Raw genomic sequence first — 115343 nt, forward strand, 5'->3', positions numbered from 1 at the left:
CCTTAAATTATAATTAAAGTAAGAATTGTATTTTTATTACCAAGTAACGTTATTGCCACCAACTTTGATATATACCTTATTTGATATTGAACTTTTATCAATCGTGCTAGTTGGTGTAGTAAGATTTATATCAGAATAAGCACTACCTATAAGATTTAAAGCATTGATTTTATCTATTAAATCTTGACAAATTAAATCTTTTTTAGCTTGACTTCTTATCATTATATAATTTACCTTTTTTCCCGGTCTTCCATCAGCTTCTATGTATAAACAATCAGTTACTTTACCAACTCCAAGATAAGCTGCTACATAAGTACTCAAAGGATTATTTCCAACTTGATTTAAAGAAACATTTGTCATATTCCCAATACCTTCTGCAAAATTACCTTTAGTTGTGTAATAAGATGATAAATCGGTTATAAGTGTAGAAAAATTACTTAGTGCTTTTGAAATTTCAGCATCATCTCTCGTAGCATTTAGTTTAGGTATCGCAACTGCTGCTAAGATACCTAGAATAACTATTACGAAGATTAGTTCTATCATTGTAAAAGCTTTTTTCATTCATATCCTTATTTATAATTATCATAAGCTTTTAATAGCTTATGATAAAAGTATTCTTTCATTAAAGAGAAATATTGCTACCACCAATTTGTAATGTATAGCTTGAGCTTGCCTTACTTAAGTCATTACCACCAAATAAAGCTTTAGCTGTATTAGATGTTAGAGCAGAAGTACAAGCCGCATCAGACCCAGAAGCCATTGCAAATTTAACACTTCCTGCAGCTGGACTAGTAGCACCTGCTGTTGGTAATGTAATAGTCAAACAATCTTTATTTTTAACTTGAATAGTATCCGTTGTTCCACTTCCGGTTTTTAAAGGAACATTGGTCATATCTTTAATATTTGCAGCAAAATCACCTTTAGCTGTGTAATATGATGAAATATCACTTATAATTGTTGAAAAGTTACTTAAAGCTTTAGCTATTTCAGCGTCATCTCTTGTAGCATTTAGTTTTGGAATTGCAACTGCTGCTAAAATTCCTAAAATTACGATTACGAAAATCAACTCAATCATTGTAAAGCCCTTTTTCATGGCTATCTCCTTAAAAAATAATTTCACTTTATTTACACAAATGTGAAATTAAAATCTATTAGATATATGAAAAATTCCATCGCAAAATCTAGCTAAATTAGACTTAGTTAAAATATTGATTTATTAATTTCGTAAAATAAAATCAAGATTTATAGACAATAAAAGAATTTAAATAGTATTTATTTAAATTCTTTTTAATAATCTTTGGTAAAACTATGTTTTTATCAAAAATTTTATAAAATAAAAAATCGCATTTATAAGCTTTAAGGACTAATATGAAAGATTATTCGCATACTTTATTTGATGTTTTAAGCGAGAGTGATTATGCTAAAAAATTAGCTAAATTTGATGATTTTTACGATGATTTTTTAAGCAATAACCTAGCTTATAATGAATACGAGCCTTTAGTTTTAGAAGAGCCAAGTTATGCAAAAAGCCTTGAGATTATTCACCCAACAAGGATTAAAAGACCAAAAGAACTAAGTTCTGATAATGCTTTAGCAAAGACCTTGCACCAAATAGCTCATATTGAATATTCAGCAATTGACCTTGCATTAGATGCTGCTTATAGATTTTATCATACCGGCGGGCTTTTGTTTGCGAGTGATTTTTTAGAAATAGCTAAAGAAGAATGCTTACACTTTAGTCTATTAAACGACGCTTTAAATGAGCTAGGATATAAATACGGAGATTTTGGGGTGCATACTAATTTATTTGACGCTATGAGAGCTACTAATTCTAGTTTTAAGGTTAGAATGGGGGTTGTGCATAGGCATTTAGAAGCTTGTGGGCTTGATGCTAATCCTTTTGTGGTTAAAAAAATAAGCAGCACAAAACACCAAATAAAATCAAAATTATTAGAAGTTTTAAAAATCATCTTGCACGATGAAATAAGCCATGTAAATAAAGGCGATAGATGGTATAAAAACGCAGGTGGGACAAATGAGAATTTTTGTGATTTACTCTTAGAATACAAACACCTAATAAGACCTATTAAAAATATGAATGAAAACGCTAGAATTATGGCTGGATATACCCAAGATGAATTAGATGAAATAAAAAAGAATTTTAATTAATATGCTAGAGAAAATATCAAATCAAATATCAATTTTAAAAGACTTAGAACTAATTTATAATAATAATAAAATTAATTTTGCAAAAGGCTTTGAATTCGCCTTAGATTACGATGAATTATTAGCAAAATTAAATGATTATAATTTAGAAGAATTAGAGCAAATCTCAATTAATTTAGAATATTTGCAAAAAAATTATATAAATGAAATATTGTTTTTAGAAAATGCACTTAAGGATAAATAATGTTAATTTATGGATTAGATTATATAAAAAATCAATTTACAGCTTTAGAATTTGAATTAGGACTTAGTGTAAATAATGTAAGTTGTGTAAAATTTAGCGAAGAAATATTAGCAAAGCCAAATATTAAAAGAGCTATATTTTGCGATACTTTAAGTGAAGTTTTGCAATCAAATGCAGCACTTTGTGAATACATTATCCCAAATGCTAAAATCTTAAAAGACAGCGTATTTTTAGCAGAAAAATATTTATTTGATAGCAAGATTTTATCTTTTATAAAAGATACTAGCGATATTGAAAAAGCTGCTTTAATAGGTGTTGATGCGGTGCTTTTTTGCGATTTTAAAGACTGCGATGATTATTATATTTAATCTAGGAATTTCCTAGATTAATTAGTAAAAATTCTAATCCCGACATCAATTACTACAAGTATTATTAATATACTTAATAAAGTAATTAATGCTGCGTTAGACTTAGGTTTTATCTCGCTTTTAGCTTTTTCAATTTTCTTTAATTTATCATTTAATTGATATTCAAATTTATTTTGCTCTTCGCTTAATTTTTTAATTTGTTCTTTTAACTCTTGATTTCTAGTTTTAAGCAAACTTGAAAGCTCGTTTTCTAATTCGTTGATAGTATTTGCATCAACTTTTATTAATTCTTTACTTGTTTTATCCATTTTAATCTCCTTTAATGTTTTTATTAAATTCTAAACAATGAAAATTATCGCTAAAGCCAAAAAATAGATATTTAATGGCATTTGCGTATTTAATATCGCTAAATTCATCTACTCCAAATTCCATCAAAGCTCTTGATTGTTTTTTAAAGCTATGTTTTAGATTAAGTTTATCAAAATAAAAGCACAATTCATCATAATTTACATTCCAAGTAATATCACAATTTGCAAATAATTCTTCTAAATTAGCGTTAAATGGGTCAATTAATTGATGATTTTTAAATATTCTTAAACTAAACTCATCATTTAAATATGTAGAAAAATAATCAAATGTTAAAAAATAAAATTCCTTACACTTCTTATCTAAAGCACTTAAAAAATCATATATCATAGGAGAAAATTCAAAGCGTTTTTCAAGTTTATCTTGTAAATATTCATAACTATTTTTATGCTCTTTAAAGATTATTTTGCCATTTTCAACGAAGCCAAATTTATGATTATCATAAAGCTCACAAGCAAAAGCGTCAAATAATTCATTTGCGATAAAAAAGGCATTATCACTACTAAAATCATCAAAATAATAATGTTTAAATTCCACATTCAAATTCTTTTTTTGTAAAGCCCTTAGATTGTCGTGTGGCTCTATGATTTTTACATTAATTTGCTTATAAATTTCAGGGCGTTTATCTTTTAAATATGTTAAAAAATCTTTTAATAAATACCCTTCATTTGCACCGATTTCTACTATATCAATAGGTAGTTTTAAAATCTTTTCATCAACTAAAAAAATAAATCTTTTAGCACACAAAAAGCCAAAAAGCTCTCCAACACTAACAGCTGTATAAAAATCCCCATCTTTACCAACTTTTACACCTTTTTTATAATACTCTTTACTCCAAGTATCAAAATATTTACTAAAAATCAATTAAAAGCCTTTGCGTTGAATTTATTTACAAAATCAAGTGGGTCAACACTAACGCCTTTTATAGCAATTCCAAAATGAAGATGAGGTCCACTAACCCTGCCCGTATCTCCACTAAGTCCTATAATATCTGATTGTTTTACAAAATCACCCACTTTTACATTAATCTTGCTTAAATGATAATATTGCGAATAAACGCCGTATCCATGATCAATCACAACGCTACCACCTGAATAGTATCTATCTTTTGCAATAACTACTACTCCATCATTACTAGCTGGAATGCTAACTCCAATTGCTGCTCTAAAATCAGTGCCTGAATGATAACTCTTAAGAGTGTTTTCAAACACCCTAGCACTTCCAAAAGGGCTTGTAATAACACTATCTAAAGGGATTATAAAAGGCTTATTAATATATACTTTTTCGGTGCTTTTTGCATAGATTTTCACTGCTTCATCGTATTCTTTAGCAATTCTTTCTTGTAGCTTTTTGTTTGGCTTAATAATTGATGGCTTTGCAAGTTTAATTTGCTCTTTTTTATATTCTCCTTCAAGCACTTTAAGACTATATTCTTGATTGTCTAAAGTAATATTTAAAGTTTTACCACTTGAGCGATAATTTGGGGCTAAAATTAATAAGGTTTTATTATTTATCGGATATTTTGTGTAAGTGATTTCACTTTTACTAATTATTGGATTTTGAATGCTAATATCAACTTTGCCATTTATTAGATTATTTGATAGCAAAAATGTTGTAAAAAATGAGATAAAAAATAATTTTTTCATAAAATTCCTTAGTAATTTAATATAGAAAAGATTAGCAAAATAGCATAAATATTGAGTTTTTGCCACTTTTTGATTATCATTATCTTATATATTTTATTTTATTTTAAGTTTTAGGGACTACAATCATTTTTGAAAACGAAAGGATTTTTAATGGATAAAGCTAAGGTTTTAAGTGAAGTTTTAGAATACATTACAATCACTCATCACACAAGTGGTAGATTAAGACTTGATATATCTAGCAAGATAAGAGAATTAAAAGACTTAGAAAGCTACAACATTGATGAAGTTTTTAATCTAAAAGGGATTAATGAAGTTAAAGTTAATAAAATCTTAGGCAAGGTTACTATTTTATATGATGATAAAATCATATCAAAACAAAGCCTTGATAATTTAATCAATGCAAAAAACATTGATGAGATTAACCTAGCTTTAAAGGAGCTTAACATTGCTTGAGCTAAGATTTGAAAACCAAGAGTTTTTGCAAGAACTAGAAAACAGCGATATAAGAAGAGCTTTTGAGCTAGATTTAACTAGCATAAAATTATATGAGTATTATGCTAATTGCTTTAATGATGGTATTTTAAGAGATATTTTAAATGCAAAAAAGCAATTAAATCAATTATTAATTAGCGATAATAATGCTTTATTAGTTGAGTGCAGTTTAAATGATGCTTATTTGCTACTTTTAGCAAAAGAATTTGAAATCGTTCAAGCTTATAAAATAGCGGCTAATGTTTGCAAAGATGAAAAGCTAAAAGACCTTATTTTTAGACTTTGGGCTAGTTCGGTTAATGAGTATCAGGTGGCTTTAAGAAAAAGCCTTGCGACTAATGAATTTAATGTAGATTCTTTAGTTAGTAATTTTTTAAAAGATATTTTAAAATAAAGGAAGATTATCATGCCAATTCCATTCATATTAGGTGCAGCATTAGGCGTAGCTGCAGTAACAATTTATAATAAAAAAGATAGTATTAAAAAAAGTATAAGTGAGTTTAATTCTCAAGATTTTGCAAAAAGTGCAGGAAAAATGACAGAAAATGCAATTTTAAAAATCTCAAAACTTAAACCTTGTTGCAAATGCGAGAAAGAAGTAGCTAAAAAAAGCTCTAAGAAGTAAAAATTATGCTTACATCAAATAGAGTTCCGAGTGATCATTTATTAAGCTCTAGTCTTAATAATTTTTTTACAACTCAAGATTTAAAAGCAAGTTTAAAGGTAGGAGTTACTAGCTATTTTGCAATTAAAACAAGCAATGATATAGCTAGGAAAGATTATAAAAACGCAATAGTTTCTGGAATTAGTGGAATTTTAATTAATCAATTTTTAGGAGAAAATAAAATGACAAATAATAATAATCCATATTTAAACAACAATCAAAATTACAATGTTAATCAAGGATATAACAATCAAAATTATTCTTATAATCCATATTTAAATAATGTTTCAAACAATAATTTAAATAATACTGCAAACAACAATCAAAATACAGGCTTTTTAAGTTCGCTAACAACTCAAGGAACAGGGCTTTTTGGCTCTCCTTTAGTAAAAGGAATTTTAATTGGTGCTGCGGTTACTTATTTATTAAGCAATAAAGATGCAAAAGATACTTTAGCAAAAGGTGTTGCAAAAATTCAAAGTTTTGCTAGTGCTGCTATTGAAGAATTTAAAGAGCAAGTAGAAGATGCAAAAGCTTCAATGCAAGAATAATTGTAAGGTTATTCATCACTCTAAAAATCGTCTTAGAATTAGGCTAAATACGCTTAATAATCTAAGCGATAATCATTTATTAGTAAGTGAGTTTAATCTTAATTTTTCTGGTGTTTTTGTAAGTGTTAATAATGCTTCAAAAAGCTTAGTTTTTACAAGTTCAAAAGAAATTGATAATAATTTAGCTCAAAAAATATTAGATTTTTTTAGCACTTATGAAATTAAGCAATTAAAAAAAGCAAAAGAAACTCCAAGTAAGGCTATGATTTATTCATCTATTTTAGCTTTAGCAAATAGCTATAAAACAAGCCCTATTTATGATGGTTTTGTTTCTAGTGCAACTGCATTGCCTTTATTAAAAGAAGGAACTTTAGAACTTATTGAAAATGGTTTAACTTCAAAAGTATTAGAAGCAGCAGCAGTAGGAGTTTCTTTATATAGAAAAGATTATAAGGCAGCAAATAGCACTAATTTAATGCTAAATATTGGCGAATATATTGAAGAAAGCGTAGTAGCAAAAAGTGATGATTTGATAAAAGAACTAGCAAAACCACAAATAACTCACGCTTGGGTAGAAGTTAATCAAGAGCTTGTTAAAAAAAGTGCAAAAGATTTGGTAGTAGGGGATATTGTAGTGGTATCTCAAGGAGATAATATAGCGGTTGATGGTTATATTGTTGATGGGATTGCTAGTATTAATCAAGTTTCTATGACAGGAGAAGCCCAAGCAGTTACTAAAAGTCGTGGAGATAGGGTTTTAAGTGGAACCGTGGTAGTTGAAGGTCGTATTAAAATATGGGCTGAAAGTGTTGGAGAAAATACATCAACGGCTAAGATTTTACATTATATGAAAGATTGCTTAGAAGAAAAATCAAAAATAGGGCAAAAAGCTTATAAATTAGCAGATAGTTTAGTGCCTGTTACTTTAGGACTTGCTGGACTTGCATATTTATATAAAGGAAGTGCAGCGATGGCTAGTGTGCTTCAAGCTGATTATTCTTGTGCTTTAAAATTAGCAACTCCTGTGGCATTTAAAAGTGCTATTTCTTATGCAGGAAGAAGACAGATATTGCTTAAAGGTAGCACTGCTTTAGAGAATTTAAGCTCGGTTGATACTTTTGTATTTGATAAAACAGGCACATTAACTTATGGGGATTTAAAAGTTGAAAGCGTTCATGTATTTAGTCCAAAATATGATGAAAAAACCTTGCTAAACCTTAGTGCAAGTGCTGAAGAGCATTATTTTCACCCTGTTGCAGAAGCTATAGTAAAGGCTGCTAAAGAGCGTGGATTTTCTCATATTAATCACGGAGAAGTGGAGTTTATAGTAGCACACGGCGTTAAAACTAGCATTGATAATGAAGAAGTAATAATTGGTTCAAGGCACTTTTTAGAAGATGATGAAGGTGTTGATTTTTCTAGGGCTAATGCAAATATTAAAGAACTTTTAGATAAAGGCTTAACTCTTTTATATGTAGCAAAATCTAAAGAATTATTAGGCGTAATTGCTATGAAAGATGAAATTAGAAGCAATGCTAAAGAAGTCTTAGCAAAGCTTAAGCAAAACGGCGTAAAAGAATTAGTAATGCTAACAGGCGATATTGAAAGTAGGGCTTTAGAAGTTGCAAAAGAACTTGGAATTGATAAGGTTTATGCAGAGCTTTTACCACAAGATAAAGCAAATATTTTAGCTAGTTTAAAAGCTCAAGGCAAAAAAGTAGCCTTTATAGGCGATGGTATAAATGACGCTCCATCGTTAGTTCAGGCTGATGTTGGAATTTCTATGCAAAAAGGTGCTGATTTAGCAAAAGCTAGTGCTGATATTGGATTACTAAGAGATGATTTTGCTTGTATTTTAGAAGCAAAAGTTATAGCTAATGAAACTATGAAAAAAATTGATAAAAACTTTAGCACAACGGTATGGGTTAATTCATTCATATTAGGTGCTGCAACACTTGGTTTATTAAGCCCAGCAGCTACTGCATTTGCTCATAATGGCACAACTATTGGCTTATTGGCTAATGCTATAAAACATAAGCAATTATTTTAAATTATATTAGGAATTTGATTTTAAATTCCTAATTTTTCTTTTTAATTATTCTTTAAAATTTAAATCTTTTAATTTTTATAAAACATTAAAATAATTATGTGTAAAATTGGCATTTTAAAGGAGTTAAAATGAAAAACAAATATGTTTGGATTGTTGTAGCGATTTGCTTTTTGCTTTTTGCAAATGTTGTTGGATTTTTGGATTTAGCCATAGTTTTAGCGGCTATATTTTTAGGTGTTAGACTTGGTGGAATTGCCATTGGTTATACTGGTGGGATTGGAGTTATTTTATTAGGTATTTTGTGTGGTATAAAACCAGGCGAAATTCCAACTTCGGTAATTTTAATCATTATGTCAGTAATTGCAGCAATTTCGGCTATGCAATTAGCAGGTGGGCTTGATTATTTGGTGCATATTGCTGAAAAAATACTTAGGAAAAATCCTAAAAAAATCAATTATTTAGCTCCTAGTATTACTTATTTTTTAACTATTTTAGCAGGGACAGGGCATACTGCGTTTTCTATGATACCAGTAATTGTTGAGGTTGCAAAAGAGCAAAATATTAAGCCAAAAGCTCCACTTAGCCTTGCAGTTGTATCAAGTCAAATAGCAATTACTGCAAGTCCTGTTAGTGCAGCTGTTGTTTATCTTAGTGGTGTACTTGAGCCTTTTGGATATTCTTATTTAACATTATTAAGCATTTGGATAGGTAGCACTTATTTAGCTTGTATGCTTAGTGCTTTTTTAGTAACTAAGTTTTCAAATCTTGATTTAAGTTCTGATGAGTATTATCAAGAATTACTTCAAAAAGGTGAAATAGCAAAAAAACAAAGCACTCAAAAAGAGATTATTAAAGGTGCTAAGACTAGCGTTGCGATTTTTGTTATTGGCGTTTTAGCTGTTGTTTGTTATGCGACTTATATTTCAGGCTTAAAAGCTGATAAGATAATTATCCCAAGAGATAGTGCTATTATGTGCGTAATGCTTAGCATTGCTACTTTTATTGTATTAAGCACTAAAATCAATACTTCAAAAATCATTGATACAAGTGTATTTAAGAGCGGTATGAATGCTTGTGTTTGTGTTTTAGGTGTTGCGTGGCTAGGAGATACTTATGTAAGCGCTCATAGTAATGAAATAAAAGAATTTGCTAAAGGCTTAGTAGAACAATATCAATTCTTATTAGCTTTTGCCTTTTTCTTTGCTAGTATGCTTTTATATTCTCAAGCAGCAACTGCTAAAGCAATAGTTCCATCAGTAATTGTTGCACTTGCATTAAATGAAAACCCAGAAAACGCAAAAATAATCATCGCTTCTTTTGCAGCAGTTTCAGCACTCTTTGTGTTACCAACTTACCCAACATTACTTGGTGCGGTTGGAATGGATGATACAAAAACTACTAGGATAGGAAAGTATGTATTTAACCATTCTTTCTTTATTCCAGGCGTTTTAATGATTGCTTTAAGCGTTGCTTTAGGATTTTTATTTGTAAAATTTATTTAAAAAAAACTTGAAATTATCATTATTTTTTGTATAAAATGTATCCTTTTTCAAAAAAGGATACATTATGAAACGACTTACTTGGAGTAATAGACTTACATATATTTTGACCGTTGCAGGTGCTACTATTGGATTTGGAGCTACTTGGAGATTTCCTTATATGGTAGGAGAAAATGGTGGTGGTGCTTATGTTTTATTATTTATAATAGCTATGTTTTTAGTCGGTGTTCCTATTATCTTAGTAGAAAATATAATAGGCAGAAGAATGCATAAAAATAGCGTTGATTGTTTTAGTAAAAAATGGCAATTTGTTGGGTATTTAGGGCTATTTGGAAGCTATGCGATTATGGCTTATTATATGGTTTTAGGTGCTTGGGTAATTAGCTATATTGTAAATATTATTATGTCTATGTTTAATTTAGGCGGGCTTGATTTAACTTCAGTAATTACAGCAGAGCAAACTAGCTTACATTATCAAAAAAATATAGAAAATGACCCTTTAATGATAGGAATTTATACATTTATTTTTGTATTTATTAATTGGATTATTTTAAGGCGTGGAGTTATTGATGGAATTGAGCGTTCTGTTAAGTATCTAATGCCGCTTTTGTTTTTATGTCTTATTGCTATGGTTATTAGAAATGTTACTTTAGATGGGGCAATTGAAGGGATTAAGTTTTATTTATATCCTGATTTTAGCAAGATTACACCTAATATATTTTTATATGTTATAGGACAAGTATTTTTTGCTTTATCGCTTGGATTTGGGGTTATGATTACATTATCAAGTTACCTTGATAAAGGCGAGGATTTATTAAAAACAGCAATTATTACAGGTATTGTAAATACTCTTGTAGCGGTTTTAGCAGGATTTATGATATTTCCTTCTTTATTTTCTTTTGGATTAAGTCCTGATGCTGGTCCATCATTAGTATTTAAAACCTTACCAATAGTGTTTTCTCATATGCATTTTGGGGATTTCTTTGCTATAGTGTTTTTTGTTTTATTATTAACAGCTGCACTTACTACGAGTTTGCCTATTTATCAAGTAATTATTTCTGTATTAGAAGAAAAATTTAAAATCTCAAAAAATACAGCGATTAATTTAGTTTTAGGTGGAATTTTTATATTAGGAAATATTCCTGCTTTATTAAGTTATGGAGTGCTTGATAATGTTTTAATTTATGGAAGAAATATTTTTGATACATTTGATTTTATTAGTGGAAATATTTTATTTGTAATTACAGCTTTACTTTGTGTAATTTATGTTGCTTTTGTTTTAGGTAAAGATGAAGCTTTAAGAGAAATTAGCAATAATTATGAACTTAAAAATCCACTTTATAAAGCTTGGTTTTATTATATAAAATATTTTATTCCTATTGTAATTATTGTAATTTTTATAAGTGGTTTTGAGAATTTAAAATCATATATTTTGGGATTTTTTAATTAAATATTTTACGATTTAGCATTAGCTAAATCGTAAGTATAAATTATTTTTTGTTTTCTACTTTTTCTTTTTTGTTGTGTTTTGATTTTTTAGCTTCTTTACTTTTTTTATTTTTCTTAGCTTCTTTTTTTGCCTTTTTAATTTCTTCTTTTGTTTGTTTTACTTCTTCTTTAACTACTTCTTTTTTTTCTTCTACTTTATCGCTAACTTGTTTTACCACTTCTTCTTTAGCTTTTACTTTTTCTACTACCTTTTGCTCACTTTTTTCTAGTATTTTTTCAGCTTTTGCATCATTGATACATTCAGCACTTTTGCAATCTAAAACATCAACTGCAGGAATTTCAGCAGCACATAAATTAAGGCCTATAAAGGCAACTAATGACAAACATACTTTTTTCATTTTTATCTCCTTTTAAAAAAGTCGCGAAATTGTAGGAGCGAATTATTAAAAATAGTTAATAAGAATAAATTATTTTTATCAACATTAATTCTAATTGATAATAATGAAAAAAATAATAAGTATCATTTAGATTTTATTTATTTATAACTCATACAATAATGAGTAAAATTATTATAAAGGTTATCTTGTGAAAAAAATATTTTTGCTTATTTTTGCTATTTGTATATCTTTAATAGCTAGAGATGATGTTGATTATTTCAAGGAAAAAGATTTAATTATAGAAAAGCTAAATAAAGGTTTAGAAGCCTATAAAAAAGGTGATGCAAAAACTGCAAGACAACTTGCAAGTGAAGCTTATTTTCAACATTTTGAAAATATGGAAGGTCCTATTGGAAGAAATATTGGTAGAAAAGGCTATTTGATGGAGAGAAAATTTACCAATCTTCGTGGTTATTATGGGCGTGGAGAAAATATAGGCAAAATTGAAGCTTTAATAGATGGTTTGATATTTGATTTAGAAGAAGTAACGCCAGTTATACAAAATGGCTTTAAAATAGTTGCAGTAGCCTCTGATCCAAATTATGATAAAGCAAAAGCTGAAATGAATGCAAGAGAGAATTTGTTAAAAACTTGCATTGAAGGTGAGATGATGTTTGGAGCAGATGAAAATAGTGCAAAAACTAAATGTGAAGAACAAAAAGCAGCAGAATTAGCCCATCTTAGCAAAGAAGCAAGTGGAGAAATCACAAAACCAACTATGCAAAAAGAAGTTTATGATAGTTTAGAAGACCTTCAAGCAGCAGCTGCGATTGACCCGAAATTACAATATGTATATGATTTATTAAGTGAGAAATTTGACGAAGCTATTCAATATAATAAGCAAGGAGAATTTACAAAAGCAGCTGATACAATTGGCGTTGCAAGAGAAGAAATATATATAAATACAAATATTGAAATTCTAATAAATGCAACAAAAAATCTTAATATGAGAAGCAAGTTAAGAAGTTTTGGCAGTAATATTCGCGAAGGAAAAGTAACTGAAAGCGATATGAGAGCTAGAAGTGAAGAGATATTAGATTCTATATTTGATGTAATGACTAAAATAGATGCTAGTAATTTAGATAAATTAAAATTAGTTGGATATGTTGATGAGACTAAGAATGTAGATTATACTCAAGTTGCAACTGATATTAAAATAGCTTTAAATAAAATAGTTCAAGACTATGAAACAATGGGAGAAAAAGCAAGTATTGATGCTCTTCAAAATATATATTTAGACATTTTTGAAGCAAAAGGAATGGAGAGTAAAATTGGTGCTGTTAATTCAAATATAAAGCTTGAAATAGAAGCAAAATTTACTAAAGGAACAGCACTAATTAAAAGTAAGGCTTCTAAAGATGAGTTAATTGCTAATTTTGATGAGTTAAACAAATTAATTGAAAGTCAGTTAGATAAAATCAATGATACAAGTGTTTGGTTTTTATTTATATCATCACTTACTATTATTTTAAGAGAAGGTTTAGAAGCTTTAATAATAGTAGTTGCAATAATTTCATATATTATTCAAAGCGGTAATAAAGACAGATTAAATATAGCTTATTCAGCACTTGGTAGTGGTGTTGTTTTATCATTTATCACTGCTTTTATAGTTTCATATTTTATTAAAAATTCAGGACAAAGTAGAGAGCTAATAGAAGGTGTAACAATGCTAATTGCTGTTGTTTTATTATTTTATGTTGGCTTTTGGCTACTTAGTAATGCAAGAAATAAAAAATATGCAAGTAATTTAAAAGAGCAAGCAAGATTAGCTATTACAAATGGCAGTGCTAAAACATTATGGTGGACCGTGTTTTTAGCAGTATTTAGAGAAGGTGCTGAAACAATATTGTTTTATCAAGCATTATTGATTGATTCTGGTTCTAGTGCTGGACTTAGTGCTGTTTTAGGTGGTTTAGCTCTTGGTATTGTTATATTAGTAGTTTTATATTTCTTACTTAAAGCTGGTGCAATTAGAATTCCTATAAAACAATTTTTCTTAATAACCTCAATCATTATTTTTTATATGTGTTTTGCTTTTACAGGCAAAGGGATTATGGAACTTGTTGAGGGCAAGGTCTTAACTCCACATCTCATACCAATGCAATTTGAAAGCATTACTTGGTTAGGATTATATCCTTATTATGAGAGCTTAGTTTTACAGGCAATAATCCTCGTCCTATTAATAGGAGGAGTTGTTTATATGCAAATCAAATCAAAGGAGAAACAATGAAAAAATCATTGCTTAGTTTAGTAGCAGGTGCTTTTTTAGCGTCTTCAGTGTTTGCAGGAGAAGTTGAAATTCCTACAATTGATGGTGCAGAAAGCTATAAATTACACGGAATGGAAATAGCAGCTGTGTATCTTCAACCAATTGAAATGGAGCCAAGAGGTATTGATTTAGCAGCGTCTTTAGCTGATATTCACTTAGAAGCTGACATTCACGCTCTTAAAGAAAATCCAAATGGTTTTCCTGAAGGTTTTTGGATGCCATATCTTACAATTGGCTATAAATTAACTAACCTTGATAATGGTAAAACAAAAGTTGGAAAACTTATGCCAATGGTAGCTGATGATGGTCCTCACTATGGTGCAAATATTAAAATGGATACAGGAATTGGTAATTATGAATTAGAATTTGTAATTGATAATCCTGAAAAACAAGGTTTTGGTCGCCATGTAGATAAAGAAACAGGTGTTGGCGAGTGGTTTGATACATTTAACGTTAAATACAAATTCAAATACACAGGAACACCTGATAAATAAAACTTAAAATATAGAAAGCTTAGGCTTTCTATAAAAAATATACAAAAATAAGGACAATAATGAGTATATATTTTGTGCATATATTTTTAGAGTGCTTTTTAGTTAGTTTTTTTACAGCTTTTTATGCTAAAAATTCATCATTAAAATTAAATATTATTTTTACTTTAGTTGGTTTTATTTTTGGATATATTTTATTTTATATATTCCACTATGAAAAAGTAGATAGAATAGGAGTATTAACAGCTAATATAATTTTATTAGTTACTTTATTTTTTAGCTTAATTAAATTAGTAATTTTTAAAAATAATTCTTTATTTGCTTATATATTAAGCTTTTTTATATCTTTAGCAGCTTCTTTAAAATACTTTTTATTATCAGTTGCTTATCCTATATTTTCATCAAGTTTGTTAGATACTCAAGGGATTTTAAATTTTGGCTTTATTTTATTAGCTATTTTTATTTGTATTATTTTTTATATTAATTTTCTTTTTGCTAATTCAAATTCATTTTCAAAATCAAGAATTTGTATTTATATAATTTTTGCAATTATGTTTTTAAATACTGCTTTTGCTGAGATTATGTATTATCTAATTAGAATTGGAGTTAGTGATAGCTCTATTTTGCTTAGTTATATTACTAAGAGTAGATATTATGCCGAGTTTTATTATTATATCTGCTTGATTTTAGGTATTATTTATGTTGGCACTTGCTTAAAAAATAGACCAAAATATAGAGAAAAAGCTTGTGATTTTGACATAGAATATAGAAAAAATATCGCAAAAACTTTTAGTATAAATTCTCATTTTACTATTCATTTTATATTAAGTATTAGTGCTGCTTTAGTTATGTTATTTTATGATTTAGTAGATTCTAAACCTATTCAAGTTGATGAGCCAAAAATCATTACTCCTAAAAATAAAGATTATTTTGAATTTGATGCTAAAGATATTCAAGATGGTAAATTATATCGCTATGCTTATATTTCTAGCTCTGGTAAGGAAATTAGATTTTTTATAATTAATCGCCACGCAGGTAAGCAAACTCCTGTAGTAGTATTTGATGCTTGTAGTATTTGTGGGGATAATGGCTATGTTATGAAAAATAATGAATTATTATGTGTAGCTTGTAATGTTAGGATATTTTTACCTAGCGTAGGTAAAGAAGGTGGTTGCAATCCAATTCCTTTAAAATTTGAAGTTATTAACGATAAGATAATTGTGAAAGTAAAAGATATATTAGGTGGGGAAAACTATTTTAGTAAAGTAGTTGAAATGCAAGTTCAAGACCCAGTAAATAAAGAAAAATTTCTAAACACAAAAGCTAAGAAAACCTATATTTATAATGGTATTAGTTATTATTTTAATTCTATTGAAAGTTATCAAGAATTTAAAAAAGACCCATCAAAATTTGTAAGCTCAAGTGATAAAGCTTTATTTTTGATTGAAAGAAGAAGTTAGGAGTAAAAATGTTTTTAAGAATAGTAAAAAAATCAATTTTAGGCAATCCTATTCAAAAATTATTAAGTTTTGCGACTATTTTTTTAGCTTGTTTGCTCCTTGCTTGTATGCTTAATATAACTCTTGGGGTTGGCAATCAGCTAGGAAAAGAGCTAAGAAATTATGGAGCAAATATTAGTGTTTTACCACAAGGCTCATCTTATAGTATTGAAGTTGGTAATAAAAGCTTTAAATTACAAAGCGAAAGTAAATTCCTAAATCTTGATGATTTGAGAAAAATTAAAGATATTTTCTGGTCAAATAATATAACAGCAATAGCTCCATTTAAACAACGCCAAGTAGAATTTCAAGGCAAAAAAATCAGTATCTTAGGCACATATTTTAACAAAGAATTAGTCATAGAACAAGATAAATTTGGTAATAAAACCGTGGTATTTGATACTGGATTTTTATCTCTTTTACCTTTTTTAAAGACTGATTTAAATTTTGTAAATGATAATAGTTTAGAAAATGAAGTAAATATAAGTGAAAAATTAGCAAATTCTTTAAATCTTAAAGCTAATGATACTTTTAAAGTGCTTATAAATGATAAAGAAGTAGAGTTAAAAGTAGTTGGTATTGTGAGTAATTTGGGTGATTATGAAGATAAAATTTTAATTAATATAGATAGATTAAATGATATTTTAAATGAGCCAAATACTTATGAAAGAGCAGAAGTATCAGCTCTAACAATTCCAGAAAATGACATAGCTCATAGGGCAAGATATGATATAAAGAGTTTAAATCAAGTGGAATTTGATAATTGGTATTGCACGGCTTTTGTAAGCTCTATTGCATATCAAATTGAAGAAAATTATAAAGGAGCAAGTGCAAAAGCTGTTAGTAAAGTAGCAGATGCTGAAAGCTCTATCGTTAAAAAAATTCAAGGTCTAATGGGAATTATTTTTATTATATCTTTAATTGTCGCAAGTATTGCAGAAGCGTCTTTAATAAATAGCGATGTTTATAGAAGAAAAAAAGAAATAGGTTTGTTTAAAGCATTAGGCGCTAGTAATTTACAAGTTTATTTGGTTTTTGCGATTGATTATTTGTTTGTTAGTTTAATTGCTAGTATTTTTGGTGCTGTGTTTGGATTTTTTGTAAGTGATATTATATCTTATAGCATTTTTTCTCATAGTATTGAATATAACTTCATAATTATATTTATTTGTATGTTTTTTGCTAGTTTGGTGGCTTTACTTGGCTCATTAATAGCTACTAAGAATTTTGTAAATCTTGAAATAGTTGAGGTGTTATATGAGCGTAAATAACTTTTTTTTCACACAAGTTAAAAAGAGTATAGTTTTTTCAAAACAAAGATTAATAATAGTTTTAATATCAATTTTTATAGGAACTTGCGTTACTAATGCTTTTTTAAATATATATTTTGATATTGACAATAAAATGAGCAAAGAGCTTAAAAGTTACGGAGCTAATATGCTAATTAGTTCTAAAAGTGATGATTATTTAGATATTAAAGAAGCTAATTTAATTAAATCAAAAATTAGTAAAGACAAATTATTAGCTTATTCTCCTTATTTATACTTTAGCCCTGTTTTTTCTACAAGGCAATTAATAGTAGCTGGGGTTGATTTTGATGAATTTAAAAAAATCAATAAGTTTTTATTAGTTAAAAAAGGTAGCCTAAGTCAAAGCGAATATTCAAAAGATAATAGTATTTATTTAGGTATAGACTTAGCAAATACTCTAAAAAAAGACATAAATCAAAAACTACCTTTAACAATAGTAAAAAATGGTATTCCTTATGAGAAAACTTATATTATAAAAGGGATTTTTTCTACTGGAGATGAGATTGATGCTATGGCTTTTATCAATTTAAATTCCGCTAAAGATTTATCGGGTATTAATGATAAATATTCTTATGTATCTTTAATAGTTGATGATGATTTTGAAAATCTATCAGAGCTTAGCAAAATAGCAGTAAGCAATAATGCAGAATTAAAACCAATTTTAAGTGTTAGTTTAAAAGAAGGAGCAATTTTAGAAAAAATAAAAGGTCTTATGTTTTTGATTTCTATTGTTATTTTAATAATTAGCTCAACAAGTGTTAATACAACTCTTAGTTCAATTATTTTTTCAAGAAAAAAAGAAATAGCCTTGCATTTAGCTCTTGGGGCTAGTTTTAAAGATATAGCAAAATTATTTGCTTATGAAGTATTTATTTTAGCTGTTGTTTCATCTTTATTGGGCACTATTGGTGGGTATTTTTTAGCACAGATTTTAGGTAATATTATTTTTAATGCTAGTATAGATTTTAGATTAAGTGCTTTTGTGCTTTCAATTTTTATATCATTATTTTTTGCATCATTTGCTGCGTATTTTCCGATAAAAAAAGCATTGCAAATAGATATAGTAGGTAATTTAAGAGGAGAATAAATGAGTATTATTAAGGTTAGTAATTTACATAAAAGATTTGATAAAGCCCATGTTTTAAAAGGTCTTAATTTTGAATTAAATCAAGGTCGTTGGCTTAGTATTGTAGGTAAGAGTGGTAGTGGAAAAACTACGCTTTTAAATATTTTATCATTGCTTGATAATGCAAGTGAAGGCGAATACTTTTTAGATGGTATTAATGTAACTCATTTAAGTGAAGCTGATAAACAAAGAATAAGAAGAGAAAAAATAGGGCTTATTTTTCAACAATTTCATTTAATACCTTATTTAAGCGTATTAGAAAATGTTATGCTAGCTCAATATTATCATTCAAGTATTGAAGAAAATGATGCTAAGAAAATCTTAGATAAAGTAGGATTGTTAGATAGATTAGAGCATTTACCTAGCGAATTAAGTGGTGGTCAGCAACAACGCCTTTGCATAGCTAGAAGTCTTATTAATAATCCAAATATTTTATTAGCTGATGAGCCTACTGGCAATCTTGATGAAGAAAATGGAGAAATAGTTTTAGATATATTTAAAAAATTAAGAAGCGAAGGCAAGACAATTATATTAATTACTCACAATCCTGACTTGGCTAAAAATGGAGATGAGATAATTACTATTAAAGATGGACTTATAGTGAATGAATAAAATTCTAATAGTTTTAATACTTTTGTTTTTTGTATCTTGCGAAGATAATAAGCTAGTATTAAATAAACAAGCTCCTAATATTCTTGCAAAAACTACAGCTTTAAATAAAATAGAATTAAAAAGACAAGGTATAGAATTGATAGAATTTTGGCAAAATGGTTGTGCTGCTTGTCTTAAAGTAATGGCTGGATTAAATGAATTTGCGAATGAAAATAATATTAGTATCTATGCAATTAATTCTATTGATGATTTAAATACTATTAAAAAACACGAATTAGAACACCAATATTCAAATATGATTTTTTTAAAAGATGAAGAAGACATTAGCTGGAGTAGGTATGATATTTTTGCTGTTCCGACTTTATTTATTTTAAAAGATGGAGTTTATGTGGATAAGGTATTAGGCGATAGAAGTTTGGAATTTTTAACTAATAAGATTAAGGAATATTTATGAGATTTTTTCTAGCAATTTTCATATTTTTACTTTGTGCTTGTAAAGATGAAGCAATGCTAGCTTTAAATTCAAAAGAGCCAATACATTTAAGTTATAGTGCGAAAGAACAAGCATTAAAGGGATTAAATGAGCCTTTTATGTTGTTTTTTTACACAAAGGATTGCGGTGTATGTGCTAAACAAATTCCTATCTTAAATGAGCTTAGTAAGGATTATAAAATTATTGCTGTATTAGGTGGTATGAGAGATTATGATATGGCAAAAGAAAGCTTAAAAGGTGTTACATTTGCTACTATTTATGAGAGTTTAGATGTTGAGTATTTAAGTAATGTAGTAGGTGGTGTTTGGGGTGTGCCTGCTATGTTTATTTACGATAAAGATGGAAAAATGGTTAAAAAATTTATATCGCTTACTCCAAAATCTGTCTTAGAAAATGAATTAAATATGTTGATTTAATATTAAAAACGCATAAGTAAAATCTAAAATATTTTGCATTTAAAAATAATTAAGAATTTCATTTGATACTTTAATATTCAAAAATTAGCAAAACTTTAATTAGTATTACAAAACTAAAAGGTTTAGAGTTGAAGTTACTCTTCCTTTTAGTATAAATTTTATTAATTGTTTTCTAAAATACTTTTAGCTAGGGCTTTTGCTTCTTTATAATCTACCTTTCCACTGCCTAATAATGGAATTTCTTTTATCAAAATATATTTACTAGGTTTATAAATTGCTAGTATTTCGCTTTGTTTTATTAAATCTACAAAATAATCAAATTTTTCTTCACTACATTCAATTAATAAAACTACCATCTCGCCTTTTTTATCATCTTCTAAAGAAGTAGAGCAGAGTTTTACTTCATCATTATTAATCACTTTAGCAACTTCGCTTTCAACAAGTCCTAAAGAAATCATCTCTCCACCAATTTTTGCAAACCTTGAATATCTATCTACAATGTATAAAAATCCATCTTCATCTAAATGTCCCTTATCCCCTGTGTTATACCATCTAATGCCATCTATTTCTTTTATAACTTCGGCAGTTTTTTCAGGATTATTTAAATATCCTTGCATTACTTGGTGTCCGCCTATTAAAATAAGTCCATCTTCGTTTGCTTTTAATTCTTCATAGCTTAGTGGATCAACTATTCTAATAGCAGTGCCAGGTAACGGCATACCTACGCTTTTATCTTTATTTGCTCTATGTAGTTGCCAATATGTGCTATCAAATTTATTAGGTAAATTCACACTTGCAACAGGCGTTGTCTCGGTAGCTCCGTAACCTTCGTAAATATTTTTTTTGAACTTTAGCTCAAAAGCTGATTTAATCTCGGGCTTTAATTTTTCAGCACCTGCAACTACAATTCTAAGGCTATCAAACATAATTTCATCTATTTTTTTATTTCTTGCATAAATTCCTAAAAATGTAGAAGTTGCACACATAATGCTAACATTATTTTTTACTATAGTTTTTGCAACGCCTAAAGCATCGGTAGGGTCAGCGCAAGTTGCACTTTTTATCCCTTCTATTAAAGGCATAAAGGTAGTAACGGTTAGTCCAAATGCGTGAAATGGTGGTAAAGATGAGAGTATTACATCATCATCTTTTGCACAAATTATGCTAGAAATTGAAGCAATATTGCTTAAAATATTTTTATGGCTTAGCATAACTCCTTTAGGCATTCCTTCGCTACCACTACTAAATAAAATCGCAGCTGTTTTTTCATTGCTTAAATTCTTAGTAAATAAGGCTTGTAACATAAAGCTAGGTAAGATACTTATTAAAAAGAGTTTAAAGATAATATCTAACTTTTCTTTTTTTATTGCTTTTATTAAATCTTCTAAATAAATGATATTTACATTTTCTAATTCTAATTTAAAGCCTTTATTTTCTAGCTTTTCTAAGAATTTAGATGATGTATAAATATGCTTTATATTTGCACTTTCTTTTGCTTGATTGATGGCTTTTATTCCTGCGGTGTAATTTAGATTTACTATGGTTTTTCCAGCAAATAAACTAGCTAGATTTACAAGCGTTGAAGCAAATGAAGCAGGTAATAATATGCCTATATTTTCATCATTAGGGATTTTTTTACTAAGCACTAGGCTTAATGCTAGGAGTTTTTTGTAGCTTATATCTCCTGCTAAAGGGTCGTTTATCGCTATATTTTGTGAGTATTTTTTAGCACTTAGGATAAAGGCTTTTTCTATTGTTTTTAGATTATCGCTTTGAGTTTTTGTAGCTAAGAATGATAGTTCAAATACTTTAGCTTTTACTAATTCTTTACTTGAATGTATGCTAAGGGCTGTTCCGAATGCTATTGCTATTTCTCTTTTGCCGATTTTTTTATTTCTTAGATTGTATTCTTCATCACTTCTTGAAAATGAACTACCCCAAAGCCCGTGGATATAAAAAGGAATTATAATCCCATCATCTTCGCTTAAATCCTTGCACGCTAATTCAAAACCACTTTTAAATTCGTTTAAATGTCCGTGTCTTGATAGAGTTCCTTCAGGGAAAATACAAACAATTTCGCCTTTTTTGATATAAGTTGCAATTAATTCTAAGGCTTCTTTACTTGCAGCAGAGCTTACAGGGATTACTCCAAAATGCTTTATAAACATTCTAATATACCATTTTTGATAGTATTTTCTCTCCATTACAAAATGCACTTTTTTAGGGATTGCCATTTGTATGATAGCCCAGTCAATAAAGGAAATATGATTGCCCAATAATAGCACTCCTTTATTTTGTGGGATATTTTCAAACCCTGCTACTAATAATCTATATTTTTGATAAAAAGCAAGGCTTACTATTATTCTTACTAAAGAAAAAGGCAGTTTTATTAATACATAAAAAGAGCCTAAAAAACTCACAACTACAATGAAATAAAACAAATATAAAACATCAATTTCTAAATAAGCAAAAAAAGTAGCAAGTATTACAAAACTTAGCATAAAAATATTTTGAATAAAATTATTTCCTGCTAAGACTATACCTAATTCATTTTCTTTAGCATTAAATTGTATTAAAGAATTAAGAGCGATTGTAAATATTGCCCCAGATATGCCAAATATAAAAAATACAAGTGCAAAGGCAAATAAATTATTAAGAAAGCTTATTAATAATGAGCTTAAAAATAATCCTAAAGCACCAAGCGGGATAAGCCCTAATTCAATGTAGTTTTTAGAAAATCTACCTGCAATTATTGAGCCTATAATAACGCCTATTGCACTAGCTGCCATTACGCCTTGCACATAAAAGGTGTTTAATTCATTTAGATGAAACTTAGCAAATACAGGAAAAGATACTAAATATAATTGAGAAATAGCCCAAAAGAAGGCAATTCCTATTATACATAGCCAAATTACTTTATTTTGAAATATTAAGCTAAGGTTGTTTTTAAGCAAAACTCCTTTTAAATAATCGTTTTTATTGAATGCTAAATTAGAATTTTCGCTTTTAACCTGCGGTAATTTAGACGCTAAAATAAATTCTAAAACACTAAAAGCTACTAGTAATAAGCCTAATGGAGCTACTTGAGTTAATATATCCTTACTCGTGCTAAACTCGTTTAATAATAATTCAAAACCTAAAGAAAATACAAGCATTCCGCACAAAATAGCCACAATACTAACTGCATTTATAGCACCATTTCCCATAGCAAGTTGTTTGATACCAACTAGCTCTTTAATATAACCATATTTAGCAGGAGAATATAAGGCTGATTGAATACCCATAATAAGCGTCATTATAAAGGCTAGATAAAAATAACCATTGTAATAACTAAAACAAATGATTGATACTAAAAATATATTTGCTAAAGCAGTTATTTTCATAACTTTATTTTTAGGATATTTATCAGCTAAAAATCCTGATATTGAAAAGCTAAAAATATAAGGTAATAAAATTAAAGCATTAATAATTGCGGTTAAAAATAATTGCGTACTGCCATCATAAATCTTATAAACCGTGTTTTGAATGATGATTTTATGTCCTAAATCAACAAAAGCATTCAAAAACCCAACTAATAAAAATGCGATTATTCCATTGATTTTTAAAAAATCGTTTCTCATTTATAACCCCTAAGAAATAATTTATTTAATTATTTTTTATTTTATTGTAAATTAGTTATAACGCTTTATAAGGTGGTTATAAATATGGTTGGTTTGATTATTAATTGTTTTGGAATTTGAAAAATAAATGTATTTATGAGTATTTTTAGTTTTATTAAACGCTTATAATATTTATAGGTAATAAAAGCTTATAATACTAAAAGTAATTTAGCTAGAATTGTTTAAAAATCTAAAATTAAACAATAATTAGTGATTTTAAAAGTTATTAAATTATTGATTTAGCTAAGGTATTAATTTAAGAATTTTAAATGTATGATTTAATTGCTTATTATTTATATTTTAAGTGATTTTTATACATAGTTAAGATAACTTATTTATTGTTTAAAAGGTTGTTTATATCTGATTTTTCAAGTCTATGTAGTAGCCATTCATCTTTTGTATTAGCTCCTATTTTTTTATAAACTTCAAGACTTGGATAGTTGTCTTTAAGACAAACCCAATCAATTCTTTCATAATCATTTTGATTAGCTATTTTAGCTAGTTCTTTTATAAGTGCTTTTCCTATTCCTTTATTTCTGTATTCAACATCAACGAATAAATCTTCTAAGTAAATTCCACATTTTCCTAAAAATGTAGAGAAATTATTAAAATACAAAGCAAATCCAACAGGTTTTAAATCATAATAAGCTATTAAAACATAAGCTTTTTGTTTTATAAATAAGTTTTCTTTTAAAAGTTCTTTAGTAGCCACAACGCTACTTGATAAGTTTTCATAATCAGCTAATTTTTTAATAAATTCTAAGATTAAATCTAAATCTTTTTCTGAAGCTTTTTGTATTGTAATCATTCTATAAACGAAATTCTACAAACGGAGAAAAATCTCCGTAATATTAGCGTTTAAGTTCTTTAATTCTTGCAGCTTTACCGCGTAATCTGCGTAGATAGAATAGTCTTGAGCGTCTTACTTTACCATGGCGAACCACCGTAATACTTTCTAGACTATCAGAATAAATTGGGAATATTCTTTCTACTCCAACACCATTTGCACCAATTTTGCGAACCATAAAAGTTTCACCTGTGCCTTGACCACGACGAGCTATACAAATACCTTCAAAATTTTGAACCCTTGACTTATCACCTTCTTTAATATGAATAGCAAGTTTTAATGTATCGCCAGCTCTAAAATCAGGAATATTTTTTCCTTCAATTTGTTTAGCTTCAAACTGCTCAATATATTTATTTCTCATAGTTTTTCCTTAAATTATTGTGCTTAGCAAGTAAATCCGGGCGGTGGAATTTGGTCTTGCAAAACGATAGATGATTTTTTAAAAGGCTAATATTAGCGTGATTACCCTTAACAAAACTTGAAATTGAATAAAATTTCTTAAAAATATTATTTTTTTTATATTCAAATATAAAAGGTTTAGTAAAAGATGGAGATTCTAATAAATAATTTTCAAAACTTTCTTCCACTAAGCTTTCTTGTTTTATTACTCCATTTATATTTCTAGCAATTGCATCACACATACAAAGAGCTCCTAATTCCCCACCCGTTAGGACAAAATCACCTATGCTAAAAACCTCATTAGCATAATTTTCATACACTCTTTCATCAATACCTTCATATCTTCCGCATACAAAAGTAATTTCGCTTTTTAAAGCAAGTCTTTTGGCATCAATTTGTTTAAAAGGTTTTCCTGTAGGGCTTAAAAATATAATATGAGAATTTTTATAATTTTCTAAACAATCAAATAAAGGCTGACAAGCCATAAGCATACCTGCTCCGCCGCTGATTTTCGTATCATCTACTTTATTATGTTTGTTTGTAGAATAATTTCTAGGATTGTCAAAATGTAGTTTTATAAGCTCTTTTTCTCTTGCAATTTTTAAAATGCTTTCATTAAAATAGTTTTCAATTAGATTTGGAAATAAACTTATAAAATTAAATTTCATTACGAATTTTCTAAAATACTTTTAGAATTATTTACCTTGATAATATCACTTACTGAAATTATAAAATTATTGTGAAAAGGTATATAAAAACTCTTAGCTAAGCCTAAATTTGCTAATTCATCGCTAGTTTTTATCTCTAATAAATCATTAGCTCCTGTTTCTAAAATATCAACAACGCTACCTAAAAACTCATCATCTTGATATACTTTTAACCCAATAATATCAAAATAAAAATATTCATCTTTTTTAAGCTTAATATTTTTTCTAGTATTTTCAATATTAGAGTAAAGCTCCATATTTACAAGTTCTTTAGCCTTATTTACATCTTCATATCCTACAAATTGCACTAAAGAATTTGAAAAATCAAAAGATTTAATTATGAATTTTTTACCATTTTTATCAAAAAATTCAGCTTTAGGTTTAAATTGTTCGTAAAAATCACTTTTATTATGAAATTTTAAAAAACCAAGTAATCCGTGAGTTTTACCAATTTTAGCAACATAAACTAGATTATTCATCAAAAGTTTTTACCGTGATTTTATAATTTAATTTTTGAGTATTTTTGTGATTAACTGCTATTGTTTTAATTGCGGTTATGATTTTTCCTGATTTTCCAATAAGTCTTCCGGCATCTATTTTAGTAGCCATAATAACAATATCTATTAGGTTATTTTCTTTTTCTTCTACAAAAATTTCTAGCCGCTCAGGATTTGCGGCTATTGTTTTTGCATATGTAAAAATAAATTCTTTTACCATTATTTTGTAATTCTTGCTACACGATCGCTTAATTTAGCGCCTACGCTTTTCCAGTAAGCTAGTCTTTCAGCATCAAATTTGATTGTTTCAGGCTCGCTCATAGGATTGTAATATCCTATACTCTCAATCCAACCGCCATCTCTTCTTTTTCTGCTATCTGTTACTACGATACGATAAAAAGGACGCTTTTTTCTACCCATTCTTGTTAGTCTTACAACTGTCATTATTTTCTCCTTGATTGATTTAAAGATTTTTTATAAACAAAAATTGTCTATAAAAAAGCTTTAAATAAGTTTAAAGCTTTAAAAATTTTTAATTATTTTGGAAAATTTCCTTGATTTAGCATAGAACCTAACCCTTTCATACCACCTTTTGAAAGTTTTTTAGCGATTTTTGACGCATTTTCAAATTGTTTTAAAAATCTATTAACTTCCATTTGAGATAGACCTGCGCCTTTTGCAATTCTTGCTTTTCTAGCATTGTTTAATAGGCTTGGAGTTTCTCTTTCTTTTGGTGTCATTGAGCTAATCATTGCCTTTATATGTATCATTTCTTTAGAACTTTCTAAATCTATATCTTTTACTTTATTAGCAATGCCACCAAGACCTGGTATCATTCCAACTAATGAACCTAAATTCCCTAATTTTTTTACACTTTCAAGTTGGTTTATAAAATCATTGAAATTAAATTCACCTTTTTTGATTTTTTTGCTTAAGATTTTTGCTTCTTTTTCATCAAAAACTGCTGAAGTTTTTTCCATTAAAGTTGCTAAATCGCCTTCTCCCATAATACGACCAACAATTCTTTCTGGAACAAAACTCTCAAAATCTCCTACCTTTTCGCCAATACCTACGAATTTTAAAGGTAGATTTAATAATTTTGCTATACCTAAAGCAACCCCGCCTTTAGTATCTGCATCAAATTTACTTAAAATAACACCACTAATGCCTATTTTTTCATTAAATGTTTCTGCAGTTTTTACACCTTCTTGACCGCTCATAGCATCAGCTACATAAAAACTCTCATAAGGATTTATTATATCTTTTACACGAGCTAATTCATTCATTAAAGGCTCATCAATCGCTAAACGACCTGCAGTATCCACTAATAATACATCATATAAGCCATCTTTAGCTTTATTAAGAGCATTTTTCGCTACTTCGCAAGGGTCTTTGCTATCCATTGAAAATAAATCAATTTCATTAGCTTCACATAATTGTCTTAATTGCTCTACCGCAGCAAGTCTTTGTAAATCACACGCTGCTACTAGAACTTTTTTCTTTCTAAGTTTTAAATAATTTGCTAATTTTATCGTGCTAGTTGTCTTTCCACCACCTTGTAAGCCTATCATCATTACAGATGTTAAACCACTTGGAGAAAATCTAAATTCGCTTATTTTATTTTCTGGTGTTAGTATGTTTGTAAGGTTATTTTTAATTGCATCTAAAAAATGCTTTTGACCGATTCCTTTTGCTTTTACTTCATTTTCTACATTAACTAATAATTCTTTCGTTACCTTAAAATGAACATCAGCCTTTAATAAAGACTTTTTAAGAGTTTCCATAGCGTTTTTTAACGCTTTTTCATCATCTATTGTTTTTAATTTATTTACCGCTTGCTTAAAAGAATCACTAATCAACTCAAACATTAAAAATATCCTTTAATTTAAATTTTAAAAAAGGGGTAATTATAACCCCAAATGCTTTATATTTGTTTAATAAATTATATATCTATATCACAAATAGTAGCAATCATAACAGCTTTTATAGTGTGCATTCTATTTTCTGCTTGATTAAAAATTATATCAGCATTATTTTCAAATACATTTTCTGTAATTTCATTACCTTTTACTGCAGGTAAGCAGTGCATTATTATTGTATTTTTTCCAGTTTTTAAAAGCAATTCATCATTTACTTGATAAGGTTTTAAAATATTTATTCTATCTTTTGCTTTTTCTTCTTCTCCCATAGAGCACCAAACATCAGTATATATAATATCAACACCCTTAATATCTTCAATATTATCGCTGATTTTTATACTTGAGTTATTCGCAAAACTTTTGCAAAGATTTATTAATTCATTATCAGGATGAAGTTCTTTAGGGCTAATATTTATGTAATTTAATCCTAATTTAGCACAGCCTATCATAAGAGAATTTGCCATATTGTTTCTACCATCTCCAATATATGCAAAATTAAGCCCTTCTAGTTTGTTAAAATGTTCGTAAATAGTTAGCATATCGGCTAGAATTTGAGTTGGATGAAATTCGTTTGTCAAACCATTCCAAACAGGAACATCACTATATTTTGCTAAGGTTTCTAAATCACTTTGATTAAAGCCGCGAAACTCAATGCCATCAAACATTCTGCTTAATACCCTAGCGGTATCTTGTATGCTTTCTTTTTTGCCTAATTGTATATCGTTAGCACCTAAATATTCAGGATAAGCTTTTTCATCGTTACAAGCTACTACAAATGCACATCTTGTTCTAGTTGATGGTTTTTCAAATATTAAAGCTATGTTTTTTCCTTGCAAATGATTGCCTGTTATACCTTGCTTTTTCTTTTCTTTTAGCTCTTTTGCAAATTTAATAAGTGCTAGGATTTCATCTTTACTAAAATCTTTTAAAGTTAGAAAATCTCTGTTTGTTAGTTTCATTTTTTCTCCTTTTGTTACTAATTTATACAATTTTAAAATATTTTTGAAGAATTTATTTTAATTTATTGTAAAAAAAGTTATTATAAAGCAATTTTTTTAAGGAGGACAAATGGAAAAATTACAAATAAATAAATCAAATCTGCGTTAAAACTTATCACTTCTTTTATTCTATTTTTTATTTTTTACATTTTTTATTTTTATTAATTTTTAGGAGATTATTATGAAACAAATTTTTATAGCTACATTGCTAGCTTTAGGGCTTTTTGCACAAGAGATTTATAAGGTTGGCACAGGATATGATTATCCACCATTTGATTATATAGAAAATGGTGAAATTGTAGGATTTGAGATTGATTTAGTAAGAGCAGTAGCAAAAGAGTTAAATATTCAGGTTGAGCCTGTTACAATGCCATTTGATGGGCTTATTGCGGCTTTAAAAGTGGGTAAAATTGATATTATTTCAGCAGGTATGAGTTATACTTCACAAAGAGCTAAAAATGCTGAATTTACAAAAAGCATATTTGATAGCAAAAATTATTATTTGAAGTTAAAAGGAAATGATAAAATAAATTCTTTAGATGATTTATCAAATGGTGCAATAATTGGGGCAAAAATAGGTACTCTTCAAGCTGACGAAATAACTAATTTAAAAGGTGTTAAGCCGTATTTAAACGAAGAATATATAGTGCTTATTAATTCTACTTTAAATGGTAAAATTGATGGTTTTGTAATGGAAGAACCAGTCGCTAAAAGTTATATGAAAAAGTATCCAAATTTAGAAGTTTTTGCTACTTCTAGTATTGAAGGAATGAGTCTAGCTTTTAAAAAGGGTAATACAAAATTAAGAGATGATTTTGATAAAACTATTGAGAAATTTAAGCAAGATGGAACCTATTTAAAATTATTAGAAAAATATAATTTAAACTAATCCTTGAAAAAGGATTAGTAAATTCTTTCGCCTTTTAGCCAAGTTTGATGAACTTTTATATCTTTTATTTTTGTTTTATCAATACTAAAAATATCATTATCTAAGACAATAAAATCAGCACTTTTACCATCTTCAATAGTTGTGCAATTTTTTAGCATTAGGATATTTTGTGAGTTTTTAGTTAGCATTAAAATCGCATCTTCAACTGATATTTCTTCATTTTTATTATAGTTTTTGCCGTTAGGATTAGTTCTTATAACAGCTGCATTAATACTTACAAATAAATTAAAAGGCTCGTGATGAATTGTAGCTGGTGCATCACTTGAAATGCTTAAATCTAAATGTTCTTTTAATGTGTTTAAAGCACAAATTGAATTAAATCTATCATCTTCTAACGCATCTTCATAGCTTGTATATTCAGCGTATTGAAATATTGGTTGTGTGCTTATAGCAATTTTTACTTTTAACTTTTTTATTTTTTCAATATGTTTTAAATTTAGCATAGAAGCATGCTCAAATCTAACGCTAGGATAATCTTTTAACCAATTTTCATAGCTTGTAAGATTATCAATTACTATATCTATAGCTTTATCTCCCATTAGATGAAAACTTATTTGGCAATTATTATTTTTGGCAAAATCAATGGCTTCTTTAATTTCATTAATATTACATACTAAATCCCCATAATTGTCGCTATTTTTATAAGGTTTATGAGTAAATGCAGTTTGTGATGAAATAGTGCCATCTACAAAGAATTTAATTCCATTAGTTTTAATATCTTCTAGGCTTTTAAATAAGCCAAATTCTTTAGCGTCTTTATAAACTTGATATAAACTAACTCTTTGTTTTAAACCCATATTTTTTGCTAATTTATATAATTCATAAGCTTTTAAAGGTTTAGAATAACACATCATATCGCTAATATTTACTATTCCTAAACTTGCATAAATTTCGCCTAATTTTACTAATTTTTTTGCTTCATCTTCTAAGCTTTCTTTTTCCATTGCATTGCGAATTAACATAGATGCACCTAAATCATACATAATACCATTAGGAGTGCCGTCTTCAAATCTGCCTATTTTTCCACCTTTAGGCTCTTTTGTGTCTTTTGTAATATTTGCTAGTTCTAATGCTTTAGAATTGCAAACGCAAGAATGACAGCAACTTCTTAATATAAAAACTGGTTGTGTTGAGCTTATCAAATCTAAATCTTTTATAGTAGGAGCTCTTTTTTCATCTAGTTTTGATTCATCATAACACCAACCTTTAATCCATTTATTTTTCTTACCATAATTTGGTGAAGTTTTTAAAAATTCTATTAATTGTGGAATATTTGTCACATAAGGTTTAGTGCAAGCTAGACTATCTATTATTTGTGATACATATGTTGGATGCGTGTGAGTATCGCTTAATGCAGGAATAACGCAGGCATTTTTTAAATCTATGATTTTATTGCAATCATTTCTATTTACATTATTGATTTCACAAAATTTGGAGTTTTTTATACTAAATTCGCTTATAAAATCATTTTCGTTTTTACCTGTAAAAACTTTAGCATTAACAAAACCTATTTTCATAATCTATTCCTTTATGTTACATAATGTTACATTTTTTATATTTAATTTAAAATTACACATATTATAATTAACATATTTTACTTTTTTGATTATTATAAGTCATATTTTTAAGGAGGACAAATGGAAAAATTACAAATAAATAAATCAAATCTGCGTTAAAACTTATCACTTCTTTTATTCTATTTTTTTATTTTTTACATTTTTTATTTTTATTAATTTTTAGGAGATTATTATGAAACAAATTTTTATAGCTACATTGCTAGCTTTAGGGCTTTTCGCACAAGAGATTTATAAAGTTGGTTTATCGCCTGATTTCCCACCATTTGAGTATATGGAAAATGATGAAATTGTGGGGTTTGAGATTGATTTAGTAAGAGAAATTGCTAAGGAGTTAAATATAAAAATTGAGGTTATTCCAATGTCTTTTGATGGTTTAATTCTAGCGTTAAAATCAAAAAAGATTGATATTATTGCATCAGGTATGAGTTACACACCTAAAAGAGCTAAAAATGTTGAGTTTTCAAATCCAATAATAGAAAGTGAAAACCACTATATCAAATTAAAAAGTAATAAAAAGCTAAATTCTTTAAAAGACCTTGAAAAAGGAGCTATTTTAGGCGCACAAATAGGAACTTTGCAAGCTGATGAAATATCTAATATTAAAGGTGTAGTTCCGTTTTTAAATTCTGAATACATTCCACTTGTATTATCTACTTTAAATGGCAAAATTGATGGTTTTGTATTAGAAGCTGCCGTTGCTAAGAGTTATACTAAAAATTATGATGATTTTGAAGTATTCGCAAAAACTCCAATAGCTGGAACTTGCATAGCTTTTCAAAAAGGCAATACTAAATTAAGAGATGATTTTAATAATGTAATTAACAAATTTAAAAACGATGGAACTTATTTAAAATTGTTACAAAAATATAATTTAGACTAAATATTTATGCCTAATATTTAGGCATAAATTGAATTTTTTAGATATATTAAAGTCTTAATAAAGGAAAAATATGAAAAAAAGTTATTTTTTAATAAGTATTTTATGTGTAATTTTTATATCTTTAAATCTTAGGGCACCAATTACTGCAATAGGTCCTATAGTTGATAATATTATGAGTTATTATGATTTAAATTCTACGCAAATTGGGATTTTAAGTGCTTTGCCGCTTTTTTGTTTTTTTATTTTTTCTTTAATAGCTCCGATTTTACCAAATACAAAAGCTATGCTTTATGCGATTATTTTAATAATGTTTGGACTATTTGCTAGAGCGTTTTTTAATACCTTTTTCTTATTTTTTGGGACGATTTTAATAGGTTTAGGTATTGCGATTTTGAATGTTTTAATGCCTAGTTTTGTTAAAAATCACTTTAAAAATATTGGAAAAATTATGGCACTTTATGGAATGTTTTTAAGCATTTCTAGCTTAATAGGAGTTTTTGGGCATTATTTGATTGATTATATTGGACTTAGTGGAGCTTTATTTTGTTGGATTATATTTGCTATTATTGCGTTTTTTTGCTATCTGCCATTTATTAAAAATCATAGGCTTAATAGATATTCTAAAACTCAAAATTTCAGTGATTTTTTAAGTATTTTTAAAAACAAAAACGCTTGGATAATCACTGCTTTTATGGGGCTTCAAAGTTGTGTTTTTTATACGATAATTACTTGGTATCCTAGCATATTAGCTATTAGTATGAATAAAGATTATGCGACTAATATCGTTATATTATTTCAATTTTGTTCTATGTTTTCAGCTTATTTTATACCTAATAAAATGGCTCAGATTGAAAATAAAGCAATGCTTTTAACTTTAGTTTGTATTAGCAATATTCTTGCTTTTTTTATATGTTTATTAAGTTCAAATATTTATATTTTAATAATTTCAGCTTTATTATTTTCTATTCCTGTTGGTGGAATTTTTGGCGTTGCATTGATAATGATTGCTATTAAATCAAAAGATACAAAAACTACAATATATTTAAGTTCAATGTCTCAAAGTGTAGGGTATTTAATAGCTACTATTGGGCCAATAATTTTTGGATATTTTAAAGATATTACAAATAGTTTTAATACTTCAATTATTTTTATGATAATTATTAGTTTTTTGTTGCTAATTTTTTCTTTACTTTCAAATAAAATAAGCTATATATAAACTTTATTGTGATAAAATTGGCTCTTCTTTTTTAGAAAATTCAACAAAAAGGAAAGCTTATGCCAAAAATGAAGAGCGTAAAAAGTGCTTCTAAGCGCTTTAGAGTAGGCAAAAATAAAATTAAGCGTGGTTCAGCTTATAGAAGCCACATTTTAACTAAAAAGCCTGCAAAAAGAATGCGTGATTTAAGAACAGCAAAATTTGTTCATGCTACAAATGAAAGCCGTGTTCTTAAAATGCTTTGTATGAAATAAGAGTTTTTGATTTTTAATCATTCGTTACCCCCGTTTAGGGAAAGATTTGCTTTAAGCAAACGCCATTAAAAGGAGAAATTATGGCAAGAGTAAAAACAGGCGTAGTAAGACGCAGAAGACATAAAAGATTATTAAAGTTAGCTAAAGGTTTTTATAGCGGTCGTAGAAAACACTTTAGAAAAGCTAAAGAACAATTAGAAAGAAGCTTGGTATATGCTTACCGCGATAGACGCCGCAAAAAAAGAGATTTCCGTCGTTTATGGATTATTAGAATTAATGCAGCTTGCCGCTTAAACGATTTAAGCTATTCAAGATTTATGAATGGTCTTAAAAAAGCTGGTATTGAACTAGATAGAAAAGTTCTAGCTGATATGGCTATGAATGACGCAGCAGCTTTTGCTAAAGTTGCAGCAGCAGCTAAAAAAGCATTATGATTTCTTTCCTAGCTAAGATTAGCTAGGAATTTCTTTCTTTAACATTTAAATATTTTCCCTAGTAATTTTTATTTTTTTAATATTATTTTAAGAATGGGGGGGGGGGTATAATCTTTTTTCTTAATTCTCCTGAAGTTAATATTCTAGGAATAGGAGCTTCTAAAAAACTCAAAATCACATCTAAAATAGATGAATTAGAAATATATGAGATTAAACTAAATAAAGGAAATTGCAAACTTCATTATGTTTTATCAAAATCAAATCCTAAAAAATTAAAATACGGACAATCATTTTCACCTATACATTTTTGCGAGAATTTAAAACAAGCAGAAATTAAAACCAATGAAGGTGATTTTACTTATTCTTTTTAAGCTATAGATTTTCTATAGCTTAAAAATAAATATTACTATTTAAAAATATTTCGCTAAAATTACTACCTTAAAAAAGGAGTTAGTATGAAAAAATTATTAATTTTATTATTTAGTGTTTGTATTTATGCCGTTGAGTGTGTGAGTTTAGAAGAATGCTTAAAAAATGCTAATTATTATCAGTTTGATAAAAATGATGAAGCAAACGCAGCTTTATATTATAAAGTTTCTTGCGAAGAATATGAAGATTATTTATCTTGTAAGGCTTTAAGTGATATTTATAAATATTCTGACAAATTGGAAAATAAAAAATTAAATAAAAAATACAAAAATTTAGCAATAAAATTGGTTAAACAATCTTGCAAAGATGATGATAATGCAAACGCTTGCTATGATTTTGCAAATTTTTGTGAAGTAAAATATACTCAATGTGATGATTTTGAAAAATTATATGAAAGAGCATTTAATTTATACGAAAAACAATGTAATAATAATGATTATTCATCTTGCTATTTTTTAGCAAATATGTATTTAAATGGAGTTAGCACTGATATTGATGAAGAAAAAGCTTTAGAATTATACAAATACGCTTGCAATAACAATGATAACAAAAGCTGCTATGAAGTATCTCAACTTTATGAAAATAAATCTCTTGAGTATTTAAGAAAATCTTGCGAATTAGAATTTAAATACGCTTGTGAAGAGTTAGATAATATAAAATAATTTTAAAAAGTTCTTATTTTAAGAACTTTTTATTATTTGATATATTTTTAAAAACGAGTAGTTATAAAAGCATATAAATTACAACTATTTAAAATAATTTAATATTTTTATTATTGTTTTGTCATAATAATCACATTTACTTCAAAGGAATTTTATGAATATAGAAAAACACCAAAATATGATTAATTTTATTTGGAATATCGCAGATTGTCTAAGATATTTTAAATTAAAATTAGTTTTGTTTTTAATGTGAGAAAGTTTATGGAAATAAAAATCACTAAAAAGCGGGTGAAAAATATTATTATAAAAGTTCGTGAGATTGGGCTTGTTGAAGTAGTATCGCCTTATTTTATAAGTAGAGCAAAAATTGATGAGATTTTAAGACTTAAAAAAGATTGGATAGAACAAAGATTAAACGAGCTTAAAACTACTAAAAAAGCAGAGCTTTTGAGTGGTAATTTTGTATTGTTTTTAGGACGAAAATATATTTTAGAATTTGATTTAAAAATTTCAAAAAATGTAGAAATTCACAATGATAAAATCATTTTAAAATGTCTTGAAACTGATGAAAATAAAGAAAAATTACTTAATGATTTTTATAAAATTCAATCAAAAGAAATCTTTAGCGAAATTTTAAAAAGATTTTGTGTGATTGTTGGTAAAGATATAAAAGCTTTGAAAGTGCGAAAAATGAAAACTCGTTGGGGTTCTTGCAATACGAAAAAATCTTATATAAATCTAAATACCGAATTAATTAAAAAAGATATATTAGTAATAGAAGCAGTAATTATGCACGAATTAACACACCTTTATCACGCTAATCACTCAAAGGCTTTTTATACCACGCTTTTAGGATTTATGCCTGATTATAAAGAAAGAATTAATTTATTAAAAGATAAATAATTTATATTTATCCCCCATATTTTATACAGCTAATGCCAAATTTATCTCTTATAGCACTTAGGGTTTCGTTTAATTTTTGATTTTTTGTGGTGTTTTGAAAAATATTTTCGCAATATGTTTTATCAAGATTATTAGCAGCAATTCCTATATAATAAACATTTACATTTTTCGTATTTTTCATAAGAATTTCAAATCCTTTTACGGCATTATCAATTAGATTTTTTTCATCAAATGGTTGCATAATTTCAATTCCAATATGCTCTAATTTATTGCCGTATTTAATACTTATTTCTATTTTTTTAGGATGATATTTGTGCTTTGAAATCCAAACACATAAATATCTAGCAAGTATTTTAACCCTTCGCCTTAACTCATCATAATCACTAATTGGCTTAAAGCTTTTTGATATTGCGTGGCTTTTAATATCTTTTGTTTCTTCTACTTTTTCATTATCAACGCCTTTAATTCTTGCTATGATTTTTTTGCCATTTTTACCATATTTATCTAGCAAATATTCTTTTTGCAATAATTCATCTAAAGTATTTACCCCATAAGCTCTTAAATATTTTTGTATTTCTCTTCCTATGCCTGCGAAATTTTTTATATCTATTCCTTTAATGGCATTGCTTAAATCATATTCCATTCTAATGCCAAAAGGTTTTGCTAAATCGGTTAAAAATTTAGCTCCCCATTTGCTATTATTAATGCCTATACTAGCTGGTAAGCCAAATTTATCTAATAGTTCTTTTTGAAGATATTTTGCATAATCTAGCACTTCTGTGTCTTTTTTAAACCCTTCTAAATCTCCAAAAAACTCATCTATGCTAAATTGTTCAATTACGGGTATTTTGCTTTCTAAAAACTGCCTTACTTTAAAGCTTAGTTCTTTATAAAATCTAATATTACTTCTAGCTATTTTTAAATTCGGACATTTTTGATAAGCTATATTTAATTTATCTCCTACTTTTACGCCATATTTTTTAGCTTCATAAGATACGGCAATTGCAGTAAAATGCCTATAATCAATTACTTTATTTTCACTTCTTGTAACCTCAATTGAGCTCATAAAGGCGATTTTATTATCTATATATTTTGCATCTTGATTGAAAAAATCTTCATCGCTTCCAGCATAAATCACGCAAGGCGTGTTGCATAGTTCTTTATTTAATAGTCGTTGGGCATTTACAAAATAGCTATCAAAATCTATATGAAGTTTCATTAGAATTTGTTTTTATAAATATTTATAAATTCATTAATCGGTGTAGCACCTTTATGATAATAAAATCCTTGTAATTCATCACAACCTAATTGTTTTAAAATATTTACTTGCTCTAGTGTTTCAACGCCTTCTGCTACTACTCTTTTATTCATAGTTTTTGCTATTTTTATAATACCAATTATAATTGCTTTTGAGTTTTCATTAATTAAATCACAATCTTTACTATTTAATCCATCTATAAAGCTTTTATCAATTTTAATTGTATCAATAGGTAAATGATTTATATAAGAAAGAGAACTATAATCTTTCCCAAAATCATCAATACTTATTAAAAATCCAATAGCTTTTAATTTTTCTAATATAGTCTCACTACTGCTATTAAGTCTATATCTTTCTGTTATTTCTATATCTATTAAACTTGGATTTATATCGTATTTTTTAACATTTGCTAGCAAATAATTTATCATATCTTTATGGTGCAAGTGTTTTGCTGATATATTAATACTTATTGGAATATTTATTCCTTTATTTTTTAAAACTTGTATTTCTTGAAATACTTTTGCAATTACAAATTTTTCAAGTTTTATTATTAAATCAGTTTTTTCTGCAATTCTTATAAATTTTTCTGTATTTTCAAATTTATCATTTCGTTTCCAGCGAATTAATGCTTCTGCGCCTTTTACTAAATTATCATTTGCTCCGATTTTTGCTTGATAATATACATCAAGTTCACCTTTTTCTAAAGCCCTTTTTAAATCATTTTCTAATTTTGCTTCATTATCTATTTGTGTTTTAACTTCATCAGAATAATCGCAATACAAAGTATCTTTTTGAACGCTTGAAAGTAGAGCAGCTTTATAAGTATCGTTTATTATTTGATTGTAATTTTCATTTGTTAATACACTAAAGCCAACCCCTATACTCTGCTCATAAATTCCATCACTTCCAAAATTAATACTTTCACTAAAGCATTCGTGCAACTTAATAGCCATATTATTAAAAGTTGTTTGTATTTCATCAATACAAGGAAATGCTAATAAAAAATCTCCATTGCCACTTATTTTGGCTATTTTAGAATTTAAAATAGTTGTAGAAAAACTTGAAAATCTACTTGCTAATTCTAATATTATTTTATCAGCTAAATCAAAACTTCTACTTTTTAATAGATTTTGATAGTCTTTAAGATATATATAGCTAACTATTATAGGACAATCGCTTTTTTCATAGAGTTCTTGTATGTCTAATAAGAATTTTTGTTTTTTAGGTAATTTGGTTAAAGAATTATAATTTTCTTGATAGTATATATCATTTAAGACTTCATTTAAAGAATTTGCTATTTTTTGAAATTCGCTGTAATTTAGCGTATCGTTTAGCATTAAAGGCTTATGTTTTTTGACTGAATTTGCGAGAAGTTCTGCAAAATCATTAAAATTTGATTTTACTCTTTTTAATCTTTTTATATAAATTGCATTACTAATAACTGCAGCTACTAATACAGCGAAAGAAAATACTAAAAATTGAAAAATAGTATGGTCTTTATTTTGTTGTAGCCTAATTACTAAGCTATCATTTCCTATATTGTGAATTCTATGATGCTCTTCAATTCTTTTTGCCTCGCTAATATATCTATAAGTTCCAAAAATTCCACCAGCAATTTCAATTAGTAAAAAAGTTGTAATAATAAAATTCTTAAACGAGTTAGATAGAATTGATTTTGTTTTCATAGTAATCACCTAAACATTTTAATTGATGCCTTTGCTTCTTCTTTTTCCATATAATTACGAACTGATTCTTGAGCATTTTTATTCATTAAATAGCTTTTAATTTGTTCTTTTGCTACTTCATAACTTGCCCCATTCATCTTATCTTTATTTAAATTATAAAATCTAATTACTTCATCATCGCTTACATCTTTCATATAATTTTGAGCGATTAAATCAAATAATTTCTTTTTTAGAATTTCATCTTTTATATTTTCTGTTAGCATTTTGATTTTATCTTGGTTATGTTCTATGAAAGTAGATAAGCTAATATTATTAGCAGCAGCTATTTTTGATAATTCTTGATTGATTTCTAGTTCATTTGCAGCTAATTTGAATTTTTTAGCTAAAGATGTGCATATTTTATTTTGAATTAGCAATCTTAATGCGTCGTTTTGGCTTATATTCATATATTGTGAAATTTCTATAATATCAATATTTGTAATAGGCTCGTTATTAACACTAGCTATGATTGAAGTTATAGGACTTGCGTTCATAAATGCACCAAATACAAGTGCAAGCAAAATTTTTCTCATTATTTACCTTTAAGTGATTTTAAATGATTATAACTATAAAAAATTCACAAAAGGCTAATAATAATGATAGTTACAAGATTTGCACCCTCTCCGACAGGGTTTTTACATATTGGTGGATTAAGAACAGCACTTTTTTCTTATCTTTACGCTAAAAGAAATAATGGTAAATTTATTCTTCGTATTGAAGATACAGATATGGCAAGAAATAGCGAAGAAGCAACCAAAGCTATTTTAGAAGCTTTTAAATGGGTTGATTTAGAAGTAGATGGGGAAATCACTTACCAAAGTAAAAGATTAGATATTTATAAAGAATATATTCAAAAATTACTTGATAGTGGCAATGCTTATTATTGTTATATGAGCGAAGATGAGTTAAACTCATTAAGAGCAGAGCAAGAAGCTAGAAAAGAACGCCCTAAATATGATGGAAGATACAGAGATTTTAAAGGCACTCCACCAGAAGGAATTAAGCCTGTTGTAAGGATTAAAGCACCGCTTGATGGAGAAATAATCGTAAATGATGGAGTAAAGGGCGAAATTAGATTTAACGCTGCTGATATTTTAGATGATTTTGTAATAGCTCGTGCTGATGGCACTCCTACTTATAATTTCGTAGTGGTTGTTGATGATGCTTTAATGGGCGTAACTGATGTTGTTCGTGGAGATGACCATCTTTCAAATACTCCAAAACAAATAATAATTTACGAAGCTTTAGGCTTTAAGGTTCCTAATTTTTATCATTTAGCTATGATAAATGGAGAAGATGGCAAAAAACTTAGCAAAAGACACGGAGCAACCGATGTTATGGAATATAAGGCTTTAGGATACTTGCCTGAAGCTTTACTTAATTTCTTATTAAGATTAGGATTTTCAAACAAAGACCAAGAAATATTTTCAATGCAAGAAATGAAAGAATGCTTTACATTTGATAATGTTAGCAAAGGTGCAAGCACATATAACACACAAAAATTAGAATGGATTAATGCTCATTATATAAAAAGCGTTAGCGATGAAAGATTAGTAAATGCTTGTAAAGATTTAGGATTTGATTTTTCAAGTGTTAAGAATTATTCATTCTTATTAACAATGTTAAGAGAAAGAGCTAAGACTTTAATAGATTTGATAAATAGTGCAAAAATTATTATAAACGAGCCAAATTCTTATGAAGAAAGTGGAGTTGCTAAGTTTGTAAATGATAATAGCAAAGCTTTATTTTCTAAGTTTGTAAATGAATTTCAAGGTGCAAATACCGAAGCAGAATTTGAATTAGCCGTTAAACAATTTTTAGATAGCAATAATGCTAAGTTAAAAGACATAGCGCAATTAATTAGATTAAGCCTAACAGGAACAACAATTAGTCCTAGTATTTATGCTATTATGGAGTTTTTAGGCAATGATGAGATTAAAAAAAGATTTAATAATTTTTTAAAGGAGATTTTATGAATAATTTAAAAGAAAGAGCATTAGAGTATCATTTAGGCGGTAAATTAGGCACTTTTATTAAAACGCCTATGAAAGAATATGAGAGTTTAAGTTTAGCATATTCTCCTGGAGTTGCATATCCTTGCGAAGAGATTGCTCGTGATAGTGATTTAGCTTATAAATACACAAGTAAAGGTAATTTAGTAGCAGTTATTAGTGATGGTTCAGCTGTTTTAGGTCTTGGCAATATCGGTGGAATTGCAGGAAAACCTGTTATGGAAGGTAAGGCTTGCTTATTTAAAAAATTTGCAAATGTTGATTCTTATGATATTGAATTAAGCACTCAAGATACCGAAGAAATAATAGCAGCAGTAAAAGCTATTGCTCCTAGTTTTGGCGGTATTAACCTTGAAGATATAGCAGCTCCAAAATGTTTTGAGATTGAAGCAAGACTTCAAGACTTAGGTATTCCTGTAATGCATGATGACCAACACGGAACGGCTATTATTAGTGCGGCGGGGTTAATTAATGCTTGCGAAATAATTGGCAAAAAATTAGAAGATTTAAAAGTAGTTGTTTGTGGAGCAGGAGCAGCAGGGATTGCAAGTGCTAAGATATATAAGACTTTAGGAGTTAAAAAGATTTATTTAGTAGATTCTAAAGGTGTTTGCAATACTAAAAGAACAGATTTAAATGAGCATAAATTAGAATTTGTAAGAGAATGTGATGAGGATACTTTAGCCGATGTTTTAAAAGGAGCTGATGTTTTCTTAGGGCTTAGCAAAGCTGGAGCTTTAAGCGAAGAAATGTTAAAAACTATGGCAGAAAATCCAATAGTATTTGCTTTAGCTAATCCTGACCCAGAGATTTTACCTGAACTTGCGAAAAAAGTTCGCCCTGATGTAATTATTGCAACAGGAAGAAGCGATTATGACAATCAAATCAACAATGTTTTAGGCTTTCCATATATTTTCCGTGGAGCTTTAGATGTTAGAGCTAGAAAGATTTCTATGGGTATGAAAATAGCAGCTGTTAAGGCTTTAAGTGAATTAGGACGCCTTGAAGTTAGCGAAAAAACTAAAAAATTATATGGTAAAGACTTAAAATATGGAAAAGATTTAATAATTCCAAAACCATTTGATGATAGGGTAAAAGCTTATGTTAGCACTGCAGTTGCTAAGGCTGCTGTTGATGAAGGCATAGCTTTAGTTAAAAATTTTGATGATAAAGCATATTTTGAAAGGTTATTGAATGAAAGTAATTAAAAATACACTAGTTTCAACTTATTTAGCGAAAATTAGAGATAAGAACACATCTTGTAGGGATTTTCGTGAGCATATAAAAAAGCTTAGTGGATTTGTTATTTATGAAGCTTGTGAATTTTTAAGCACAGAAAAAGTTAATATTCAAACTCCACTTATGCCTTGTGAGTGCGAAGTTATTAGCGATGATATTGTAATAGTGCCTATTTTAAGAGCAGCTCTTGGTATGAGTGATATTGCACTTGATTTATTGGGTAAAGCCAGTGTGGGATTTTTAGGTATTCAACGCAATGAAGAAACGCTTGAGCCTGAATTTTTCTTTGAAAAATACCCACAAGATATGCAAAATAAAACTGCAATTATAATTGACCCTATGTTTGCAACTGGCGGAAGTGCTATTGCAGCTGTTGATAGATTAAAATCAATTGGTGTCAAAAAAATAATTTTTGCAAGTATCATTGCAACTCCTGAAGCAAGAGATAGAATGAAAAAAGCTCATCCTGATGTAGCATTAATTACTGCTTGTTTGGATAAAGGATTGAATGAAAAAGGTTATATTATCCCAGGTCTTGGAGATGCTGGAGATAGGATATTTAATACTTTAAAGGCTTAAAAATGAAAAAAATATTATTAGGTTTAAGTTTATTTGTTTGTTTAAATGCTGAGGTAATCACACAAAATATCAAGGAATTTGATTTTACTAATAGTGATTATGCTGTAATTGATGTTAGAATGCCTAGTGAATACGCTGCAACAGGCGTTGTAAATAAAGCAAAATTGATAACATTTCTAAACGAAAATGGAAGTATCAATCCTGATTTTTTGAATGAAATTAGTAAAAATTATTCAAAAGATAGCAAAATAGCAATTATGTGTAGAAGTGGCAAAAGAAGTGCAATGGTAACTAAAATGCTTGAGCAAAACGGCTTTACTAATATAATAAATCTTGATGGTGGAATGAACGAATTATTAAAGACAGATATTAAATTAGTTCCATATCAAAATTAATTTTAAACCACTAGCTTGAAATTCCTAATTCAAATTCCAAAAATAAAAAAGAATTTGAAATAGGAATTTGAGCTTTATTTATTTAAGTATTCCTTGATAGCCTGTATTAAAAAGCGCTTGATTTATTATGCTTTCATTAAGTTCTTTATCGCTTTTAATTATCGCTGTTTTGTTTTCTAAACTAACATTTACTTTATTTACTCCATCAATTTTTAGTAGTGCTTTTCTAACAATTGCCGTGCATAATGGACAATGTATTTTAGGAATTTCTAAAGTGTATTCATAAGCATTTAAAACACTTAAAAATAAGCTTAACAATAATATTTTTTTCAAATCATTGCTCCTATAATTTCAGGATAAAATACGATAAATAATAATGCAAGTCCTATTAAAAATAATCTGATTTTATTTTTTTGATTTAGTTTTTTATAGACAAATATGCAATATAAAATACAGGCTGCAATACCCAAATATACTCTAAAAGGTGCTAAAAAATCAAAATTAACAAGGCTTACTCCAAATATCAAAAAGCTAATAGCTCCAACACAACAAAGGCTAGAGCTAATAGCTAAGATAAACATTGATATTAAATATTTTTTCATATTTGTTTTGAAGTGTATTCATATACAAATTCATTAGGTGAATAATAATCAATAGTATTTGAATCAACTTCAGCATATACATAGCCAAAATTATTAAGCGGTGCTTGAGCTGGGCGTGGAATTAACACGAAATCTCTTTTGGTATTAAACTCGCACCAACACATTTCCCAATTACCGAATTGAAATTCTCTTAATTTTTGTATACCATTATCATTATTATCTAGGTTTAAAGATAATTTAACTTTAGCTACATCAGCAGGATCGCAAGGAATCCACCCATAGCCTTTTAGATAAAACTCCGCCCTACAATGTTGAGCTTTTGTTATATTTTCTTTACTACCCATTGCAGCATAAAATCTACTCGCACCTAAACGAATTCCAAAGCACTCTCTAGCAGGAATATTAATACTTCTTAAAAGTGCTACAAAAACAGAGCTAATATCAGTGCATTTGCCATAAAGTTTTTTACTTTCTAAAATAGCCTTAGCATCACCAATTCCACACCCAATTACACTCTCATCACGAGTAAAATTAAGTGCCACCCAATCATAAATAGCTTTTGCTTTTTCTAAATCGCCTTTTATACCTTTTGTAATTTTTAGCGCATATTCTTTTACTATTCCACTAGTAAAAATATGTTCGCTTGGTTTTAAATATTGTGCGATACTTTCGTCTAATTTTTCGTTTTCATTAAAATTAACTTTAGAAAAATCAGTAATTCTATCGTGAGTTTTAATGCTAAATTGTGTTATTAATTCAGCTTTTACATTAGAAAAACTTGCATATAAACTATTAGTTTCAAAATCACTTAAATAAATTTCATTGTAATTTCCACTATTTACAATATCACTTGTAAGGTATTGATATGAGCGTGACTTTGGTAATGGAAGCCATATTTTGCTAACTTTGCCTAATTCGCTTAAATTATGTTTTAAGCTTACAATGTATTCTTTACTATCGTCTTTTGTTGCCTGAGTATTATTTACTAAAGGTGTTTCATTCGCACTTAGTAAAGTGTTTGCTGCAACTGCAGACGATAAAGTTAAAAATGTTCTTCTTTTCATAACTTTATCCTTGTGTGAAATAAACTTTTATTTTAAATTATTTTATTTAATAATAAATTTAGTTTTTTAATAGTTTTTATGTTATTATTGACCTTTACATTTTTACAAAGGAAAATTATGGCTAAAGATGATGTAATAGAAATTGACGGCGAAGTTATTGAAGCTTTACCAAATGCAACTTTTAAAGTTGAGCTTGATAACAAACACGTAATTTTATGCCACATTGCGGGTAAAATGAGAATGCACTATATTAAAATTATGCCAGGAGATAGAGTAAGAGTTGAGCTAACTCCTTATAGTCTTGATAAAGGACGCATTACTTATAGACACAAATAATTTAGCACTTTTTATGGTGCTAAACTTCTAAATTATTTTTTACCATTCATTTATCTTGGGGGGGGGTATAATCACTCTTTTGAAAGGAGATTAAATGAGTGATTTAACAACAAGTGAAAATCAAAATGAAAACAAATATGATTTGTTTAATGGGGTTTTATTAGTAGATGTTGGTGCCGTAACGCAATATAGCTTAATTCATATAAGCGAACTTGAAATTACGGTTACTTCTGGTGTGAGTTACAAAGATGCAGAACAATCACTTAAAGATGTAACTAGCTATTTGGGCTATAACTGTGTTTTAAACATAGTAAGGGATAACTATACCGAAAGCACAGAAACTATAGGAGTTATGCATACAGAAGGTGAAGCAAATGGCAAGATTAAAAAAAGTTGGTTTGGCTCTCATTATAATACTAATTCTAAAATCAAATCAGAAACCATAGTTAATTCAGAAACTAAAATAAATAATTGCTTTAATATAAAAGGCACCCTTGCGATTATCGGTAAGCCAAACCCTAATGGTGAGAGCATAGATTTAGATGAGCTATCAAAAAAGGATGAAATAATTTTAAAGTGTGTTTATGCGGCTTATCCGGTTTATGATATTAATTGCGAGTTAGAAGAAGTTATAAAAAAACAAAATGAATTGGTTAATAAAACCTTAGGAGGGGCAGGACTTGCTACTTTTTTATCATTCGTAGTTGGGTTTTTATCATTTGTAAAATTTATAAGTATTCCTGTGTGGCTACTTTTTTTCCTTTGGTGCAAATCAGCAGACAAAACAAGAGATACTTATAAAAATGCTTTAGCAGAATATGAAGAAAATTTCAAAAACATTGCAAGTAATTATGGTAGTGAATTAGCAGCTGTTTACAATTCTATTCCGTACGCAAGAATTAAACATATAGGAGATTAAAATGAATAGTTTAGAAGTTATAAATAATGTTTCAGAATTTAAAGAAGGTGAGTTTTGCCTAGCGTTTCATAAAATGATTTTTGAAAATAATGCAAATGCAACCGATAAAAATGTATTAATAAACATGGCTAGACCAGTAAGTTGCTTTAAAATGGCGATAACTATGACTATTGGAGCATTCATACTATATCCAGTTTTATATGCTATTGGCTATTTTTTCTTTTAGTTAAAACTACAATTTTTTAAATAATTTAGCACTTTAAATGGTGCTAAATAATTTTTATTATATGTTCTATTTTATTTTTATCTAGGATTTTTAAACTTCATTTATATTGGGATATTTCACATACTTTAAAAGTTATCTAAAACTTTATGAATTAAAAAAGTAAAATCTATAAATTAATTCTTAAATAATAGTTTGAGATTAGATTGCTAAGAAATTTTTAGAATTATCAAAGACAAATAAATTTAATATTTAAACCTATATTAATTTTGTTTTGATAATATTAGCACTTTTGCAATTTATCTGTGTGAAGAAGTAATATTTGAGTGAATTTTCCACCATTTAAATATTAGTTGGTAATTCGTGATACCTAAAAATGCAGATTGTAAAAAAGTGGAAAGCAAATTATTTTTTAGGAGACAAGATGAAAGTAAGACCATCTGTTAAGAAAATGTGCGACAAATGTAAAGTCGTTATGAGAAAAGGCGTTGTTCGTATTATTTGCGAAAATCCAAAACACAAACAAAGACAAGGATAAGGTATGGCTCGTATTGCAGGTGTTGATTTACCAAAGAAAAAAAGAATTGAATATGGCTTAACTTATATCTATGGTATAGGTTTATTTACTTCACGCAAAATTTTAGCAGCAGTTGGAATAGATCCAAACAAGCGTGTATATGAATTAAGCGAAGATGAAGCAGCAAATATTCGTAAAGAAATCCAAGAACATTATTTAGTTGAGGGTGATTTAAGAAAACAAGTTGCTATGGACATTAAAGCTTTAATGGATTTAGGTTCATATCGTGGTTTAAGACATAGAAAAGGTTTACCAGTGCGTGGTCAAAAAACTAAAACAAATGCTAGAACTCGCAAAGGTAAGAGAAAAACCGTTGGTGCAAAAGCGTAAGGATAGATAATGGCTAAGAGAAAAGTAGTTAAGAAAAAAGTAGTTAAAAAGAATATTGCTAAAGGTGTAGTATATATTAGTGCAACTTTTAACAATACAATGGTAACAGTTACAGATGAAATGGGAAATGCAATTGCATGGAGTAGTGCAGGTGGTTTAGGATTTAAAGGTTCTAAAAAATCAACTCCATTTGCTGCTCAACAAGCGGTTGAAGATGCTTTAAATAAAGCTAAAGAACACGGAATTAAAGAAGTTGGTATTCGTGTTCAAGGTCCTGGTAGCGGTAGAGAAACTGCTGTTAAGAGTGTTGGTGCAGTTGAAGGTATTAAAGTTACTTTCTTAAAAGATATTACACCATTAGCACATAATGGTTGCAGACCACCAAAACGCCGTCGTGTATAATATAAGTATAGGAATATAGGAGAAATAGTATGGCAAGATATACTGGACCAGTAGAGAAAATTGAAAGAAGATTAGGCGTTAGCCTTGCAATGAAGGGTGAAAGAAGACTAGCTGGTAAGAGTGCTTTAGATAAAAGACCTTATGCACCAGGTCAGCATGGTCAAAGAAGAGGTAAAATTAGCGAATACGGCTTACAATTAAGAGAAAAGCAAAAAGCTAAATTTATGTATGGTGTAAGCGAAAAGCAATTTAGAAAATTATTCCAAGAAGCTGCTAGAAAAGATGGAAATACAGGTTCTATTTTAATTCAATTCTTAGAACAAAGACTTGATAATGTTGTTTATAGAATGGGTTTTGCTACAACTCGCCGTTTTGCAAGACAACTTGTAACTCACGGACATATTTTAGTAAATGGTAAAAGAGTAGATGTTCCAAGTTATAGAGTATTACCAGGCGCTAAAATTGAAGTTGTAGAAAAAAGCAAAAACAATCCTCAAATAGTAAGAGCAGTTGAACTTACAAATCAAACAGGTATTGTTGAGTGGGTTGATGTTGAAAAAGATAAAAAATATGGAATTTTCACAAGAAAACCTGAGAGAGAAGAAGTTGTCATTCCTGTTGAGGAAAGATTCATAGTAGAGCTATACTCTAAGTAATAAGGAGTAGCAAATGAGAAAAGTAGTTACAACAGCTCATATGCCAAATGATTTTACTATTGAAAATATCGGCGAAAATAAAGCACGCATTAGTGCTTGGCCTTTTGAAATTGGTTTTGGCATTACATTAGCACATCCACTGCACAGGCTTTTACGCCTTAGTGCAATTGGCTATGCAGCAACTGCTATTAAAATTGATGGAGTAAGCCATGAATTTGATAGCAAAAGAGGTATGGTAGAAGATATTTCTTTATTTATTATTAATATCAAAAATATGCGTTTTAAAATTAAAAACGAAGATAGTAAAAGAGAAGAAGTAAGCTTTAGCTTTAAAGGGCCAAGAGAAATTAAAGGTAGTGATTTAGCTAATAATGTAATTGAAGTTGTAAATCCTGATAACTACATTGCTACTATAAATGAAGACACTGAATTAGACTTCACATTAATTATTGAAAAAGGTATTGGCTATGTAGCAAGCGAAGATTTAAGAGAAAAAACTGATAGTAGTTTTATAGCTCTTGATGCGTTTTTTACACCAGTTAGAAATGCAAATTATTCAATAGAAAAGGTATTACACGAAGATAATCCTGATTATGAAAAAATTGTATTTGAAATAACAACTGATGGTCAAATTACACCTGAAGATGCGTTTAAAAATGCTTTAGATGCTATGTATCAACAAATGATGGTATTTAATAAAATTGCAACTACAAGTCCTAGATTAATAGGGGAAGAAACAACTGAAGAAATTGATTTATCTCCTTTATTAAAAAGCGTTAAGGAACTTGGTTTAAGCGTAAGAAGTAATAATGGTTTAGAAAAAGCTGGCATTGAATTTATAGGCGAATTAGCTTTAATGAATGAAAGCGATGTAAATAATTTAAAAAATGTTGGTAAAAAATCAGTGGATGAAATTACTACTGCTATGAAAGAAATAGGCTATCCGATAGGTTCAAATTCTGTAGATGCTTATAAAGATAAACTTATTGAAAAAATAAAAGAAATTAAAGGATAATAAATGAGACACGGACATGGATATAGAAAGCTAGGTCGTACTAGCACTCATCGTGCAGCTTTACTAAAGAATTTAAGCATTGCAATTATCAAAAATGGTAAGATTGAAACAACTTTAGAAAAAGCTAAAGAATTAAGATCATACATTGAAAAACTAATCACTCGTGCAAGAGTTGGAGATTTTAATGCTCATAGAGCAGTATTTGCAGCTTTACAAGACAAAGAATGCACAAATAAATTAGTAAATGAAATAGCTCCAAATTACAAAGAAAGAAATGGTGGCTATACAAGAATTATTAAAACAAGAACTCGCCGTGGTGATGCGGCTACTTTAGCTTATATTGAGCTAGTATAATAATTGAGTGCTTCGGCACTCAAAATATTATGAATAAAATAACACTCCCAAATAATCAAACTTTAGAAAACTATATATTAAACAAAGAACTTTTTACCCTAGCTGATATTTCTCAAAATGCTTATAAATTTTGGAAAAATATAAAATACGCACAATATCCAAATTCTAGAATTGTATTTTTAGATAAAAATACAATAGCTAAAAAATATGAGAATTTAATCCCTAAATGCTCTAATTTAAGTGGATTAGTATTAGCTAGTGCATTTTGTTCTATGAGTAATCTAGCGCCATCACATTTAAATCCAAATAATAATTCAAATCTTTTAAATGTAATAAAATTAGTAGAGATTGCAGGGATAAAATTTATTGATTTAAATGATTTTTTTACAAAGTTAAAAATACCTTTAAATTCTCATATTTATATAGAAAAATGTTGTTATTTTGCACCCGAGCCTTTTGAGAAAAAAATCAAACTCACAAACACTTTATGTTTAGGATATTACTAAGGAGATAAAATGCTTACGAAAATAAGAGATATTTTAAAAATCAATAATGCTGATTTTGCTTTAATACTAACGGCTGATTATCACTTGAGTGAGTATATTCCTGAGTATTTTAAACTTAGAGAATTTATAAGTGGATTTAGCGGTTCTGCTGGCTCGCTTTTAATTAGCCTTGATGATGCAATTTTATTTACTGATGGTAGATATTTTTTACAAGCTGAAAATGAGTTAAAAGATAGCATTAGATTAATCAAAAGCCCTGATTATATAGACTATATTAAAAATAATCTAAGCACTAAAAAGGCTTTAATTGATTTAAAAACCATATCTCAAAATAATTACGAAAAGCTAAAAAACCTTGTTAATATAATAGATTATGATAATTTTTATAAAGATTTTTACGATAAAAAACTTCCACAAGAGCCAATCTATAAACAAAACGAAAAATTCATAAGTGATTTAAGTGTTAATAAAATAAAAAAAGTCCAAGATGAATTAAAAAATAAAAACATTGATTATTGTGTAATTTCAAGCCTTAGTGACATAGCTTATCTTACAAATTATCGTGGTAAAGATGTGGAATTTAACCCCGTATTTTTAAGCTATATGATAATCTCACAAACCAATGCGATTTGTTATATAGAGCCAACAAAGCTTAAAAATATTCAAAAAGATTTAAATATAATTTATAAAAATTACGATGAGTTTTATTCGGATTTATCTAGTTTAAGTGGTAATGTATTGTGTGATTTTGCCAATACGAATGCAAAAATTATTAGCTTAATAAATGCAAATTTAGTAAATGAAATCTTGCCTAGCACCATACATAAAGCTTGTAAAAATGATATAGAAATAAAGCACATAAAACAAGCTCATATAATTGATGCTATTGCATTAACTAAGTTTAATTATTACTTAGAAAATACTAATTTAGACTTAGTTGATGAGCTAAAAATTGATGAAGTTCTAACGCAATTTAGACAAGAAAATGAGTATTTTATCAGCAATTCTTTTGATACTATCGCAGCATTTAATGAAAACGCCGCAATAATTCATTATAAAGCAAACACAAAAACTTCAAAATTACTTAATAAATCAGGTTTATTATTACTTGATAGTGGGGCTCAATACGAGTGCGGCACTACTGATATTACGAGAGTTTTTAAGATAAAAAACGCAAGTTTAGAGCAAATTAGAGATTATACTTTGGTTTTAAAAGCACATATTGCAATATCAAAAACCATAGCACCCGAAAATATAAAAATGCCTTTATTAGACAGCATTGCAAGAAAAGAATTATGGCAATACGGATTTGATTATTTGCACGGCACAGGACATGGGGTAGGGTATTTTTTAAATGTTCATGAAGGGCCACAAGTTTTATCGCTAAATGCTAATATTAGCGAACATACTAAATTAAAAAGGGGTATGCTAACATCAATTGAGCCAGGTTTGTATCATAATAACAAATACGGAATTAGACTTGAGAATTTAGCAATTAGTAAGTATTGTTTTAGCAGTGAATACGGAGATTTTTTGAGCTTTGATATAGTTACGCTTTATCCTTTTGAGCTTGATTTGATTGATAAAAAATTATTAAATCAAGATGAGATTAATTGGCTAAATGATTATCATAAAAAGGTTTTTGATACCATAAGTGTATTTTTAGATGATGAGTTAAAGCAGTTTTTGAAATTTAAAACGAGAGCATTAAACTAAACTTTAGGAATATTATTTGCTATTAAACAAATAATTAAAGGAGTTTTAATGAAAGTAGAAAATATTGCAGTATTTAATGATACTAAAATCAAAAAAAGCAAACAAATATCATCTGAATTTTTTACAAATGAATTAGCTAAAGTTACGACAAAAACTATATCAAATAATACGCCAACTTCACTAAGCACTTTAAACAATAGTATAAAAAATGAGCTTGATTATAAAAACGAATTAAATAAAGCAAAATCTAGCATTCAGTTTGGCTATAGCGTAGATAATGATGGCTTTATGGGTGCTGATTTTAATAAGGCTGCAGGATTGCCAGATGATTTTAAAATCCACTCAAGCACACTAAAAGAAATAGTTAGATTTAATGAAAAAATGAATGTATATTCGGTGATGAAAGATTCGGGCAAGACATTTAGCAATATTGATTTAGCTGATACTATTAAGCATTATTATGATTTATTTACGCAAATTACTCACAACAATCAAGATTATCCAAGTGGTATTAGCATAGATTTTGGTTATAGTAAGGTTAGTTTTGATTATATAAATGATGTTAGCAAATACAAAATCACAAATATTTATAAAAATAACGAAGAATTAGAATATGCAAAAAGCATAAAAGCAGATGGCTTTAGCGTAATAGAGCTTAGTTTCGAGCCAAAAAATATTAGCGTTGATAAAGAACTTGCTTTTAGCCCTGATTTTTCTATGTATAATGAAAAAGAAAAGAAATTCATAGGATTTTTACAAAGCATAAATTCATTTGCAAGTGATAGTGGGACAACAAGGCTAAGTAAAGATGCTTTAAAATATGCTTTAGCTATGCAAGATGATTACAATAATATAAATAAAGATATTAAAAAGCATAAAGATTTATTAAAAATGGCTGATGAGATTAAGCATTTAGGCATTGATGAATTGCTAAAAACTAATACCGAAGTGGCTAAGTTTTTAGACAAAACTAAGGCTTGATTAGACTAAAATCTGCATTAGTTTTGCTTTATTCTCTTGGCTAATTTGGTAACTATCTTTACATTTTTGTAAAGTCATTTTAAGTGTTTTAGCGTCTAATTTGTGCGAGCTTAAAAACGAAATGCCTAATTCAAATTCTTTAGCTAAAACTACTTGAAAATACCAAGCTCTAGCCATATTTATATAATATTCATCACTTTTTATACTAAATATAGCTTTTAACCCATCTTTATAAGCGATAAATTTCATATAACAAATTATCCCAAAACGAATTTTGTATATGTGGTTTTCGCAAATTAATTCATTTGCAAAATCTTTTATATCTTGATTTTTAAAGCTTTTAGGCACTAAAGTATCACAATTAGCCCAATTATCAACGAAATCTAAATAAAGCTTAGTGTATTTTAGTGCTTTTGAGAAGTCTTTTTCATAATTAATCCCATAGGCAATTATTTGTAGATATTCATAAAATTTCTCATCTTTTAAAAACTTATTAAAAAATTCATCAAAGGTATTTTCTTTTTGAAGTTTTTTTGCGTAGTCTTTTAATATATTTGAGCGAACTCCTAAAATTTCATATTTGCTAAAAACTAATTTTTTATGAAATTCTTTATAATTGTTATCAATAAATTTTGTTAAATACTCTTTCAATCTAGCTCCTTTTAAATGCTAATATAAATAATTGGAATTTAAAGATTATATTTTAAATTCTAAAACTAAACTTAAAAAGAAATTACTAATTAACAAATATTTACAAATTTTTATTATTTTCATAGATTTAAAGTTAAATTTTGATAATATTAAAAGATTTTAATTCAAGGAATAATTATGAGAAATAAACTAAGTTTATCTTTATTAACTTGTTTAGCAATCAGCGGGGGGGGGTATTTACACGCTGAATTTTTTGATGTAGCTTGTAAAGATACTAATGATTGCGTAATCAAAGATACTAATCTTGAAATAGGTTCTACTAAAACTATAAATTCATTAAAAGGAACAAATTCTTCGGTAAAAATTACAAGTGGTTTAACGGCTAATAAAATAGAATTAGTTGGAACAAAAGAACAAGAAAAATATAATAATACTTTAGACATTAGTGGAAAAACTAAAATAGATAATTTAATATTGGACAATATGAATATAGAAAATAATTCTAGTTTTCAATCTAGTGCAGTTATTAAAAATTCTATATATACTCATGGTAAATTAAGTCATATGATTACTAATTTTGATAAATTAGATATTACAGATTCAAAATACATACATATTGGAACTATGACTGATACTATAAAAGATTTATTTGTTAAAGATAGTAATTTTGAATCTCAAGGGGGACATTTATATTTTAATAATATTTCAAAAGCAGATGGATTAGTAATTGATATAACAAATGCTGGTGGCGGTGCTACTATTCAAAACAAAGCCAAAGATGATGCTAGTGTTGTAAAAAAAACGCAAGTAAATATATATGGTGGTAAGTTTAATTTAGAAAGTGGAACTAGCGTAAATGATTTAAAAATAGCAATTACTATGGAAAATGGTGATGTAAAGAAAAAAGGTTGGCTTAATATTGAAGGTAAACATAGTGGGGCTAGTGGTATTACTATTAGTGGTTTAGAAGTTGAAGATGAAGGCAAAATTACTATTGGTAACAATGTTAAAATCAACGATAGTGTAATCAATATAAAAGATACAGCAGACCTTGTATGGTTAGATGGTAAAGCTGATTTTAATAATGTAAATATTTCTAAAGCTACATCTACTCCAACTAGTCATAATATAGTTGTAAAAGATAATTCAAATATAACTTTTACTAATAGCAATTTAACTAATCTTTCTATTAATGCCAATAGTGTAAATGATAAAAATGCCACTTTAAATATAGTTGGTGGTAAGCTTGTAAATACTGGGATAGGAACAGAAGCAAAAAAATCTAACTTAGTAAATGTTAATTTAAATGGAGTTGCTATTGATAATTCTAATTTATCTACAGATAATATAATAGCTCAAAATGTTACTCTTAATAATATTACAACTTCAAATAATGCAAATATTAATGCAAAAACAAAATTAGATATAAAAAATTCTAAAATAGATAATACAAACAAACTTACAGCAACTAATGCAGAAATAGGAACTTCTACAATAGGTGCAGATATTAATGTAACTGATGAGTTAAAGGCAACAAATGGTGCGAATTTAAACGGCAGTATAACTTCAGGCACTATTATTGCTGAAAATGGTTCTATATTTAATGGCACAACAACTGCAACCGACAAAATTACTTCAAGTGGTGCTATATTTGATGGAGAAGTTACAGCAAAAGATTTAGAAAGTTCTAATAACTCTAAATTTAATAACAATATAACTATTTCAAATTCTATAACTTCAAGTGATACAACATTCGCAAAAAATGTAAGTGCAAATACAATTACTTCTACTAATTCAGTGTTTAACGGCACAACCACTGCAAACGATAAAATTACTTCAAATGGTGCTACATTTAATGGATTGGTAAAAGCAAATGAATTAGAAGCGAATTTAAATTCTAATTTTGATATTAATTCTAAAGTAGAAGTTAATACTTTAAATACTACTAATTCAATTTTTAGCGGTAGTGTAAATGCAAGTAATTCTATAAACTCTACAGGCTCAACCTTTAAAGCTTTAGTAAATACTTCTAGTTTAACTACTGATGCTAATAGTGTTTTTAGTGCTACATCTAAAGTAAATGTAGAGAAATTAACGGCTAATAGCACTAATTTTCAAGGTTTAGTGGATATTAATTGTAAAAATACTGACTGCACTTCAAGTCTTAATAATAGTAAGTTTAATGAATTAAGCGTTACAAATGCAACCATAAGCGATACATTTACAGCACACAAACTAACAGCAAATGATAAAGCTACATTTGAAAAAGATATAAAATCAGATTTTATCACGGCAAATAGCGGTTCAGTATTTAACGGCACAACCACTGCAACTAATAGCATAATTGCAAATAGCGGCTCAACTTTTAATGGTTTTGTATCGGCAAATAATATAACTTCAGAAAAATCAGTATTTAATAAAGAAGTTAATGTAAAAGATACTTTAAAGTCTAATAATTCTACATTTAATTCTATAGTTAATGCCAATACAATTGAAGCAGTTTTAGACACTACATTCTCTAAAGATTCAAAAGTTAATGCTAACACTATTAATACGAGTAAATCTATATTTGATGGCGAAGTTGTAGTAAGCAATCTTAATGCACTTAATACAAAATTTAATGGAGCTACTACAATTGATTGCAAGGATAATACAAATTGTAAGTCAGATATTAAAGCTAGTTATTTTAATGATTTGACTTTAAAAAATAATGCAAAAATTACTCTTGATGAGGGAAGTTCGGCAAATAATTTAACATTACTTGATGATACTACTTACCTAGCACTTAATGGCAAATCTCAAATCACAGGCGATATTAAAAATGAAGGTATTATTGAGATAGTTGATGGGACGATTTCATCAAAAATCACAGGTAATGGGGACTTAATCAGTAATAAAGTTGTTTATACAAACGATGTTGAATTGAGTGATATTAAAGGTAGTGGGGGTAAATTTGGTGGAATAACAACTACTACAAATGATGTAAGCGTAGATAATACAACATTTGAAAAAGATTTAAATGTAGGTAAAACTTTATATGCTAATCAAGGAAATCAGTTCAGTGGTAAAGTTAGTGCTACTGATGCAATCTTTAGCCTTGATACAAGTAAATCTATGGAAAAAGGTAATGTAATTACGGCAAATCAAGTTGATATTACTAAGGATTTAAATATAAAAGATTTAAATGTTACAGCAGAAAATATCAAATCAAATTCCGCACGCATTACAAACTCTACTATCAACTCATCAAATATCAATTCTAATTTAGTAAATATTGCAAACTCTACTATTAATTCTAAGCTTTTAGGCAAAGATGATAGCTCAAGTAATGTATATGACGCTAATATACAAAAAGATAGCGGAACTTACACTACAAAACAATCAGAATTAAATGGCGGCGTAAGGGTTGATAAACTAGATACAACAAATACTCATATAAAAGGTCAAGTAGCAGTAAATACTTTAGTAGCTAATAATTCTAAGTTTTATATTTATGGTGGTGGAATTGATACTTCATTCCACGATATTTATAGTGGAGCTATAATAGTAAGAGAAGCTATAAGTGGTGCTAACAATACAATACAACTTGCGAATACAAACCTTACTATGCTAAAAGATAAAGAAGGTTTTATCCCTATAGCAATAGTTAATAACACTACTAATTCACAAAGAAGTGATGCAAATTCTCAATCAGGAATTAGCAAGGACTTTTTTAAAGTAACTTATCAAACAAAAGTGGCAAATTATGAATTAGCCGATAGATTTACGCATTTTAATCCTAATGCTAAAGGAAATGCTATTTGGAGCATTGGTATTAAAGGCGATGATTTAATAGATGAGAGTAATGTTGATAGTGTTATTTCGGGTCAAGATTTAGGCAATATAGCAAATGGTGCTAATAGCAATAATGTTAATACTTCTAGTTTAGAAGTTGTTTTAGGCGATATGTTTGATTTAATAGATTTTGATAAAGACGCTGTTGGGACGGCTAATTTCATTCTAACAAGCCCTGATTACATAGCAAATACTAAAAACAATACATTAAACAATAGATTAAGATTGGTAAAAAATCAAAAAGTAGGTAATGGATTTTGGCTAGATAATCAAATGGGATATAACAAATACGAATATAGTTCAATTCGTTATAAGAATTTTAATGTTGGTGCTGATAAGACAAATGAACTTAGCAATTCTAATTTAACTTTAGGTGTGGCTGCTAGTTTTGGAACGGCTGAAACTAAAGGAAATGTAAATGCTAATAGCGATTCAAAAGGCATTGGTTTATATGCTATGAATGTATTTAATAATGGAGTGTTTATAGGTGCTAATGCTTTTTACCACAATATATCAAGCTCTTATGAGGCAGATAAATTAGGAATTAAAGCTGATAAAAGTCATAATGTTTATACAGCTAGTTTTGAAAGTGGGGTTAGATTTGGGGATAAATATTATTTTGAGCCAAGTTTAAGATATGATTTGACTTCTTATAAGCCGACTGCAATTAGCACAAATGGTCTTAGTATAAGTGGGGATAGCCAATTAAAGCATACTTTATCAGCTAAATTAGAAGGTGGAGTTTCTATGCTAGATAGCCTTGATGGATTTTTATCTGTTGCACTTAGCAAAGAACTAACTAAAAAGCCTGATATGTTGTTAATAGATGAAGTTAAAGAAAATATCATTGAAGGTAAAAAGGGCGATACAAGTGTGAATTTAAATTTTGGTGTAGATTATAAAATCAACCCTAATGCTAGTTTTAATATCAATTTAGGAAGCAATCTTTACACAAATTCTGATAAAGAATTAAAAGGTAGCTTAGGCTTTAGCTATAAATTCTAATGAAGAATTCTAATTCGTAATAGTTATTACGAATTAGAATTTATTTTTACTATCACAATTATTTTCTTTTTTATTTGATATAACTAATAAAGATTTTATTGCTTTAAAATATTTTCAATTAATATATTTTTGAGTTTGTTGGTTGGATATTTTTTTATGTAATTAATTTTTAAATTCTGCTAATTATGTCAAAATGTATATTTTAAACTAAGATATTTTGCCGATAATTTCTAGGAGTAGATAGAACTATAAAAGTTATTTTTAGCTTTATATTAGTATTTTAAAGGGTTGTTAAATAAAAATAAAAGTTGATTTTAGTATCAGATGAAGTATAAATTTTGTAAATATACAGACTTATTAGGGCTAAAACCCTAATAAGATTAGTGAATTATTTTTTAATAAATTCGCCTAATAAATGTCTAAAAATCATAAATAATTCAAGACTTGATTTTTCTGCTTCTTTATAAAGCTCAATAATTTCTTTGCTATTAGTTTGTTTGTTTGCAATATATCCAAGTGCTTGATTAATGCTTTCATGAACATTTTTATGCGGAGTATCAATTTTAGAATATAAAGGAAGATGTCCGAACATTTCTTTACCTTCATTTTGATACCATTTACCAAGACGGCAACTAAAATGGTCGCTTAATTTTGTTGGATTTTCACTTAGTGCATTTGCATATCCATTTGCTTTAAATAAGATATGGTCAAGTTTTACTAAAGATGTAAATACTTCGTATTTGATAGCACTTGCATTAAATTTAATATCTTTAGATATATGCGATAATCTATCAAATTGCTCCGAAAATGTTCCAATGTGTGCGTTTGAATCTTGTGATATTTGTTCTACAGATTCGCTTTGTGTAAACATTTCATTAGCATTTTGTTTTAATAAATTGATATTCATTTCTACTTCAGCTGTTGCTTTTTGGGTTTTTTCTGCTAGTTTTCTAACTTCATCAGCAACCACAGCAAAACCACGACCATGCTCACCAGCACGAGCTGCTTCAATAGCTGCATTTAAAGCTAGCAAATTGGTTTGGTCTGATACATCTTTGATTAAATTAATTACATTTGTAATTTCATCAACGCTTCTATGGAGATTTTGTGCAGTATCACGAGATTTACTTGATGATTCAGTGATTTTTTCAAGTGATGTTATGATACTTTCAGATACTTTTTTAAGATTTACTATCATATCTACACAATCTGCTGAAAGAGTTTCTATTTCTTGAGCTCTTGATAAATCACCCTCAATATCTTTTTGAACAAAAGAAACGCTTTCTTTCATACCTTTTACCATAATGTCAAATAGTGAGAATTTGATTTTATCTTCTTCTTCGTTATTTGCCTTTGCAGTAATTTCATTTTTTAATTTCGCAATTTCAGCTTCTAACTTTTCTTTTTCTGCTATTGCTCTATTTAGTTTTTCCTGCAATTCATTTTGGAGGGTGTTATCTTTGTTAAAAAACATAAATACCCCCCCCCCATCAAGCTTTATTTTTAATAGAATTTAAATAATTATTTAAATCATCTTTTAATTTTAATTTTTCCTTTTTCATTCTAGCTATTTCTAAATCATCTAAATGAATTCTACCTTCTTCAGCATCTTTTATCTTATGGTCTAAATCATTATGAGCTTCAAAAAGCTTATCAAAATGTGCGTCTTTACCTTTTAAATTCGTGATTAACTCTCTATGTTCGTGTAACATAACTTCTCCTTAATTTTTAGTAATGTGTATTAATATGGTAACTAAAATAAATTACAAACAGATAACATTTATATTTTATTTTAAACTTTCAGGAGTTTGCTTATTTTTAATAATTTTTTTAACTTCTTTAATACTTTCTGGAGTTCCTATTAACAATAATTTAGTCCCCGTTCCAATCATTGCATCACCTTTTGGCATAGGTAAAAAATTATTATTTGCATCTTTTATTCCGATTACGCTAACATTTGCTAATTGTCTAAAAGCTACATCTTTTAATCTTCTAAATCTAACCCAACTTTCATCAGGAACTTTAACTTCTTCAATATCAATACTTTGGTCTCTTGTGTATAAATATTGCTCTAATAGATTTTCCATTTCAGGTCTTACGCTTACAACGCTAAGTCTTTGAGCTGCTAATTTCGTAGCTAATACAACCGTGTTTGCCCCTAATTTTTTAAGTCTTGCTGCGTCGTGTTCGGAATTTGAAATCGTTATTATAGAATAAGGACTAATTCTTTTTATATCTTTTTCATATAGTCTAGCACTAGCAATTATTGCTATATTATCAGCAGAATTTGGGCTAAGAGAAATAATTCCTTTCGCACTTGATAAATGTGTTTTTAAAAATGCCAAATCACTATGTGGTGGGCATTTAATATAGAATGGATATTTATTTGCTTCAGCAATTTTTTCAAAATCTGGTATATCATCTACTACTACAAAAGGTGTATATGTTTGTTTAAATTGTTTTGCTAATTCTTGGGTAAATTCGTTGTGATAACATATAACATAATGATTTTTTAATCTTGCTATTTTGTATAGCATTCGTTTTTCCTTAATAATTCTTGTTAATTCGCCTTTTTTTAGAACTTCAATCACAATACCTATTGAAAAAGTAAAAGTAACAAAGCCTAATAATACATAGCAAATCGTAAAAAATCTACCAGCAGGAGTGATTGTAGCTACTTCAGTATAACCTAAAGTTGTAAAAGTCATACCTGCTTGATAAATCCCATCAAGTAATGAAAAATTACTAGTAAGCATATAACCAATCGCCCCAAATAGCATCATTACAACAACTGCTATTAATGGGAGACGAAAAGGTTTTAATTGTTCGTAAAACTCGGTATTTATATCAACTTCAGGTTTTCCACTTTCAGCCCAACCGAGCAATTTGCCTAGCTTTTTAAAAAAGCTCATAAAAATTCTTTATAAAAATTAGTTAGCTCTTCTTTTTTTTAGTGTGCGTAATGTTGAAGCTGCAACTCTAATTTTTTTTGTTGTGCCATCGCCTAAATCAATGCGAATAGTGCGTAAATTAGGTAAAAATCTTCTTTTTGTTTTATTGTTAGCGTGGCTAACATTATTTCCTACCATAGGACCTTTACCTGTTAATTGACAAAATTTTGACATCGTAAATCCTTTTTTTGTGTTCTTGTAAAAATAAAAGTATTAATCATAGCATCTTAAGCTTAATTTTTTTTTTAAGTTTTAATGATATTCTATAAAAAATAATTTTAAGGATTAAAAAATGTATGTTGCTCCTAGTTTATTGTCTGCTGATTTTTTAAATTTAGCTGAAGATATTAAAAAAGTTGAGGCTGCTGGTGCTGATTTATTGCATATTGATGTAATGGACGGACATTATGTTCCAAATCTAAGCATTGGAACTTGCACTACAAAAGCTATTGCTAAAGTTGCTACTATTCCTTTAGATGTGCATTTGATGGTAAGAGAAGTTGATAAATTTGTTGATTTGTTTTTAGATATAAAACCTAAATTCTTAAGCTTTCATATAGATGCTACTACTCATCCTTTAAGATTGATTGATTATATTAAAAAACACGGCGTAAATCCTTCAATAGTATTAAATCCACACCAGAATTTAAATGAGATTGAATATGTTTTAAGTGAAGTTTCTATGGTGCTTTTAATGAGTGTAAATCCTGGTTTTGGTGGTCAAAGCTTCATACCAAGCACTCTTAGAAAAATCAGTGCCTTAAGAGAAATGATTGATAAGAATAATTATAAATGCTTCATTGAAGTTGATGGTGGAGTAAATGGCTTAAATATTGCAGATATTGAAAGAGCAGGGGCTGATATAGTTGTGGCTGGAAATTATGTGTTTAGTAGTAATGATTACAAGGTCGCAATTAATTCTTTAAAAATGGAATTTTGATGGATTATAACGAGCTTTATAAAAAACAAATTACTAATTGTGATAAGATTTTAGAAAGGCTACTTACAAGTAGTATTAATTATAAAGATTTAAAAAACCAATACGAAAATGCCTTAAATTTTGAGATAACCTATGAAACTCTTTTAATGCTAGGGCTTGATATTACGCTAAAACAAAATCAAGAAGTATTTTTAAACTCAAGAAATAAATTAATTCAAGATGAGATTTTTTGTGTTGTTGATATTGAAAGCACAGGCTCAATTAGTAACGGGCAAATTATAGAAATTGGTGCTGTTAAGATAAAAAATGGCGAGATTTTAGATGAATTTGAAAGCTTTATTTATGCAAACGAAGTGCCTGAAAATATAGTTGAGCTTACAGGAATTACAACGCAAATGCTAAAAAATGCTCCTAGAAGTGCTAGGGTTTTAGCTGATTTTAGATTGTTTTTAGGTAATGCTATTTTTGTAGCTCATAATGTATCTTTTGATTATGGTTTTATCGCAAAAGAAAGTCTTGAATACTTAAATGCTCCATTGATTAATAGAAAGCTTTGCACGATTATGTTAGCAAGGCGTTGTATCGAATGTGATAAATATGGTCTTGATAGTTTAAAAAATGAATTAGGTATCATTAGCACTCATCATAGGGCTTTAAGTGATGCAAAAGCTTGTGCTGATATTTTGAATTATTGTATTAATTCTTTAAAAGGTTCGCAAATTAAAACAAGTAATGATTTGATTTTATATTCACGCTCTAAGATGAAAAAATAAGAATTTAAAAGTGGCTATTAAAAGCCACTTTATTATTTTTTAGTGCTTTTTGGGGTGCAAAGCATATTAATGTAGCGACCTTCAAATAAAGGTGCTTTATCCATATTTGCAATATCGCTAATTTCTTCATAAATTTTTAAAAGCAGTTCTTCGCCTGATTGTGGATTGCTTAATTCACGACCTTTTAAAAATACTCTAAATCTAACATGCTTTCCTGATTTTAAAAACTCAATAGCGTGTTTAACTTTATAGTTAATATCATTTTGAGCAATTTTTACAGAAAGTTTGATTTCTTTAACTTCTACTACCTTTTGCTTTTTCTTAGCATCTTTTAGCTTTTTTTCTTGCTGATAGCAAAACTTGCCATAGTCCATAATCTTACAAACAGGTGGCTTAGCATCTTTTGCGATTAATACCAAATCAAGCCCTAAACGATTAGCAAGTGCATTAGCCTCATCGCTACTAATTATGCCATATTGTGCTCCATCATCACCTATACATCTAACCTCTGCTAAATCTATTTCTTCATTTAACAATACATCTTTTTCTTTACTCAAAATACTACCTCGTTTTGTTTTTCTTTAATTAGTTTCAAAAATTCCTCCATTGTAAGTGTTGATTGTTGTTTAGCTCTTCTATCTCTTAAAGCTACTTGATTATTATTTATTTCTTCATCTCCGATTACTGCTATATAAGGCACTTTTAACATTTCTGCATTTCTTATTTTTTTACCTAAAGTATCGTTTTTCTCATTAATATCAGCATCAACTCCAAGCTCTAATAATTCTTTTTGTAATGCTTTTGAATACTCAATATGCTTTTCACCTACTGGTAAAATCATAACTTGAATTGGAGCTATAAAGAATGGTAATTCTCCTGCTGTATGTTCAAGCAATATGCCTAAAAATCTTTCAAAACTTCCAAGTAAAGCACGATGAAGCATTACAGGGCGTTTTTTCTCATTGTTTTCGTCTGTATATTCAAGCTCAAATCTTTCAGGTAGGTTAAAATCTACTTGAATAGTTCCACATTGCCATTTGCGTTTAAGTGCGTCTAGGATTTTAATATCAATTTTTGGACCATAGAAAGCTCCACCACCTTCATCAACTCCGTATTTAATACCTTCTTCATCTAAAGCTTCCATTAAAGCTTTTGTAGCAACTTCCCAAATCTCATCACTTCCTATTGATTTTTCAGGTTTTGTTGAGATTTCTAGTTCCCATTCAAATCCAAAAGTTACCATAATTTTTTTAGCAAAATCTAAAATCTCTTTTACTAAGGTTTTTATTTGACTTGGCATACAGAAAATATGGCTATCATCTTGAGTAAATTCACGAACTCTTAAAAGCCCGTGTAAAGCCCCACTCATTTCATGGCGATGAACCATTCCGTATTCAAAGAATTTAATAGGCAAATCTTTATAACTTCTACCTTCACTTTTATAGCAGAATACATGTCCTACGCAGTTCATTGGTTTTATTCCGTATTCTTGCTCATCAATTCTAGTAAAATACATATTTTCTTTATAGTTCGCATAATGTCCGCTTGTTTTCCAAACGCTAGAATTTAGTAATTCAGGGCCACGAACAGGCTCATAAAATCTAACTCTATGGGCTTTATATAAAATATGCTCTAATTTATTTCTAACTCTTGCACCATTTTTAAGCCATAATGGTAAGCCACCGCCAATTTGTTCGCTAAATGTGAATAATTTTAAATCATTTCCTAGTTTTCTATGGTCTCTTTTCTTAGCTTCTTCTATCATTGTTAGGTAGTCTTTTAAAGCTTCTTTTGTTGCAAATGCGATACCATAAATTCTAACTAGCATTTCATTTTTTTCATCGCCGCCTAAATAAGCACCTGCTAATTTTGTTAATTTAAAATTCTTAAGCATTTTAGTGTGTGGTAAATGTGGCCCACGACATAAGTCGGTAAATTCACCTTGAGAATATGTGCTAATTTCTCCACTTAAACGACTTAAAACTGCTTGTTTTAATTCATCGTTTTTAAACTTTTCGCAAGCAGCTTCATAGCTCATCGTATTTTTTACCATAGGAGAGCCTTTTTTCGCAAGTTCTTTCATTTTATCTTCAATTACTTTTAAATCTTCTTCGCTGATTTTTTCATCTACTTTAAAATCATAATAAAAACCTTCATCAACGCAAGGTCCTACGAAAAATTTAGCATTTTTATATAATTGTGTAATAGCTTCAGCTAAAAGGTGAGCACAGCTATGGCGAATGATTTCAAGTGCCATAGGACTATCATCATAGAAAATTGGCTCAAGTCCTGCTCCATCAGTGCTTAAAGTATCATAAATATTTTTATCTTTATCGTAATATCCTATTATTTCCATTATTAATCCTTTAAATTTTTATAAATTTCATTAAGATTTTTATACAAACTATCATAGTTTATATCATTTTGCTCTAGTAGTTCATATAAGATTACATTGTCTTCTTTACCATTCCAAAGTTTTTTATAAGTTCCATTTTTATAGCCGTTATCTTGGCGGAATTTATTTAAGACATTTTTACCAATGTAGATTTTATAAAGTCTTGTAAATTCTAACTCACAACTACACATTAGCTTTAAAAATATTTCTGTAATTTGCGTTATGTTTAGCTCTTTTGCACTACTTGTGTGAATTAATTCTCTTGAAAGTTCTAAAATATCATTTAAATTTTTATTTGTTTTATTGAATTTAAATTCTGAAATCGTGTTTATAAGTTCTTTTTGTTGATTTTGCATAATTGCAAGGCTTAAAATAAAATGCCAAATATCAACTAATTCAATTTGAATATTTTCTAAATCCCAACTAGCATCTATGCTTTTCCAATGTTTCCAAGGCATAGAATCAACGAGTTCAGCACATTCCATATAAATACAACGAGCAAAATCAATTAAGCGATTTTCCTTTGTATAACCTTTTTCCCAACCAATTCCGCAAGTTGCGTTATTTAAAGCTTGTTGTAAGCTTAACATATCATTAGTATATTGTAATTTCATCATCCCTTCTACATCAAAAAATATCAAAATACTAGCAAAATTATTTAACAATCAAGCGTAGTGCTAAAAATTTTTTTAACTTGTGCTTTAAAATATAAATAATCATCTTTAAAACTCACTTCGCAAATATCATTGCTTTTTGGATAAATAATAGCCTTTTCATCAACTAATTTAAGCATTCTAGCATAATAAAAACAAGCGTTCATTCCAGTTCCACAAGCTAAAGTTTCTCCAACTCCACGCTCATAAGTTCTAACATACAAAACCCCATCTTTAAAAGTTGCGTAATTTACATTTGCATCATATTTTTCTCTTAAATATTTAGCATTTTCTTCGTTGTAGTTTTGCACTCCATCAAGAGTTACTAGGTGTGGCACACCTGTATCAATTAGGCAAAATACATTTTGAAATTCCACTAAATTTTCGTGTATAACCTTAGCTTTAGTTAGTCTAATTTCTACAAAATCATCATCAAAAATTGTCGCCTTAATAATCCCTGCACCAGTTAAAAAACTCATATTTTTATTTGCTAAATTTTGAGTATAAGCAAAATGTGCCGCAGCTCTTGCACCATTACCACACATATTAGCTTTTGAACCATCTTGATTGTAAAATCCCCAAGTAAAATCATAATCTTTATCATTTTTTTTGATTGCAATAAGCCCATCAGCACCTATTCCACTATGTCTATTGCATAATTTTATGGCTAATTTACTTAAATAATTTTCATCTAAATTATCATTTTGAAAAATAATAAAATCATTTCCATTTGCGTAGTATTTATGAAATTCCATGTTTTTCCTTTAGTTTTTGGATAAGTTTTAGCGAGTTATCTTTAAAATCTTCTAAATTACCATCGTTTTTGATTAAATAACTTGCAAATTTTATTTTTTTGTCTATATGTAATTGAGAATTTAATCTTAGTTTTGCTTCAAATTCTGTTAAATTATTTCTATTCATAAGCCTTGTTAAAGATAATTCATAAGGGCAATAAATCACAATTTTATTAAGCAAAAAATTATAATTGCTATTTTCAAAAAACAAGGGAATTTCTACAAAAATTATTTTATTTTTATTTTGTTTGATTTTTTTGAGAATTTCTTTTTTGATTTTTGAGTGCATTATTTTTTCTAATTTTTTCTTAGCTGTTTTATCATTAAAAATCACATTTGCCACTGCTTGTTTTTTTTCTTTTAAGAATTTGAAATAGGAATTTGAAATATTTAATTTTTTACGAATTTGTTTCCATTTGTAGCAAAAAACTTTTGAAGAAATTTCATCAGCACTAATGCAAAATATTTCATTTTCTTTAGCAATATTTAAAAATGTAGATTTACCACAAGCAATGCTAGATGTTATTACATAAATATTTTTAAAAAATAGGTGTTTTTTTATCTTAATTTTTCTTATCAAAACCGACTCTTTTTATCATTATCATAATATTATTTTTTAGATAATTTTGTTTATTTTCTTAAGCCTAATTTTAAGGCAATAATGTATTATTTAGGTTACTTTTTAAAATTTTAGTAAGGAGGCAGCCATGGAGAACAAAAGAAGAGCTTTTCTTAAAAAAGCATTAAGTGCTGGAGCTACCTGTGCTGTTGCTAGCGTAGGTTTAAATGCAGCAACAAGTAGCGAAAATAATAGCTCTGGTGTAGTATCTGGTCGTGCAAAGAAAAAAGAAGTGTTATATAAAAAGACCCTTCACTGGGAAAAATTTTATAAAATTGCATATTAATTTATAGAAAGGATTTAAATGCGTAATTTAGGTAGAAGAAGCTTTTTAAAACTTGCAGCAGTTGCAGGTGCAAGCACTACCGCATTTGGTGCGACAAACGCAACCTTAAAGGCAGATGAAAAAGTTAAAATGCCTTATGAAGGTAGTAAAAGTGTTCGCACAGTTTGCTCTATTTGTAGTGCTGGTTGTGGTATAGAAGCTGAAGTAGTAAATGGTGTTTGGGTTAGACAAAATAACGCAATAGACCATCCAATTTCACTTGGAAGTCATTGCTGTAAGGGAATTGACCAAATTGATTTAACCAAATCAAAATGTCGTGTTAAATACCCATTAAAAAGAGTTAATGGTAAATGGGAAAGAATTAGCTGGGAACAAGCTGTAAATGAAATCGGCGATAAAATGCTAGATATTAGAAAAGAAAGCGGTCCTGATAGCGTAATGTTTTTAGGTTCAGCTAAGTTTAACAATCAACAAGCATATTATTTTAGAAAATTTGCTGCATTTTGGGGAACAAACTCAATAGATCACGTAGCTAGAATTTGACACAGCGCAACAGTAGCCGGTGTGGCTAATACTTGGGGATATGGCGCTATGACAAATCACTTTGGTGATGTTGTAGGTAATACAAAATGTATGATTATGTTTGGTGCAAACTCAGCAGTTGCAAACCCTATTGGATTTAAGCATATTTTACAAGCTAAAGATAGAAATAATGCTCCTTTAATCGTAGTTGACCCTATTTTTACAAGAAGTGCAGCTCATGCTGATATTTATGTAAGAATTCGTCCAGGAACTGACATTGCATTTGTATATGGAATGTTAAATCTTATTTTTGAAAATGGTTGGGAAGACAAAGAAATAATCAAAAATAGGTCTTATGGAGTTGATTTAATTCGTGAAGAAGCTAAAAAATATACTCCTAGCGAAGTTGCTGATATTTGCGGATGTAGTGAAGAAATTCTAATTCAAGTTACAAAATTATTTGCGACTACAAAACCTGCTACACTATTTTGGTCATTAGGTATTACTCAACATTCAGTTGGTAGTTCAAATACTCGTATTTTAGCTATTTTACAATTAGTGTTAGGAAATATTGGAAAACCTGGTGGCGGAACTAATATTATTCGTGGTCACGATAATGTTCAAGGTGCAACAGATATGGGATGTTTAGCAGACACACTTCCTGCTTATTATGGCTTAGCTGAAGGTGCTTGGAAACATTTTTGCAATTTTTGGGGAGTTAGCTATGAAGATATGCAAAAACGCTTTGTAGATGATAGTGCAAATGGTGGCAAAAAATGGATGCACGAAAAAGGATTTAGTTTATCTCGCTGGTGGCAAGGTGTTAAAGGCGTAGTTCCTTATGGCACGGATACAACTCATTCAAATGCTCCTGTTAGAGTTCTTTGGGTTCAAGGAACTGGAATTACTTCTATGGCTCACACTGTTAAAATTCAAGAAGCACTTAAAAAACTTGATTTAATAGTAGTTGCTGAACCATTTGTAAATGAAGTTGCAGTTTTAGCAGATCGCCCTGATGGAATTTATATACTTCCTGCTTCAACTCAATTTGAAACAGAAGGATATGTAACAGCTACAAATCGTTCTATGCAATGGAGAAGTCAAGTAGTAAAACCAATTTATGAAAGTAAAGAAGACCAAGAGATTATGTTTATGTTTGCTAAGAAATTTGGCTTTTATACAGAATATACTCGTGGTATGAAACTTGAACTTCAAAATCATAAATTAGTTCAGGTAATTCCTGATGATGTTGATGCGAAATGGCCTGATGATGCTACAAGAGAAATGAGTAATGGTTTATTATCAATTGGTCTTCGTGGTATTAGTGCAGAGCGTTTAAGAAAACATCAAGCAAATTGGGCTAATTTTGACCCTGATACTTTAATGGGTATTGGTGGAGATGTAAAAGGCGAATATTATGGCTTACCTTGGCCTGTGTGGGATGCAAAACACCCTGGAACTGCTATTTTATGGAACCCAAATGTTCCTTATGAAAAAGGTGGAATGGGCTTTAGAAATAGATTTGGACTTGAGCATAATGGAGTTAGTCAGTTAGCTGATAATTCATTCACTCCTGTTGGTTCTAAGGTTAAAGGTGGTTATCCTGAAATTAAAAAAGATAATATTGAGCAAGTATTTGGTATTACATTAAGTGATGAAGAAAAAGAATTAATGGGTAATTCTTGGAGCACAGATATTTCAGGAATTATATTAGAAAAATGCCGTGAAAAAAGTGCTTGTTGCTTAGGAAATGCAAGAGCTAGAACTATAGTTTGGGAATTTAGCGACCAAATTCCAAAACATAGAGAGCCAGTGCATTCACCAAGATGGGATTTGGTGCAAAAATATCCAACATTTGACGACCAAACAACTCCAAATTTCCGTGTTACTACAATGTTTAAGAGCGAGCAACAAAAACAAGACTGGAGCAAGGATTTTCCTATTATCATTAGCTCAATGCGTTTAGTAAATCTAAGTGGTGCTGGTATGCTTGAGAGAACTAGTAAGTATTTAGCTGATATTACACCTGAAATGTTTGCTAATGTTCATCCAGAGCTTGCAATGCAACACAATATTGGTGATGGAGAAATGATGTGGATACATAGCCCGCAAGGAACTAAGATTAAAGTAAAATGTATTCACAATAGAAGTGTAACTCCAGATAGAATTTGCTTACCTTACAACTTCGCTGGTGTTTTACAAGGAGTTGATTTAAGTCATAACTATCCAGAAGGCACTAAACCTTATACAATAGGCGAAATGTCAAATACGGTTACAAACTATGGTTTTGATCCAAATACACAAATTAGCGAATTTAACGCTGGACTTTGCAAGATAGAAAGGGCATAAAAATGGCTAGAATGAAGTTTTTTGTTGATAAAAATCGTTGTATTGGTTGTTTTGCTTGTCAAGTTGCGTGTTCAAGCGGACATGAAGTTCCTGTTGGTATTAAAAGAAGAAAAGTAATTACTTTAAATGATGGTATTGAAGGCAAAGAAGTGTCAATGACAATAGCATGCCAGCATTGCACTGACGCACCTTGTGCTCAAGTTTGCCCTGTTAAATGCTTTTATATTCGTGAAGATGGTATCGTATTACACGATAAAAAAGAATGTATTGGTTGTGGTTATTGCTTATATGCTTGTCCATTTGGTGCTCCACAATTTCCAAGAGATGGAGCATTTGGAATTAAAGGCGAAATGGATAAATGTACAATGTGTGCAGGAGGCCCTGAAGAGACAAATAGTGATGAAGAAAGAGAACTTTACGGACAAAACCGCATAAGCGAAGGAAGAGTGCCTATTTGTGCTGCTGTATGTGCTACAAATGCACTTTTAGTTGGAGATGAGAGCGAAGTTTCTAATGTATATAGAAAGCGTGTTTTAACTAAAAATGCAAATGTTAATTTAAGTAATATGTTTATTTAATTTAAATTAGGAGAGATGATGGAATTTTTAATTTTTGTTGGAGTTTTACTAGCTTTAATAATAGTCATTTTAATAAAGTCTATAATTATAGTATCGCAAAGCGATATTGTAATAGTTGAGCGATTAGGTAAATTTCACAAAGAATTAAGCGGAGGATTTCATTTAATCTTTCCTTTTATTGATATGGTTAAATCAATAATTACTATTAAAGAGCAACTAATAGATATAGAAAAACAACAAGTTATTACAAAAGATAATGTAAATATTTTAGTTGATGGGATAGTTTTTCTAAAAGTAACAAATGGAAAAATGGCATTTTATAATGTTGAAAATTATAAAAAAGCTATATCAAATTTAGCTATGACAACTCTTAGGGGTGAGATTGGCGGTATGTATCTTGATGATACTTTAAGTAGTCGTGATAGTTTAAATAGTGCTTTACAAATTGCACTTGGAGATGCTGCTGATAACTGGGGTGTAAAAATTATGAGAGTAGAAATTTCTGAAATTTCAGTTCCTAGTGGCATAGAAGAAGCAATGAATTTACAAATGAAAGCTGAAAGAGAAAAAAGAGCTATAGAATTAAACGCTGAAGCACAAAAAGTAGCACTTATAAAAAATGCTGAAGCATTAAAGCAAGAGCAAGTTTTAAACGCTGAAGCAATAGAAAGAATGGCTGATGCTAAAAAATACGAACAAATTGCATTAGCTCAAGGTCAAAAAGAAGCTATGAATAACATAAATGAAGCAATGGCACAAAACATTAATGCAGCTGAGTTTTTATTAGCTAAAGGCAGAGTAGAAGCATTTTTAGCTTTAGCAAAAAGTGAAAATAAAGATAAAATATTAGTTCCTTATGAAAGCACTGAATTAATAGGAGCTTTAAGTGTATTAAAAGAATTTGTAGGCAAAAAATGAGTAGCCTATATTTACTTTGTATAGGAATATTTTTAGGAATTTTAGAATTATTAGTCGGTAGTTTTTATATAATATTTTTTGCTATAGGATTTATTATTGTCGGTGCAATTAATTTAATAAAGCCATTAGATTTAGAATTACAAATAATATTAATTGCTGTTATATCTCTTGTTTTACTTATAATTTTTAAATTTTTTGTTAAAACTAAAAAAGTAGAGAATTATGACGATGATTTTTTAAATACTCAAGGCGAAGGCGTTGTTAAAAATGGTATGATTTATTATAAAGGCTCATTTTGGCAAACAACTGATAATTTAACCTTAAAAGAAGGTGAAATTGTAAAAATTGAAAAAATCCATAATAACAAAGTAAAAATTAAACAAGATTAATTTTTATAACTTTCAATAATATTTTTTAATTTATAAAATACAACCACAAACAATAATATTACATAACTTAAACCATAAATGCCGCATAAATTACATAATAATGCAAATTGAAATTCTATGTTTGATTATTTTTTATAATCAAACATAATTTAAGTTATATTTAATTTATAGAAATTATCTTCCAAGATATAGAGCATTTGGAATTAAAGGTGAAATGGGTAAATGCACAAGGTATGCTGTTATATGTATTATAAATACACTTTTAGTTGGAGATGAGAGCGAATTTTAATATATATAGAAAGCGTGTTTTAACTAAAAATACAAATATAAATCTAAGTAATATGTTTATTTAAACTTTAGCCCATTTTTTAGCACTGATTCATATTTTAAATTCTTTAAATTTTATTTAATTTATAACAAGTAAAAACCCTAAATTAAAAGTATTAAACATATTAATCAAAGTAATAGTTAATTTAAAAATCACAATTGCTAATCAACAAATTAGTTTCAATTTAAAAACAATTTAAGAAATAATTTTATATAATGATTATGAAAATTCTTTTCATTATAAATTAAAAAAAAGGTATTTAATGTTAAACTTAATGCAAATTGGTGGTTTATTTATGTGGCCTATTTTTGTTCTTTTAGTGCTTAGTTTTGCTGTGATATTAGAAAAAATAACAAATATATATTTATATCAATTTTCTTTTAATAATAATTTTAAAATCAAAATAAAAAAAGCAATATATGATAAAAATTTAATTGAATTAAAAAATATATGTTCAAATAAAAATTCTATATCAAATAGCATACAAAAAGCTATAAATATATACGAAAAAAATAATTTAAATGAATTTGAATTAGAAAATATTCACTTTAATGAAATAAAAAAACTTGAGAAGAATGGTTTTATCTTAGGTATAAGCATAAGTATATGTCCTCAACTTGGTCTTTTAGGAACCGTTACTGGTATGATTTCTTCATTTGCAGCTCTTAGTAAAGAAGCAAATGAAGAATTAGTAGCGGCTGGAATTAGTGAAGCTTTATATACAACTGCATTCGGATTAATTGTAGCTATTTTTGCTCTTGTATTTCATATCATTTTCAATAAAAGAATTGATTATTTAAATAACGAAATTTACCTTAATTTAAACTATTTTAATAAGGCTTTTAATGAGAAGAATAAATAGAAAAAAACCTGAATTTATAGAAATTTCTATGTTGAATTTGATAGATGTTATTTTTATATTACTTATATTTTTTATGCTAAGCACCACATTTTCTAAATACTGGCATTATGAAATAAGTCTACCAAAAACAAATAATAGCGAAAACACAACTAAAGAAAATAATATAAAAGAAGTGATTTTAAATAAAGATTTAAACTTATACATAAAAAACAATAAAGATTTAATTTTTATAGATGATATAAACAAATATATAAAATCTTCAGATATTGTCTTATTAAGTGCTGATAAAGAAATAAGCTACGACAACTTAATTAAAACAATATCTATTATTAAAAATTCAAACATTAATAAAATCAAATTAAATATAGAAAGGTAAAAAAATGAAAAAAACTATTTTAGCATTTTCATTAATTGGTGCATTATATGCTGATACTTTGCTTGATACTCAAGTAATTAGCGATAGTGGATTTAGCGATAGCTTAGCTGATGTTAGCTCAAACTTATTTGTCATAAATAAAGAAGAGTTAAATAAAAAGAATTATCACGATTTAGGAGAAATTTTATCTTATCTTCCTAGTGTTTCTTTAAATCCTGTAGGTATAGGCAGTGCAATTGATATTAGAGGTCAAGGAAGTAGAGCTAATGCAAGGGTAAAAATCTTGTTTGATGGAGTTAGTCAAAACGCATTAGATACATCACATCTTGGAATTCCTTTTAATACAATAAGCGTAAATGATATTGAGCAAATTGAGGTTATTTCTGGAGGAGGAAGTGTAGTTTATGGAAATGGCACTAGTGGTGGTGTTGTCAATGTAATTACAAAATCAAGCTTAAAAAAAGATTATGCAAATCTTACTCTTGGGTTTGGTTCTTTTTCTCATAAAAGTATAGGAGCAAGTGCTGGTGCAAATATAAATGATAAAATATATTCTCATTTTGGAATTAATTATATAGATGAAAAAGGATATCAAAGAGCAGATTTAAATAAACTTTTAAATACTGATATTGGGTTTAAATTTAAACTAACAGACTATCAAAATTTAGATATCAATGCAAATTATATGCATAATGAATATAGAAATAGTCAAGCTTTAACCGAGCAAGAAATTGAACAAGATAGAAGATATGAAGGAATAATTTGTACTCAATATGAAATTTCAAGATTTGGCTTTATTTGCAAAAATCAAATTCTAGCAAGTCAAGATTCAACGAAAACTAGCAGTAGAAAGAACTATAATCTAAAATATAGCAATGAAATTAATGAAAATATTTTAACAGAATTTATGGCTTATTTGCAAGATAATAACTATGAAGATAAACAATTTTTTGATAGAAAAATAGGGGCTAATGCTAAAGCAAAACTAAACTATGATTTTTCAAATACAATATTAGGATATGAATATTTATATGCAAAAGGCAAAAGAGCTTCTACAACAACAAATATAGTTAAAAAAGATACTCATTCTATTTATGCAATAGAACAATTAGATTTTAATCCATTTGGAATTGATATTGGTGCAAGACTTGAAAATTCTAAATACAATATAAATAGAAGTGATGGAATAGCTACTATAAACGATTCGAAAAACACAAACAACTATGGTGCAAATATTGTTTTATCTCATAAATTTATGGATACAAATAGTGTGTATTTTAAATTTGAACGCGGGTTTAATTCTCCATCTCCTTATGAATTAACCGATAAAGCTGATGGAAAAAATTATTCTATTAATAATTTAAAATCAGAAGATTATTTAAATTATGAATTAGGATTAAAAGGTTTAGTATTTGACCAATATGCAAGTATAAGTTTATTTTATACCCTAACAAACAATGAAATAAATGTAAATATGAGCCATTATCCTGTTGTTAAATGGACTTATGAAAATATTGCTAAAACAAAAAGATATGGAGTTGAAATAAGCTTAAATCAAAGCTTGCTTGATGATAGATTAAACTTGTTTGAAACCTTTTCATATATTGATGCTAAAGTAGTTAAAGACAATTTAAACAAATACAAAGAAGGACAAAAAATACCAAATGTATCACCTTACAAAATCAGTCTAGGAGCAAATTATAAAATAACTGACAAGTTAAGCGTAAATGCTGATTATAGGTTTTATTCTAAAACAAATTGGGATTATTTAAACAACAATAAACAATTAGAAAAGAAAGCTTATTCTTTAGTTGATGTTGGACTAAATTATGACTTTACCAAAAATATAAGTTTAAGTTTAGAAGCAAAAAATATCTTTAATACAAAATACAATCTAAACTGCAGCGGTCAAACTTGCCAAGTTGCACCTACAAGCACTTATTATATGCAAGTAAAAGCAAGATTTTAAACAATGAAAAAATCATTATTTCTAGCTTTAATTAGTATTGTATGTATGTTATTATCGCTTGGAATTAGTTCACCTCAATCTAATTTCGGCTTTCAAGCATTATATAGACTAATAAGCTTAAATAATGATTTCAATGATTTAGATATTTTGTATCAAATATTTATAGAATTAAAAGCACCTAGAATACTATTAGCATTTATAGTTGGTGCTTTATTATCTAGTAGTGGAGCAGTTATTCAAGGATGTTTTTTAAATCCACTTGCTGATCCTTATATAATAGGAATAGCATCGGCTGCTACATTTGGTAGTTTAATTGCATTTATGTTTAATTTAAGTGAGATTTATTTTGGACTTTTTGCATTTTTATCTTGCATACTTTTTACATTTTTTATATTTTCTATTTATAAAAAAAATCAAAATATGGCAACTTTATTAATTTTAGGAATAGCCACTTCAACACTATTAGCATCTATAACATCTTTTTTTATATATTTAATAGGAGAAGATAGTTTTAAAATAAGTGCTTGGCTAATGGGATACTTAGGTAATGCAAATTGGAATATAGTAATAATTGTATATATTGCAAGCATAATATGTATTTTGTATTTTTATATTAAAAGATATGAACTTGATTTGTTATTATGTGGAGATGAAGAAGCTAATTCTTTAGGGCTTAATGCAAGTAAAAGCAAAAAACTATTTTTAATAATTTCATGTATTGCAGTTGCTTTTTCTGTAGCTTTTTGTGGGCTTATAGCATTTATTGGTTTAATAATCCCTCACACATTAAGAATGTATTTTAAAACTTCATCTAATAAAATAATAATTCCATATTCAATATTTATAGGAGGAATTTTTTTATTATTTTGTGATAACTTAGCATTTAATATATTATATCCCATAGAAATTCCTGTAGGCATTATTACTTCATTTTTTGGAGTTCCTTTATTTATATATTTAGCTTTAAGGAAAAACTATGCTTGAAATTAAAAATTTTTCATTCTCATATCAAGACAAAATAATTTTTAGTAATTTAAATATAAATTTCAATTCATCAAATTTTATAGGTTTAATGGGTAAAAATGGTTGTGGTAAAAGCACTTTAATTAAATGTATAATTAATTTGCTTTCGTATAAAGGCGAAATTAGTTTTAAAAATAAAAATCTAAAACTCTTAAATCATAAAGATTTAAGTAATTTAATCTCTTATGTTCCACAAAAATCAAATCAATTTATGCCTATTAGTGTGAGTGATTTTATAATGATGGGATTATTTAGTAAAAACAATTCATTTTATATACAAAATGATTACAAAAAACTTGATGAAATAATGGAATTTTTAAATATACAAAACTATAAAAATAATCTTACTAATAATTTAAGTGGTGGAGAATTTGCAAAAGTAATGTTAGCAAGAGCTTTAATAAAAAAACCAAAAATTTTATTATTAGATGAAATTTGTGCTCCACTTGATATTAATTACTCTATATTTTTAATGCAATTATTAAAAGACTTAGCAAAGGATGGTTTGCTTATATTAATGGTAATACATGATTTATTCACAAGTATTAGATTTTGTGATGAGATAGCTTTTGTTAAAGATAAAAATATTTTATTTTACGACAAAACAAGAATAGTTTTTAATAAAGAAAACATTAAAAATATTTTTGAATTTGATTGTGATATTTATGAAAATAAAAATAATTTAAATGTTATATTTTAGGAGAAAAAATGAAAAAAATTTTATTAAGTTTATTAATTTTAGTTAATTTAAATGCAAATAAATTAGTTGTCTTAGAACCTAGTGCTGTAGAAATATTATATGAGCTAGATAGTTTTAATAATATTTTAGCTATAGCTAACACCACCACTTCTACCATTTATCCAGAAGATAAAACAAAACAATTACCAAGCGTAGGAACATACACAAGACCAAACATTGAAAAAATAATAGAATTAAAACCTGATATTGTAATAACAAGTCAACATTCATTAGGATTAGAAAAATTAAAAGAATTTAATATAAAAATTTTAGATTTTAAAGCTAATTCTTTCGAAGAGCTAAAAAACAATATTGCTAAATTAGGAGAAATTACAAACAAAAAAGATAAAGCACAAGAAATCATCAAAGAATTTGAATTAGGAATTAAAGAATTTCACAATCTTGCAAAAGATAAAACAGCTATGTTTATTTTCTCATCAAACCCTATAATGTTATTTTGTGATAACAATTTAGCAAATGATGTTATTAAAGCTTTTGGTATGAAAAATATATGTGATTTAAAAGAACAAACGCCAATAGTAAATAAAGAATATATAATAAGTAAAAATCCTGATTATATTTTTTATTTTAATGACGGAGATTTAAAAATTATAAGCAATTTTTTAAAACATACTAAAGCATTCAAAAACAATAATCTAATAAAAACAAATTCTTCATCACTGCTTAGGGCAAGTCCGAGAATTATTATAAATATGAAAGAATTGTCAAAGGAATTATAATGAGATTTTTTATAATTTCTTTGATAATAAACATTGTCGCACTAACGATACCACTTAGCACTGAAGAAATTATAATTGATAATAAAAAAATTAATATTGAAATATTTGAAACAAAAAAAGAAGATTTTTTAAATAATCAAAAAATCCTTCAAGAAGAGATTTTAAACCAACAAAATAATTTATCAGAGCAAGTTATACAAAAAGAAATAAATATAAAAAATACAAATTTAAAAGCAAATAAAAAAGTAAAAATTAAAAAAGAAGCAAAACAAGATACTAAAAGCACAAGCAATACAGCAAATGAAAACAAAGAAGAAACTAAAGAAAATCTTATTACTAACAATCAGATTAATATGGTTAAAGAATATCCTAAAAATACAAATTCACAATTTTGCAAAAGTAATATAATTTTTAATGAACTTGATAATTCTTATCCTAAAAAAGCAAAAATGTTAAAACTTGAAAGGATAAGTAAAGTTAGCGTTAGATTTAGCATTTCAAACAGCGGAATAAATATTTTAAGCATTACTGGAAATGACTTCTTTGCAAATCATACAAAAAAACTAATTTTAGATATGAAATACAAAATACTAGATAAGCAAGCTTTAGGTTGTGTATTTTTAAAAAATATAGAATATAGGATGAATTAATGGTTGTTTTATATCTTAGCAAAAATAATAGCAGTAAAAAAATAGCCTTAGAAATCGCTAAACTTTTAAATATTGATTGCTTTAATTTAGAGCATTATAAAGACATTGATAAGCATAAGTATATTTTCTTAGTATTTTGGTTAGAAAAAGGCAATATCACAAGCAATATGCCAAAAATACAAAATAAGATTTTAGGCATAATTTTTACTTGTGGAGCAGATAAAAACAGCGAATATATAAAAAATAAAAAAGAAATGTTTTTTAATATTTTTAATAAAAATAATCAAGTGCTAGGCATACAAGCAGTAAATGGAGCTATTAGTGATGAATATATAAATAATGCAAAAAAATTAGCTAAAGAAAACCCTAATTATATTATTACAAAAGAAAAGGAGAAATTATGGAAAAATAGCAAAAAACATCCCGATGAAAACGATTTAAAAATAACAAAAAACTTTACAATTTATATTAAGGAAAAAATCATGAAATTACAACAAGCAAAAGAACATATGAATAAAGACCATAAAGATTCTTTATTTAGACTAGTAAAGCATCATACAAATAAAGATGCTCAAAATGTGGAGTTAATAGATATAACTTATAGCGGAATGGATATTTTGTATGATGGAGAAATTTTACATTTAGATTATAAAACTAAGGCTAGTGAAGATACACTTCATTATAGTGTAATAGAACTAGTTAGTGAAACAAAAATAAATTCTAATAATTTAGATGAAGAAATAAAAAATTTTAAACATTCTTTTAAAAGTGTAAATATTGCTAGTGTTAGCAAAAATAATCAAGTTATTTGCTCTTATGCTCCAATAATTTTTAAAAATGATGAAATGTTTATTTTCATAAGCGAAGTTGCTGAACATTTTTCAAGTATTAAAAACAACTCTAACAATATAGAAATAATGTTTTTAGAAGACGAGAGTAAAGCTAAAACAATATTTGCAAGAAAAAGGCTCAAATATCAAGTAAATGCAAAAATAGTTGATGATAGAAGAGAAGAATTATTTGAAGTTTTAAAAGAAAAATATGGAAATGAGGTAAATATTTTTAGCAAAATGCTAGATTTTCATTTTATACAATTAAGTATAAAATCAGGTAGATTTGTAAAAGGCTTTGGTGCTGCTTTTGATATAGATTCTAATAATAAAGCTGCTGAAGTTAGATTAAATATGCCGCATAAATTACATAATAATGCAAATTGAAATTCTATGTTTGATTATTTTTTATAATCAAACATAATTTAAGTTATATTTAATTTATATAAATTATCATCACGACTTGCTTAGGCAAAATTATTTTTTTAAGGAGATGTCATGGCTAGACACATTACGGGGGGGGGTATTTAAGCTCTCATTAGTTGCGAGTGCATTAATTCTTAGCACTAGCTTAAATGCAAAAAGCGTTAATTCAAACGAAGTTGGAAAAGAAGAAAATCTTTATCTAATTAATTCAAGCAATGCTACTAAAGATATAACTACAGAAAAAGACAAATATCAACAGATTGGTTTTGATAACAAAGGAATTGATCCAACACCAGAGCAAAGAATTACTTTAAGCGGTAATATTACAAATGATGGAGTAAGCCTTATAAGAGATTTTAAAGGTGATGTGCTTAAAAATACTTCGGGGATAATTAATGGAACCATTACCAATAATGTTTCTACTCAAAGTGTGCCAAAAGCTTTAAGAGATTATTATTACAATAATCCTGAAAGTATTCAAGGACAAAAAGAAGAAATCCTAGAATTTGCTAAAGACCTTGAGAGAGTTCAAGTAGTTACCGGTAAAAATATTAATATGGTTATAGATACAGCTAAGATTACTTCAGATATTGAAAACAATGGCGGTCTTTATGTAACAGATAGTGGATTAAAATCAGTTACTAATAATGGAGTGCTTTTTGTAGATTGGTCAGGTATTATTAATGAAGGTGGCGTAGCTATTAGTGGCAATGGAGATGTGATTTTAGAAGATGCAGAAATAAAAGGCACATTAAATGCTAAAGACCTTTATGTTATGGGAAAACCAAAAAAAGAAAGCACTCCTTATGTAGCTAGAAAAACTAGCCAACCTCAAAACGATCATGTTACAAGTGTTAATGATGTAAATACCACAAACTTAGCTAAATTTGAAACTTCTATTGTAAAAGGTAAAGTTACAGCAAATACTAAAGCAAGTGCAAATAATTCATTCTATGGCTTTAACACAACTTTTCAAGGTGCTATTGATAATCAAAACGGCAAAGCTAGATTTATCCTTTCGGATATTCAAAATGGAGTTAAGAGTAAAGGCGATATAGAAACATACGGAACACTTATTCAAAATAGTGTAGAAACCGAAGGAAAATTCATAAGTGGAGCTCATCAAAAAGAATTAGCAAACAAGTATTTCTCAACTCTTTTAAATAGCGAAAAAATAGCAAGTGCTGAAGATATGAAGAGGCTTGATGAGATAATGGGAAATGAAGAAAATTTCTTACCTATTGTTAAAGCAGCAGCTTCAAATTCTCATGATATTGATAGCACTACATTTTATAAAGACTCTTTAAAATATATAGATAGCGATTATTTAATATCAGGAGATTTAATAGCTAATGGTGGTATTGATACAACTGGTTTTGAAACGAAAGGAACTGGAGTTGTTAGGGTTGCTAAGGGTGATATTAATAGCATTGTTGATACTTTTGCAAATACAGGTGGTGTTTATATTACAGAAGGTAATTTAAATGCTAATAACTCAATTTTTAAAAGTGATGTAAATATTGCTAAGGGCGATTTAAAAGCTTTAGGGAATTTGTTAGAAGAAAAAAGAGATGAAAGTGGCGAAAGAGTAAAAGATAAAAACGGCAATCAAGAGTATAATCCTGCATTTTCTTATATTGACAATGATGATGCAATTAATACAATGTCAAGATTTGCAAATATCAATGTAAATGATGGAAATATAAGCCTAACAAATACTTATGCAGAAAATATCATAGCAAACGATAAAGCTACAAGTTCTAAAACAATTACTCTTAAAAATGCAGTTATAAATAAGCTTACACACGGAACAAATCTAAAAGACGCAGAGTTTAATGTAAATGCTAATAAAGCTTTATTTAGAGAAAGCGTTACAAACTACGGCTCAATCAATGCTGTTAGTTCATCATTTGATAAAGATGTTAAGGCTAGAAATCTAAGCTTAAGTGGTATCGTTGAAGATGTAGAAAGGCTAGATAAAGAAGCTAGAGTGTATCACGGAGAGATTAGCTATGACGCTAATATCGTAGCTTCAAATAATCTAAGCTTAACAGGTATAGAGAGTGCTTATAAATTAGATAAGAGTGCTAATACAACTCTTTTACAAGCAAAAGATATAAATATCAATAGTTCAGCTATCAAAGCTCAAGTTATAGGTAATGCTGATATTAGCGATGATTTAACTACTGGTGTATTGGCAAGTCAAGTTAGTGCTGCGAATTTTTATAAAGACCCTATCTCAAAAGGTTCAAACATTAATTTAAATAACGCTATTGTATTTGGCGATATGAAAGCTGATAAATTAAATGTGAATAATTCTAAGATTACAGGTAGAATTTTAGCAAATGATTTAAATGCAAGTAATAATACATTTATTATGGGTGGCACAAACAATACATTCTTAGGCACAATGATTGCAAGAAATAGCACAAGTGGTAAGGCAAATGAAATAGGATTACTTGGTTTAAGTGTAAATAATGGCAAAGCTGATGCAAGTAATCTAGCAAATCTTCCATTAGCTTTATTAAAGATTGGAAATGGAAATGCAACAGCAGAAGACTTCGTTACAAAAATCGGAGTTTATGATGGTCTAAGTGTATATTCATTAGATAAGAAAAATATCTTAAGCGGGACATTAAAGCAAGGAGATGAGGATTATATTTATTATTCAGTTGTAGCAAATCCTGTTAATGCGGCTGCAAGTAGGGCTGATGCTAGTAAGACAAGTGATAATTTTAGTGCTGATAGCAAAAGTGGTGCTGATAAGAGTATCTTAGATAATGCAAGCTCAAGCGTAGGTGCAATTGCTCAAAAAGCAAATGAAGTTGCAAAAGGAACTGCAAGTGATGAGGTAATGGCAAATGCTAATAAAGTTGCAAATGATACAAGCAAGATTGTAGCAAGTGAAACTAGCCTTGATAAAGCAATTGAAGAAGCACAAAAAGATATTAAAAACGCTGCAATTGAAGAAGCTATTAAAGTAGGGTCTAACATTAATGGTAATGAGATTGAACTTACTTTAAAAGGTGCTAATACTAAGGCTTTAACAGATGCAAAAAATATGCTAAATCAGACTTATTATTCTTATGTTAGTGAATGGAACAATCTAAACAAAAGAATGGGTGAACTAAGAAATAATGATGGCAAAAATGCTGGAATTTGGATTAGAAGTTTTGGTGGCGAAGGTAAGATTGATAGTGTTAAAATAAAATACTATGAAGTGCAATTTGGTGCAGATAAGCAAACTAGCACAAATTACGGAGAATTATATTCAGGTGTAATGGCAAATATAGGTCAAAGCACAAGTAATTCAAGTAATTCTAAGGTGAAAAATCACGGCATTGGTGCTTATGTTAGCTTAGTTGGTAATGATGGCTTATTTATTGACGCTACAGCTAGATATACCAATCATAAATCAACATTTAAAGATAATGTTTGGTTAGGCGATTTAAAAGATAGCGGAAGTGGATTTTTAGGTAGCGTTGAGGCTGGATATAGAATGGGAAGTGATTTTTATCTTGAGCCTAGTGCTGAATTAATCCTTGGCTATGTTCCTATGGCTAATTTAAAGGGTAATGATAAAGTTACTTTAAAAAGCGAAGGTAAATTTATGGGAGCAGCAAAAGTTGCTTTAAGTGCTGGTGCGAATATTAATGATACTTTTGGTTTAAGAGCTAGTGTTGGCGGGGCATTTGATTTAAATAACACTCCTACTATAACTTTAAGCGATGGCACAACTACAAGAGTTGAAAAAGGCTTTAAAGATAGTCGTGGATTTGCAAGTGTAGGAGCTAATTTTAACTTAGGTAAAAATACTAAGTTTAGCTTAGACGCTGAAAAATCATTTAGTGGAAAATATAATACAAACTACAATATAAACGGAACTTTAAGATATTCGTTTTAAAAAATAGCCCTAGAAATAGGGCTTATTTTGATAATTTATTTTCTATATATTCATCTACACTTTTTTTGAATTTTATTGGTTCACCAATAAAAGGAACAGGTGCAGAAGAACCAGCACCATTTATAAATATTGTGCCAAAATTAAAAATCCTACCAAGAATTCCTTGACCAACTCTGATACTTTCTATTTTTTCTAATCTTAGCTCTATTGTATCTCTTCTAATAAAGCCAAATTTAGCTATAACTTTTCTATTTGTTAAAGCAAGTTCTGTTGTTGTAATAATAACAAACATACGAAGTAAAAGAAAGATGATAAATATAGCAATAAAAGGATGAATAGCAATACTTAAAATTGCTAAAATTAAAATAGCAAATAAATCACCTATAAAAGCAAAAATACTAACTTTGGCTTTTAAAACAACGCTTTCATCTGTGCCTAAAACTTGTTCTACATAAGACATAAAAACTCCTTTTAAAAATTAAAAAAAAGTATTATACCCCCCCCCATTTTTAATTCTAGCTTAAATGATAAATATATTTTGCGTTTAAATTTATAAAGAATTTGAATTAATGATATTAATATTTTTAAAAGTTTTATAATAACTTGAATTTGGGTTTTTATAAGTATATTTTATTGTTGCTTTTAGTAATGTATTTTTAAAATATTTGTAGTTATTATTGAGTTAGAAAATATTTATACAAAAATTAATTTGACTTATTAAAAAACTTGGGAAAATTGATTTATCTTAAGCGAAATTAAATGGCGCGGCGGACGGGGCTCGAACCCGCGACCTCCGGCGTGACAGGCCGATATTCTAACCAGCTGAACTACCGCCGCAACCGAATTTAATGAATGGTGGTCGCTATAAGACTCGAACTTATGACATCCACCTTGTAAGGGTGGCGCTCTACCAACTGAGCTAAGCGACCATGGCGACCCTTGAAAGATTTGAACTCTCGTTTCCAAACGGAGAGAATGGCGTCCTGAGCCACTAGACGAAAGGGTCTCAAACCTGGATCAAAAAAATGGTGTCCTGTGCTGGATTCGAACCAGCGGCCCCCTCATTAAAAGTGAGATGCTCTACCTGCTGAGCTAACAAGACTTAAAATAAAAATAAGTTTGGATTATACATTTTAAAACTTAAATTAAAATTAATATTAAAATAATTTATAATATTTATACTAAATCTCTTGAAAATAAAGAAGATTTGAATAATCAAGTTTATAAAAATATTGCAAAAATTTTAATTAATAAGTTAAATAAATATACTTGCAAGATTTTATAACAAAAATATACTTAATTAAATTCTTTTATAAATAGTAATATGATTTGAATTTTATAAATTCTTATAATCAATTCCATCAAAATAAGCTAAAGCACTACCCCAAGTAAATCCGCCGCCAAATGCGTCTAAAAGCATTAATTTGCCATTTGTTAAACGACCTTGTTCGTAAGCTTCATTGATAGCTATTGGAATTGACGCAGCTGAAGTATTACCAAATTTATCAACACATACAACACATTGCTCATCACTTAAGCCAAGTTTTTCTTGAACATAAGAGATAATTCTAAGATTTGCTTGATGTGGTATAAATAAATCTATATCACTTGTTTTAAGTTTGTTTTTATCTAATAAATACGACACATCATCTGATAATGTTTTAACAGCTACCTTAAATACTTCATTGCCTTTCATTTCAAGTTTAATAGGCTCTAATTGTTTTGTTTGATTTGAACGCTTAGTGCATAATAAATCTTTAAATTCTCCATCGCTTCCTGTATGAATATCTATAATTCCTTTACCTTCACTTGCACTTACAACGCAAGCTCCAGCACCATCTCCAAATAAAACACAAGTAGTTCTATCTGTATAATCAAGAATTGAAGATATTTTTTCAGCTCCTATTATTAATACATTTTTTTTAGCACCACTTTCAACCATAGAACGAGCAAGCTCAAGCATATAAATAAATCCAGAACAAGCAGCACTTATATCAAAAGCACTTACACCTTTTAATCCAAGTTTATTTGCTACAACTACCGCAGTTGATGGCATAGTAAAATAATCAGGACTTAATGTAGCTACTATTATTAAATCTATTTCATTAGTTTGAATTTTAGCTCTTTGTATAGCTTTTATAGCTGCTTTATATGCTAAATCGCTAGTGTTTTCAGTTTCACTAGCAATATATCTTTGCTTAATTCCTGTTCTTTTTAATATCCATTCATCACTTGTATCTAAAAAACTTTCAAAATCTTTATTTGTTAGTGTTTTTTCTGGTAAATACGAAGCAATACTTTTAATGCAAGCTTTTAATTTCATCTTCAATCACTTTATTTACATTTGAATTAGCAAATTTTAAAGCTTGAAAAATTGCATTTTTTATAGCTTCTTCATTGCTTTTTCCGTGGCTAATGATAGCACATCCATCAATTCCTAATAATGGAGCTCCACCATATTGGTCGTAGTCTAAATGCTGTTTTAAAGCATTAAATGCACCTTTGCTAAGCATATAACCAAGTTTTGACAATGATGATTTTTTAATCTCATTTTTTAACAACTTAGCAAAAATGCCTACAGCACCTTCTGCAGTTTTTAATAATATATTTCCAGTAAATCCATCGCAAACTACCACATCACATTCTCCAGCAAATATATGTCCGCCTTCAACATTGCCCATAAAATTGCTTAAATGTTCTCTTAATAATTTATGTGTGTCTTTTGTAAGTTTGTTTCCTTTGCAATCTTCTTCTCCGTTTGAAAGTAGTGCAATTTTAGGATTTTTTATATTCATCACTTCTTTTGCATAAGCTTCGCCCATTATTGCAAATTGTAATAAATTTTCTTCTTCGCAATCAACATTAGCACCTACATCTAATACTAAAACTCTGCCGTTAAAAGTAGGCATCAAAGTTGCGATAGCAGGTCTTAAAACACCTTTTACTCTACCTATTCTAAGGGTTGCAAGGCTCATTGTAGCACCACTATGCCCAGCCGAAACAACTGCATTTGCTTCGTGGTTTCTTACTAATTCAACTGCTTTATAAATACTGCTGTCTTTGCGTTTTAAAACATCTGTAGAATTTTCATCCATATCAAAAACATCGGTAGTATGAACAAATTCAACTCTATTTGATAATTCTGATGGAATTTGACTTTTTATTTTTTCTTCATCTCCAACTAGAATAACGCTAAAATTATCTTTTTCTTTTAACGCTTTTATAACTCCACTAATTATTGGGGGGAAAGAAAAATCTCCACCCATAGCATCAACAGCAACTTTTATCATAGGTATTAATATTCGCCAGTTGTTGGATTAATTCTATGAGGTAATTTCCAACTACCATCTTTATCTTTAATCGGTCTTACTAGCTCAATTTTGTAATGAGTGCGTCTTTTTGCTGCTCTTGTTTTACTAACTCTTCTCTTTGGAACTGCCATGTTATTCTCCTTATTTACATTTTTGACAATAAAAATAATCGCTTAAATATAAAGCCAATTCGCTTTTTAATACTTCAATTAAGTCTATTTCACCATCATAAAATTCCATAGTGTCGCTTAATTCGTTTTCTTCATCTTTAAATACACCATCGCTTAAATCTAAATTAATTTTTTCGTTAATTTCAATCTCAATTTCAGCAGCACAACTATCACAATAATGAATTACATTGCCTGCTAAAACTGCGTCTAGTGTAACTATTTTATTATCTTTTCTCTTTAAAAAGCCTTCTAATATTAAATTATCAAAATCTAATTTAAAAGGGTATTTTACCGAATTAATTTTACTAAAAGCAATTTTCATTTTAATTTATTTCAAGTTTATTAAAGAAAAACTCTATTTCTATTTTAGCATTTTCTAAACTATCACTACCATGCACTGCGTTTGCGTCAATACTTTCAGCAAAATCAGCTCTTATTGTTCCCTTAGCTGCTTCTTTTGGATTAGTTGCTCCCATTAATTCACGATTTTTAGCAACTGCATTTTCGCCTTCTAAAACAGATACTACAACAGGACCACTAGTCATAAATTCAACTAAATCTTTATAAAATGGTCTTTCTTTATGAACTGCGTAAAATTCTCCTGCTTGTTCTTTTGTTAAATAAAGCTTTTTAATAGCTGCAATTCTTAAGCCATTTGCTTCAAAACGACTTAAAATTTGACCTATAACACCTTTCTTAACAGCGTCAGGTTTAATGATTGATAAAGTTCTTTGCATTAAATCTCCTTAAAATAAAAGCTCATATTATACAAAAATAAATTAATTTAAGCTTTAAAAATTAAGTTCTTTTAATAAAGTTTTTGCATCAACTAATCCTATTATTTGTTTTAGCACTTCGCCTTTATCGTTTAAAACAAGTAAAACTGGTGGTCCAAAAACCTTATAAGTCTCTGCCATTTCTTGCTCAAATTGGTTTGGGTTAGTTAAATCTATTTTGATTAAATTGTAATTTTTCAACTCATTTATAACTTCTTTATCTTTAAAAGTAGTATTTTGCATAACTTTGCAGTTCTCACACCAGCTAGCTGTAAAATACACAATATTTTTTGAACTTAGATTTAATTTTTCTTTTGCTTGTGTGAATTCTAAATTCTGTTGAGAAATATTATTACTTGGATTAAAAGTTTTGTTTAATAATATAAAACTATAAGCTAATATTAAAACTAAAATAATTTTAAAAAATAAAAAGAATTTATTTTTAGTATTTTCAAATAAGCCAAAAAATACTACAAAACTAATACCAAGTAAGGCATATAAAATATTTGTAATATTCTCATTTATTATTCTTTCTAAGAAAAATATTGCTATTCCTAATAAAATAAATCCAAAAAATTTATTAACATATTGCATCCAAGAGCCAGTTATAAATTTAAAACCAAAACCAATTGCTACTAGTGGAATTCCCATACCTATACTCATAAAAAATAATGAAAAAGCTCCAAGCAATACATCATTGCTATTTGCTATATAAATTAAAATTCCAGCAAGTGGTGCAGCTACACAAGGTCCTACTATTAAAGCACTTAAGACCCCCATTAAAAATACTCCGATAATTCCACTATATTTTGAGCTTTTTTTATTTACGCTATTTACAATGAAGTTAGGCATTTTTAGTTCAAATAAGCCAAACATTGATAATGATAAAATTATAAAAATTAAAGAAAATAGAATGATTACAATTGGATTTTGAAAAAATACTTGAACTCCACTTCCTACTAAAGCTGCTATTATTCCTGCTATTGTATAGCTAATAGCCATTCCTAATACATAAATAATGCTTGAAATTATTGGATTTTTACCACTACTTTTTGCCAAAATACTAGATATTATAGGTATCATTGGTAGGGTGCAAGGTGTTAAAGATAATAGTATTCCTGATACAAAAAAAGTTAAAATATTTATTAAAAATGAAGAATTTAAAAGCTTGCTTTCATATTCGTTTTGTGTAGATTGTTTTTCTTTTTTTAGTTTTAAAGCTTCTTTGTTATCGTATTCTAAAACCAATTTATCATTTTGATAATTAAAAGACGCTACAAGTGGTTGATAACATAATCCTTCAGTAGAACAACCTAAATAAAAAATTTTAATATTGTCGTTATTTTTTAATGTAAAATTTGGGAAATCAAATTCTAAAGTATTGTAAAAGACTTCAACATTATCCTTTAATACCGCATTGCTTAAGTCAAATTTATTTGTGATATTTTCGTTGTTTAATAAGACTTTTATTTCGTTTTTATATAAATAAATATCAGGATTTAGATTAAGTTTTATAAAATTTGCTTGAGAATTATTTTCAAGTTGGAATTTAAATGCTTCATTTGGTGGTAGTGGATTTGCAATTGCTAATACGCAAAATATTAAAATATTTATAATAAATTTCATTGTTTTTTCCTTGTTTTTTTATATTGTATAAGAGTAAAACATATGATTGTAAAAATAATAAATAATGTGCTAAAAATAATTAGTATTTTTTCTTTATCGTTATAACTTGCCTTTATTTTTTTAAAGTTTTTAATTTTATCTAAATCAATAGTGCAACCATAATATACATTTAAATTTTTATCTTTTTTGATATAAGTTATTATATGTCTTATTGAGTAGTTAGTCCAAAAAATATTAGCTTTCGTATATCCTTCATCTTTTATTTTTGCTAGCAGTTCTTTTATATAAAATTTATTATTTGTGTCTTTTTCTAAAAAAATATTTTGATGCTCATAGTCCTTAGAATAATGAGCTATATAAAATCCTAACTCATTAAAAGCATAGGCTTTTTCTTGATAATTATCAAAATTAATCGTATTAATTTCTTTTTTGATTAGATTAATTTTTTCTTTATAATTTAAAGAATTTGGAAGATTTTTTGCATAATTATCTATTTTATCTACTATTGCTTTTGCTTGTTTTGCGATGATATTTTTAGTGCCTTCATTGTCTTTTAGTTGATAGTTTTTATCAAGTGTAATATAAACATCTATGCTATTTAATATTACGCTAATACAGGCTAATAATGAAAATAATATAATAGTTTTTTTACCCATCAATACTTACCCTATTTAAAATTGCACTACTTAAAGAGTGAATATCAATATCTTGAATTTTAATACCATTTGGAACGCCTTGAGCGATTTTGCTTACTTTTACATTGTAGTGTTTAAAATAATCTTCTAAATAAAAGCACACCGTATCCGTGCTAACGCTTGGTGTGTAGGCTAAAACCAGTTCTATTGTATTGTATTTGCAAATCATTTTTTCTAATTTTTTTAAATAGTATTCATTGGTTTTTGAAAGTATAAAATATCTACCTTCATATACTTTACATTCATCTATAAAAAATACATCTTTTGGGCTTTCCACTAAGCAAATTGTATTATCTAATTCATCATTTATGCAATAATCACAAAGTTCATTTTCACTTAAGCAACCACAAATAGAACATTCTTTTATATTTTTTTTAGCATTTTCTAAAGAATTCATTAGTTCTTCTAATAAATTTTTATTTTCATAACACAAATAATAAGCCATTTTTAAAGAAGTTTTTTTACCAATTCCTTGAATTTTTCCTATGCTTTTGCATAAATTATCAAAATGTATCACAATATAATCCTAAAGTTATGATAGCCATCATCGTAAAAATATTTAAGCTCAAATCCTTGAGTATCACAAATATATTTTATTAAATAAAGTCCTAATCCAAATCCACTTTGCTCTGCATTACCCCTTGCAAATGGTTTAAAATACTCTTCTGTATTAAAGTCTTTTTCTTCTCCTATGTTTTTTACATTAATATAGTTTTTTTGAAATTCAATTATACACTTATGGTTGCTTGAGTATTTAATAGCATTATCTAATAGATTTTTAATTAATATTATAAATAAAGCTCCATCTACTATTATTGTTCTGTCTTCGTTCATTTTTACATCAATAATTTGTAAATTATCTAAATATAAAGCACTGATTGATTGCTCTAATAAATATGAATACGAATATTCTTTTAAGACTACTTCATGGTTTTTAGATAATATTTCTTCTACTTGCTTAAATTCATTTACTAAAGCATTCATACCTTTGAATACACTTATTAAGATTTTTTTATTTTTTTCGCTTTCTGGCATAGTTGCTGCAAACATTCCTTTAGCAATAGGTGTTTTTAACTCGTGCATAATTGCTCTTAAAAAAAATCTTCTTGCCAATACCAATTCATTATTTTTTTTAGTAGCTTTATTAAATTCTTTAGTTAATAATCCTATTTCATCATTTTTATAATAAGAAAAATTGCTATTTTTTCCGTTTGATAAATCTCTAATATGTCTTGTAAGACCTTTTAATGGTTGAATTAAATTATAACAATATATTAAAGAAGCAAAAAACATCATAATAATTAATGATATTAATAATTTAATTAAACCATCATTTATATTATTATTGTGGGTGTTTTCATAAACTTTTAATGAATTATTTTTTTGATTTATGAGTTTTAAATAATATTTGTCTTTATAAACAATTCCTTGAATTAGTCCAAAATTAGTTTTATGGTCTATTGGCTTATCATTGCTTGTGCAAAGCTCACGCATAAAACGCTTATCTGTGATTTCTTGAAAATCAATATCTTGTAAGTATTTATCAATTTCTACACCAGCACCACTAGCATACAATTTATTAATAGCTAATATTGCAAAATAAAGCCTACTTATACTTTCAGCTCTTAAAGCCTTATTGGAGTATTGAGTTATTTGTATAATAGCTGTAATAGTAAGTATAATGCTAATAGCAAAAACTGCTATTAGCTTACTAAGAATAGAGTGTAACAGCATTAGCCAAGAAGCTTATAACCAATACCACGAACAGAGAATATATGTTTAGGGTCTTTTGAACTATCGCCTATCTTACTTCTTAATCTTCCTATAATTACATCTAAGCTTTTGCTATCTTTTTCTCTTAATGACCTACAGCTATTAGCTAGCTCATCTCTTGATACTGAATAGCTATGTCTTTTCACTAGATAACTTAATATATCATATTCAGCCGGTGTTAAGCTTAGTGGTTTTTTATCATAGTAAATTTCATGTTTTTCATGCTCAACTTTGAATAATGTGCTTACTTCTTCTTCAGGTGGTAGTAAGCTTTTTTTGTATCTTCTAACAAGTGATGATACCCTTGCTTGCAATTCAGTTGGCTCATAAGGTTTTGGTAAATAATCATCAGCCCCTAATCCAAGTCCTAAAACCTTATCACTTGTATCCCCTCTAGCACTTGAAATGATAATAGGAATATCATACTTCTTGCGAATTTCCTTGCATACTTCTAATCCATCCATTCCAGGTAGAGTTAAGTCTAAAATTAGACAATCATAATTACTAAAGTTAGCAGTTAAACCTTCAGCAGGAGTGCTGTAATTTGTAACTTTTATGTTAAACCTTGCTAAAAACTCTGTAATCAACTCAGCGAATTCCACTTCGTCTTCAATCATAATTACATTAATCATTTTTTCACCTTTATTTATTAAAGTCTTTCCATTCTAACAATAATTAATTTATAAATGATAAATTGCAAAAGGAAAAAGATGCGTGACTTTTATGAAATTCTAGGAGTTAGTAAAAATGCTAGTTCTGAAGAAATTAAAAAAGCTTATAGAAAATTGGCATTGAAATATCATCCTGATAGAAATCAAGGCGATAAAGATGCTGAAGAAAAGTTTAAAGAAATCAATGTAGCTTATGAAACCTTAAGTGATGACACTAAAAGAGCTAGATATGATAGATACGGCGAAGCTGGTCTTAATGGTGGTTCAGGTGCTGGTGGCTTTGGATTTGAAGGATTTTCAAATTTTAGTGATATTTTTAGTGATATTTTTGGTGGCTTTGGCGATAGTGATGATGAAGAAATTGATGAAGATTTATTTATTACTCTTGAATTAGGTTTTAAAGAAGCTATTTTTGGTTGTAAAAAGAAAGTTAATTATTCTTATAAAGCAAATTGTATTAAGTGTGATGGAACAGGCTCGGCAAGTAAAACTACAACTACTTGCTCAAGATGTAATGGCAAGGGCAAAATAGCTATTAGAAAAGGCTTTTTCCAAATGGTTAGCACTTGTGATGTGTGTGGCGGTAAAGGTAAAGTAGTAAAAGATAAATGTTCATCTTGTCAAGGTAGTGGAAAAGAAAATAAAAAAGAAGAATTAGAAGTAACTATTCCTGAAGGAGTTGATAACGGAGTAACTTTAAAATGCTCTAATAAAGGAAATGAGATTAATTCTAATGAGCGTTCTGATTTGTATATAAAACTTCGTGTAGCAAGAGATGATAAGTTTGTTAGAAAAGGTGATGATATTTATATAGATGTTCCAATCTTATTTACCCAAGCAGCTTTAGGTTCTACCATCATTGTGCCTACTATTAGAGGAGAAGCTAGTATTCAAATTCCATTTGGCTTAAGCGATAAACAACTTGTAAAAATTAGTGGCGAAGGTGTTAAAAACCATCATACAAGAAGAACAGGGGATCAATTTGTCCAACTTAGTATTATGTATCCAAAACATATAAATGCAGAACAAAAAGAATTATTAGAAAAATTAAATGAGAGTTTTGGTATCAAAAATGATGCTAAAGAGCAACAACACGGGATATTTGATACTATTAAATCTTGGTTTAAATAATTTTTATTTTAATTCAAATTCTTTTTAGAATTTGAATTAAAAATATTTTTATTAAAGTGAGCTTAAAATACTTTCGTATGCGTTTTGCAAATCTTCTTCGCTTTTTATATTAAATATTTTTGCATTAAATTTTTTATTAAAAGTTCTTTGTCTTTTTGCTAGTTGTCTTGTATGAATTGTGATTAAATATTCTAATTCATCTTTAGATATTTTTTGATTAAAACAATCAATTATTTCTTTAGCTCCAATAGAATTTAATGCTTTTGTATCACCATAAATCTTATATAAATTTATAACTTCATCATAAGCATTTAAGCTAAGCATTTGTTTAGTCCTTAGCCTAATTCTTTCGTTTAAAATATCTTTATCCCATAAAATATCGTATATTTTAAGTTCTTTAATAAGTGCTTCTTGAGTATTTGCTTTTAGCCAAAGGCTAGGAATTTCATTTGTGCTTTTATAAATACTATACCATTTATTTAGCCTATAAGTATCATTTGCTGATATGTTTGAGTTTTTATCAATTTTTAGCATTAGATTATAGATTTCATCAAGGCTTAAATTATGATTAATATCATTAATTTTAGGGCTTAATCCATCAAGCATTGCTTTTAGATAAAATCCACTTCCACCTGTTATGATTAGATTTTTTTCATTATTTTTTGCAAACTCTAAAGCCTTTTTGTATTCATCAAAATAAAGCCCTACATTATAATTTTCATTTACGCTAATTAGATTTATTCCAAAGTATTTAATCTCTTCTAGCATTTGATTATCTGGCTTGGCATTTATAATATTTAATTCTTTATAAAGACATAAACTATCAAGGCTTAAAATTATAGAATTTGAAGCTTTAGCAAGTTTATGAGCTAGGTTTGTTTTGCCACTTGCAGTTGTTCCTATGAGAGCAATTTTTTTCATCTTTATCCTTAAATCTTAATTAAAATATTATAAACTAGATTAAAAACGGAAGAGTTATGAATAAATTAAAAAACATTTTAGAATTAATCGTATTTAAGCATAGTATTTTTGCTTTACCTTTCTTAATTATTTCAATGCTTAGCGCTATAAAATTATATGAATTAAGTTTATCATCAATTTGGCTTAATTTTATCTTAGCTATTTTTTGTGCTGTTTGTGCTAGAAATTACGCAATGGCACTTAATAGATTACTTGATGCTGATATTGATATATTAAACGAAAGGACAAAAAATCGTCCTAGTGTAGATGGTAGAGTAGGGCGTGGGAATTTGGTTTTATTTATAATCGCAAATGCTGTAATTTTCGTGCTTTTAGCATATTTTATAAATACTACTTGCTTTTATCTTAGCTTTTTTGCCTTAGCTTTACTTGGTTCTTATTCTTTATTTAAGAGATTTTCTTATTTAGCTCATATTATTTTAGGCTTATCTTTAGGATTTGCTTGTGTAGCAGGTGAAATTGTGCTTACAAATTCTATTAGTGCTTATTCTATTGCTTTATGTTTTGCGGTTTGTTTTTGGACTGCTGGGTTTGATTGCTTGTATGCTTTGCAAGATTTAGAATTTGATAAAGCAAATAATTTATTTTCTATACCATCTTGTTTTGGTAAAACGGCTACTTTATTTATAGCTGCGATTTTTCATTTGATTGCATTTTTGTTTTGGTTTGTTTTTTTAGTTAGTGTAAATGCTGGATTTTATGGATTTTTAGGATTGATAATCGTAGGAATTTTATTAATAATAGAGCATTTTATAGTGAGAAAAAATACAGAAAAAATAGAAAGAGCTTTTTTTGATATAAACGCTATTGTTAGCATAGTGTTTTTGATATTTTTTATAATAGATTTAAAGGTTAGCTAATGATTATGTATGAAGCAAGATTTAGAATTGATTATCAAGAATGTGAGGAATTAGAAGATAGATTTTTACAAGAATATAATGCTATTAATTATCATAAATCTTTACAAGATTATAGGCACAGAGCTAGTAAAATGGATATGTATCCTGAAGATAAATTGTTTTTTGAAATGCTTTGTGATATTAAAAAAGATTTATTAGAAATTAAAAATCTTAAAAAAGATGAATTTATAAAATTAGATAATAGCACCTATTCAAATTCAATAAATTATGAATATATTCGTGTTGAAGATAGTTTAAAACCTAATCAAACATATTATGCAAGGCTTGTTTTAGTTGATAGAACTATATCTTGTTTTGTTAGTGCAATTGATGAGCATACTTTTAAAATCACTCAAATTAAAAGATATGATACAGAAGGGCTTAATTTATTTGTAGCTGATATTCAAAGGAATTTAATTAATATTAAAAAGGAAAAAAATGGGGATTGATTTATTAATTTATATTGTATTTATAATTTTTATAGTTTTATTATTTGTTTATGTAAGACTTAGTTTTAGAGATTTAAATGATAAATTAGATGGGGTTTTAAAGGCTATTGATGAGAATTATAAATCTATTCATAGACTTGAAAAAGATGTAGAAAAATTAAAACTAGCAGAGATAAATAACGCTAAACAAAATGATTTTAATGATAATATTATGCAAAATTGTGAGTTTTTAATACATTCAATTATTGATGAAAGAATTAATGAGCTAAATAGTGATTTAGGCATTATTCAAGAAAGTATTCAAGAAGTTACAAAAAACCAAGATAGTAGAATTGCAAATTTAGAACTTGCAAACGAGCCAATCACTAGGCTAAGTCCTAATGAAGACGCTGAAAGAATGCAGATTTTAAAACTTTTTGGAGATGGTAAAAGCGTAGAAGAAATAGCATTACTTCTAAACAAAAGCCCACAAGCAATTAATATTATTTTAAAAAGTTTATAAGGACTAAAAATGTTAATTGATTCGTATGGAAGAAGGATAAATTATTTAAGAATTTCACTTACTCAAAGATGTAATTTCCGTTGTCTTTATTGTATGCCAAAAGTTCCTTTTAATTGGGTTCCTAAAGAAAATTTATTAAGCTATGAAGAATTATTTTTATTTGCAAAATTATGTATGGATAAGGGTGTAGATAAAATCCGTTTAACTGGTGGAGAACCACTTGTAAGAGCTGATTTGGATAAATTCATAAAAATGCTAATTGATTATAAGAGCGATTTGGATTTAGCACTTACAACTAATGGATTTTTATTAAAAGAACAAGCGGCAAAATTAAAAGCAGCAGGACTTGTAAGAATAAATGTATCTCTTGATACTTTAGTGCCACAAAGAGCAAAATTAATCTCTCAAAAAGATATTTTAAAAGAAGTTTTAGAAGGTATAGAAGAAGCCTTAAAAGTAGGGTTAAAAGTAAAGATTAATTGCGTTCCTTTAAAGGGTATTAATGAAGATGAATTAATTGATTTGATTATGTTTTGCAAAGATAAAAATATTCAAATAAGATTTATTGAATTTATGGAAAACGAACACGCTTACGGACAATTATGTGGATTAAGAGAAGCTGAAATACTAGATAAAATCAAGCAAAGATTTAGCATAAATGCACTTGAGAAAGAGCCAAATTCTCCTGCTAGTTTATATAAAATTGATGAGTTAGATTATGTATTTGGTGTGATTAATCCACACAAGCACGATTTTTGTGATAGCTGCAATCGTTTAAGACTTAGTGCGGAAGGATTTTTGATACCTTGCCTTTATTTTGATGAAGCTATGAGTATTAAAAAGGCTTTAAGAAATAAAGATATTAATAAGGCTTTAGAGATTTTAAATACGGTTTTAGAAAACAAACCTGAGAAAAATAAATGGAGCGAAGAAGATAATAAAAGCTCTGCTAGGTCGTTTTCACAAACGGGTGGATGATGAAATTAGTTGAAGAATTTTTAAGTATTCAAGGTGAAGGGATATTTGCAGGAAGACTTGCTTATTTTATCCGTTTTGCGGGGTGCAATTTCTCTTGCTATGGATTTGGAGTTGTTAAGAGCAAAAATAATAAAACATTAGTTGGTTGCGATACTTTAAGAGCTGTTTATACTAATGAATTTAGTGATGAGTATAAGGAATTTAAATTAGAAAATATAATCAATAAATTAAATTCATTTAGCTATAAACCTATGATAGTAATTACTGGTGGAGAGCCTTTAATTCATCAAGAAAATCCTAAATTTATAGAGCTTTTAGAATATTTGGTAAAAAATGAATATTTAGTGCAGTTTGAGACTAATGCTAGTATTTGTTTAAAAGAATACGATTTTTATAAAAATTGTTATTTTGCAATGGGAGTAAAACTTGCAAATAGCAAAATGCCAAAGGAAAAAAGAATAAATTATGAAGCAATTAATTCAATTTTAAAGCAATCAAAACAAGCATTTTTTAAAGTCGTTTTAGATAAGGCGGATTTAGAAGATAATCAAGAATTATTTGAATTAAGAAATGTTTATAAAGACGCTAATTTTTATCTAATGCCAAAGGGTGCGACTAATGATGAATTAAGAGCGAATGCTAAGAGCGTTTTAGAATTTGCTATTAAAAATGGCTTTAATTATACAGATAGGATACATATTAGAATTTATGATGATTTGGAGGGTGTATGAGAATAGGTAAATTATTTGAGTTTGAAAATGCTCATATAGTTAGGTTTTGTAGTTCAAAAAGATGTAAAACTAGCATTCACGGACATTCTTATAAATTAGAATTAATTTTATATGCAAATACTCTTGATAAAGCGGGAATGGTTTATGATTTCGGGCTTTTAAAGGGAAATATTAAGCAAATAATAGATGCGTTTGACCATAGCACTTGTATTTATAAATACGATGATTTAGAGTATGTAAATGATATTAAAAAGCATTCAGCTAGGTGGGTTGAGCTACCTTGTAATATCAGTGCCGAAAATCTTAGCATAGTGTTTTTTATATTAATTTCTAAGATTTTACAAAATTCAAAAATGCACAATGATGAGAATGTAAGAGTAGATAAAATCAGACTAAATGAGACTAGAACAGGCTGGGCTGAATGTGAATATGATGATGCTTTTTATAATGATGAGCCTAGAATTAATTTAAATGAAATAACTTTTTCTAAGGCAATTTTAGAAGATTTTAGTGATATAAATTTATTTGAAAAAATTAAAAATAATGAGATTTTTATAAATCCAAAGGAAGTTTAATGAGTATTATTGGCATTCATATGTTTTTCGTGTATTGCTTGGTAGCTTTAGAATTTTCTTATTTGTTTATTTCTCAATGTTGTAAGGATATTAATAAATTTATTTCAAGAATTTCAATTATTAGTCCAATACAAATTATAGCCTTAGTTTTGGTATTATTAAGTGGTATGTTTATTGAAGCTACTAAGGCATTTTTTAATTTTAAGATTTTTTTATTTTTAAGTTGGATTTTGATTTTTTATCTTAGCATTAGACAGCTTGTAATTTTTAATAAGATAAAAAAAGCAAAAAAAAGCTTTAATTTTAAATTATTCAGTATTGTTTTTGAGATATTAAAAATATTTTTAATCATATTTGCTGGTGTTACAAATTCTTTATTATTTTAATCGGAGTTTTTAATGAGTGATTTTATAAGTGTGCATTTGTTTTTTGTATATATTTTAATAATTTTAGAACTTTTATATTTTGTTTTTTCACAATATTTAAAGGACATTCATAAATATATTTTTAGAATTAGAGTGCTTTTGCCTGCTTATTATACGATAATTGTTTGTGTGTTTTTTACAGGCATTATTATTGAAGCTATGAAAGGCTTTAATGATTTTAGATTTTTAATGCTATTTGCTGTTATTTTAATTTTAGGAATTTCTATATTTCAATTTATTAAATTTAAAAAATATAGAAAAAGCAAAGAATATTTAAAATTTAAAAAATTAAGTTTATTTTTAGAGCTTATAAAATTATTTGCTATTTTAATTGCAGGATTTAACAATGTTTTATTATTTTAATGATTTAGCAGGTAGTGAAGAAATTGTTTTAGATAGTGAATTAGTATCTCATTTTAAAGCTAGGCGAGAACAAATAGGAAATATAGTAAATATAAGTAGATTAGATGGGTTTTTATACAAATATGAAATAATATTTATGCAAAGAAATAAAATCATTTTAAAAATGCTAGAACAATGTGAATTTAAAGCAAATAAAAGTGGTGTAAAAATTGCACTTGCTATGATAGAAATTGATAGTATTTTTGAAATTGCACCTTATTTAAATGAATTAGGATTAGAAGAATTATTTTTAGTTTATACAGATTTTTCTCAAAAATCTTATAAATTTGATGATAAAAAACTAGCTAAACTTGAAAAGATTTTGCATAATTCAAGCTCACAATGTGCTAGGGCTGATATTTTAAAAATCACAATTTTAAATAATTTAGCCGAACTTAAAAAACTTTATAATGATTTTGTTTTAATTGATTTTAATAAAAATGATTTATGCGAGTTTAATAAAGATTGTTTATATGTAATTGGTCCTGAAGGTGGTTTTAGTGAAAAAGAAAGGAATTTATTTAAAACTCAAGGTTTAAAAATTACAAATATTTTAAAAGCAAAAACGGCTATTATAAGCATAAGTTCAAAAATTTTAATGTAGATTTAATGTAATTTAAGATACAATCACAGCTTTATTTATGCCAAAAAGGAAAATATTATGAAAAAAGACATTCATCCAGATTATAAAAAATGCACTGTAACTTGTGCTTGTGGAAATACTTTTGTAACTAAATCAAATAAAGAAGAATTAAGAGTAGATATATGCTCAAGTTGTCATCCATTTTTCACAGGAAGTGAAAAAATCGTAGATGCTGCAGGTAGAGTTGAGAAGTTTAAGAAAAAATATTCAATGCAATAATGCTTTATTTCGTTCCTACACCAATAGGAAATCTAGGCGATATTTCATATCGTGCTTTAGAAGTCTTACAAGTTTGCGAGTTAATTTTTTGTGAAGATGTGCGAGTTTGTAAGGCTTTACTTAATTTATTAAGTAGTAAATATAATATAGAATTTAATATAAATAATTTCATATCACTACATTCACACAATGAAAAAGATTTTGATTTTTCTAAAATTGATTTTTCTAAAAATATAGCTTATTTGAGTGATGCAGGTATGCCTTGCATAAGCGATCCTGGAATTTCACTAGTAAAATATGCTCAAGAAAATTATATAAAATATAGTGTTTTGCCTGGTGCAAATGCTGCTATTACTGCACTTGTTGCAAGTGGGTTTTCTGATAAGGAATTTATATTTTTAGGATTTTTAAATATCAAAAAAAATCGTCAAGCTCAAATAGAAAATGCTCTAAACCAAAGCTATCCAACTATTATATATGAAGCTCCTACAAGGATTTTGGATTTAGTATTAGATATTGCAAAAATTGATGAAGATAAAGAATTATTTTTAATTAAAGAAATATCAAAAATGTATGAAAAAACCTATAAAGATACTGCTAAAAATCTAGCAAATATTTTAAAAAATGAGAATTTAAAAGGCGAATGGGTAGTGGTTATAAATAATGAAAATTCTATTTCAAATTCTAATATAAATTCTCAAGATATTTTAAATCTTAATATAAGTTTAAAAGATAAAGCGAAATTATTGAGTAAATTAAATGGGCTTAGCCCAAAACAAAATTATGAAAATTTATTAAAGAGTGAAAAATGATAATTTACGGCAAACAAGTGCTAATGCACTATATTACAAAACATCCTGAAAAAATAGAAGAAATATATTTAGCAAAAGATTTAGATAAAGATAGCTTTAGACAAATTACAAAATTAGGCAAAAAAATCCATAAGTTAGATTTTATTAAAGCTCAAGCAATGGCAAAGGGTGGAAATCATCAAGGCTATTTAGCAAAAGTTAGCGAATACGAATTAGCAAATATAAATGAGTTTAAAAAATTTGAAAAAATTGTTTTATTGCACGAATTAAGCGATGTTGGAAATATAGGTTCAATTGCTAGAAGTGCTTATGCTTTAGGGTTTGATGGGATTATTCATTCAGGAAATAATATTAATATAGAAGCAGTTATGCGTTCTAGTGCTGGTGCTTTACTTGAATTAAAATTAGCATTTACTAAGGATATTTTAAGCTTGGTTAATGAATTTAAGCAAGTTGGTTTTAGCTTTTATGCTGCAAATAATTCAGAAAATGCTAAAGAGCATAATAAAATAAAATATGCTACAAAATCGGTTTTAGTTATGGGTAGCGAAGGTAATGGACTTAGTTCTAAGATTATTAAATCTTGTAATGAAGAAGTAAAAATTACTATGAAAAATAATTTTGATAGCCTAAATGTTAGTAATGCTTTTGCTATTTTAGGCGATAGGATGATAAATGAATGAAGTAGATTATTTAAAAAGTTTTTCTGTTAAAGAAATAGCTTTAAAAACTCACTTAGATGAAGCTAGAATTAAAGCAATAATTAATAAAGATTATGAGAATTTAAGTAGTGTTAATATTGCAATGAATATAAAGATTTTAGAGCGTGAATATAATATTGATTTTAGCGAATGGTTAAATGAATATAATGAATATAAAAACAATCATTTTAAGGACAAAAAAAATTCTTTAAAAGTAAAACCTAAAGTAATGGGTTATAACTCTGATAAGGAATCAAATAGTAATTTGGCTTATTTTATATATCTTAGTTTAGCTACTATTATTGTAATAGCTGGGGTTTTTTATTATTTTAATTATTATGATGAAAATTCTCAAGAAGTAGTAGAAAATACCACAACTCAAGAAAAACCAATAGAAGAATTGCAAGTAAATCAGCAAGAAAATTCTACACAAACCAAAACTCAAATAGAACCTATTAAAGAAGTAAAAGAAGAAATAAAACCAGCTACTCCTTTAGTAGAGAAAAAGCTTGAAGAAGTAAAAGAAGATAAAAAGCCTGAAAATTTAGAAGAGAGTAAAATCAATACAAAAGAAGAAACAATTCAAATTCCAGCACAAGTAGAGCTTATTCCTGAAATAAAACCACAAGAGATTAAAACTCAAGAAGTTAAAGTTCAAGAAGTAAAATCTAATGAAATTAAAGAAGAAAAAGCAGAGATTATAGAGCCTAAAGTAGAGATTAAAAAAGATAATAAATTATTATTAAGTCCAAATTCTAAGGTTTGGGTTAGTGTTAAGAATTTAAAAACAAAAGAAACTAAAAATTATATGATAGTAAAAAGTGCTAGTTTTACTCAAGACTCTTTAATTTTTGTTGGTAATAACTTATTCACTCTTGAGTTAGATGGTTCTAAGATAGAATTACCTAGCACAAATGATGCTAGATATATTTTATTTAAAGATGGAAAAGTTACTTTTTTAAGTCAAAAAGAATATACAAAATTAGATAAGGCAAAATAATGAAAAAATTAATATGTTTATTTGTATTAGCTAGTTTTTCTTATGCTACTTCTTCTTATGAAATAGCTTCAAAATTAGTAAATGATGATAGCAAAGATGCAAAGCTTAGATTATTATTTCCTAGTGGGTCTTATATGCAAGGAAATATGCCAAATATTAAAGCAATTACTCAAGTTTTAAAAATGAATTCTTTATTAACTTATGCTTATTCAAACGCTACAAATATGCAAATTAAATTTAGCGCAAAGGCAAAAGCAGGGATATTTTTAAAGGCTATTACAAAAGCTTATGAGCAAATAGGAATTAATTATTATTTAGTTAGTGAATATGTAAAAAATAATGATGAAATTAGTGTTGCTTTTACGATTAATTCAAAATTTAGTATAGACCCAGGTGCTTTATACGAAGCTTTAAAAAAGACAGGGGTATATATAATAGATGCTAGAAGAAATCAGAATGAATTTAGTTATGAACTTGATTTTAGCAGAGCAAATATACAAGCTGATTTTGAATTAAATAAAGGCGATTTATTAGAGCTTACTAAACCACTTGATGCGTATTTTATAAAAGTGAATAATATTTCTAAGCTCGTAATTGATAGAAATTTAAATAATATTTGGTATCCAAAGATTGAATTTTTAGATAAGAATTTAAATCTTATTTCAACTTATAAAAGTGAAAATAATTTTAAAGAATTAAATGTAGCAGTTCCTAAAATGTGTGCTTATATGATAGTAGGAGATGCTTTTACGCTAGAAAATATTAGATTAGGATTAAATATAAAGGGAATGTAATGAAAATAGCTTTATTAGGGTATGGAACGGTTGCTAGTGGTGTAGCAAAATTAATCAAAACAAATTCTGAATTAATTCAAAAAAGACTAGGCAAAAAATTAGAAATTTCTTTAGTTTATACAAGAGAACATAAGGCAAATTGTCCTTATACTCAAACAAGTAATTTTGAAGATATTTTAAATAGCGATTGTGATGTAGTTTGTGAATTAATGGGTGGGACTACATTTGCTTATGAGTGCATTAAAAAAGCTCTTGAAAAAGGAAAACATGTAATAACAGCTAATAAAGCTTTACTTGCTTATTATCGTTATGATATTGAAAATATGCTAAAGCCTAATCAATATTTTGGCTATGAAGCAAGTGTTGCTGGCGGTGTGCCTATTATTAAAATTATCAAAGAAGGTTTAAGTGCTAATAAATTTAATTGTATTAAAGGTATATTAAATGGCACTTCAAATTACATTCTTACAAAAATGCAAAATGAAGGCTTAAGTTATGAAATAGCCTTAAAACAAGCTCAAGAATTAGGCTATGCAGAGGCTGATCCTACATTAGATATTAACGGAATGGACGCAGCACATAAACTAACCATTTTAGCAAGTCTTGCTTATGGAGTTAATATAAAACCTGAAGATATTTTGGTTCAAGGAATTGATAAGATTAGTAATGATGATTTTTATTTTGCTAAAGAATTTGAATTTGGAATTAAGCTTTTAGCAATTGCAAAACAAAATAATGATAAGGTAGAAATTAGAGTTCATCCAACATTAATAGATAAAAATCATATCTTAGCTAGTGTAAATAATTCTATGAATGCTATTTTGCTTAACGATAATGCTTTAGGAGAGAGTTTGTATTATGGAGCAGGTGCAGGAAGTCTTGAGACTGCTAGTGCTGTTTTAAGCGATTTAATGCAAATAGCTGATAATAAAACTCGTAAAATGCTAGGATATAATGAATTACCAGTGGTATCTTTAGTATCAACTTGCGATATAACTTCTAAATATTATTTAAGATTAAGTGTAGATGATAAGATAGGTGTTTTAAACAAAATTACAAGTTTAATGAGTAATAATGAAATTAGCATAGATAGTCTAATGCAACGCCCATCAAAAAATCAATCAAGGACAATTTTTATTACAACTCATCTTGCAAATGAAGCAAAAATCAATAAATTATTGCAAGAATTACAAGTTCAAGAATTTGTAAAAGATGAAATTAATTTAATAAGAATAGAAGAATAGTAATTCATTTAATAATTTGGAATATTATTTATAAAAGATAATTTTTATCCCATTTTAAAAAATGGATAAAAAAGCTTTAGGAAAAGGAAAGGTTATGAAAGAAATTTATTTAGACAATAACGCTACTACTATGATAGACCCAAGCGTTTTTGAATTAATGAAGCCGTATTTAGAGAATATATATGGTAATCCAAATTCACTTCATCGCTATGGTCAAGCTACTCATAAAGCATTAAATGATGCTTTAAATAAACTATATAGCGGATTAGGAGCGAGTGATTTAGATGATGTGATTATTACATCTTGTGCTACTGAAAGCATAAACTGGGTTTTAAAAGGAATTTATTTTGATGAGATTTTAAATAAAGATAAAAACGAAATCATTATAAGTGGAGTTGAACACCCAGCAGTTGGTGCAGCCTGTGCTTTTTTAGAAGCTAGATTAGGTGTTAAGGTTAAAACTTTACCTGTAAATAGCGAAGGAACTTGCAATGTTGATGATTTAAAAGCAATGATAAGCGATAAAACAGCACTTGTGAATGTTATGTGGGCAAATAATGAAACAGGAATGATTTTCCCTATTAAAGAATTAGCTCAAGTTGCACATGAGCACGGAGCTTTATTTCACACTGACGCAACCCAAGCAGTTGGTAAAATAAAAGTTGATTTTAGAAGTGCAGGAGTTGATTTTGCGTCATTTTCAGCACACAAATTCCACGGGCCAAAAGGCGTTGGTGGTCTTTATATCAAACAAGGTTTAAAACTTACTTCATTACTTCACGGCGGAGAGCATATGGGTGGTCGTAGAAGTGGGACATTAAATGTAGCTGGAATAGTTGGAATGGCAGAAGCATTAAGACTTGCTAATTTAATGCTTGATTACGAAAATTCTCATATAAGAAGATTAAGAGATAAATTAGAAGATGAGATTTTAACAATTCCTGATGTTAGTGTAGTAGGAAGTAGGGCAAATAGAGTTCCTAATACTATTTTAGCAAGTATTAAGGGTGTTGAAGGTGAAGCGATGCTATGGGATTTAAATAAGGCTGGAATTGCAGCAAGTACAGGAAGTGCTTGTGCTTCTGAAACTCTTGAGAGTAATCCTATTATGGAAGCAATAGGAGCTGAAGCTGATTTAGCTCATACGGCTTTAAGATTAAGCCTTAGTCGTTTTAATACAGAAAGTGAAATTGATTACGCAGCAGAACAAATTAAAGCAGCAGCTAAGCGTTTAAGAGCAATTTCTAGCACTTACGCTTATTCTCCAAGCTGGCTTAAAAAGGATAAATAATGGCAAAAAATAATTTAATAAGTGGTTCAATTTGGGATGAATATTCACAAAAAGTTCAAGATTTAATGAATAATCCAATTCATATGGGTGAGCTTACAGAAGAAGACGCAAAAGCTACTAATACAAGATTAATAGTTGCAGATTTTGGAGCTGAAAGTTGTGGCGATGCTGTTAGGCTTTATTGGTTAGTAGATGAAGCTACTAATATTATTAAGGACGCAAAATTTAAAAGCTTTGGCTGTGGGACTGCAATTGCTAGTAGTGATACAATGGCAGGACTTTGTATAGGCAAAAGTGTTGATGAAGCTGTAAAAATTACAAATATAGATGTGGAATTTGCAATGCGTGATAACCCTGATACTCCTGCAGTTCCACCTCAAAAAATGCACTGCAGTGTAATGGCGTATGATGTTATAAAAGCTGCAGCAGCTCAATATAAAGGTATTAACCCTGAAGATTTTGAAGATGAGATTATAGTTTGTGAATGTGCTAGAGTAAGCCTAAAAACTATTAAAGAAGTAATAAAATTAAATGATTTAAAATCAGTTGAGCAAATTACTCAATATACTAAAGCAGGTGGCTTTTGCAAATCTTGTGTAAGACCTGGTGGTCATGAAAAAAGAGAGTATTATTTGGTTGATATATTGGCTGAAACTAGAGCTGAAATGGATAAAGAACGCTTGAAAAAAGCTAATTTAAGCGATAATTTTGATGATTTAACCGTTGTAAAACAAATTAAAGCAGTTGAAGAATTATTAGATACTGAAATTCGCCCAATGCTACATATGGATGGTGGAGATTTAGAAGTAATTGATATTCAAAAAAGTAGCGATGGAATGTGCGATTTATATATTAGATATCTAGGCGCATGTAGTGGCTGTTCTAGTGGAAGCACTGGGACATTATATGCTATTGAAAATATTCTTCAAGAAAATCTTAGTCCAAACATTAGAGTAATTCCAGTGTGATTACAAAATAGGAAATATTTTTATTTCCTATTTTAATTTTTCTTATTACATATCACTTATAATCTTGCTAAAGAATTTAAAATCAAATATTTTAAGAAGTAGATATATTGCATATAAGTAGCAATTTTTTAAAAATTTACTTGATTATAAAATAGATTAAAGCTTTATGTATGGGACTTTAAATAACTTTTAAAAGTATAAAAACTAATATATTAATAACACATATAATTTTTATAAAACTTCATAAAACGTACGAAATTAAATTAGCGTTGAAAGTAATTTAAGGTTTTAACTAAATAAACTTAAAAAACTATTTTATAAAAACTTTTTATAACTCTAATACAACGAAGTTTTAAATTAATTTTTAAAAACCAAACTATAAAAATAATCCTAATTAAAACCTATAGGCTAAATCTAATATCATATTTAATTATTAAACAAAAAAATATTAGATAAACCAAATTTATAAGAAAATAAATTAATTTTGTAATTTATTTTCACTTAATAATCTTGTTAATTCTCCTGCTTTTGCTGGAGTCATTTTTGCTAGTATTGATGATATTTTTTTAGCTTCAAGACTTAAAAATATTTTTATAACTTCTTTTTCATCCATTGTTTCTAAAATAGCCGCTGCTGCTGCATCTTTCATCTTAGCATAGGCATTTGATACTTTATTTATTTTATTTTCTGTAATTTCATTTTTTAATTGTCTAATTTCGGCTAAAATTTTTGCATTATTGTTTCTAATTTCATCTAATTTATCTTGTTCTTTTTTTATCTCTTCTAACATTGCTAAGTTTTTTTCTTCTTTTTCTTTTTGAATAGCTAAAAAGGCAGCTTTATAGCTTTCTAATGCTTGTTTTGCTTCATCTAATTCTTCTATCTTTCTATCCATTTGTATTTGTTGGCTAGCAAAATAAGCGCTGCAATCTTGTGCGTAAGTAAAAGAGATTAAACTCATAAGAATTAATAATTTTTTCAAGATTTTTCCTTTTTTAACATTGTTATTAAAATACCAATCATAATTAAAGCAAATCCAATTATTTGAACGATTAATAAGCTTGTCCCTAACCATAAATATCCAATAATTGCAGCAGCCAATGGTTCGTTTGATGATATTAGACTAGCTTTACTTGCTCCTATTTCTTGTAAACCAACCATAAAAAAACCAAAAGCCATAGTAGTTCCAACTACAATTACTCCTAACATAGCAAGTATTAATTCTAAATCAATTTGCACTTCAAATTCCCAAATCTTTTGATATAGACAAAAAGCAATTCCTGCAATAAGCATAGCAAAACCTAAATTAGGCAAAGGAGAATAAATCATATTAATTTTTCTAGGAATAATTGCATAACAAACTGCTCCAATTGATGATAAAAAGCATATAATTAAAGCCTTAGTAGAGATTACAAATTTATTAAAATCACCATTAGTTGATAGTAAAAAAGCTCCACACAACACACAAATTAAAGCTAGAATTTCATATATGTTAGGAAATCTTTTTTGTTCAAAACATACGATTAGCACTATAAAAACAGGGGCTGTATATTGAATTACGGTAGCAATTGCAGCATTGCTTAATTCAATTCCGTAAAAGTATGTATATTGACACATAAAAATGCCGAAAAATGAAAATATTAATAATGTAAATAGGTGTTTTGTGTTTTTAAAAATTAAAAAATTAATTTTGATTTTTCTTATTAAACAAAATAAAAGCATTAATATTCCAGCAAATAATAATCTTAATGGCACTAGAAAATCAGCATTTAAGCCTTTTTTTAAGAATATAAATTCTCCACAAACACCACTAAATCCCCAGCAAATTCCACCTAAAAAAACTAAAATTACCCCATAATTTTTACCCATATTAATCCTTTAGGCAATTATAGTTTAAATGCTATTTTATTTGCTTAATTTTTTAGATTAATTAATTTATTTTATTAAACACTTAAAGTAATTATAAATTAAATAAATAGTATGTATTTTATAATAATAATTATTAGAATTTAAAATAATTTTTCAGTTTATTTTAAAATTAAATAATTAAAATAAAAATATAATTTTAATTTAAGGAGATTAAGATGAAAGTCTTAAAAAAAGTTTCAAGTTCATTGGTTTTAGCTACTATGCTAATGGGGGGGGGTAATTTATTTGCTTTAAGTGAAGGTAATGAATACATTACATTAAGCACTCCTATCCCAAATGCTCAAAATTCAGTTTATGAAGTATGGTCTTATAGATGCACGCATTGTTATTCGCATCATAAAGCAAAAACTATGGAAAAAATCCAAGCTGCATTCCCTGATGTAAAAGTTGGATATTTATTGGTAAAAACTATGGGAGATTATGGCAAGCAAGCTGCTGAAGTTTTAGCTTATGCACAAAATGAAGATGAAAAAGCAGGAAGAAAAGTTGCTGACGCACATAGCTTACACCATAAAGTAAGTGATGCTTATTTTTCAGCTTATTTTAAGAAAAATCAAAGATGGGGAAATGGTGCTGAGCCAGATAAATTTTATGAAACAGGTCTAAAAGCTTTAGGAATTGATAAAGCAAAATTAGATGAGTTTTTAGCTACCCCTAAGGCTCAAGAAATCATTGCTTCTTATGAAATCGCTGACCCTATTTCAAAGAATTTCGGAACTCCAGGTTTTGTAGTTAATGGAAAATATGAAGTAAATATTTCAAAAATTGGCTCGCCTGAAGCTTTAGTTGAGGTTATTAAAGAATTACTTAGTATGTAAGGAGTTTTGCTATGAAGCTTCTTAATAAATTAACAAGCCTACAAGAAGGTAGGCTTTTATGGATATTAATGGTTATTGTTACATTAGGTCTTACTTGTGTAGCACATTATTTCTTTCAAGATTATTTATATATGCAGCCTTGCGAACAATGCGTATATATTAGATATGCAATGATAGTAATGGCAATAGGTGGCATAATAGCAGCTATTTATCCACATCAACTAACTAGAATTATTGGATATACTTTAGGTTTTTATGGTTGTTTAATAGGTTTTGGATTTTGTATAACTTTAAATGAAATTCACGAAGCAGTGCATAATGCAAATGCTTTTGGTGGAGTGCAAGGTTGTAGAGAAATTCCAATATATCCTTTTGCATTGCCTTTACACGAATTAGCACCAGGTTGGTTTTTACCTACTGGAGAATGTGGTCTTGATAATCCTATCGTGCCTGAAGATGCTTATGCTACTTTAAGTTCTTTTCAACAATTTTTTGTAGGAACTGAAGCGGGCGATTTTGAAGATGGATTTTATTCGCAAGGTTGGTATTTAATACCTAGTTTGCATTTTATGAATATGGCAATTGCATGTTTATTATGCTTTGTATGTTGTTTTGTTGCACTTTTAGCAATGTTTATAGGCTTTATATCAAAACCTTGCAAATGTGCAAAAATTGGTGCTATTATTGTAATAGCTGTTACTTTGATTTTATTTTTTAGTGGAAATGCTATTAAAGCAGCAAAAATTGCTTCAATGGCAGCTGGAATTTGAATATATTAATTTTTTAAAGGAGATTAAAATGAAAAAGGTATTGAGTTTATTTGCAGCAGCTGCAATTCTTTCAACAAGTGCTTATGCTATAGGTGGTGCTAGTGGTGCTAAGACTGATTATCACAAACAAGGCAAAATCGGTGAATTAGTAATGAACCCTTATAAAATCGCTCCCCTTACTGCAGTTATTAAAAATGGTGGTTATAAATTAAGCGATGTTAGCGTTGAAATTGTTCCTAAGGAAAACGGAGTTCCTTTAAAATATAATGTTGCTAATAAATTTTTATTAACTCATGGTGGAATTCCAGTTTTTGGACTATATCCTAATTATTACAATACGGTTAAGGTTAGCTATACAAAAGAAGCAAATGGCAAAAAAGAAAGAGTAGAAAACGAAGTTTATGAAATGTATGCTAGTGCTATTTATGTAGAAGCTAGTGGAATTAAATTCCAAAAAGCTGCATTATTTAGTGAAGCTAAAGTAAATAAAATTGACCCAGAATTTAAAGATAGACTTTATTTTGTAAATAATATTGAAGAAAAAAGTGGAGCAGGAACTAAAGTAGTATGGAATAACCCAACAGGCGGGGCATTAGAATGGAATTACTATCCGCAAAACTTTATCATTGATACAACAGGAGAAGTTAGATGGTATATGTTAGCTACTCCAATTTATGACCTTGATAGCTCAACTATGGCTGGTGTTATGATGGGCTTTAAACAAGATACTGATGGTGCTTTAGTTTGGGGATATGGTCAAAGATATGCAAAATATGACATAATGGGAAGAGAGATTTTCAATCGTCGCTTACCTGCAAACTATATTGACTATTCACACCAACTTGATGTTGCAGCTAATGGAAATTATTTTTTAAGAGTTGCTAGTGCAAATACACTTCGCCCTGATGGTAAAAATGTAAGAACGGTAAGAGATGTTATCGTAGAAATTGATAGAGATGGTAATGTGGTTGATGATTGGAGATTATACGAAATACTTGACCCATATAGAGATATAGCATTAAAAGTTCTTGACCAAGGTGCGGTATGTTTAAATATTGATGCAAATAAAGCAGGTCAAACTTTAAGTGCTGAAGAATTAGCAAAACTTGATAGTAGCGATAAGTTTGGAGATATTGTTGGAACTGGAGCAGGTCGCAACTGGGCTCATGTAAATAGCGTTAGTTATGACCCAAGTGATGATAGTATTATCATTTCATCTCGCCATCAAAATGCGGTTGTAAAAATTGGTCGTGATAAAAAAATCAAGTGGATTTTAGGTGCTCACAAAGGTTGGAAAGATGAGTTTAAAAAATACTTATTACAACCTGTAGATAATAAAGGTAAAAAAATTGAGTGTGATGATGAATATAGTAAATGCCCAGGATATGAAAATCCTGAAGGCGGATTTGACTTCACTTGGACTCAACACACAGCTTATAGAATTCATGAAATGAGTAAAAAAGGTGTTACTTATATAACCGTATTTGATAACGGAGATAGTCGTGGTATGGAACAACCTGCGTTTCCAACTGATAAATACTCTCGTGCAGTTGTTTATAAAATAGATGAGAAAAAAATGAGCGTTGAACAAGTTTGGGAATACGGCAAACAAAGAGGTCATGAATGGTATAGCCCTGTAACTTCTCTAGCTCAATATAATGCAGATAAAAACTCAATTTTTGCATATTCAGCTACTGCGGGGGCTAATTTTGATTTAGCAAATGGAGCATTCACTTCAGCACCAAATCCATACATTATGGAATTTAAATATGGCTCAACTACTCCTAGCGTTGAAATCCAATTAAAAGATACAACAGGCTATCAAGCGTGGCCGTTTGATTTAGGCAAAGCACTTAGTAAATAAGTAAAAAAGAACTAGAATGATTTCTAGTTCTTTAAATTCTTAATAAAATATATAACAATACTTAAGGCTTTTTTGCAATCTTCTTGCTCTCCTAAGCCGCAAGATTTTTTAAAATATTTAAACGCTTTAAATAAATTATTATGTTTTACATACAAAATAGCTATATTTTTACAAGAAATCGCATTATCCATATTACAAGCTTTTAAATGATTTTCAAAACCTAATTTTTCGTTTTTCATCTTATCATTATATAAATATAATTGCCCTAAATTAAAGCAAGAATTTTGGTCATTTAACTTGCAATAATGTTCAAATATTTTAGCGGTTCTATCTAAGTTAGTATTTGTATTTATATATACGAAGGCTAATTGCATACAAGCGTCTTTTATATTTGCTTTACAACCTTTAAATAAGTATGGTTCTGCTTTAATATCATCTTTTAAAGTATTAGAATAAAATATACCTAAATTCCCACAAGAAATTCCATCATTGTTATTATACTCACAAGATAATTTATAATAATATTCAGCTTTTTGTAAGCTATCTGGATTGTTTTCTTCATTATAAATAGTTGCTAAATTATTACAAGCTTTATATGATTTTTCATTACAAGAGATTATGTATAGTTCTTTTGCTTTTTCTAAATCACATTCAACGCCTAAACATTTGTGATATTTTAAAGCTTCTTTATAATAATCTTGCGAAAAAGCAATCACGCTAATTAATGCGATTAATAATATTTTTTTCATTTTTTCTCCTTTTTTTTAAGTATCTTATTTTATTATAATTAAATATTATTCAGCAATTTAGTATTATTGATAGTAATTTTTAATTTATTTAAAAATAAAAATAATAATTGTTATAAATTTCTTGCTAATATTTCAATACTTTAAAATATTATTTAAGGAGAAAAATTGAAAAAGTTAGCTTTAACAATTCTAGCAAGCAGTGTACTTTTAGCAAATGGTGTGGTGAATGTCTATACTTCAAGGCATTATGATTCGGACAAAATCGTATTTGACGCATTTACAGCAAAAACAGGTATCAAGGTTAATTTAGTTCAGGATAAAATTGACCCACTTATAACTAAATTAGAGCAAGAAGGCAAAGATACTCAAGCTGATTTGTTTATGACAGTTGGAGCTGGGGATTTATACAAAGCAAAATCAAAAGGCTTATTACAACCTTATTCATCAAAAATAGTTGATGAAAAAGTTCCTGCAAAATTTAGTGATAAAGACAAAACTTGGGCAGGAGTAACCTATAGAGCTAGAGTATTTGTGTATGACCCAAAACAAATTAACGAAAAAGACCTCAGCACTTAT

At 28.0% G+C, this 115343-nt stretch carries 127 protein-coding genes, 4 tRNA genes and 1 pseudogene (1 of these 132 running past the window's edge); 80 read left to right on the plus strand and 52 right to left on the minus strand.

The features are described from left to right. Positions 1–36: 36 nt before the first annotated feature. Together AVBRAN12640_RS00005 and AVBRAN12640_RS00010 are read right to left on the minus strand one after the other, a co-directional pair. Positions 37–561 (minus strand): type II secretion system protein, encoded by a 525-nt coding sequence (locus AVBRAN12640_RS00005; RefSeq protein ID WP_336609158.1) that lies wholly within the window; start codon positions 559–561, stop codon positions 37–39. A gap of 61 nt (positions 562–622) precedes the next feature. After that, positions 623–1093, minus strand: coding sequence for a type II secretion system protein (locus AVBRAN12640_RS00010; RefSeq protein WP_336609159.1), 471 nt, complete (start codon positions 1091–1093; stop codon positions 623–625). 275 nt (positions 1094–1368) lie between these two features. On the opposite strand from AVBRAN12640_RS00010, the gene AVBRAN12640_RS00015 reads away from it, so the two are divergent. From AVBRAN12640_RS00015 to AVBRAN12640_RS00025, 3 genes are read left to right on the plus strand one after another with little or no spacing between them, the layout of a single operon-like run. After that, positions 1369–2169, plus strand: coding sequence for a ferritin-like domain-containing protein (locus AVBRAN12640_RS00015; RefSeq protein WP_214117820.1), 801 nt, complete (start codon positions 1369–1371; stop codon positions 2167–2169). 1 nt (position 2170) lies between these two features. Then, positions 2171–2410, plus strand: a complete 240-nt coding sequence (locus tag AVBRAN12640_RS00020) for a hypothetical protein (protein ID WP_336608331.1) — start codon at positions 2171–2173, stop codon at positions 2408–2410. Next, positions 2410–2778, plus strand: coding sequence for a hypothetical protein (locus tag AVBRAN12640_RS00025; RefSeq protein WP_336608332.1), 369 nt, complete (start codon positions 2410–2412; stop codon positions 2776–2778). The genes AVBRAN12640_RS00020 and AVBRAN12640_RS00025 overlap by 1 nt, the downstream gene beginning before the upstream one ends. Before the next feature lie 17 nt (positions 2779–2795). Here AVBRAN12640_RS00025 and AVBRAN12640_RS00030 read toward each other — a convergent pair whose 3' ends face one another. Genes AVBRAN12640_RS00030 through AVBRAN12640_RS00040 form a run of 3 tightly spaced genes read right to left on the minus strand, consistent with a single transcriptional unit; the run spans position 2796 to position 4790 of the window. Next, positions 2796–3086, minus strand: a complete 291-nt coding sequence (locus tag AVBRAN12640_RS00030; RefSeq protein ID WP_239803096.1) for a hypothetical protein — start codon at positions 3084–3086, stop codon at positions 2796–2798. A gap of 1 nt (position 3087) precedes the next feature. Beyond that, positions 3088–4008: an SAM-dependent methyltransferase gene (locus AVBRAN12640_RS00035; protein ID WP_214142723.1), complete on the minus strand. Its 921-nt coding sequence runs from the start codon at positions 4006–4008 to the stop codon at positions 3088–3090. After that, positions 4005–4790 carry a M23 family metallopeptidase gene (locus AVBRAN12640_RS00040; protein WP_214119508.1) on the minus strand — a complete coding sequence of 262 codons (786 nt, stop codon included), beginning with the start codon at positions 4788–4790 and terminating at the stop codon, positions 4005–4007. The genes AVBRAN12640_RS00035 and AVBRAN12640_RS00040 overlap by 4 nt, the downstream gene beginning before the upstream one ends. 150 nt (positions 4791–4940) lie before the next feature. Between AVBRAN12640_RS00040 and AVBRAN12640_RS00045 the strand changes: the two genes are divergently transcribed. The 7 genes from AVBRAN12640_RS00045 (at position 4941) to AVBRAN12640_RS00075 (ending at position 11496) form a co-directional block, all read left to right on the plus strand. After that, positions 4941–5243 carry an HMA2 domain-containing protein gene (locus tag AVBRAN12640_RS00045; RefSeq protein ID WP_214117814.1) on the plus strand — a complete coding sequence of 101 codons (303 nt, stop codon included), beginning with the start codon at positions 4941–4943 and terminating at the stop codon, positions 5241–5243. Further along, on the plus strand, positions 5236–5676 hold the full coding sequence (locus AVBRAN12640_RS00050; protein ID WP_214119510.1) for a hypothetical protein: 441 nt from the start codon (positions 5236–5238) through the stop codon (positions 5674–5676). Before AVBRAN12640_RS00045 ends, AVBRAN12640_RS00050 begins: the two co-directional genes overlap by 8 nt. A 12-nt stretch (positions 5677–5688) precedes the next feature. Further along, positions 5689–5907 carry a hypothetical protein gene (locus AVBRAN12640_RS00055; RefSeq protein WP_214117812.1) on the plus strand — a complete coding sequence of 73 codons (219 nt, stop codon included), beginning with the start codon at positions 5689–5691 and terminating at the stop codon, positions 5905–5907. 5 nt (positions 5908–5912) lie between these two features. Beyond that, positions 5913–6497, plus strand: a complete 585-nt coding sequence (locus AVBRAN12640_RS00060; RefSeq protein ID WP_214117811.1) for a YtxH domain-containing protein — start codon at positions 5913–5915, stop codon at positions 6495–6497. Beyond that, on the plus strand, positions 6472–8547 hold the full coding sequence (locus tag AVBRAN12640_RS00065) for a heavy metal translocating P-type ATPase (protein WP_214117810.1): 2076 nt from the start codon (positions 6472–6474) through the stop codon (positions 8545–8547). Before AVBRAN12640_RS00060 ends, AVBRAN12640_RS00065 begins: the two co-directional genes overlap by 26 nt. Before the next feature lie 128 nt (positions 8548–8675). Then, positions 8676–10049: an anaerobic C4-dicarboxylate transporter gene (locus tag AVBRAN12640_RS00070; RefSeq protein ID WP_336608333.1), complete on the plus strand. Its 1374-nt coding sequence runs from the start codon at positions 8676–8678 to the stop codon at positions 10047–10049. Between the two features lie 64 nt (positions 10050–10113). Continuing rightward, entirely contained in the window at positions 10114–11496 is a 1383-nt protein-coding gene (locus AVBRAN12640_RS00075) for a sodium-dependent transporter (protein ID WP_214117808.1), read from the plus strand. A gap of 40 nt (positions 11497–11536) precedes the next feature. On the opposite strand, the gene AVBRAN12640_RS00080 is transcribed toward AVBRAN12640_RS00075, so the two are convergent. Further along, positions 11537–11893, minus strand: a complete 357-nt coding sequence (locus AVBRAN12640_RS00080; protein WP_336608334.1) for a hypothetical protein — start codon at positions 11891–11893, stop codon at positions 11537–11539. A 187-nt stretch (positions 11894–12080) separates the two neighbouring features. Here AVBRAN12640_RS00080 and AVBRAN12640_RS00085 point away from each other — a divergent pair, with 187 nt between their 5' ends. Genes AVBRAN12640_RS00085 through AVBRAN12640_RS00120 form a run of 8 tightly spaced genes read left to right on the plus strand, consistent with a single transcriptional unit; the run spans position 12081 to position 20148 of the window. Further along, a complete protein-coding gene (locus tag AVBRAN12640_RS00085) occupies positions 12081–14162 on the plus strand; it encodes an FTR1 family iron permease (RefSeq protein ID WP_336608335.1) in 2082 nt (693 codons plus the stop codon). After that, entirely contained in the window at positions 14159–14695 is a 537-nt protein-coding gene (locus AVBRAN12640_RS00090) for an iron transporter (RefSeq protein WP_214117805.1), read from the plus strand. Before AVBRAN12640_RS00085 ends, AVBRAN12640_RS00090 begins: the two co-directional genes overlap by 4 nt. Positions 14696–14754: 59 nt before the next feature. Continuing rightward, complete coding sequence (locus tag AVBRAN12640_RS00095; RefSeq protein ID WP_336608336.1) at positions 14755–16152, plus strand: Fe-S-containing protein; 1398 nt, start codon at positions 14755–14757, stop codon at positions 16150–16152. Between the two features lie 8 nt (positions 16153–16160). Then, positions 16161–17462 carry an ABC transporter permease gene (locus AVBRAN12640_RS00100; protein WP_214117803.1) on the plus strand — a complete coding sequence of 434 codons (1302 nt, stop codon included), beginning with the start codon at positions 16161–16163 and terminating at the stop codon, positions 17460–17462. Then, complete coding sequence (locus tag AVBRAN12640_RS00105) at positions 17449–18588, plus strand: ABC transporter permease (RefSeq protein WP_214117802.1); 1140 nt, start codon at positions 17449–17451, stop codon at positions 18586–18588. Before AVBRAN12640_RS00100 ends, AVBRAN12640_RS00105 begins: the two co-directional genes overlap by 14 nt. Next, the gene (locus AVBRAN12640_RS00110; RefSeq protein WP_214117801.1) at positions 18589–19239 is read left to right on the plus strand and encodes an ABC transporter ATP-binding protein; all 651 of its coding nucleotides are present in this window, start codon (positions 18589–18591) and stop codon (positions 19237–19239) included. Continuing rightward, on the plus strand, positions 19232–19693 hold the full coding sequence (locus tag AVBRAN12640_RS00115; protein ID WP_214119523.1) for a TlpA family protein disulfide reductase: 462 nt from the start codon (positions 19232–19234) through the stop codon (positions 19691–19693). Before AVBRAN12640_RS00110 ends, AVBRAN12640_RS00115 begins: the two co-directional genes overlap by 8 nt. Beyond that, positions 19690–20148, plus strand: coding sequence for a TlpA family protein disulfide reductase (locus tag AVBRAN12640_RS00120; protein ID WP_214119525.1), 459 nt, complete (start codon positions 19690–19692; stop codon positions 20146–20148). Before AVBRAN12640_RS00115 ends, AVBRAN12640_RS00120 begins: the two co-directional genes overlap by 4 nt. A gap of 161 nt (positions 20149–20309) precedes the next feature. Here AVBRAN12640_RS00120 and AVBRAN12640_RS00125 read toward each other — a convergent pair whose 3' ends face one another. From AVBRAN12640_RS00125 to argF, 9 genes are all read right to left on the minus strand, one after another. After that, entirely contained in the window at positions 20310–23768 is a 3459-nt protein-coding gene (locus AVBRAN12640_RS00125; RefSeq protein WP_239803090.1) for an acyl-[ACP]--phospholipid O-acyltransferase, read from the minus strand. 370 nt (positions 23769–24138) lie between these two features. Next, positions 24139–24615, minus strand: coding sequence for a GNAT family N-acetyltransferase (locus AVBRAN12640_RS00130; protein WP_214117797.1), 477 nt, complete (start codon positions 24613–24615; stop codon positions 24139–24141). A gap of 43 nt (positions 24616–24658) precedes the next feature. Further along, a complete protein-coding gene (rplS, locus tag AVBRAN12640_RS00135) occupies positions 24659–25015 on the minus strand; it encodes a 50S ribosomal protein L19 (RefSeq protein ID WP_214117796.1) in 357 nt (118 codons plus the stop codon). Next, positions 25005–25721: a tRNA (guanosine(37)-N1)-methyltransferase TrmD gene (gene trmD, locus AVBRAN12640_RS00140; RefSeq protein WP_336608337.1), complete on the minus strand. Its 717-nt coding sequence runs from the start codon at positions 25719–25721 to the stop codon at positions 25005–25007. Before trmD ends, rplS begins: the two co-directional genes overlap by 11 nt. Continuing rightward, positions 25721–26242, minus strand: coding sequence for a ribosome maturation factor RimM (gene rimM / locus AVBRAN12640_RS00145; RefSeq protein ID WP_214150081.1), 522 nt, complete (start codon positions 26240–26242; stop codon positions 25721–25723). Before rimM ends, trmD begins: the two co-directional genes overlap by 1 nt. Further along, positions 26232–26477, minus strand: a complete 246-nt coding sequence (locus AVBRAN12640_RS00150; protein WP_214117793.1) for a KH domain-containing protein — start codon at positions 26475–26477, stop codon at positions 26232–26234. The genes rimM and AVBRAN12640_RS00150 overlap by 11 nt, the downstream gene beginning before the upstream one ends. Further along, positions 26477–26701, minus strand: coding sequence for a 30S ribosomal protein S16 (gene rpsP, locus AVBRAN12640_RS00155; protein ID WP_214117792.1), 225 nt, complete (start codon positions 26699–26701; stop codon positions 26477–26479). Before rpsP ends, AVBRAN12640_RS00150 begins: the two co-directional genes overlap by 1 nt. A gap of 92 nt (positions 26702–26793) precedes the next feature. Further along, a complete protein-coding gene (locus AVBRAN12640_RS00160; RefSeq protein WP_214117791.1) occupies positions 26794–28125 on the minus strand; it encodes a signal recognition particle protein in 1332 nt (443 codons plus the stop codon). 74 nt (positions 28126–28199) lie between these two features. Next, complete coding sequence (gene argF / locus AVBRAN12640_RS00165; RefSeq protein ID WP_336608338.1) at positions 28200–29135, minus strand: ornithine carbamoyltransferase; 936 nt, start codon at positions 29133–29135, stop codon at positions 28200–28202. Between the two features lie 220 nt (positions 29136–29355). Between argF and AVBRAN12640_RS00170 the strand changes: the two genes are divergently transcribed. Beyond that, positions 29356–30063, plus strand: a complete 708-nt coding sequence (locus AVBRAN12640_RS00170; protein WP_336608339.1) for a substrate-binding periplasmic protein — start codon at positions 29356–29358, stop codon at positions 30061–30063. Between the two features lie 14 nt (positions 30064–30077). Here the strand turns inward: AVBRAN12640_RS00170 and AVBRAN12640_RS00175 are convergent, their stop codons facing one another. Then, positions 30078–31640, minus strand: a complete 1563-nt coding sequence (locus AVBRAN12640_RS00175) for an amidohydrolase (RefSeq protein WP_336608340.1) — start codon at positions 31638–31640, stop codon at positions 30078–30080. A gap of 232 nt (positions 31641–31872) precedes the next feature. On the opposite strand from AVBRAN12640_RS00175, the gene AVBRAN12640_RS00180 reads away from it, so the two are divergent. The 6 genes from AVBRAN12640_RS00180 to AVBRAN12640_RS00205 all read left to right on the plus strand — a co-directional run bounded on the left by AVBRAN12640_RS00180 (position 31873) and on the right by AVBRAN12640_RS00205 (position 36478). Continuing rightward, entirely contained in the window at positions 31873–32580 is a 708-nt protein-coding gene (locus tag AVBRAN12640_RS00180; protein WP_336608341.1) for a transporter substrate-binding domain-containing protein, read from the plus strand. Between the two features lie 70 nt (positions 32581–32650). Then, positions 32651–33796 carry an MFS transporter gene (locus tag AVBRAN12640_RS00185; RefSeq protein ID WP_336606748.1) on the plus strand — a complete coding sequence of 382 codons (1146 nt, stop codon included), beginning with the start codon at positions 32651–32653 and terminating at the stop codon, positions 33794–33796. Positions 33797–33855: 59 nt separating this feature from the next. Continuing rightward, positions 33856–34050 (plus strand): 50S ribosomal protein L35, encoded by a 195-nt coding sequence (gene rpmI / locus AVBRAN12640_RS00190; protein ID WP_214117785.1) that lies wholly within the window; start codon positions 33856–33858, stop codon positions 34048–34050. A gap of 80 nt (positions 34051–34130) precedes the next feature. After that, complete coding sequence (gene rplT, locus AVBRAN12640_RS00195) at positions 34131–34484, plus strand: 50S ribosomal protein L20 (RefSeq protein WP_214117784.1); 354 nt, start codon at positions 34131–34133, stop codon at positions 34482–34484. A 455-nt stretch (positions 34485–34939) separates the two neighbouring features. After that, positions 34940–35575, plus strand: a complete 636-nt coding sequence (locus AVBRAN12640_RS00200) for a tetratricopeptide repeat protein (protein ID WP_336608342.1) — start codon at positions 34940–34942, stop codon at positions 35573–35575. A gap of 288 nt (positions 35576–35863) precedes the next feature. Then, positions 35864–36478 carry a M48 family metallopeptidase gene (locus tag AVBRAN12640_RS00205; RefSeq protein ID WP_336608343.1) on the plus strand — a complete coding sequence of 205 codons (615 nt, stop codon included), beginning with the start codon at positions 35864–35866 and terminating at the stop codon, positions 36476–36478. Positions 36479–36485: 7 nt separating this feature from the next. On the opposite strand, the gene AVBRAN12640_RS00210 is transcribed toward AVBRAN12640_RS00205, so the two are convergent. The 3 genes from AVBRAN12640_RS00210 to AVBRAN12640_RS00220 are packed head-to-tail and all read right to left on the minus strand — an operon-like array spanning position 36486 to position 39993. Beyond that, on the minus strand, positions 36486–37697 hold the full coding sequence (locus tag AVBRAN12640_RS00210) for a Y-family DNA polymerase (RefSeq protein ID WP_336608344.1): 1212 nt from the start codon (positions 37695–37697) through the stop codon (positions 36486–36488). Further along, positions 37697–39421 (minus strand): EAL domain-containing protein, encoded by a 1725-nt coding sequence (locus tag AVBRAN12640_RS00215; RefSeq protein WP_214117780.1) that lies wholly within the window; start codon positions 39419–39421, stop codon positions 37697–37699. Before AVBRAN12640_RS00215 ends, AVBRAN12640_RS00210 begins: the two co-directional genes overlap by 1 nt. A 5-nt stretch (positions 39422–39426) precedes the next feature. Further along, positions 39427–39993: a hypothetical protein gene (locus AVBRAN12640_RS00220; protein ID WP_214117779.1), complete on the minus strand. Its 567-nt coding sequence runs from the start codon at positions 39991–39993 to the stop codon at positions 39427–39429. A gap of 63 nt (positions 39994–40056) precedes the next feature. Between AVBRAN12640_RS00220 and gltX the strand changes: the two genes are divergently transcribed. Genes gltX through AVBRAN12640_RS00240 form a run of 4 tightly spaced genes read left to right on the plus strand, consistent with a single transcriptional unit; the run spans position 40057 to position 43685 of the window. Then, positions 40057–41436 carry a glutamate--tRNA ligase gene (gene gltX, locus AVBRAN12640_RS00225; protein ID WP_442862241.1) on the plus strand — a complete coding sequence of 460 codons (1380 nt, stop codon included), beginning with the start codon at positions 40057–40059 and terminating at the stop codon, positions 41434–41436. Continuing rightward, positions 41433–42680, plus strand: coding sequence for a malic enzyme-like NAD(P)-binding protein (locus tag AVBRAN12640_RS00230; RefSeq protein ID WP_214119549.1), 1248 nt, complete (start codon positions 41433–41435; stop codon positions 42678–42680). Before gltX ends, AVBRAN12640_RS00230 begins: the two co-directional genes overlap by 4 nt. After that, entirely contained in the window at positions 42667–43290 is a 624-nt protein-coding gene (gene upp / locus AVBRAN12640_RS00235; protein WP_214117776.1) for a uracil phosphoribosyltransferase, read from the plus strand. The genes AVBRAN12640_RS00230 and upp overlap by 14 nt, the downstream gene beginning before the upstream one ends. Positions 43291–43292: 2 nt before the next feature. Next, complete coding sequence (locus tag AVBRAN12640_RS00240; RefSeq protein ID WP_214117775.1) at positions 43293–43685, plus strand: rhodanese-like domain-containing protein; 393 nt, start codon at positions 43293–43295, stop codon at positions 43683–43685. Positions 43686–43763: 78 nt separating this feature from the next. Here AVBRAN12640_RS00240 and AVBRAN12640_RS00245 read toward each other — a convergent pair whose 3' ends face one another. The 3 genes from AVBRAN12640_RS00245 to AVBRAN12640_RS00255 are packed head-to-tail and all read right to left on the minus strand — an operon-like array spanning position 43764 to position 45351. Continuing rightward, positions 43764–44018, minus strand: a complete 255-nt coding sequence (locus AVBRAN12640_RS00245) for a heavy-metal-associated domain-containing protein (RefSeq protein WP_214119551.1) — start codon at positions 44016–44018, stop codon at positions 43764–43766. Further along, positions 44015–44287 carry a hypothetical protein gene (locus AVBRAN12640_RS00250; protein ID WP_336608345.1) on the minus strand — a complete coding sequence of 91 codons (273 nt, stop codon included), beginning with the start codon at positions 44285–44287 and terminating at the stop codon, positions 44015–44017. The genes AVBRAN12640_RS00245 and AVBRAN12640_RS00250 overlap by 4 nt, the downstream gene beginning before the upstream one ends. After that, positions 44284–45351: a transglutaminase-like domain-containing protein gene (locus tag AVBRAN12640_RS00255; protein ID WP_336608346.1), complete on the minus strand. Its 1068-nt coding sequence runs from the start codon at positions 45349–45351 to the stop codon at positions 44284–44286. Before AVBRAN12640_RS00255 ends, AVBRAN12640_RS00250 begins: the two co-directional genes overlap by 4 nt. Positions 45352–45468: 117 nt before the next feature. Between AVBRAN12640_RS00255 and infA the strand changes: the two genes are divergently transcribed. The 12 genes from infA (at position 45469) to AVBRAN12640_RS00315 (ending at position 53366) form a co-directional block, all read left to right on the plus strand. Continuing rightward, entirely contained in the window at positions 45469–45687 is a 219-nt protein-coding gene (infA, locus tag AVBRAN12640_RS00260; protein ID WP_214117771.1) for a translation initiation factor IF-1, read from the plus strand. Between the two features lie 94 nt (positions 45688–45781). Continuing rightward, positions 45782–46606: a hypothetical protein gene (locus AVBRAN12640_RS00265; RefSeq protein ID WP_214119555.1), complete on the plus strand. Its 825-nt coding sequence runs from the start codon at positions 45782–45784 to the stop codon at positions 46604–46606. A 1-nt stretch (position 46607) separates the two neighbouring features. Further along, entirely contained in the window at positions 46608–46832 is a 225-nt protein-coding gene (locus AVBRAN12640_RS00270; protein WP_214117769.1) for a hypothetical protein, read from the plus strand. Positions 46833–47253: 421 nt separating this feature from the next. Further along, on the plus strand, positions 47254–47367 hold the full coding sequence (rpmJ, locus tag AVBRAN12640_RS00275) for a 50S ribosomal protein L36 (protein WP_214117768.1): 114 nt from the start codon (positions 47254–47256) through the stop codon (positions 47365–47367). A gap of 3 nt (positions 47368–47370) precedes the next feature. Beyond that, complete coding sequence (gene rpsM, locus AVBRAN12640_RS00280; RefSeq protein WP_214117767.1) at positions 47371–47736, plus strand: 30S ribosomal protein S13; 366 nt, start codon at positions 47371–47373, stop codon at positions 47734–47736. Between the two features lie 9 nt (positions 47737–47745). After that, positions 47746–48138: a 30S ribosomal protein S11 gene (gene rpsK, locus AVBRAN12640_RS00285; RefSeq protein ID WP_214117766.1), complete on the plus strand. Its 393-nt coding sequence runs from the start codon at positions 47746–47748 to the stop codon at positions 48136–48138. A 29-nt stretch (positions 48139–48167) separates the two neighbouring features. Beyond that, positions 48168–48794, plus strand: coding sequence for a 30S ribosomal protein S4 (gene rpsD, locus AVBRAN12640_RS00290; protein WP_214117765.1), 627 nt, complete (start codon positions 48168–48170; stop codon positions 48792–48794). A 13-nt stretch (positions 48795–48807) separates the two neighbouring features. Beyond that, the gene (locus tag AVBRAN12640_RS00295; RefSeq protein WP_336608347.1) at positions 48808–49809 is read left to right on the plus strand and encodes a DNA-directed RNA polymerase subunit alpha; all 1002 of its coding nucleotides are present in this window, start codon (positions 48808–48810) and stop codon (positions 49807–49809) included. A 3-nt stretch (positions 49810–49812) separates the two neighbouring features. Further along, complete coding sequence (gene rplQ, locus AVBRAN12640_RS00300; protein ID WP_214117763.1) at positions 49813–50163, plus strand: 50S ribosomal protein L17; 351 nt, start codon at positions 49813–49815, stop codon at positions 50161–50163. A gap of 29 nt (positions 50164–50192) precedes the next feature. After that, complete coding sequence (locus tag AVBRAN12640_RS00305; RefSeq protein WP_214117762.1) at positions 50193–50669, plus strand: cysteine permease; 477 nt, start codon at positions 50193–50195, stop codon at positions 50667–50669. A gap of 9 nt (positions 50670–50678) precedes the next feature. Then, on the plus strand, positions 50679–52385 hold the full coding sequence (locus AVBRAN12640_RS00310) for a M24 family metallopeptidase (RefSeq protein WP_336608348.1): 1707 nt from the start codon (positions 50679–50681) through the stop codon (positions 52383–52385). Between the two features lie 48 nt (positions 52386–52433). After that, the gene (locus AVBRAN12640_RS00315) at positions 52434–53366 is read left to right on the plus strand and encodes a Cj0814 family flagellar-dependent secreted protein (protein ID WP_336608349.1); all 933 of its coding nucleotides are present in this window, start codon (positions 52434–52436) and stop codon (positions 53364–53366) included. Here the strand turns inward: AVBRAN12640_RS00315 and AVBRAN12640_RS00320 are convergent, their stop codons facing one another. Continuing rightward, positions 53367–54017 (minus strand): DNA alkylation repair protein, encoded by a 651-nt coding sequence (locus AVBRAN12640_RS00320; RefSeq protein WP_239803076.1) that lies wholly within the window; start codon positions 54015–54017, stop codon positions 53367–53369. A 177-nt stretch (positions 54018–54194) separates the two neighbouring features. Here AVBRAN12640_RS00320 and AVBRAN12640_RS00325 point away from each other — a divergent pair, with 177 nt between their 5' ends. Beyond that, positions 54195–58856, plus strand: coding sequence for a hypothetical protein (locus AVBRAN12640_RS00325; protein ID WP_336608350.1), 4662 nt, complete (start codon positions 54195–54197; stop codon positions 58854–58856). 388 nt (positions 58857–59244) lie between these two features. On the opposite strand, the gene AVBRAN12640_RS09985 is transcribed toward AVBRAN12640_RS00325, so the two are convergent. From AVBRAN12640_RS09985 to rpmB, 5 genes and pseudogenes are all read right to left on the minus strand, one after another. Then, positions 59245–59697 (minus strand): CZB domain-containing protein, encoded by a 453-nt coding sequence (locus AVBRAN12640_RS09985; protein ID WP_442862244.1) that lies wholly within the window; start codon positions 59695–59697, stop codon positions 59245–59247. After that, positions 59686–59949, minus strand: a pseudogene (locus AVBRAN12640_RS09990) (methyl-accepting chemotaxis protein); the annotation flags it as partial. The pseudogene AVBRAN12640_RS09990 and the gene AVBRAN12640_RS09985, both read right to left, overlap by 12 nt. 397 nt (positions 59950–60346) lie before the next feature. Next, positions 60347–60568 carry a YdcH family protein gene (locus AVBRAN12640_RS00335; protein ID WP_214117038.1) on the minus strand — a complete coding sequence of 74 codons (222 nt, stop codon included), beginning with the start codon at positions 60566–60568 and terminating at the stop codon, positions 60347–60349. 75 nt (positions 60569–60643) lie between these two features. Beyond that, on the minus strand, positions 60644–61768 hold the full coding sequence (locus tag AVBRAN12640_RS00340; protein ID WP_214117036.1) for a potassium channel family protein: 1125 nt from the start codon (positions 61766–61768) through the stop codon (positions 60644–60646). 18 nt (positions 61769–61786) lie between these two features. Further along, a complete protein-coding gene (rpmB, locus tag AVBRAN12640_RS00345) occupies positions 61787–61981 on the minus strand; it encodes a 50S ribosomal protein L28 (RefSeq protein ID WP_214117022.1) in 195 nt (64 codons plus the stop codon). Between the two features lie 118 nt (positions 61982–62099). Between rpmB and rpe the strand changes: the two genes are divergently transcribed. Further along, positions 62100–62747 carry a ribulose-phosphate 3-epimerase gene (rpe, locus tag AVBRAN12640_RS00350; RefSeq protein ID WP_214117019.1) on the plus strand — a complete coding sequence of 216 codons (648 nt, stop codon included), beginning with the start codon at positions 62100–62102 and terminating at the stop codon, positions 62745–62747. Continuing rightward, positions 62747–63520, plus strand: a complete 774-nt coding sequence (locus tag AVBRAN12640_RS00355) for a 3'-5' exonuclease (RefSeq protein ID WP_336608352.1) — start codon at positions 62747–62749, stop codon at positions 63518–63520. The genes rpe and AVBRAN12640_RS00355 overlap by 1 nt, the downstream gene beginning before the upstream one ends. A gap of 32 nt (positions 63521–63552) precedes the next feature. Here the strand turns inward: AVBRAN12640_RS00355 and infC are convergent, their stop codons facing one another. From infC to coaE, 5 genes are read right to left on the minus strand one after another with little or no spacing between them, the layout of a single operon-like run. Then, positions 63553–64077 (minus strand): translation initiation factor IF-3, encoded by a 525-nt coding sequence (gene infC / locus AVBRAN12640_RS00360; protein ID WP_214117012.1) that lies wholly within the window; start codon positions 64075–64077, stop codon positions 63553–63555. Beyond that, entirely contained in the window at positions 64074–65876 is a 1803-nt protein-coding gene (gene thrS / locus AVBRAN12640_RS00365) for a threonine--tRNA ligase (protein WP_214150172.1), read from the minus strand. Before thrS ends, infC begins: the two co-directional genes overlap by 4 nt. Positions 65877–65878: 2 nt before the next feature. After that, positions 65879–66529 (minus strand): dUTP diphosphatase, encoded by a 651-nt coding sequence (locus AVBRAN12640_RS00370; RefSeq protein WP_442862242.1) that lies wholly within the window; start codon positions 66527–66529, stop codon positions 65879–65881. A 44-nt stretch (positions 66530–66573) separates the two neighbouring features. Further along, positions 66574–67323 (minus strand): diaminopimelate epimerase, encoded by a 750-nt coding sequence (dapF, locus tag AVBRAN12640_RS00375; protein ID WP_336608353.1) that lies wholly within the window; start codon positions 67321–67323, stop codon positions 66574–66576. Further along, positions 67310–67942 carry a dephospho-CoA kinase gene (gene coaE, locus AVBRAN12640_RS00380; protein WP_239803072.1) on the minus strand — a complete coding sequence of 211 codons (633 nt, stop codon included), beginning with the start codon at positions 67940–67942 and terminating at the stop codon, positions 67310–67312. Before coaE ends, dapF begins: the two co-directional genes overlap by 14 nt. A gap of 127 nt (positions 67943–68069) precedes the next feature. Between coaE and AVBRAN12640_RS00385 the strand changes: the two genes are divergently transcribed. The 14 genes from AVBRAN12640_RS00385 (at position 68070) to AVBRAN12640_RS00450 (ending at position 84870) form a co-directional block, all read left to right on the plus strand. Beyond that, positions 68070–68267: a twin-arginine translocation signal domain-containing protein gene (locus tag AVBRAN12640_RS00385; RefSeq protein WP_214116989.1), complete on the plus strand. Its 198-nt coding sequence runs from the start codon at positions 68070–68072 to the stop codon at positions 68265–68267. 18 nt (positions 68268–68285) lie between these two features. Further along, entirely contained in the window at positions 68286–71138 is a 2853-nt protein-coding gene (locus AVBRAN12640_RS00390) for a formate dehydrogenase subunit alpha (RefSeq protein ID WP_214116987.1), read from the plus strand. Positions 71139–71140: 2 nt separating this feature from the next. Further along, positions 71141–71716 (plus strand): formate dehydrogenase FDH3 subunit beta, encoded by a 576-nt coding sequence (fdh3B, locus tag AVBRAN12640_RS00395; RefSeq protein ID WP_214116984.1) that lies wholly within the window; start codon positions 71141–71143, stop codon positions 71714–71716. Between the two features lie 15 nt (positions 71717–71731). Further along, entirely contained in the window at positions 71732–72634 is a 903-nt protein-coding gene (locus AVBRAN12640_RS00400) for an SPFH domain-containing protein (RefSeq protein ID WP_214116983.1), read from the plus strand. Next, the gene (locus AVBRAN12640_RS00405; RefSeq protein ID WP_214116980.1) at positions 72631–73023 is read left to right on the plus strand and encodes an NfeD family protein; all 393 of its coding nucleotides are present in this window, start codon (positions 72631–72633) and stop codon (positions 73021–73023) included. The genes AVBRAN12640_RS00400 and AVBRAN12640_RS00405 overlap by 4 nt, the downstream gene beginning before the upstream one ends. A 590-nt stretch (positions 73024–73613) precedes the next feature. After that, on the plus strand, positions 73614–74213 hold the full coding sequence (locus AVBRAN12640_RS00410; protein WP_336608354.1) for a MotA/TolQ/ExbB proton channel family protein: 600 nt from the start codon (positions 73614–73616) through the stop codon (positions 74211–74213). Then, complete coding sequence (locus AVBRAN12640_RS00415) at positions 74197–74589, plus strand: ExbD/TolR family protein (protein ID WP_214116976.1); 393 nt, start codon at positions 74197–74199, stop codon at positions 74587–74589. The genes AVBRAN12640_RS00410 and AVBRAN12640_RS00415 overlap by 17 nt, the downstream gene beginning before the upstream one ends. Before the next feature lie 4 nt (positions 74590–74593). Continuing rightward, positions 74594–76558 (plus strand): TonB-dependent receptor, encoded by a 1965-nt coding sequence (locus AVBRAN12640_RS00420; RefSeq protein WP_336606721.1) that lies wholly within the window; start codon positions 74594–74596, stop codon positions 76556–76558. A gap of 3 nt (positions 76559–76561) precedes the next feature. Continuing rightward, a complete protein-coding gene (locus AVBRAN12640_RS00425) occupies positions 76562–77542 on the plus strand; it encodes a FecCD family ABC transporter permease (protein WP_336608355.1) in 981 nt (326 codons plus the stop codon). Continuing rightward, entirely contained in the window at positions 77535–78281 is a 747-nt protein-coding gene (locus tag AVBRAN12640_RS00430) for an ABC transporter ATP-binding protein (protein ID WP_214120259.1), read from the plus strand. Before AVBRAN12640_RS00425 ends, AVBRAN12640_RS00430 begins: the two co-directional genes overlap by 8 nt. An 8-nt stretch (positions 78282–78289) precedes the next feature. Beyond that, positions 78290–79060, plus strand: a complete 771-nt coding sequence (locus AVBRAN12640_RS00435) for an ABC transporter substrate-binding protein (RefSeq protein WP_214120260.1) — start codon at positions 78290–78292, stop codon at positions 79058–79060. Further along, the gene (locus AVBRAN12640_RS00440; RefSeq protein WP_336608356.1) at positions 79060–79710 is read left to right on the plus strand and encodes a hypothetical protein; all 651 of its coding nucleotides are present in this window, start codon (positions 79060–79062) and stop codon (positions 79708–79710) included. Before AVBRAN12640_RS00435 ends, AVBRAN12640_RS00440 begins: the two co-directional genes overlap by 1 nt. Next, complete coding sequence (locus AVBRAN12640_RS00445; protein WP_336608357.1) at positions 79710–80927, plus strand: flavodoxin family protein; 1218 nt, start codon at positions 79710–79712, stop codon at positions 80925–80927. Before AVBRAN12640_RS00440 ends, AVBRAN12640_RS00445 begins: the two co-directional genes overlap by 1 nt. Before the next feature lie 106 nt (positions 80928–81033). Beyond that, a complete protein-coding gene (locus AVBRAN12640_RS00450; protein ID WP_336608358.1) occupies positions 81034–84870 on the plus strand; it encodes an autotransporter outer membrane beta-barrel domain-containing protein in 3837 nt (1278 codons plus the stop codon). A 22-nt stretch (positions 84871–84892) separates the two neighbouring features. Here the strand turns inward: AVBRAN12640_RS00450 and AVBRAN12640_RS00455 are convergent, their stop codons facing one another. The 15 genes from AVBRAN12640_RS00455 to AVBRAN12640_RS00525 all read right to left on the minus strand — a co-directional run bounded on the left by AVBRAN12640_RS00455 (position 84893) and on the right by AVBRAN12640_RS00525 (position 93853). After that, on the minus strand, positions 84893–85330 hold the full coding sequence (locus AVBRAN12640_RS00455; protein ID WP_214116947.1) for a PH domain-containing protein: 438 nt from the start codon (positions 85328–85330) through the stop codon (positions 84893–84895). Positions 85331–85630: 300 nt separating this feature from the next. Next, positions 85631–85707 (minus strand) — tRNA-Asp (locus AVBRAN12640_RS00460). Between the two features lie 16 nt (positions 85708–85723). Next, positions 85724–85799, minus strand: a tRNA-Val gene (locus AVBRAN12640_RS00465). A 1-nt stretch (position 85800) separates the two neighbouring features. Then, positions 85801–85876, minus strand: a tRNA-Glu gene (locus AVBRAN12640_RS00470). A 20-nt stretch (positions 85877–85896) separates the two neighbouring features. After that, positions 85897–85972, minus strand: a tRNA-Lys gene (locus AVBRAN12640_RS00475). Positions 85973–86206: 234 nt separating this feature from the next. Next, on the minus strand, positions 86207–87193 hold the full coding sequence (locus AVBRAN12640_RS00480) for a beta-ketoacyl-ACP synthase III (protein WP_336608359.1): 987 nt from the start codon (positions 87191–87193) through the stop codon (positions 86207–86209). Then, positions 87171–88160: a phosphate acyltransferase PlsX gene (gene plsX / locus AVBRAN12640_RS00485; protein WP_214150181.1), complete on the minus strand. Its 990-nt coding sequence runs from the start codon at positions 88158–88160 to the stop codon at positions 87171–87173. Before plsX ends, AVBRAN12640_RS00480 begins: the two co-directional genes overlap by 23 nt. A 5-nt stretch (positions 88161–88165) precedes the next feature. After that, positions 88166–88312: a 50S ribosomal protein L32 gene (rpmF, locus tag AVBRAN12640_RS00490; protein ID WP_214116941.1), complete on the minus strand. Its 147-nt coding sequence runs from the start codon at positions 88310–88312 to the stop codon at positions 88166–88168. 10 nt (positions 88313–88322) lie between these two features. Continuing rightward, on the minus strand, positions 88323–88673 hold the full coding sequence (locus AVBRAN12640_RS00495; protein ID WP_336608360.1) for a hypothetical protein: 351 nt from the start codon (positions 88671–88673) through the stop codon (positions 88323–88325). A 1-nt stretch (position 88674) separates the two neighbouring features. Further along, the gene (gene ndk / locus AVBRAN12640_RS00500; protein WP_214116937.1) at positions 88675–89088 is read right to left on the minus strand and encodes a nucleoside-diphosphate kinase; all 414 of its coding nucleotides are present in this window, start codon (positions 89086–89088) and stop codon (positions 88675–88677) included. A gap of 54 nt (positions 89089–89142) precedes the next feature. Then, on the minus strand, positions 89143–90753 hold the full coding sequence (gene dsbD / locus AVBRAN12640_RS00505) for a protein-disulfide reductase DsbD (protein WP_336608361.1): 1611 nt from the start codon (positions 90751–90753) through the stop codon (positions 89143–89145). Beyond that, positions 90750–91409 carry a hypothetical protein gene (locus AVBRAN12640_RS00510; protein ID WP_239803062.1) on the minus strand — a complete coding sequence of 220 codons (660 nt, stop codon included), beginning with the start codon at positions 91407–91409 and terminating at the stop codon, positions 90750–90752. Before AVBRAN12640_RS00510 ends, dsbD begins: the two co-directional genes overlap by 4 nt. Then, the gene (locus tag AVBRAN12640_RS00515; protein WP_214120267.1) at positions 91402–91965 is read right to left on the minus strand and encodes a recombination protein RecR; all 564 of its coding nucleotides are present in this window, start codon (positions 91963–91965) and stop codon (positions 91402–91404) included. Before AVBRAN12640_RS00515 ends, AVBRAN12640_RS00510 begins: the two co-directional genes overlap by 8 nt. After that, positions 91962–93182 carry an ArsS family sensor histidine kinase gene (locus AVBRAN12640_RS00520; RefSeq protein WP_336608362.1) on the minus strand — a complete coding sequence of 407 codons (1221 nt, stop codon included), beginning with the start codon at positions 93180–93182 and terminating at the stop codon, positions 91962–91964. Before AVBRAN12640_RS00520 ends, AVBRAN12640_RS00515 begins: the two co-directional genes overlap by 4 nt. Next, the gene (locus AVBRAN12640_RS00525) at positions 93182–93853 is read right to left on the minus strand and encodes a response regulator transcription factor (RefSeq protein WP_214116928.1); all 672 of its coding nucleotides are present in this window, start codon (positions 93851–93853) and stop codon (positions 93182–93184) included. The genes AVBRAN12640_RS00520 and AVBRAN12640_RS00525 overlap by 1 nt, the downstream gene beginning before the upstream one ends. Positions 93854–93931: 78 nt before the next feature. Here AVBRAN12640_RS00525 and dnaJ point away from each other — a divergent pair, with 78 nt between their 5' ends. After that, positions 93932–95023: a molecular chaperone DnaJ gene (dnaJ, locus tag AVBRAN12640_RS00530; RefSeq protein ID WP_336608363.1), complete on the plus strand. Its 1092-nt coding sequence runs from the start codon at positions 93932–93934 to the stop codon at positions 95021–95023. 51 nt (positions 95024–95074) lie between these two features. Here the strand turns inward: dnaJ and miaA are convergent, their stop codons facing one another. After that, a complete protein-coding gene (gene miaA, locus AVBRAN12640_RS00535) occupies positions 95075–95944 on the minus strand; it encodes a tRNA (adenosine(37)-N6)-dimethylallyltransferase MiaA (RefSeq protein ID WP_336608364.1) in 870 nt (289 codons plus the stop codon). A 56-nt stretch (positions 95945–96000) separates the two neighbouring features. Here miaA and AVBRAN12640_RS00540 point away from each other — a divergent pair, with 56 nt between their 5' ends. From AVBRAN12640_RS00540 to AVBRAN12640_RS00620, 17 genes are all read left to right on the plus strand, one after another. Continuing rightward, positions 96001–96864 (plus strand): UbiA-like polyprenyltransferase, encoded by an 864-nt coding sequence (locus tag AVBRAN12640_RS00540; RefSeq protein ID WP_336608365.1) that lies wholly within the window; start codon positions 96001–96003, stop codon positions 96862–96864. Further along, positions 96864–97352, plus strand: a complete 489-nt coding sequence (locus AVBRAN12640_RS00545) for a hypothetical protein (RefSeq protein WP_214116920.1) — start codon at positions 96864–96866, stop codon at positions 97350–97352. Before AVBRAN12640_RS00540 ends, AVBRAN12640_RS00545 begins: the two co-directional genes overlap by 1 nt. Next, on the plus strand, positions 97342–97854 hold the full coding sequence (locus tag AVBRAN12640_RS00550) for a helix-turn-helix domain-containing protein (RefSeq protein WP_214116919.1): 513 nt from the start codon (positions 97342–97344) through the stop codon (positions 97852–97854). The genes AVBRAN12640_RS00545 and AVBRAN12640_RS00550 overlap by 11 nt, the downstream gene beginning before the upstream one ends. Positions 97855–97863: 9 nt before the next feature. Next, positions 97864–98832, plus strand: coding sequence for a GTP 3',8-cyclase MoaA (moaA, locus tag AVBRAN12640_RS00555; protein WP_267524258.1), 969 nt, complete (start codon positions 97864–97866; stop codon positions 98830–98832). Then, on the plus strand, positions 98832–99563 hold the full coding sequence (locus tag AVBRAN12640_RS00560) for a 7-carboxy-7-deazaguanine synthase QueE (RefSeq protein WP_336608366.1): 732 nt from the start codon (positions 98832–98834) through the stop codon (positions 99561–99563). Before moaA ends, AVBRAN12640_RS00560 begins: the two co-directional genes overlap by 1 nt. Next, entirely contained in the window at positions 99560–100138 is a 579-nt protein-coding gene (locus AVBRAN12640_RS00565) for a 6-pyruvoyl trahydropterin synthase family protein (RefSeq protein WP_214149885.1), read from the plus strand. The genes AVBRAN12640_RS00560 and AVBRAN12640_RS00565 overlap by 4 nt, the downstream gene beginning before the upstream one ends. Continuing rightward, positions 100138–100524 carry a hypothetical protein gene (locus tag AVBRAN12640_RS00570; RefSeq protein WP_336606707.1) on the plus strand — a complete coding sequence of 129 codons (387 nt, stop codon included), beginning with the start codon at positions 100138–100140 and terminating at the stop codon, positions 100522–100524. The genes AVBRAN12640_RS00565 and AVBRAN12640_RS00570 overlap by 1 nt, the downstream gene beginning before the upstream one ends. A 12-nt stretch (positions 100525–100536) precedes the next feature. Beyond that, entirely contained in the window at positions 100537–100926 is a 390-nt protein-coding gene (locus AVBRAN12640_RS00575; protein ID WP_214116907.1) for a hypothetical protein, read from the plus strand. After that, the gene (locus tag AVBRAN12640_RS00580; protein ID WP_214116905.1) at positions 100910–101569 is read left to right on the plus strand and encodes a 16S rRNA (uracil(1498)-N(3))-methyltransferase; all 660 of its coding nucleotides are present in this window, start codon (positions 100910–100912) and stop codon (positions 101567–101569) included. The genes AVBRAN12640_RS00575 and AVBRAN12640_RS00580 overlap by 17 nt, the downstream gene beginning before the upstream one ends. A 57-nt stretch (positions 101570–101626) precedes the next feature. Then, on the plus strand, positions 101627–101827 hold the full coding sequence (rpmE, locus tag AVBRAN12640_RS00585) for a 50S ribosomal protein L31 (protein WP_214116903.1): 201 nt from the start codon (positions 101627–101629) through the stop codon (positions 101825–101827). Further along, on the plus strand, positions 101827–102639 hold the full coding sequence (rsmI, locus tag AVBRAN12640_RS00590; protein WP_336608367.1) for a 16S rRNA (cytidine(1402)-2'-O)-methyltransferase: 813 nt from the start codon (positions 101827–101829) through the stop codon (positions 102637–102639). The genes rpmE and rsmI overlap by 1 nt, the downstream gene beginning before the upstream one ends. Further along, positions 102636–103322 (plus strand): TrmH family RNA methyltransferase, encoded by a 687-nt coding sequence (locus AVBRAN12640_RS00595; RefSeq protein WP_214116899.1) that lies wholly within the window; start codon positions 102636–102638, stop codon positions 103320–103322. The genes rsmI and AVBRAN12640_RS00595 overlap by 4 nt, the downstream gene beginning before the upstream one ends. Then, positions 103315–104340 (plus strand): hypothetical protein, encoded by a 1026-nt coding sequence (locus AVBRAN12640_RS00600; protein ID WP_214116897.1) that lies wholly within the window; start codon positions 103315–103317, stop codon positions 104338–104340. Before AVBRAN12640_RS00595 ends, AVBRAN12640_RS00600 begins: the two co-directional genes overlap by 8 nt. Next, positions 104340–105134 carry a hypothetical protein gene (locus AVBRAN12640_RS00605; protein ID WP_214116895.1) on the plus strand — a complete coding sequence of 265 codons (795 nt, stop codon included), beginning with the start codon at positions 104340–104342 and terminating at the stop codon, positions 105132–105134. Before AVBRAN12640_RS00600 ends, AVBRAN12640_RS00605 begins: the two co-directional genes overlap by 1 nt. Continuing rightward, positions 105134–106378, plus strand: coding sequence for a homoserine dehydrogenase (locus tag AVBRAN12640_RS00610; RefSeq protein ID WP_214116893.1), 1245 nt, complete (start codon positions 105134–105136; stop codon positions 106376–106378). Before AVBRAN12640_RS00605 ends, AVBRAN12640_RS00610 begins: the two co-directional genes overlap by 1 nt. Before the next feature lie 94 nt (positions 106379–106472). Next, positions 106473–107669: a NifS family cysteine desulfurase gene (locus tag AVBRAN12640_RS00615; RefSeq protein ID WP_214116891.1), complete on the plus strand. Its 1197-nt coding sequence runs from the start codon at positions 106473–106475 to the stop codon at positions 107667–107669. Beyond that, positions 107669–108637, plus strand: a complete 969-nt coding sequence (locus AVBRAN12640_RS00620) for an iron-sulfur cluster assembly scaffold protein (RefSeq protein ID WP_214116889.1) — start codon at positions 107669–107671, stop codon at positions 108635–108637. Before AVBRAN12640_RS00615 ends, AVBRAN12640_RS00620 begins: the two co-directional genes overlap by 1 nt. Before the next feature lie 478 nt (positions 108638–109115). Here AVBRAN12640_RS00620 and AVBRAN12640_RS00625 read toward each other — a convergent pair whose 3' ends face one another. After that, on the minus strand, positions 109116–109619 hold the full coding sequence (locus tag AVBRAN12640_RS00625) for a magnesium transporter MgtE N-terminal domain-containing protein (RefSeq protein WP_214116887.1): 504 nt from the start codon (positions 109617–109619) through the stop codon (positions 109116–109118). Continuing rightward, positions 109616–110506, minus strand: a complete 891-nt coding sequence (locus tag AVBRAN12640_RS00630; RefSeq protein ID WP_336608368.1) for a DMT family transporter — start codon at positions 110504–110506, stop codon at positions 109616–109618. Before AVBRAN12640_RS00630 ends, AVBRAN12640_RS00625 begins: the two co-directional genes overlap by 4 nt. 215 nt (positions 110507–110721) lie before the next feature. On the opposite strand from AVBRAN12640_RS00630, the gene AVBRAN12640_RS00635 reads away from it, so the two are divergent. The 3 genes from AVBRAN12640_RS00635 to AVBRAN12640_RS00645 are packed head-to-tail and all read left to right on the plus strand — an operon-like array spanning position 110722 to position 114018. Continuing rightward, a complete protein-coding gene (locus AVBRAN12640_RS00635) occupies positions 110722–111384 on the plus strand; it encodes a thiol:disulfide interchange protein DsbA/DsbL (protein WP_214116882.1) in 663 nt (220 codons plus the stop codon). Between the two features lie 11 nt (positions 111385–111395). Continuing rightward, positions 111396–112154 carry a protein-disulfide oxidoreductase DsbI gene (gene dsbI / locus AVBRAN12640_RS00640; protein WP_336608369.1) on the plus strand — a complete coding sequence of 253 codons (759 nt, stop codon included), beginning with the start codon at positions 111396–111398 and terminating at the stop codon, positions 112152–112154. A 28-nt stretch (positions 112155–112182) separates the two neighbouring features. After that, a complete protein-coding gene (locus AVBRAN12640_RS00645) occupies positions 112183–114018 on the plus strand; it encodes an aryl-sulfate sulfotransferase (protein ID WP_336608370.1) in 1836 nt (611 codons plus the stop codon). A gap of 23 nt (positions 114019–114041) precedes the next feature. On the opposite strand, the gene AVBRAN12640_RS00650 is transcribed toward AVBRAN12640_RS00645, so the two are convergent. Further along, positions 114042–114767, minus strand: coding sequence for a tetratricopeptide repeat protein (locus AVBRAN12640_RS00650; protein ID WP_336608371.1), 726 nt, complete (start codon positions 114765–114767; stop codon positions 114042–114044). Between the two features lie 165 nt (positions 114768–114932). Between AVBRAN12640_RS00650 and AVBRAN12640_RS00655 the strand changes: the two genes are divergently transcribed. Beyond that, positions 114933–115343 carry the start of a Fe(3+) ABC transporter substrate-binding protein gene (locus AVBRAN12640_RS00655; protein ID WP_214149892.1) on the plus strand. 591 nt of this gene lie beyond the right edge of the window, so only the first 411 of its 1002 coding nucleotides appear in the window; it begins with the start codon at positions 114933–114935; its stop codon lies off the right edge, out of view.

Origin of the sequence: Campylobacter sp. RM12640, assembly GCF_020137595.1 — a bacterium.
Taxonomy (GTDB): Bacteria; Campylobacterota; Campylobacteria; order Campylobacterales; family Campylobacteraceae; genus Campylobacter_E.

Bases quoted from the DNA above. Each gene is read 5' to 3' on its own strand.
- dnaJ (WP_336608363.1), top strand. From the start codon at position 93,932: ATGCGTGACTTTTATGAAATTCTAGGAGTTAGTAAAAATGCTAGTTCT.
- AVBRAN12640_RS00265 (WP_214119555.1), top strand. From the start codon at position 45,782: ATGAGTGATTTAACAACAAGTGAAAATCAAAATGAAAACAAATATGAT.
- AVBRAN12640_RS00075 (WP_214117808.1), top strand. From the start codon at position 10,114: ATGAAACGACTTACTTGGAGTAATAGACTTACATATATTTTGACCGTT.
- AVBRAN12640_RS00455 (WP_214116947.1), bottom strand. From the start codon at position 85,330: ATGTCTTATGTAGAACAAGTTTTAGGCACAGATGAAAGCGTTGTTTTA.
- AVBRAN12640_RS00525 (WP_214116928.1), bottom strand. From the start codon at position 93,853: ATGATTAATGTAATTATGATTGAAGACGAAGTGGAATTCGCTGAGTTG.
- AVBRAN12640_RS00270 (WP_214117769.1), top strand. From the start codon at position 46,608: ATGAATAGTTTAGAAGTTATAAATAATGTTTCAGAATTTAAAGAAGGT.
- gltX (WP_442862241.1), top strand. From the start codon at position 40,057: ATGATAGTTACAAGATTTGCACCCTCTCCGACAGGGTTTTTACATATT.
- AVBRAN12640_RS00545 (WP_214116920.1), top strand. From the start codon at position 96,864: ATGATTATGTATGAAGCAAGATTTAGAATTGATTATCAAGAATGTGAG.
- ndk (WP_214116937.1), bottom strand. From the start codon at position 89,088: ATGCAAAGAACTTTATCAATCATTAAACCTGACGCTGTTAAGAAAGGT.
- AVBRAN12640_RS00110 (WP_214117801.1), top strand. From the start codon at position 18,589: ATGAGTATTATTAAGGTTAGTAATTTACATAAAAGATTTGATAAAGCC.
- moaA (WP_267524258.1), top strand. From the start codon at position 97,864: ATGTTAATTGATTCGTATGGAAGAAGGATAAATTATTTAAGAATTTCA.
- AVBRAN12640_RS00055 (WP_214117812.1), top strand. From the start codon at position 5,689: ATGCCAATTCCATTCATATTAGGTGCAGCATTAGGCGTAGCTGCAGTA.
- AVBRAN12640_RS00080 (WP_336608334.1), bottom strand. From the start codon at position 11,893: ATGAAAAAAGTATGTTTGTCATTAGTTGCCTTTATAGGCCTTAATTTA.
- AVBRAN12640_RS00495 (WP_336608360.1), bottom strand. From the start codon at position 88,673: ATGAAAATTGCTTTTAGTAAAATTAATTCGGTAAAATACCCTTTTAAA.
- AVBRAN12640_RS00520 (WP_336608362.1), bottom strand. From the start codon at position 93,182: ATGCTGTTACACTCTATTCTTAGTAAGCTAATAGCAGTTTTTGCTATT.
- AVBRAN12640_RS00400 (WP_214116983.1), top strand. From the start codon at position 71,732: ATGATGGAATTTTTAATTTTTGTTGGAGTTTTACTAGCTTTAATAATA.
- fdh3B (WP_214116984.1), top strand. From the start codon at position 71,141: ATGGCTAGAATGAAGTTTTTTGTTGATAAAAATCGTTGTATTGGTTGT.
- AVBRAN12640_RS00010 (WP_336609159.1), bottom strand. From the start codon at position 1,093: ATGAAAAAGGGCTTTACAATGATTGAGTTGATTTTCGTAATCGTAATT.
- AVBRAN12640_RS00115 (WP_214119523.1), top strand. From the start codon at position 19,232: ATGAATAAAATTCTAATAGTTTTAATACTTTTGTTTTTTGTATCTTGC.
- AVBRAN12640_RS00355 (WP_336608352.1), top strand. From the start codon at position 62,747: ATGGATTATAACGAGCTTTATAAAAAACAAATTACTAATTGTGATAAG.
- miaA (WP_336608364.1), bottom strand. From the start codon at position 95,944: ATGAAAAAAATTGCTCTCATAGGAACAACTGCAAGTGGCAAAACAAAC.
- AVBRAN12640_RS00240 (WP_214117775.1), top strand. From the start codon at position 43,293: ATGAAAAAAATATTATTAGGTTTAAGTTTATTTGTTTGTTTAAATGCT.
- AVBRAN12640_RS00440 (WP_336608356.1), top strand. From the start codon at position 79,060: ATGAGATTTTTTATAATTTCTTTGATAATAAACATTGTCGCACTAACG.
- AVBRAN12640_RS00185 (WP_336606748.1), top strand. From the start codon at position 32,651: ATGAAAAAAAGTTATTTTTTAATAAGTATTTTATGTGTAATTTTTATA.
- AVBRAN12640_RS00180 (WP_336608341.1), top strand. From the start codon at position 31,873: ATGAAACAAATTTTTATAGCTACATTGCTAGCTTTAGGGCTTTTCGCA.
- argF (WP_336608338.1), bottom strand. From the start codon at position 29,135: ATGAAACTAACAAACAGAGATTTTCTAACTTTAAAAGATTTTAGTAAA.
- AVBRAN12640_RS00385 (WP_214116989.1), top strand. From the start codon at position 68,070: ATGGAGAACAAAAGAAGAGCTTTTCTTAAAAAAGCATTAAGTGCTGGA.
- AVBRAN12640_RS00295 (WP_336608347.1), top strand. From the start codon at position 48,808: ATGAGAAAAGTAGTTACAACAGCTCATATGCCAAATGATTTTACTATT.
- rplT (WP_214117784.1), top strand. From the start codon at position 34,131: ATGGCAAGAGTAAAAACAGGCGTAGTAAGACGCAGAAGACATAAAAGA.
- rplS (WP_214117796.1), bottom strand. From the start codon at position 25,015: ATGAGAAATAAATATATTGAGCAGTTTGAAGCTAAACAAATTGAAGGA.
- AVBRAN12640_RS00210 (WP_336608344.1), bottom strand. From the start codon at position 37,697: ATGAAACTTCATATAGATTTTGATAGCTATTTTGTAAATGCCCAACGA.
- rplQ (WP_214117763.1), top strand. From the start codon at position 49,813: ATGAGACACGGACATGGATATAGAAAGCTAGGTCGTACTAGCACTCAT.
- AVBRAN12640_RS00255 (WP_336608346.1), bottom strand. From the start codon at position 45,351: ATGAAAAGAAGAACATTTTTAACTTTATCGTCTGCAGTTGCAGCAAAC.
- AVBRAN12640_RS00120 (WP_214119525.1), top strand. From the start codon at position 19,690: ATGAGATTTTTTCTAGCAATTTTCATATTTTTACTTTGTGCTTGTAAA.
- AVBRAN12640_RS00100 (WP_214117803.1), top strand. From the start codon at position 16,161: ATGTTTTTAAGAATAGTAAAAAAATCAATTTTAGGCAATCCTATTCAA.
- plsX (WP_214150181.1), bottom strand. From the start codon at position 88,160: ATGATAAAAGTTGCTGTTGATGCTATGGGTGGAGATTTTTCTTTCCCC.
- AVBRAN12640_RS00250 (WP_336608345.1), bottom strand. From the start codon at position 44,287: ATGAAAAAATATTTAATATCAATGTTTATCTTAGCTATTAGCTCTAGC.
- AVBRAN12640_RS00040 (WP_214119508.1), bottom strand. From the start codon at position 4,790: ATGAAAAAATTATTTTTTATCTCATTTTTTACAACATTTTTGCTATCA.
- AVBRAN12640_RS00575 (WP_214116907.1), top strand. From the start codon at position 100,537: ATGAGTGATTTTATAAGTGTGCATTTGTTTTTTGTATATATTTTAATA.
- rpe (WP_214117019.1), top strand. From the start codon at position 62,100: ATGTATGTTGCTCCTAGTTTATTGTCTGCTGATTTTTTAAATTTAGCT.
- rpmF (WP_214116941.1), bottom strand. From the start codon at position 88,312: ATGGCAGTTCCAAAGAGAAGAGTTAGTAAAACAAGAGCAGCAAAAAGA.
- AVBRAN12640_RS00200 (WP_336608342.1), top strand. From the start codon at position 34,940: ATGAAAAAATTATTAATTTTATTATTTAGTGTTTGTATTTATGCCGTT.
- AVBRAN12640_RS00415 (WP_214116976.1), top strand. From the start codon at position 74,197: ATGAGAAGAATAAATAGAAAAAAACCTGAATTTATAGAAATTTCTATG.
- AVBRAN12640_RS00220 (WP_214117779.1), bottom strand. From the start codon at position 39,993: ATGAGAAAAATTTTGCTTGCACTTGTATTTGGTGCATTTATGAACGCA.
- AVBRAN12640_RS00370 (WP_442862242.1), bottom strand. From the start codon at position 66,529: ATGAAATTACAATATACTAATGATATGTTAAGCTTACAACAAGCTTTA.
- AVBRAN12640_RS00305 (WP_214117762.1), top strand. From the start codon at position 50,193: ATGAATAAAATAACACTCCCAAATAATCAAACTTTAGAAAACTATATA.
- AVBRAN12640_RS00170 (WP_336608339.1), top strand. From the start codon at position 29,356: ATGAAACAAATTTTTATAGCTACATTGCTAGCTTTAGGGCTTTTTGCA.
- AVBRAN12640_RS00070 (WP_336608333.1), top strand. From the start codon at position 8,676: ATGAAAAACAAATATGTTTGGATTGTTGTAGCGATTTGCTTTTTGCTT.
- AVBRAN12640_RS00230 (WP_214119549.1), top strand. From the start codon at position 41,433: ATGAATAATTTAAAAGAAAGAGCATTAGAGTATCATTTAGGCGGTAAA.
- AVBRAN12640_RS00175 (WP_336608340.1), bottom strand. From the start codon at position 31,640: ATGAAAATAGGTTTTGTTAATGCTAAAGTTTTTACAGGTAAAAACGAA.
- AVBRAN12640_RS00315 (WP_336608349.1), top strand. From the start codon at position 52,434: ATGAAAGTAGAAAATATTGCAGTATTTAATGATACTAAAATCAAAAAA.
- AVBRAN12640_RS00160 (WP_214117791.1), bottom strand. From the start codon at position 28,125: ATGTTTGAGTTGATTAGTGATTCTTTTAAGCAAGCGGTAAATAAATTA.
- trmD (WP_336608337.1), bottom strand. From the start codon at position 25,721: ATGAAATTTAATTTTATAAGTTTATTTCCAAATCTAATTGAAAACTAT.
- upp (WP_214117776.1), top strand. From the start codon at position 42,667: ATGAAAGTAATTAAAAATACACTAGTTTCAACTTATTTAGCGAAAATT.
- AVBRAN12640_RS00480 (WP_336608359.1), bottom strand. From the start codon at position 87,193: ATGAAATTAAAAGCTTGCATTAAAAGTATTGCTTCGTATTTACCAGAA.
- AVBRAN12640_RS00090 (WP_214117805.1), top strand. From the start codon at position 14,159: ATGAAAAAATCATTGCTTAGTTTAGTAGCAGGTGCTTTTTTAGCGTCT.
- AVBRAN12640_RS00635 (WP_214116882.1), top strand. From the start codon at position 110,722: ATGAAAGTCTTAAAAAAAGTTTCAAGTTCATTGGTTTTAGCTACTATG.
- AVBRAN12640_RS00565 (WP_214149885.1), top strand. From the start codon at position 99,560: ATGAGAATAGGTAAATTATTTGAGTTTGAAAATGCTCATATAGTTAGG.
- AVBRAN12640_RS00325 (WP_336608350.1), top strand. From the start codon at position 54,195: ATGAGAAATAAACTAAGTTTATCTTTATTAACTTGTTTAGCAATCAGC.
- rpsP (WP_214117792.1), bottom strand. From the start codon at position 26,701: ATGACAGTTGTAAGACTAACAAGAATGGGTAGAAAAAAGCGTCCTTTT.
- AVBRAN12640_RS00005 (WP_336609158.1), bottom strand. From the start codon at position 561: ATGAAAAAAGCTTTTACAATGATAGAACTAATCTTCGTAATAGTTATT.
- AVBRAN12640_RS00150 (WP_214117793.1), bottom strand. From the start codon at position 26,477: ATGGTAAAAGAATTTATTTTTACATATGCAAAAACAATAGCCGCAAAT.
- AVBRAN12640_RS00450 (WP_336608358.1), top strand. From the start codon at position 81,034: ATGTCATGGCTAGACACATTACGGGGGGGGGTATTTAAGCTCTCATTA.
- rpmB (WP_214117022.1), bottom strand. From the start codon at position 61,981: ATGTCAAAATTTTGTCAATTAACAGGTAAAGGTCCTATGGTAGGAAAT.
- AVBRAN12640_RS00105 (WP_214117802.1), top strand. From the start codon at position 17,449: ATGAGCGTAAATAACTTTTTTTTCACACAAGTTAAAAAGAGTATAGTT.
- AVBRAN12640_RS00065 (WP_214117810.1), top strand. From the start codon at position 6,472: ATGCAAAAGCTTCAATGCAAGAATAATTGTAAGGTTATTCATCACTCT.
- AVBRAN12640_RS00335 (WP_214117038.1), bottom strand. From the start codon at position 60,568: ATGTTACACGAACATAGAGAGTTAATCACGAATTTAAAAGGTAAAGAC.
- AVBRAN12640_RS00560 (WP_336608366.1), top strand. From the start codon at position 98,832: ATGAAATTAGTTGAAGAATTTTTAAGTATTCAAGGTGAAGGGATATTT.
- rpmJ (WP_214117768.1), top strand. From the start codon at position 47,254: ATGAAAGTAAGACCATCTGTTAAGAAAATGTGCGACAAATGTAAAGTC.
- AVBRAN12640_RS00310 (WP_336608348.1), top strand. From the start codon at position 50,679: ATGCTTACGAAAATAAGAGATATTTTAAAAATCAATAATGCTGATTTT.
- AVBRAN12640_RS00215 (WP_214117780.1), bottom strand. From the start codon at position 39,421: ATGAAAACAAAATCAATTCTATCTAACTCGTTTAAGAATTTTATTATT.
- AVBRAN12640_RS00015 (WP_214117820.1), top strand. From the start codon at position 1,369: ATGAAAGATTATTCGCATACTTTATTTGATGTTTTAAGCGAGAGTGAT.
- AVBRAN12640_RS00020 (WP_336608331.1), top strand. From the start codon at position 2,171: ATGCTAGAGAAAATATCAAATCAAATATCAATTTTAAAAGACTTAGAA.
- dsbD (WP_336608361.1), bottom strand. From the start codon at position 90,753: ATGAAATTTATTATAAATATTTTAATATTTTGCGTATTAGCAATTGCA.
- AVBRAN12640_RS00430 (WP_214120259.1), top strand. From the start codon at position 77,535: ATGCTTGAAATTAAAAATTTTTCATTCTCATATCAAGACAAAATAATT.
- AVBRAN12640_RS00580 (WP_214116905.1), top strand. From the start codon at position 100,910: ATGTTTTATTATTTTAATGATTTAGCAGGTAGTGAAGAAATTGTTTTA.
- AVBRAN12640_RS00025 (WP_336608332.1), top strand. From the start codon at position 2,410: ATGTTAATTTATGGATTAGATTATATAAAAAATCAATTTACAGCTTTA.
- AVBRAN12640_RS00630 (WP_336608368.1), bottom strand. From the start codon at position 110,506: ATGGGTAAAAATTATGGGGTAATTTTAGTTTTTTTAGGTGGAATTTGC.
- AVBRAN12640_RS00550 (WP_214116919.1), top strand. From the start codon at position 97,342: ATGGGGATTGATTTATTAATTTATATTGTATTTATAATTTTTATAGTT.
- rpsK (WP_214117766.1), top strand. From the start codon at position 47,746: ATGGCTAAGAGAAAAGTAGTTAAGAAAAAAGTAGTTAAAAAGAATATT.
- AVBRAN12640_RS00445 (WP_336608357.1), top strand. From the start codon at position 79,710: ATGGTTGTTTTATATCTTAGCAAAAATAATAGCAGTAAAAAAATAGCC.
- AVBRAN12640_RS00125 (WP_239803090.1), bottom strand. From the start codon at position 23,768: ATGAGAAACGATTTTTTAAAAATCAATGGAATAATCGCATTTTTATTA.
- AVBRAN12640_RS00620 (WP_214116889.1), top strand. From the start codon at position 107,669: ATGGCAAAAAATAATTTAATAAGTGGTTCAATTTGGGATGAATATTCA.
- rsmI (WP_336608367.1), top strand. From the start codon at position 101,827: ATGCTTTATTTCGTTCCTACACCAATAGGAAATCTAGGCGATATTTCA.
- AVBRAN12640_RS00045 (WP_214117814.1), top strand. From the start codon at position 4,941: ATGGATAAAGCTAAGGTTTTAAGTGAAGTTTTAGAATACATTACAATC.
- AVBRAN12640_RS00595 (WP_214116899.1), top strand. From the start codon at position 102,636: ATGATAATTTACGGCAAACAAGTGCTAATGCACTATATTACAAAACAT.
- thrS (WP_214150172.1), bottom strand. From the start codon at position 65,876: ATGGAAATAATAGGATATTACGATAAAGATAAAAATATTTATGATACT.
- AVBRAN12640_RS00510 (WP_239803062.1), bottom strand. From the start codon at position 91,409: ATGGGTAAAAAAACTATTATATTATTTTCATTATTAGCCTGTATTAGC.
- AVBRAN12640_RS00605 (WP_214116895.1), top strand. From the start codon at position 104,340: ATGAAAAAATTAATATGTTTATTTGTATTAGCTAGTTTTTCTTATGCT.
- AVBRAN12640_RS00650 (WP_336608371.1), bottom strand. From the start codon at position 114,767: ATGAAAAAAATATTATTAATCGCATTAATTAGCGTGATTGCTTTTTCG.
- AVBRAN12640_RS00570 (WP_336606707.1), top strand. From the start codon at position 100,138: ATGAGTATTATTGGCATTCATATGTTTTTCGTGTATTGCTTGGTAGCT.
- rpsD (WP_214117765.1), top strand. From the start codon at position 48,168: ATGGCAAGATATACTGGACCAGTAGAGAAAATTGAAAGAAGATTAGGC.
- AVBRAN12640_RS00130 (WP_214117797.1), bottom strand. From the start codon at position 24,615: ATGATTACAATACAAAAAGCTTCAGAAAAAGATTTAGATTTAATCTTA.
- AVBRAN12640_RS00410 (WP_336608354.1), top strand. From the start codon at position 73,614: ATGTTAAACTTAATGCAAATTGGTGGTTTATTTATGTGGCCTATTTTT.
- AVBRAN12640_RS00600 (WP_214116897.1), top strand. From the start codon at position 103,315: ATGAATGAAGTAGATTATTTAAAAAGTTTTTCTGTTAAAGAAATAGCT.
- AVBRAN12640_RS00060 (WP_214117811.1), top strand. From the start codon at position 5,913: ATGCTTACATCAAATAGAGTTCCGAGTGATCATTTATTAAGCTCTAGT.
- AVBRAN12640_RS00610 (WP_214116893.1), top strand. From the start codon at position 105,134: ATGAAAATAGCTTTATTAGGGTATGGAACGGTTGCTAGTGGTGTAGCA.
- infA (WP_214117771.1), top strand. From the start codon at position 45,469: ATGGCTAAAGATGATGTAATAGAAATTGACGGCGAAGTTATTGAAGCT.
- AVBRAN12640_RS00425 (WP_336608355.1), top strand. From the start codon at position 76,562: ATGAAAAAATCATTATTTCTAGCTTTAATTAGTATTGTATGTATGTTA.
- AVBRAN12640_RS00405 (WP_214116980.1), top strand. From the start codon at position 72,631: ATGAGTAGCCTATATTTACTTTGTATAGGAATATTTTTAGGAATTTTA.
- rpsM (WP_214117767.1), top strand. From the start codon at position 47,371: ATGGCTCGTATTGCAGGTGTTGATTTACCAAAGAAAAAAAGAATTGAA.
- AVBRAN12640_RS00030 (WP_239803096.1), bottom strand. From the start codon at position 3,086: ATGGATAAAACAAGTAAAGAATTAATAAAAGTTGATGCAAATACTATC.
- AVBRAN12640_RS00420 (WP_336606721.1), top strand. From the start codon at position 74,594: ATGAAAAAAACTATTTTAGCATTTTCATTAATTGGTGCATTATATGCT.
- dapF (WP_336608353.1), bottom strand. From the start codon at position 67,323: ATGGAATTTCATAAATACTACGCAAATGGAAATGATTTTATTATTTTT.
- AVBRAN12640_RS00645 (WP_336608370.1), top strand. From the start codon at position 112,183: ATGAAAAAGGTATTGAGTTTATTTGCAGCAGCTGCAATTCTTTCAACA.
- dsbI (WP_336608369.1), top strand. From the start codon at position 111,396: ATGAAGCTTCTTAATAAATTAACAAGCCTACAAGAAGGTAGGCTTTTA.
- AVBRAN12640_RS00615 (WP_214116891.1), top strand. From the start codon at position 106,473: ATGAAAGAAATTTATTTAGACAATAACGCTACTACTATGATAGACCCA.
- AVBRAN12640_RS00095 (WP_336608336.1), top strand. From the start codon at position 14,755: ATGAGTATATATTTTGTGCATATATTTTTAGAGTGCTTTTTAGTTAGT.
- rpmI (WP_214117785.1), top strand. From the start codon at position 33,856: ATGCCAAAAATGAAGAGCGTAAAAAGTGCTTCTAAGCGCTTTAGAGTA.
- AVBRAN12640_RS00540 (WP_336608365.1), top strand. From the start codon at position 96,001: ATGAATAAATTAAAAAACATTTTAGAATTAATCGTATTTAAGCATAGT.
- AVBRAN12640_RS00340 (WP_214117036.1), bottom strand. From the start codon at position 61,768: ATGAGCTTTTTTAAAAAGCTAGGCAAATTGCTCGGTTGGGCTGAAAGT.
- rpmE (WP_214116903.1), top strand. From the start codon at position 101,627: ATGAAAAAAGACATTCATCCAGATTATAAAAAATGCACTGTAACTTGT.
- AVBRAN12640_RS00435 (WP_214120260.1), top strand. From the start codon at position 78,290: ATGAAAAAAATTTTATTAAGTTTATTAATTTTAGTTAATTTAAATGCA.